Genomic DNA, 115,343 nt, shown 5'->3' on the forward strand with positions numbered 1-115,343 from the left:
TGAATAACAGTTTTGGATTTGGCGGAACTAATTCCAGTTTGATTTCTCGCGACTCGATTGGTGCGTGATAACACAACTTGTGAGTGAAAAAATGTCAGAAAGAAGTACCATCTCTATTGATAGCTTGCGACCACGCAGGCTATCGACTTAAAACTCACCTGATAAAGGCGTTTCCTCATATTGAGTGGATTGATCTGGGTGCCTTTGACGAAAACCGAGTGGACTACCCCGACTATGCATCAATTCTTTGTGAAAGGCTTTTAAATAGGCCTCAGTCAAAGGGGTTTTGATTTGTGGCTCAGGACAGGGGATGTCCATGAGGGGCTAATAAATACCCTCACATCCGGGCGGCTGTCGTTTGGTCTGAGGTCACGGTTAAATTGGCTCGTGAACACAATGATGCGAACGTCATCTGTTTGGGCGCCCGACTGATCGAGCCAGCTCTCGCAGAGACTTACTGCAATTCTTTTGACAACAGCATTTGAGGGCGGACGACACACAGATCGAGTGGAAGAAAATTGGTCAGCCCGTAAAAGTTAAATAAATAAGTAGAAGCAAGGAGAGCCTATGTCTGAATTGAATGAATCAGATCCTCAGATTGCAGCAATTATCGCAGCAGAAATGCATCGTCAGCAAAATGGCCTGGAGATGATTGCAAGTGAGAACTACACATCTCGTGCCGTCATGGAAGCTCAGGCTCTTGCCTGACCAACAAGTACGCCGAAGGCTATCCCGGAAAGCGCTACTATGGAGGCTGTGAAGAGGTCGATAAATCTGAGCAACTGCAATAGATCGAGCCAAACAGCTTTTTGGCTGCGAGCATGCAAATGTTCAGCCTCATTCAGGGTCTCAAGCCAATATGGCTGTTTTTTTTGGCAGCCGCTCAGGCGGGAGATACCATCTTGGGTATGGACCTATCCCACGGGGACACCTCACACACGGCTGTCCTGTCAATTTTAGTGGCTTCCTCTTCAAGGCCACCCATTATGGAGCTCGATTCAAAACAGAGCTTCTTGATTACAACGAAATTCGCGACATCGCAAAAAAATGCCGACCCACTTTGCTTATTGCCGGTTACAGCGCTTACCCAAGAATCTTGATTTTGCTAAGTTCCAGGAAATCGCCAGAGAAGTCGAGCAAAACTCTTAGTTGATATGGCTCATTTCGCTGGATTGGTGGCTGGTGGAGTTCACCCCTCCTATTCCTTATGCTGATTACACGACGACAACAACGCACAAAACACTTCGTGGACCACGTGGCGGAATGATACTTTGTAGTGAGGACAATTCAAAAAGTATCAATAGTAAAATCTTTCCGGGCATTCAAGGAGGTCCTCTTGAGCACGTCATCGCTGCGAGGGCTGTGGCTTTTGGTGAAGCGCTGAAACCTGAATTCCAAGTCTTACTGTGAAAGCGTTATTGAAAACGCAAAGGTTCTCGCGAGACGCTCATGACTAGCGGTTTTAAGCTGGTCACAAATGGAACAGAAAATCATCTGATGCTCATCGACTTGTTCAGCAAAAATGTGACTGGAAAAGATGCGGAAAAGCTACTTGGTCAAGCTGGAATCACTGTCAACAAGAACACGGTCCTAACGAGAAACGTTCACCTTTTTGTTACCAGTGGAATTCAAATTGGAACTCCTGCCTCACGACTCGGGGAATGAAAAAGAAGAGATGAAAGCAATAGGAGGATGGATTGCAGACGTCCTGGACCATCCAACCGACGAATCCTTCACTACAAAAGTCCGAAACCAAATTCTTGAACTGTGTCAGCGATATCCGATATACTGAGCCGGTGTGTAATCCTTTGTTGTTGTCATTTTTAATCCTCCGCTGCTGCTCGTTTCTTGTTCTTCATTTGTGGGTCCAGGGAGTTGACATCAACAGGGTCGACATCAGCTGCCGACGTTGCAGCCCTATGACCTCCTCTTGCCTGAGTTCCAAGCTCCTTATCTCAGGCCCGGACCTCGCAATGGGGCGGCCCCTTTTTAGTGAGACTTTCGTTGGACTGGCCGGTTAATTCCGCCAAACTCACTAAAAATTTCGGCCTCCTTCAAATCTCAGCCACCAAGGAATTGATCTGTCTGGAAGAATGAACACTCCAATACTGGCGGCCCACAGTGGAATTGTGGTGTATGCCGGAGGTGGATTTAAAGGCTATGGCAAATTGATCATTATCGAATTTAATGATGAATGGGCAACGCTTTACGGTCACCTCAACCGCTTTCAAGTTAAAACTGGAGATTGGGTTGCAAAAGGACAAACGATCGGAAAGATGGGACGAACAGGACGAGTTTCGGGCGTTCATTTGCACTTTGAGTTGATCCATCGCAAACAGCCCATAGACCCGCTTTCCCTCCTCCGTTGGCAAGGTGAAGTTGCAGCTCATTTCTCAGATCGAGGCCTTCTCGCAAACAGTTACTAGTATAAACTGGCCCACTTGATTGTTGTGTCCAAACTCCAAGGAAGCCTGACTGAAGCAATCTCAGAAATTCAGGATCTTCAAACATACGTCCGGCAGCAGCGCTCACGTTGTGAGCACTGCACCAAGCCGAACTCGATCCTGAAATCCTGAGACTTGCTTCAGTCAGCTCCCTGTGTCTTTTGGACACAACAGAATCACCGAAGGCTTGCGAGCCAGCTTTTTTTGACCCCCCCCTTGGCCGGCATTCGACTCATGCAAAAATTAATTAATCTGTCGTCGGCGTCCGTCCGACTTTCTGAAAAAGGATTCCAACTTCGGATGGCGATCATGACAAATGACAGTGAAAGCTGCGAGAAGAGGGATCTCGATTTTAATACAGCGGCTGGCTCGCAAGCCTTCGGTGATTCTGTTGTGTCCAAAAGACACAGGGAGCTGACTGGAGCAAGTCTCAGGATTTCAGGATCGAGTTCGGCTTGGTGCAGTGCTCACAATGTGAGCGCTGCTGCCGGACGTATGTTTGAAGATCCTGAATTCCTGAGATTTGCTTCAGTCAAACTTCCTTGGAGTTTGGAACAACAATCAAGTGGGCCAGTTTATACTAGTCAAATGATTGAATGCTTGTGTAGAGTCTACTCACATCAAAGACTAAAGTTATTATAAAATCCTGCATTATTTTTCCTACCAAATATATTTGGAGTACCTTACCTTTCCACCTCCCTCGTTAATTCATCATTTCTTTAGAAGGAGCATCTTCGTGTTTACCCAACTTAGGATTTTTGTTCTTTTGAGCGTATCCTGCCTAACTCTTCTTGGCCATGCCATGGAGAAAATATCTCCGAAATGCAGGACTGAGTTAACAAGATTGAAAGTAGCGAGAGAGCAAAACGACTCTCTCCGGCGGAGGGTTTTTAGATTACCTAACGGGCTTGTGACAATTCTATTTTCTGATCCCAAAGCAAGCAAGTCAGCTGTGGCTCTTGCGGTAGGCACTGGGAGTATGCAGGACCCACAAGGGCGGCCTGGTAGCTTCCATTTTCTGGAGCACATGGTCTTCATCAATTCAAATGAGTATCCCGAAGTAGACGGATACTCGAGATACGTTCAAGGCAATGGGTGGCACCTACAATGGCATGACTGGAATCAATTACACTGTCTATCCTGCTGATATTAAACCAGACAAGTTTCCTGAGGCATTGTCTCGCCTCAGTGCCTTCTTTCGCGATCCCAAATTGTCCGAAGAATACATAGAGAAAGAGCTCAATGCCGTTAATCAAGAATATCAAAACAACAGAAGCAAAGACTCAAGAAGACTCTGGCATATCACGCAAAAGCTAATTGGCAGAGATCATCCCCTCGGACGCGTCTTTCAAGGAAACTCCCAGACCTTGGCTGATGTTCGCATGACTGATCTTCGTGAACTCTTTGATACTCATTATGTGTCTGGTAATTTGAAACTTGTTCTGGCAGGTCCGCAAACATTGGACGAACTGGAGGCTTTGGCGTCTCAGCATTTTGGTCCCTTGCCAAAAAAAAAATTCCAGCAACCTCTCTTTCCTCCTCTCAAACTCAATTCGCCCGGTGTTATTCCGGTCGCACGAGTCAAAAGCCTGACAGACAGAATACTCAGTCTTTCTTTTCGACTCCCTCATGATAGCACTGAAGTTACCTCTTTGAACTCCCAGATCCTAGGAGATGCTATTAAAAAGCTCACGCCCGGAGGCTTGCCCATCATTTGATCCAAGAGGGATTGATAGAGTCGGTATACGCCGTGAATGAGCCCCTCGCGGAGTCCGAAAATCTTTTTGAAATTGAGTTTAAACTTTCTCCAACTGGAGTCAACCAATGGAAAGAGATTGTCGCTAAAACCCAAGGTTTTTTGCTACAGCTCAGCCGCCAAGCCCTACCAGAAGAATTTATCGCAAGTTCGAAAGAGATTGATACTTTTGATTATTTGCACGATCGGAGTGTGCTAAACTTTGGCTTTGCCTATCGGCAAGCAACTCTCGCTCTATCTGTTCCGCCTGAATTCACCTTAGAAACAGGACATATTCCCGTTAATCCTTCGGCTCGAAAGATCCAAGCAAGAGTCAGGCAAATGCTCGACCCGAGCCGCTGGGCCATTGTGATATCAGACCCTGGTTTCACAGGTGATCTCAAATCTGATCACTACGACATCGAATATTCCCTCTCGGATTTACCGATCGACTCTCTGTTGCTGGCTGACGCCAAGCCAACAAATTTTGTCCTTCCGGGAAAAAAAAAACCCTTTTTTTCAAATGATCGAACTCCTCAAGGTGACGACGGCCCCCAGCAATGAATTCAGAGCAGGATCAAACCTCATCTATCGTCCTGAAGATTCGTTCGAGCAGGCTAAGGTGGGCATAAGGATTGAAGTTATCACTCCAGCGCCACAGAATGCGAGAGAAGTTGGGCTGTTGTTTCTGTCGAAAATTCTCGTGTCCGAATCTCTGTCAGCGAATACCCAAATGGCATCGGCAGCAGGTATCAGTGCAGGCTTCACCACTCCTAACCTTGTTCCCATGGCCTCAAATCGAATGGACTTTTCCGCATTTGGGCCTCGGGCATCTCTCCCGCTTGTTCTCAACGAAATGAGTAATGCCGTCAGACAACTGGACGTAACCCCGATTCGATTTTCTGTACGGAAAGAAAGCTATTTACATAAGCTTGAGACTTTTGATCTTCTAGAGGCGAGCGACCAGGCTCGGTTTGAATGGTACTTGCGAGTCTTCTATGGTTTGACCATTGAGCAATTGGCCTCGGCTTTGCGTGAGATTACTTTTGAGGAGGTTGTCGCTAAGACAAGGGAATGGATATGAAAATTCTCACGCAAATGTTTTGGCTCACCGGAGAACTCTTGTTAGAAGAAGCCAGGAACTGGAGTCAGGAGTTTTTGGAATTCCTTGATTGCGGGGAGTTCTTCGGCTGCGCCCGAACTCGTGAAAACTCCTGCTCTTAGAAGAGGTCAAGAAGTGCAGCGCATGACCTCAACTCGACGTGGAGGAGGAGGTGTCGTACGGCTGGAAGCTGAACTCCGGAGGGACTCAAGAAATTGAGAAATGGGCTGCAGCAAAAATATTTATGAGATCTATTGGTCCCGCTTTTTTCAAGGAACTACGGACTGAGCAAGAGTGGGGTTACTCAGTCGGCGCAGCGGACAAGGCCACTTCCCAGGGACTTTCTCTTCTTTTTACGATACAAAGCACAAAAGATCTAAATGCTGTCAAAAACAGCTATGACAAACTGGATAAATGACCACGCCATACAGGATTTTAGTCAAATCTCTACTGGTGAATTCGAGGACTTTCGCAACGCCATGATTTACGACCTAGAACGCCCAAGCTCTTCCTTAGAAGAAAGCATAGGAAGACTGAGCTATTGGTCGGACCTCGATCTGCCCGATACTGTGAGAGGCAGTTTGTTAGCAAGCTTGAAATCGCTGACAAAGGACAGAGTGACCGAACTCATGAGCCAAGTATTGAAAGAAAAAGTCAACGGATGGAGAATTTTCCGAGTTGACCACAAGCTGGATGTGGGATTGGAACAGAGAGGGAGTGCTAAAGCTCCCTAATTGAAATCGGTAAATATTGTGAACTGGCCCACTTGATTGTTGTTCCAAACTCCAAGGGTGCCAGTTCATTTTTTTCAACTTTCTCATTTTGAGACCGTCCAAATATCAATCAAACGACTCGTTTCTAAGCAGAATTCAGGCGCCTCCAATATCAAACTCCATGTTATTTCAATTGGTTACAAGGATAAGTTCCACTCGAAATGGGGAACGATTATTGCGCTATAGAGATATGAGTGGGGTGTGGGCAATGAAGTTCGGTATGGATCAAAGTAAAATTCCCTTTATTGGACCAAGATTTTTGAGCGGTGTTCTCTTAGCGGCTGGCTTTATTTATTTTTCCTACTTTTCTTCATTTGAGGCCATTGGCGCAGAGATTTATTTCTACTCCGAAGGAGTCTGCTACAAGTCCAGTGGTCGGGCCGCTTCAAACCATGAAGCCTGCGGATTTATGTTGAGCAAGGCTGACCGATATGAGTGGGACATTATACAAGATCAATGCAAGAAAATAGACGTCTATGTTTCTAAATTGAATCCCGAATGGGAGCTTCGCAAACCTCGAAAGAAGGAAAAATATTCTTTAACAGATTGTGGATATAGTGTGAGCAAGGATCAAGAAGGATCTTCATATAATTCAGCCAGTGGCTCATGCAATAAAAATATCGTGATCGTCTCTCATTATGGATTAGAAGATCGAATTCTACCCAATCGATCGCCTGCGAACAATCGAGAGTGTGAGCAAAACAAGGACCTTGTAAAACACAAACAAGCTCCAGTTCAGAATTCCTCTGCCCGAAGGCCTTCCTCTTTCAGCCTCATCTAAATTGACAGGACAAACATCTGCTGGATTGAAAAAGTCGTCGCAAATAGACCGCACAGAGTCCTGCTGAGGCGCCGTAGACTCCCCAATTGATCCCAGCACCAAATACACCAACACAAAGTGGGGCAAGCCAAGCAGAAGGGTCAATCGGTGGCTTGTCGATAAGGCATTGTTAATATCAAAGTAGTGGGCCGCAATGACCCAGGCTGCAAAACCCCCACAAAAAGATCCAAGTAGTGTCTTGCGAGGAGAATTGGCAAACCAACCAAAGGCAAAGCAGATAAACCCGCAGAACCACCAAGGAAGAAATATCCCAGTAATCATGACTAAAATAACTAGAAAATAAATCATGTCGCTCCCCTCTTCGGTAAAAAGATAAGAATTTGACGAGAATCCCCTGCGAAATCTTCTGATTTGCGATAAAATTTGAACGACCTCAAATGACCTTCAGACCAAGATTTTACAAAGCGCTGATAATCAGGATCAAATGGATTTCCAGTTACTCCACCAGGAAATGCTCCCAAACCCTTGGGCTGGGGTTCAAAGCTGACAACCATTTTCCAGGTCGGACCATGGTAACCTTTGTTCGAATTGACCGCATATTGGCTGCCACCCATAATAATATTTTCTGTGGCTCCCAAACCAGGAATGCGACTCAAATGATCGATCTTAGTTGGTCTCACTTTGCTCCACTCCCAATTTTGAAAATCACCTCGAACTGATTTCTTAATTCTTCAACTGCATTTTTCAAAGCGAACTGAAGAAGACGAGAAATGTCCTCCTGCTCCAAAGTCAGCAAATTATCAACCCAACGACGATCTGGATGTTGATCGTTAGAGAGAATATTCTCCAGCAGCTTCAATGTTCGATCTCGAGAAGGATAGAGTTTTGCTTTTGAAAAACCAAAATCATCCTCCCAAAGTAGGGTTTCAAAATGTTTCCACCAAAACGAGAAGAGAGAAGATTGGACCGATTCAACACTGTCAAGAAAATCCCACTTCTTGAGTTTTTCATACAATTCTGATCCCAGTTCCGTTTGGACTTTACCCTCTCCGGAAAGAGTTAGCATGAAAGGGAGAGCCATTTTCGCATGAGAATTCATGACGTCATTTTGTAGCTGAATCATATCGAACACATCGAGATGTGTCTTCGACGATAAAAAATCGACAATTCGTTTGCCACGAAATGCTTCTGGGTAACTCCATCCCAGGTAACTGGATCCAGCTCGAGAGACAGGACGCTGATTCGCTGAATGAACAAAGCCTGATGTTGGATTAATTTCTTGAGGGCTTCTTCGGAGGACAGCCAGCCCTGCCAGTTTTCCTTCGAAAACCGTCCGTCGAGAACAAACGTACCCTGGCCATTTTGTCGCTTTGGCAGGCGCCCATTGTGTCTAATACTGATATTATTAGCGTCCGCACAAATAAAATTTTGAGCTGGAGATCTAAAATCGACAAGTGAGCTCAGACATTGCTGAAAGCTCTGAGACCGATTGAGATTCAGGAGTGCCTTCAGTTCGTTGCTCGACTCTTGTGCCACCCATCTCAGTGCCAGTCCAATCCTCCCTCTCTGTGCACCACAGGGCCTAAATGCGTCCAGAGAATATCGATCTTACTTCTTTCTCCCTTCCTCCCTTCGTTGTGATGTATTCAGAACTAATGATTGGATGAACCCATTGGCCGTCGGCCAGATAGTCTTCACTTGTTTCGTCACGAAACTCAATCTCATACCAGTCCATTACATCAGTAGAGGCGTTTGTTGTCGCCCAAGCAATTTTTTTCGTTGTATCCGATAATTATGCCCGGAGCACCAGGTATCGTCACTCCATACACGGAAATACCAGGCGAACTTAGCTGCATTTCATACCAAATTGACGGCAGGCTATAAGATAAATGCGTATCATTGGCAAGCAAGGTATATCCAGATTTGGTCTTGGATCCATTGACTGCCCAGTTGTTGCTGCCGTTACCTGGAATCGGTTGAAACGAATCTGGAAAAGTTTTGAGAGAAGTCACAAATACTTTTTCCTTTGGCCCAGAAGGATGAAGAATGTTTTTCGTTCTCACCTTTGCAAAAGGAATCTCTAAAGAGAGATGCTCTGGAAATAGATTTTCGACACTTTCATGTCCATATTTTTGCAAATATCTCGTCAAAACCAAATCGTCACTGTACCCCGAAAGACGAAAAGCCATGAGCTTCAACAAGGCCGATATTTGCCGTGATGTCCACAGTCGAGGCCTTGTCCTCGTCAGAAAATATTCGATGGGATAATCATCCTCCGCAAGAGAGTTAATGTAAGCATTCACTCCTTCCACGTAGGATTTGGATGGTTGGCGAGTGATTGTATCACTGTTCAATTCCTTTTCAGCAGCGGCGATTGCCTGTCTCATCCCCAGCTTAACAAAATACTCGTCTATGGCTTTGGCTTTCTCACCTATCAACTCGGATAAGGATCCGTCAGCGACCCGTGACTGAAAATCCATCTGCCAGAGGCGATCTTTTGCTGTTATGTACCCTTGAACCCAATAGAGGTCTTCATCGCTTTGAGCCAATATATGAGGAATCCCAGCCGTATCATAGACCACTTGCACTTCGTTTCGAAGAGCGGCATCTCGAATAGATAACGTTTTAAACCTCTGACTTTCTCCTCGCCAGATCCCTTGAAAAGGGGAGAATCTTCGCATCAAAGGTGGAATTGGCCCCATGCCGAAGTGGCCAATAACAGTCAATCCAAGCACCAAAATAAAATAAAACTTGCCCAAGCCCCTGCTTTGAGTCGCACCGAACTACCCCCAATAAAAATCGAAATGCCTTCATTTATCTATTTAGAAGGAATCCCCTTACCCTGAGCTAGGATGTCTTCCAGCTTTTTAAGCTCGGATTTAACGTCCTCAGGCATGGATGCTGAGCTTGGAAATCTCCATTCAAGATAGGTCCGGTATTCTCCCAAACAGCGAGGTGCCCAGGTAGATCGCGGTGCTAACCGAACGCACTCCTTGAGATACAAATCTCCAAGGAGTGCAAAAGAAGACTGACTAAGAATTCTTTCGGTTTTCCCGAGATAAAATAAAGTTTCAGCTTTTTCATCAGAATTTTTGCCTTGAGGAAGTCCTCGTAAAGGAGTCCCGAAGATCTCAATAGATTCACAAGAAAGGGCTGGGAATCCGAAGGGCCGCGGTAACCCTCCATCTCGGAGAGCACTTTTAGAGCAAAGGAAGTTCGTTTTTTTCGATTCCAGTCGGCGCTTCTGTCTGACTTTTCCTGCTTCTCCCATTCTGCAAAAGACTTCTGCCACATCTCGACTTCGCGTCGCATACCGACTGGCAATTTTTTATTCTTCAGATCTTCACCGAAATTGACAACTGCGAGAGAAGGATTTCTCCAAACCCTTGCGAAAACCAAAAGTTTTCGAAGGTAAACACCACGGATATCTTGAGAGACGAGGACGGTACGGGGAAATGAGCGAAGAAGATGATCATAAATATTCATGCTATATTCATAGCGTCGCGTAATAAAATAAAAGTCTGCAGTGATGAGGGCATTGGTTGCATCTTGAGCCTTAATATCCTGCTTCCAATCCAATTGAGGATCTCCAGCTTGAGGCATCCGAGTGTGGCAGCTAAAACAAAATTCTGTCGACTGACGCACTCCATGGTAAGCTCTCTCGATTTCTCCTATGTCGAACAAGTTTCGCGTATCCGTCAAGTGTTGCAGGAACAGTCCAACCGTGGCAGCTTGATCTTCTCCATTAAAACCGGGACTATCTTTAATCTTTGTCAATCGAGACAGAAATATGTCTAAGGCAGACCTAACCTGCTCCTGATTTTCTTTGGATTTAAACGTGTCCAAGGATTTTATGATCGGTCGTATCTCAATGATCTTTTTATAGAAGTCATGCATGACGGACCGGAGATCCTGATCAGCAGTGATGTTTTTCTCCTCGTCCTTTGATGAAGTGAATTTATCACTTTTGCCTGGAGGAGGACTCTGACCTGCATCCTTGGCCAGCGTATTCGTGAAACAAAGCACAATGCTCAGAAGGATAAAAAGCAATTTTGACCTCATACAGCTAGTTTCTGATGATGTGTGAGATAGTCCTCTATATTCATAATCCGAAAATCATCTTCTGGGTCTGACAACAATTGACATAGAACATAAAGAGCATCAGTTCTTGTAAAAATACCGCGAACTCCTCCCTTTAATCCTTTCACGAGCACACAACCATATTTATTTTTTGCCATCTCATTGACCACTTCCTTCAGAGTAGATCCGGAAGAGACAACATAGGGACTATCGCTCATGGCCTCTCGAACGCTGAATTTGTTGGTTCCCTTAATGGAAATTGATCGGTAAATATCCCTTTCGCTGAGAACGCCCACGATTTCATCTCCAACGACCACCGGCAGGTGTCTCATGCCCCAGCCACGCATGATTTCATGAGCATCAACAATTCCGACGTCTGGCGAAACAGTTACAGGGTGTGCCACCATTGAATCACCTATTTGATGAGTGCGTTTCATTGTTTGCCTCCATTGTTTTTGAAGAATTCAAGCGGTGAAAAAAACCTGGCCTCGCTATCTCAATAGCAAATATAATCTGACGAATGGAGTGAATCCGTCAACTATTTTGATCCAGCCATAGATACGGCAAATGCGACGGCCAGTTGAGAAAATTTTGTGGCATAGTCCTCTTTCATCGGACTGTCTGCCAAGTCATTTGCCGTGTGGATTCGATCAATACTCGCTTCGACATCGTCTTCAGCCGGCATGAACGAAGGATATCCATATTTGGTCCAACTGGCATGATCACTGCATGCGTAGCCGCAGGTCATGCTGTTCACAGTGAGGCCAAGATAATTTTTGGCTAAATCAGAGGCCAGCTTTGTCAATGCGGAACTTGTGAAATCATTTATAAAAAGAATATTTGGTTTTCCTCGTGAAGAATACATGGCCATATCAATCTGCATGACACCCAATACACTTTTACTTGCATTCGCATAGGAGCGAGCGATTTCTTGACTTCCAACTAAACCCACTTCTTCGGCCGCGTAAGTATAAAATGCTATGGTCGCATCTGGATAGTAATTTCCATCCATCATTATTCTAAAGGCCTCAAGCAGTGAGGCAACTCCCGAAGCGTTGTCATCAGCGCCTGGCGCTATTGCCTCAGGATTATTTCTACTTCCCTGTCCATTTATTGAGTCTTGGTGTCCTCCTAACACAACGAATTTGCTTTTGTTGGCACCGGTCCCTCCGATCAATACTTCTACTGATTTCTGAGGGGTATTCTGATGACTCACTAATGTGACTTTCACGTCGGCCCGTCCGGCCGCCAGTTTTTGAAACTCTTGCTGGATCCATGCTGAGACGGCATTGTTGTTCGCAGAGAGGTGGTATCTCGTTGGCCACAATGAATTATCACTCATCTTAACCACCCAATTGCGGATGTTTTGCGGATTGGCTCTCGGCAAAAGCTCCTTAATAATTCGATCCTTTATTTCATCTGGTGACGGAGGAATTGGATCAACTGGAGGACCTCCTTGATTGCAATCGTTCGTCGCAAGCTTGGCTCTGACTTGAGCAACAGGACTGGAATCGTCGTCTTTTAATACGGCAAAAAATCCAGGACACCTGATGCGTTGGGTAGATTCGGACAACATGTGGGCTTCGTGAATCAGCTTGTCTAACTCATCTGGTGATACGAGTTTCGTCTGATTGCATGAAGCGCTAACCAATTTTGGTTCATAGACTTTTCCGCAATTATTGAACCACATCAAGGAGACTGTCAGTAACCCCAGAACTCCGTGTCGCCATCTTTTTCCGAGGATATTTCTCATATTCTTAATAACTACTTTCAAAAATTGCCTCTTTTATTTACTGCAGCTCATGCTCCTTATCGACAGAAAATGGACTCAAGTTGAGACTCTTGTTGAAATGGTAATTTAAATTTTAGATTCAATTTGCCTCAGTATTGATTCAGAATGAGACGTTTGATCGAAGAATTAATTTACAGTGTTAGCTATCTGACATGCCATTCAGTCTATACGAGCTTAGGGAATTTGTTTGCTGGCAGGAATATTGCTGCCAGCGTAAGGTGTAAGATTCCCCTCCAATTTGGAGTAATAGCCTATGACTGTACGTGCATTTAATAATATTGTGCTTTGGTCCATCGTTGGACTCACTTTAACTTTTGGTTTCAACAACTGCGCGGAGCAGCGATTCAGCACAGACAGATCTTCTGTCGTAGCCTTGCTCAATCAGAGTGGCGGCATTCTCATTAATCGTGGTGATGAATTTACTCAGTCTAAGGCCGTTTGGCTTGATATCGCAGCGGATGGGGCATCAGAGATGTACATTACAAATGACCCAACCTGCTCATCGGGCGGAGATTGGGAGAATTTGAAACCACTCATGCCTTGGGATTTAGAGAAGGAGAATAGTTTAACTTCAGTCTACGTGAAGTTCAAGACACGTGCAGGAGTTGAATCAGAGTGCCTCAGTGACGGTATTGTGCACGACAATGTAGGTCCTTCTGTTGCCTTTTCTCGGGCTCCGGAATCCATTACGTCCAGTCGACAAGCACAATTCAGTATTTTGGCCAAAGATTCTCTCTCAGGACTATCTGAAATTGAGTGTGCCGGAATCGACAGTCTCGATTTTCAGCCTTGCTCTTCTCTCGTTTCAAAGGCTATCCCGCAGGAAAATTCATATGTATTTAGTGTCAGAGCGAAAGACAGAGCCGGAAATATATCTGAAACGGCAAATCACTCTTGGCTCGTCGATTGGACTCCACCCATCGTCACTTTAAATGAGACGCCTCCTGTGGTTACCGGAAGCGACAGGGCAAAGTTCACTCTTTCTGCGACAGACAATCTCGCTGGCGTGAAGGATATTGTGTGCTTCCAGCCCGTTACGAATCAAGAAGTTAGCTGTAAAAATGGCGCTTTTGAGTTATCCGCTTTAACTGATGGAAATTACACAACAAGAATGAAGGCGATAGATAAGGCTGGAAATGCATCTGACTGGAAAGAATACAAATGGCGCGTGGACCTAACGGCCCCCTCAATAACTCTGGTTTCAACTCCAAATCCTTTTGACAATCGTCTGTCGGCTAAATTTGAATTTGAGGGGAAAGACGGTAACGATCCGGTCACGGCATTTAAGTGTCGAATCGATAGTGGCTCCTTTCAAGCTTGCAGTTCGGGGTCTAATTATCCAGTTTCGGCGGGCTCTCGTAAATTCGAAGTTGTTGCCGTAGATGGAGTGGGAAACACCTCTGTGCCGGCCGCTTATTCTTGGCTCGTTGACAATCAAGTTCCAACTGTCACCTGGATTAGCACTCCTGGGCAATATTCAACGGATCAGAACCCAAAACTTGTTCTCAGCGCCTCTGACACAGGTGGTTCGGGCATTGATAAAGTCATTTGCAAACTGAATGGTGCCCCGATCGAATGCTCTAACAACACAATCGCACCAGCAAATCTGGCTGAAAATAGATACCAGGTTTCGGTGACTGCTACAGACAAGGCCGGAAATTCATCAAGCCCATTGGCACATCTTTGGAATGTTGACCGAACAGCACCCACCATCCGATTTACAAAAACTCCTGCTTCTCTGACTCAATTGACCAATGATAGTTTCGAATTTTTAGGACAGGATTCGGTTAGCCCCATTGCCTCCTATCAGTGTCGATTGGACGGAAGCATTTTTGCGACCTGCAGCAGTCCAAGTCAATTTTCCGACTTGGCACAAGGTTCTCACGGTTTTGAGGTGCGGGCCATCGATGCGGCTGGGAATACGTCAACTTCACTCCCCTATTCCTGGACGGTAGACTCCGTTGGTCCAAACATCGTCATTCTTGAACGTCCTGTTGATCACGTCTATGGCATTGAAGATAAAATTAAGTATCAGATAGCAGACCCATACTCTCAGGTGGTTAGCGTTCAATGTGGATTGGCTGGGGCTCTCACCGCTTGTAACACTCAAAACGCGATCAATCTCGGGGTATTGAATGGCGGAAACTACACCTATGTTGTGACGGCTAATGATCAACTTGGCAATTCAACCACTGTTGAAATTAAGTGGAAGGTGCAGGTAAATTTGGATCCCCGAACTCAACAATTTTCAATCGGTAGTACCAATACTGCTCTAGATGTTCTTTTTGTCGTCGACAACTCCGGATCAATGATTGAGGAACAGGCAGAAATTAAGAATCGAATCAGTGGGTTTATATCAAAACTTCAAGGAATTGATTGGCAAATAGCTGTGACAAGCACGGACCCAAATCAATATATTCCGATAACCACCGGATACGGTTACAGCTATGAGCCCTGGGGTGACGGACAATTCAGGCCATTCTCAAATGGAAATGAAATCCTCACTCCTCAAGCTGCAAACCCTGATCTTTTACTGGGAAACAGCATCTATATGGGTACAGACGGAAGTGGGAACGAGAGAGGCATAAATGCCACTTACAGGGTTGTCCAGAGGGCAAAGTCTTTCTCCCTTTCCTCTCAAGCCAAATTACTTAGGAGCGGAGCCGCCTTCGCAGCGGTGCTGATTTCAGACGAAGACGAGTGCAGCGACGGATGCAGTGCAAATGTCGTTTCTTCATCTCCGCAAGGACTCATAAATCTTGTCAAAACCGAATTGGCACCCGATAAGAGATTTGCTTTCCATTCGATTGTTTGGCGTCCTGGCACGGCCTGTCCGACCGGTTACAATCAAGGACACACTTATAAGCAATTGACCACTCTCACTGGTGGGATCTTGGGTGACGTTTGTGCTTCAAGCTACGCCAATCAATTGAGCGATATCGGCACTTCTGTGCGCAATTTGGTAAAGAGTGTTCAGTTAAATTGCGCCCCCTTTGACGGCGATTTCAACGGTCAAGTGGACCTTGCCATGTACTATATCATGCCCAATCAGACAAAAGTTCTGATGACAATGGCAACCCACCCCCACGCTCTCAACGACAAGTTGGTCACTTTCACCAACCCGCTGCCTGAAGGTTCCTATGAGTTCAACTACAACTGCTTGAAGTAACCTAAGTGCACACAAGTAAGTGGTTGAGGTGGATATTTGAAAATGGTGGTCTCTACTGGACTCGAACCAGTGACCTCTCCCATGTCAAGGGAACGCGCTACCAACTGCGCTAAGAGACCCCAGTAGGTTTGTAAGATAGGACAATGTCTAGGTCAAGTTCAACCAACAAGAGTCTGGGAGAAAGATAAACCCCGCAGCACGCCCTAAATTTAAATGGTGTTCTTTAGAGCCATCAAAGCCCTATGAAAGCTTCGGCTCCAATCCTCAAAAACTCCTGATATCTCTGCGCTGACACCCTGATACAAAAGAGAATCCATTGGCTGATGAGAAACACCGCAGGAACGAATGTGTCTGAAATCATCAAGGTTATTTGCTACATTGATGGCAAGACCGTGGGAGCTCACCCCCTTCTCAATCGAGAGACCAAAAAAACCGATTTTGCCGCGCTCGGTGTACACTCCTGGCTCCTTCGCCCCTGAAATGGTCGATACTCCTCTTTGATTAAGAACCTGGTGAGTCGCAGATTCTATGGCCCCCACCAACTCGCGAGTGCCGATTCCCCACTCGCGGACAGGAAGAATAGGATAAATCACCAGCTGACCCGGAGCATGAAGAGTGGCCTGCCCGCCGCGCCGAATTCTCTCAAGTTCAATCCCGCACTGTGCCAGATACTCCTCAGAGGTACAGAGGTCCTTTCTCGCATTGCCACGAATTCCAAGAGTGACGATTGAATTGTGTTCGAGTCCAAGAACCATCGCCTGACGCGGATCCTTGCGCACGCTTTGGCCTGTATTTTTCTGAATTTCAAGTCCCTCTCGGTAGGGAACTTTCCCTAACCATTTGGACGTAAACGAGTATTGCTCTGAATCCATTGCTGGCTTTTAATTAAATTGGGCCAACTAGTAAAGCTCTACTCTATCATTTTCGCGAAAACCCGAGCCAGAATGGACAATCGCAATCGTTCCATCGTTTCCAAAGTAGCTGGTTACCTCAATAGTTCCCTTCATTCTGCCGGGAGCCGTCCCAATAAACTTACCCGTTTCGGGATCAAAAACCTCTTCGACCTCTTCTGTTACCTTTAGAATGTCGCCTATCTGTAATCCCGACAGTCTTCCCGCGTTCAAATAGATTCTCTCACCAGAAACCATGGCCACTTTTCCTTCCCAATTTAGCTTCTCCACGGCCTTGATAATCGGTCCAAGCGAGCCGTAAAAGGCCTTGGTGACCCCATCCCTTACGAGATTAGGGTCTTCTTCAAGATATCGATCTGCATCGGAATACTGCGCGATTTGGGTTGTCTCGGATTCTACCATGGCCTGCCTCACTTCATTGAGGATTTCCTTCCCATTCTTCGTGCTATTAACCCGAATTCTTACGGCCGTCTCAACGCGCGCCCGAATTCGGCGAAAAAGGCCCATTTTGTCCCCAAGTTTTCGAATGCGAATATCCATGATTTTACCTTCAAGAACAGCCATGACTCCCAGATTTGCAGCGATCCTCGATATTTTTTCCAGATCGTATTCTTTCTCGGCCGTCATCATTTTACTGACCTCTTGAGGAAAATCGCTATTCTTGACGATGACGAATTGACGGGTTCGGAGGAGCTCCTGAACGACCGCTGCTCTGGCCGACTCATGGACTTTGCTTGATCGGTCCGGTTTTTCATCTATAAAAGGAAGGACCATGATGCGTTTTCGAGGTTCCTCATCCATCCCTCTCGCATTAAATGGGACATCACGAACTTGCTGACCCGCAACTTGTGGCACAGGATCAGGAAGGGCACATCCTGAATAAAAAAGGAAACTGAAGATGATCAAAAATCCAAGACGCTTGTATTTCATTCTTGATATCTTAGCATTGACCGATTGATTCAAAGAACGGTCCTGAAGTCCAGTTCATTGCTAAAAAAATATTCATCACACTTCATCGATCCGCACAGACAGCTTCAAAAAACCTTGTAAGTCTTGCCCGCTCCACTGCCAATCTCACCCTGTTTCAATTTCAATCTCCTGGTACTGACCGATTTTTCTTGCGGTTAGATTCTGTGTAAAAGATAAGGGGCTTATTAACTTTGTGGGGGAGTTCAATGGTTAATTCTTTATATCAAAATCTTATGTTGCCTTTGTTCTTAGCTTTACCAGTTTTGATCTCGTCTTGTGCCAGCGCACCGAGAATTGAGGGGGGAAAGCGAAGCTGCTTCGATCTTCCTCTCGTTGTCAAGTGGAGCGCTCCTGAACTCAAAGTAGATGAAGACGAAATACTAAGACCTCTTAAGGGCTACAGGCTTTATCTTAAGCCTTCAGAAAGCAAATCATATTCAGAATATATAAGCCTGGGAAATGTCACTCAGTATAAAATAGATCACCTAAAGAAAGGTATGTCTTATGATCTCAAAGTTGCTGCCTACAACGAAAACGGAGAGGGCAAGCCCTCTCGATCAGTGAATCGAAAAATTTGCCAGTGAGAATTAAAGAAAATAATAGAAAAGAACTTCACGTAGGAGATCCCATGAGGCTAAATGGTTCAGTTTTTGTATTCGTATCTTCGATGTTAATCCCACTTGCTCTCTGTTTCAAAACTGCTCAAGCGCGATCTGTCATTCTCGCGTGGACCCCTGTTCCCCAGACGCATCAGGACAATACCCCGATTGCAGAGACAATTCATTACAGAGTCTATATGGGACCCACATCAAGAAATTACACTGTGAAGGAAAATGCCAACTTGATCCAAATGATAAATGGAGAGGTTGTCCACGAACGAATTGTACCATTTGCAGATGACGCCAACGTATTTATGGCCGTTACGGCCTACTACACAAAGACTCAGCCTCCACCAGCTGAGGTCGAGAGTGGATATTCAAATGAAGTCACCCAAATGGGAAAAATCAAATTACGTCCTCCAGGTGTCCCCGAAATTATTGGTGCCACCGATGGGGATCAGAGTGGAACGATGGAAGTCGCTCAAAGCGAAGCGGACTATGGGTATTTCAGTTCAGTTGAACAGAAACTCGAATTGGATTTTGACGAAACGGGCCGTCCCATCGTTCCTGAAACAATTCGCAAGTATCTCGAAGAGAGATTCCCAAAATTGCTGACTGGAGAATTAATTTTGGAGTTTGACCTGGTTGAGAGTGGGCAACTTTATTGACCTTATCATCAATAGATTCGGTCGCCTTCGCCTTGCAATGATCTTACTTTTTTTGATCACTTCAGGGGTTTTCTTGTGGGAAGCTGGGCGTGATGAAAGAGATATTGTTCCCTCTCCCAAGGATCCACCCCTCGCTGGCATTCATCTTGCTGGTGCGATTGACAGGGAATTCAAGAACGAAGACCCTGCTTTTGGATCGCCGCTAAATCACTTGTCCGTAGGGAAACAGAAACTTGTCAAGGCGATCCCCAAATCATTGAGAGAATCCGTTGGGCTCAGCTCCCTTGACGATGTCAGCGGGAATACAGATGACAAGGTAGCAGCCAGTGAGAGTCAAAATCAGCCTCCCACAGCGATCGCAGGCTCCGATTATGTGATCACAAAGCCCACGCACAAATTAATTCTGGACGGACGCAACAGCTTTGACGTAGATGGAGACGAACTCGACTTCGCTTGGTTCCTCGTCAACAGCCCTCAAGGAGCAACCGCTGCTATCACCGAACCAAATTCACCGATCAGCTCGTTCACTGCCAGTCTAGATGGAACTTATTGGTTTTCTCTCATTGTTAGTGATGGTCAACTGAAAAGCTCTCCCTCTGTGATAAAAGTAACTCTTCAGAAAAAAAATATCACACCAATCGCTGTCATCAGCGGGCCAGCACGAGGAATTCCAAATAAGGAGCTCATTTTTAGCGGTGAAAAAAGCTTTGATCCTGAGCACAGTCCGCTCAATTATTCTTGGAAGATAGACGAGTCACCATCGAAAAACTCAGTAAATGAAATTCAAAATTCAGCGCCACAGGCTAAATTTACTCCCGATGTTCCTGGGACGTACGTAATAAGTCTTGTTGTGGACAATGGAAGTGCCTCAAGCCCCCCTCATCAGCATCGATTTGAAGTCGGGCCTCATTTAAATGGTTCTGTTGACTTGATCTTAGATCCCGACCAGCTCGTCAAAGTGGGAGAGGAGAAAACCTTGACTGCAAAAATTGCAGGTAAGGCCGGAGACACGACATATCAAATTTCTTGGCAGCTGATCTCTTCCCCAACATCAAGTTCTGTTGAAAAACGCCATACCGGAAATTCCATGATCTTTAAAGCGGATCTTCCTGGCCATTACCTCTACCGGGCATTTCTCAAGTGGAACGACGAAATAATTGCTCATAAAACCATTCATATCTCCGCAATTCCGAATATGAAAAACCTATCAAAAGAAACGACTTCTGAGTCTGAAAATCGACCTGTTCTGAACGATCACGTTTATGCCTATGCCGGTCCAGATATTTCTAAGTGTCTGTCCTCAAATGAGGTCAAAATTCAATCAAAGAATAGCTACAGCACCTTTAAAGGAGAACTCGAATACAGCTGGGAAATAGAGAAAAATCCCAAAAAAAGCGATCGCGCCTATATTCTTCACGGTGATACTCCCAATGCCGTCTTGGTCCCAGATAGAGCTGGCGAATACACAGTCCAGCTGCAGGTGAGAGATCGAGCCAGCTCCTCCGTCGCTACCGACAATGTGAACCTTAGCATTCTTCTAGATACAATGAACTTTGAATTAAATCCATTTGAGTGGCCTCCTCACATCGAAAAGGCGAGTTTGCGGGAGTGGTTTGGTGTTCGCGTTATTTACGGGTCCCAACTCCCACTGACAAAAAGAGTTCAGATGAAAGGCGAAGACGATAAGCTACTTTTGTCATTTTCAAAGCGAATAGGAGATCCGGGGGTTCGATTGGCCTTTCAAGATATTCCAATTGAGGGCAATCAGCTGATATTGTCGTCGAATTACAAGGTCTCTCTATCCGGCCCCTTTGAGATTGATAGACCCTATTATTTGACTTACGCCTACTGGCACAAACTTTTAGGAACTCCAACAGAGGAAACCGACAATCCCCTTTTTCAGTTCAAAAAACGCAGAATTGATGGTCTTGAGTGTTTTGAAATCACAAAAAAATAATTCACGAGGGAAACCTCACTCCGGCCGGCGTCCCTTCAATCATGTTCTCATCATTACGCAGCCCGATGTATCGCCCTGCAAACAGTGGCGCTCTTTGGCCTTCGGTCAACAGCCGCGCCCACGAAGTCACTTGGTAGACTGGCACCTGTTAAGTCCACGCAACGACTTCTGAGAGTGCCACGCGCTACATTGTCCTCAATTTCAATGCAGTCTTCTGAATCAATATATTGATATCTCGGATGAGGATTGTTGTTGACATACACTTCTATCTTTCCTGTGCTGCACTCCCCTGCAGGAAAATATACAAGTTGAATAGGATTGAGATTTTCTGGCATTCCGGTCGCATTAAAAACAACAGAGATAGCTCCTATTGCCGCAGTGAGGGTATTGGCGCCCTGCTGTGCAGACAAAGTCCATCGACTAAGGGCAGCTTCTCCATTGTTATCTGTCAAAGCAGGAGAAGTCGCGACGCTCCCCCCTGCGCTCGGAATAAACGATATTGAAAGGCCACTGATGGGATTGTCAAAGGCATCCAGCACATTCACTCTCGGAGGAATTAAAACACTGCGTCCTACAGTTGTTGATTGGCTATTTCCAGCCACAATATTCATTTTAGCGGGAGGTCCCGGAACAAATGTCACATTGACTTGAAATTCGCTGGGATAAATGGAATGCAAGGCCCGTGTGCCTGCTCTCGTGCTGGCTATTCGACAAACGGATTCCCCAATGGCATTGGACTGAGCGCAGGGGTTGATGATGACGAAAGTACCATCCTCAAGCAGTCTTGGAGTTACCCCACGAACGGGAAGAGCTCTGGAATTGATAATCTTAATCGTAACGAGGACTTGATCAACTCCGTCCGCAACGGCTTGACTTGCTGATATACTTCCAACGACCGAAGTCCCATCGTCGGTGGACGAAACATCGATCACACGTTTTGATTTAAAATCACTTCCGCATCCATAGGCCAGCAGAACCACAAAAATCGTCCCGATTTGAAACTTCATCGCAAATCTCCCCGCCCACAGCTTCTGAAAATGTCTTGTGTCCCCACAGTCTTTATTTTGCAAAATCGACACCCAGACAAGCCCTGGAATGATCAAACAATCGCTTTCATTTCAAATAGTTAGAGATGGTCCTAACTGGGTCACGACAAAAGTCTGGCTAGGCTTTTGTCAATTGGGCTTTTGTCAATATAGAAAAGATAGTCAATTTAACGAAGTAAATTCTAAAAAGGACGCGTTTTGCTTCGAGTCAATTCAATTCGTCTGAACGTCGATTTCCAAACTATCAGAGGTTATCTTTGAAACACTGATTCGAAAAGGCTTGAGTCCCTGCTTTTCAAGAATGGAACCGATTTGCCTAATTCCGCTTGAGGCATCCACTTCAAAGATCACTCGATTAGTTTCAAAAAATCTTTCTTTGAGAGATCTAATGTCCCGCACTTGTTCGAGCATCGCCTTCTTGAGTTCGCTCATCTGAAGGTAATTGAGTCGGCCATTCACCGTTAAGCGAAGTAGATTTGCTCCAAAGGTCCCCCTCTTCCAAGCATCAAAAATTTGTATTGAAAGATCCTGGGTCACAGTATCAAGGACTTCATTTGCCTTTCGCTGGACAGATGTCTGAAAGGGGCCTGGATCCGTTTCGTAGGTTCGAACCACCTCTCCCACGATCCGTCCATTTCCGGAATGAATGGCAACTATTTTAACGTCAATCTGGTAGGCATCGGGTTTCGCTCGCGCCTTTCCGTAGCGAATATAGCCCTTGGTGACTATCTGAGCCTCAAAAAATTCTCCCACAAACAAATAATCTTCTGTTCGTGGATTTTCAGAAAAAAATGTGGAGGGCATCATATTGCGATATCCCCTGCCCAAAGGAAACAAGCAAAAAAAACCGCGTTCCCTAAAAGATGATCTCATTTTGTTTAAAAATTCCAGGTTTTGATTTAAAATAAAACTCGCATCAGCTCCAGCTCCAGCCTCAGAAACCCACCAGGAATAGGTTTGTCCATTGACCCGATCCTGAAAACTGACCATTGGCAAGATTTGGGGAAACCCCTCCATCTTGTAAAGCAAGCCCTCCTCCAAAAGCAGAGCCTGAAGATTTCGAAGTGAGACTTTGAGCGTGACGTTCATGGTATAGCCATTGCCAACTTTTACAGGCGGCGTGGATTTCATCGATAGAATGTATTTTCCAGAATTCTTTAGAATCTTACCCCTGATGAGGGCCCTATTGTGATCATACTTTTGTTGTCCAATGATATCCAAAATATATTTTACGGACGAATCGTGTATCACTGAATCAAAAATGGCCTGCCTTGCCACAGCTGGATTCGTCGCTGCCGAAGAGCCCTCAACAGTTAATTCCAGGATCTCTTCGGCCTGAATAGGGACTGCGACCCATAGACTGCCAATGCTGGTAAAAAGAAGGAATAGGAAGATTCTTATGTGCATCATTCGGTTATTACCCGGATTTAACCTTGTTGTGATTTCTATTCTTGGTGCTACTTTACTGAAAATAAACTATTGTTGCATGAAAGTTTTAACTATCATGCATTATGTTACAAAAAACAATGCGGTATTGCAGTGAAATGGTCAGTGAATGACAGTGGATGTTTCAAAGCGAACAGTTCCAGATCTGGCCCCAATGCCAATTTCAATTGCATCAAAACTGGGCTCATAAATCATCACATTGAAAACCCAAATAGGCTCATGGGGGTCTGCTTCAGCATAGAATAAGGGGCCTCGATTTGACTTAATTTCAAATTTTTTCTTGCTAGCAAAGTGCCTCTCGACCTCATTCCGTGCCTGCTCGACAGAAAACTGACATTCACCGAGTCATCGGTTCGCACGGGTCGTAAATTCAAGTTGATCATAAAGATTGCTCCATCTCGCTGACTCACTCCTGCTTTAAAATATCCCAAATACACTGGCATGCCTAGAAACTGCTGTTCAAGATAGACTGATTTTGTTGGATCTGTTAGGCCACGTTCCCAATCTTTCTCGACGAAAGAAGTCGCCTGAACGGGTAGCCCGACGATCCCCGCCACTTCGACAGCCACGTCGAGAGGCTTTCTATTCATTCTGTCTCCTGAAACACGAAACACATTGCCGAACTGATCCTTGGTAAAATTCCAATCACCTGGAAATTTCTCCTTAAACAAGGATTCAAAGTCATCGTTCGCGGCCGCAACATTGCGACCGGGAGCCTGAAGAGGATCGTCTTTTTCACGAGAATTCATCTTTGTCTTTCCGGAAGTAGAGCTGGAACTCAAATCGCTGTCGCTTTTCTTGTCGGATGGATTGTTTGAACCATCCAGTTTATTGGCAGAATTTGATCCTTCCTGAGAATCAGCTTTGTCTCCCATTTCTTCAGAACTTTTTCCTTGGTTTCGCTGAATGAAAAGGATACTGAGACCAAGCAAAAGGGCTGCTATCACAAGGATGCCAATCTTCTTTGATGTCATTATATTTTTCCTCTTCTCATCTTCTCTTGCTGAAAATTCTCTCATTCAAGGATTGATTAAAGACCTATCGCGGTATATTCTGCGTTGATTTTAGTTGCAAATTTACCATTAAACATCTCTCCATCTAGGTCTTTCATGGCAGTTTTCAAAGTCGCAAAGGTGTCGCTGGCTGAAACGTATTTTTGGTGCTCGTAAAAAACTTGATAGCGTCTTTATAGGCTGTAGAACTTTCCTTCCGAGCTGCCTCAATTAGCCCATACCAAATAGTTGAATAAATGCTGCCCATGGCGTGGACCTCACCTGGCATCTGAAAACTCGCGCAATCATCATAAAATGATTGGGCTTTCAGATTCTGAATCTTTATGTCTTTCATTGAACGGGGATTATCACAGTGGCCCAGCCCCTCCATTGAGTTTATGATATCTTCACCAAGTACCGTTGTGTCGAACATCAAATAGGAGTATACATCTGCAATGCCTTCATGGACGGCAAATAGACTACCTTGCACTGTCTTTGAGCAAATATTTCTGTCACCATTTCCGCATTTTTTATCATTAGAAGAAAGGGCTATCGGCAGATTGGCTCCGTATTCCAAATTTGCATGCCCATATTCGTGGGCCGCAATGTCAGCAGATAAAGCGAGCGGAGCATGGACATCAAAATTGTTAACCTTGCCTCTGGGCAAAGAGACCCCAAAGACCATGGCATTCACATCTCGACCCGTCCAGGCTGCGTTGATGAAAAGACTGTATGGACCATTTGTTTCATATTGAGCGTAATAGAAATGAGGAGCTGCAATTACCTTTTTGTTTTTCGCGAACGCAGCTGCGCCATATTGAGATTCAATTCGATAAACAAAGTGATTGAGCCAATAATAGATGTTGTAATCAACAAGGTTTAGCATGGGAAGTCCCTTTGTACTGAACTTGAACCTACCATTGGTCGGTACCGTCTTAGCAAATTCAAACACACTGTCGCTGTTGCCATAAACCACTTCATCGAACTCAAAGTTGCCATTGTCGAGGCCCGAAGTCGGCGTCTTAACGGCATAAGTCAAATAGGTGCTTTGGTCATTTACCCCGACAGGATTAGGCTTTGGCGTGGCCGTACCACCGATTTCACCAGAATTCACAACGATGGGGGGATTCAAAACTTTTCCGGCTTGAAAGAGCGGATTCTTAAAGAAAACACATCCATTGTAGTCGGAAGTTGTATCCGACATACAATTTGGATCTTGCCTGCCAATACCAAAATCAACAGGTTTTCCGCCACCAATAGGTGGACCATCAGGTCCAAGCGAATTCTGAAACGCCTTATTTGGTTTAAATCCACTTTTCCCACAGTTCAGGTAAAGAAACGGAAATCCAAATCCAAATAGAATCAGGGCCGAAAACTTAAAAATGGATTTTAGACTGAATGCCGATTTTAATCGTGGAATCAATTTCATTTTCTTCGCTTCCAAAACGTCTCTCCTTCTTTCAATTATATCTTTCCAAAAGCACCTGAGCTCTAACCGGCTTAACAGGAACATCGAGAAAACGTCTGGGTGATGCCGCCCTCAAATAAATTCTAACCTCTTTTATTGCTTGTGCGCCAACAAAAAGCGAGTTCTCAGCTTAGCCAGGACCTTGCTCCAGGACACTGTCTCAATATGAGATTTCCGATGGATACAAAGAAATAGGTTTATTTTTGTATTAGAAACTGATCAGTCGTCCGCTTAAAAAATAGACAATGTCAATCAGTGAAGGTCGATCGCATTCTCAACACCCAATAGAGAGACCATACTCTCTATGAGCTCCTGTGAGGGTTTTACTGAACGAGGGTCCATCGGCTCCAAAAGTACAGATTTTGAGATATCCGACAACAAAAGTTCGAAGGAGAGATTCGCATCTCCTGGATGCCTGAGAAAAAGATCACGTAAATCTCCTAGCTTATCCTCACTCCTTTGATTGAGGCTCAGTACCAATGATTTTGCTCGTGCGAAGATATCGTGAATGGGCCTTACCTCATCAACTAAAATCTTCAACTGATCTTTGTCTTTCTCTAGGGTTCCAGATACCAAAAGTGCAACATCCGATTTAAGTGAAGTCTCGTATTTTCCGAATGAATCCGGAAAAATAACTAACTCAAGACTGCCGGTAAGATCTTCGAGAACCCCAAAAGCCATGCGAGTTCCCTTCTTTGTAATGATCTCCCTTAAGGTATTTACAATTCCCAAAATACTCACTCGACTCTTGTTCGGTGAAGCCGCAATTCCTTGGATCGTGCCGGAAGCCCACTTTTTGGTTAGTCTCTCAAGGCCAGCTAAGGGGTGATCCGACAAATAAAAGCCCAAGACTTCTTTTTCATAAATTAACCGTTGGCTTCTATTCCATGGAGGACGAGACTCAATCCTGACCTTCTCTTGTTCTTGAACTTCAGCTGCGAAGGCGAATAAACTGACTTGCCCTCTTTCCAAATCCCTTTTTGCTTGATCGGCCCGCTCTATGAAACGGGGATAATTTTCCGTTAACTCCGCTCGATTGGACCCAAAACCATCAAAGGCTCCCGCCTTGATCATACACTCAACGGTCTTTTTATTGACCCTTCTTAAATCTACTGAGGAAAAAAACTCCTCTAAAGACTCAAATCCTTTTCCATCTCGAGAATGAAGAGAATCAAGAATCGCCTCTACAGCACTTTTACCAACCCCTTTAATTGCACCTAATGAAAAGTATATAACATCGCCACGAGCTGAAAATTTATACTCAGAATGATTGATATGAGGAGGCAAAACCTTAATTTTGTGGCGCTGAGCATCCTTCACGTACTTCACGACTTTATCAGTGTCGTTCATCTCTGTACTTAAGAGAGAGGCAAAAAACTCGACTGGATAATAGTGTTTGATCCAGGCTGTATAGGCCGAAACCACACAATAGGCGGCAGCGTGAGATTTATTAAAGCCATACTTAGCAAACTCCGCCATGGTGTCGAAAAGTTCCGCCGCCTTGATCAAATCATGATTGTTCTCTTTGGCTCCTGCCAAAAACCGATCTTTCTGAGTTGCCATTTCCTCAGCAATCTTTTTTCCCATTGCTCGACGAAGCAAATCCGCTTCTCCCAAACTATAATTTGCTATCCGTGAGGCAACGAGCTGCACTTGTTCCTGATAAACGATGATCCCATAAGTCTCCTTCAAAATCGGCTCAAGCTCAGGAAATAAATATTTGACTGGAGTCTCCCCCTTTTTTCGAGACAAATAATCAGGAATCATGTCCATCGGTCCAGGTCTGTACAAAGCATTGATAGCGACAATATCTTCAAAACAGTTAGGTTGAGCCTTGCGAATCAGGTCTGTAATTCCCTCTCCCTCAAATTGAAAAACCCCTGCGGTATCTCCTTTACACATCAATTCGTAGATGCCAGGATCTGAAAGAGAAATATCCTGCACAAGATATTTCTTTCCACGATTGCGCTCTATTAAACGAAGAGCATCATTGATATGCGTGAGAGTTTTGAGACCCAGAAAATCGAACTTCATAAGTCCAATTTTCTCTGAGTGCTTCATGTCATACTGGACGACATTTTCTCCCTCTACTCCACGATAAAGAGGCGCATGATTTACGATATTTCCATCAGCAATGATAACTCCCGCAGCGTGTATGCCTGCGTGACGGACGAGACCTTCAATTTTTTGAGCAAGATCCATCAGATTACTGATTTTAGGATCGGTTTCCATTAACTCACGAATTCGAGATTCTTCTTTGATGGCATCTCCAAGATTGATTCCAAGACGTTCAGGAATCAACTTGGCAATCACGTCGACTTCGCTAAATGTCATTCCCATCACTCGACCCACATCACGAATGGCTGCTCTTGCCTGCAATTTACCGTAGGTGATAATTTGGGAGACACTGTCTTCGCCGTATTTCTTGGTCACATATTCAATAACTCTTTGACGGTTTTCCTGACAAAAATCGACGTCAAAGTCAGGCATACTGACCCGTTCTGGATTCAGAAATCGCTCGAAGATCAAATTGTAAGTCATCGGATCAAGATCAGTAATCCCAAGACTGTAAGCAACAAGAGAGCCCGCTCCAGAACCACGACCTGGACCAACTGGAATATCATTGTTCTTCGCCCATCCAATAAAGTCCTGAACAATCAAAAAATAGCCATTAAATCCCATTCGATCGATAACACCGAGTTCATATTCGAGCCGCTCTCGATAAGTGTTCACCCTTTCTGGAGAGAACTCTTCACCGCGCCTCTGCGCTTGCTCAAATCTCTGTTCTAAACCCTTATGACTGAGCTCCTCCATCTCATTTTTTGTCGTTCGCCCATCTGCAGTCGGATAGGTGGGCAAATGATAAATGGGTTTCCCCTCTTGATTCTTTAGTGAAAACTCAAGGCAACAACGATCCGCTATTTCAAGAGTCATATCACATGCTTCAGGGTTCTTTCTAAACAGATCTCGCATCTGCTTGGGTCCCTTGAGATAAAACTGATCGGAGCCCAGTCGGAAGCGACTTTCGTCCATCAGAGTTTTGTTGGACCCAATACAAATCAATGTTTCCTGTGCCAACTGATCGGATTGATGGAGATAATGAACATCGTTGGCTGCCACCAATGGAACATTTTTTATTCGAGAAGCTTCGACAAGAAATCCATTGATCCGGTCCCAGGCAGCAACTCCCGTTTGATTCATCTCAAGATAGAGTCGCTCAGGAAATAACTCCTTGAGCTTATCAATCGCATCTAAGGCCTTATCTTCTCCTAGGTTTTGAAGACTCCAAGGAATTTCACCCATGAGTCCACCGGTTAAACAAAGAAGATTCGAATTGTGCTGTTTGAGAATCTCGTAGTCGATTCGTGGCTTGTAATAAAATCCCTCACGATAACCAATGGTACTGATCTTACAAAGCTGCCTGTATCCTTCAATGTTCTGTGCCAGGAGAACAAGTCGACGATTTGGCATTTGAGTGGTTTCTCTATCCTCTCCTTTGAGATGCCTCGACTTAGGGGCGACATAAACCTCTAATCCCAAGATCGGTTTGATACCCATTTTCTTTGCAGCGAAATAGAATTCAATAATACCGAACATATTTCCGCAGTCGGTAAGAGCCACGGCCGGCATTTGCAATTCATGCACTCGTTCCGCAAGAGCATCCAGTCGAACGGTTGCCTCAAGAAGCGAATACTGTGAATGAACATGCAAATGAACAAAGGACATAATTCCTTATTCCCACTCAATCGTTCCTGGCGGCTTTGAAGTCACATCATACACAACACGATTGACTCCTCTGACCTCGTTGGTGATTCTGTTAGACAATTGACGCAAAAACTCGGTCGGAAAAGAATACCAGTCGGCTGTCATCCCATCAGTTGAAGTGACCGCCCGAATCGCCACCACCCGCTCATAGGTTCGAGAATCCCCCTGAACTCCCACCGTTTTTACGGGCAAAAGAACACAAAATGCTTGCCAGATTTTATCATAGAGACCTTTGGTCTTTAACTCCTCAACATAAATTGCGTCCACATCTTTTAAAATATTCAAATTACTTTCGGTCACTTCATCGAGCACCCGAATCGCAAGCCCAGGCCCTGGAAATGGATGTCTCCATAGAACATCACGAGGAATCCCTAACTCTAAGCCAATAGATCGAACCTCATCTTTAAAAAGCTCGCGAAGAGGTTCGACTAATTTTAGATTTAAGTCCTTTGGTAAACCACCGACATTATGGTGAGATTTAATCGTCACACTCGTGCCTCGGAGCGAAATACTCTCGATAACGTCGGGATAAAGGGTCCCTTGAGCCAACCAATCGATAGGACCAATTTCTGATATAGACTTCTTAAAAACCTCAATGAACGTGTGGCCAATAATTTTTCGCTTCTTTTCTGGATCGAAGACTCCCTTTAGCTTATCCAAAAACAAAGCCGAACTGTCCACTCCGACAACATTTAGTCCAATTGTCTTGTATGTCTGCAAGACCTGATTGTATTAGCCCTGTCGTAACAATCCATTGTCTACAAAAACACAATGCACACGGTCAGCGCCGAGAGCCTTCGTCAAGAGCGTTCCAACGACGGTGGAATCAACTCCTCCACTCATAGCACAAAGCACATGTTCGCCGTCTGGAATTCTTGTCTTCAGGTTCTCTATCAGACGTTGAGCAATAGAGGGAGCCGTCCAATCGCGCTGAGCCCCGCAATGATCAAATACAAACGCTTTAAGTAGCTCCATCCCATGTTCAGTGTGACTCACCTCAGGATGAAACTGAAAACCCCAGATACGTGGGCTGACAACCGCAGCTGGATAATCAAATGCACTGGTGGCCACCGCTTCAAAACCCAGGGGAACTTTGTTTACAATATCCCCGTGACTCATCCAGACGTTTTGTTCTTTAGGAACTTTCGCGATCAACTTATTCCATTTGACCACGTTAAGTCCATATTCTCGTCTTTCGGCACTTTCAACCTGACCCCCGTATTGCTGGGCAATCAGCTGCATGCCGTAGCAAATACCCAGAACTGGAGCTATCTCAGCCAGGTCCTTGATTGGACGCACAGGCGCGCCCTCATCATTCACCGAGGAAGGTCCCCCACTCAAAATAATCCCTTTCGGCTTTCGCTGTCTGATCTCTTCTATTGCCATATCATAAGGAAGAAGTTCTGAAAACACACTCAGTTCGCGCAAACGACGTGCAATCAACTGAGTGTACTGTGAACCAAAATCAAGAATAAGAAATCCACCTTCCATCCGCAAACACCCTGCCTTTCTAGTTGAACCGCAAATAAAGATCCAAAGAGTTCATTACCTTAACCAATTGAGCTCTCTGGGTCCAGACTAATTCCAAATCGAATCCACTAAGAATTTTGGAACTGTAAAATGATACCCAAAAGAAATTCCACCATAAGTATAACCCACACCATCTAGCTTCAAAGGCGCCACATTTGAAGCTCGAGCCATTGATTTCTGCCAGAGTTCAATGTCCTCCGCGACCCGACGGACGAAGAACTTCCCAACAAATCGATCCGAAAAAAAATAAGAATAACCAATTTCGATATTAGCGGCGAGACTTCCTCGACCATCCTGAGAGACCTGTCCCGATTTCTCCCATGAAATGCCAGTGTACCCAAGAGCAGGAACCAGCTGAAAATAGGCATAGCCGTAAGATGATTTCCATCCGACCTGAGGTCCAAATCCGCCGGAAAAATGCAACCTTTTAAACTCAATCCCTTGAAGCATTGGGGTTTCTGGATAACTAATTCTACTCCAACTTGCACTGGCTGAAGGCACGAATTTAAACTGAGCCTGCCCGAACTTTCTTTGACTCTGTTTTTCCAAGTGGGAAAGATTCAATGCCCCCAAATAACGAAGGATATCTCCCCAGACGCCTGAATCATACTGGCTAACGCCAATAAACTCAGAACCGTTCGCTTCAAATGAAGGAGTCACTGAAGCAAATTCAACTGAAATTGTGTTTGGAATGAGTCTCACAAATGAGCCCAACTTTTCTGACAAACTCCTGTCTGCATAAGAGGGTATTTGCTCAGAATCAATACTCAAAGCAAAGGTCTCTTGATGTGTCTCTTTTGTAAATGGCGTCAGCTGAGACCTGATCTCAACTTGGCTTGATCGGCCCGAAAGAACCTCTGACTCCACAAGATGGCTCACGCCTAGCTCCTTGAAAAGCTGAGTTCTATACGACCAACTGGGTTTAGAATCAAAGTCATATTCCCAGTCTAAAAATGTTTCGAGAGTTCCTCCATATTGCAAGACTTCGGCGTTTGGATAGCGTTTTCTCACATGCGACCCTATCGTCAGTCCCACTTGGTCACTCAACAATTCATCTGAGCTTTGCGGGGGAGCAATCGCAATCCGATCAATTGAGAGACGCTCCTCGCTCTCAAGTTTTTTGTCCCAATTAATTTCGATAGGGTCCACCAAATCCCAAGCTGATCCTGTCAGCAAATCGACACCCCAACCAATTGGAGCCAATGTGAGCAAAGCAAAATTTCCGGCAAAACTTCGACCCCACCGGTACTGAGTTGGCAATATCAAAGTTTTTTTGTCGTGTCCCGACTGCAGAACTTCAAGTTCAAGATCCCGGCCCCTTGGCAAAGTGAGAAGAAGCGGAGTCATTCCCACCTTTTTTCCTTGATAACGAACCTCAGCCCCTTGAGGCTGAGACTTTACCACAACCACCTGACGGCGACTCTTTTGAGTTAAGCTCGCACAACCAAAAAAACAAAAACTCAAGGATAAAACCAATAAAAGGGAGCTTTGTCTCCTGGGCACGATCAATCTAACCGATAGTTAGGTGCTTCTTTCGTGATACTCACATCGTGTACATGAGACTCACGAAGCCCTTGAGGAGATACCCGCACAAATTTTGCTCTCTTTTGAAGCTCCTCAATTGTTTGAGCGCCAAGATAACCCATTCCCGATCTTAAACCACCTATGAGTTGATGAATAATCCCACTCAGGCTGCCCCGATAGGGCACCTTTCCTTCGATTCCCTCTGGAACGAGTTTTGACATATCATTGACATCTTCTTGAAAGTACCGATCTTTAGATCCATCTTTCATGGCACCGAGACTGCCCATGCCTCGATAAACTTTGTAAGTACGCCCTTGATACAATATTGTTTCACCGGGGCTTTCGTCTGCACCAGCCAACATATTCCCCACCATGACGGTCGATGCGCCCATTGCCAATGCCTTGGTGACATCTCCCGAAAATTTAATCCCACCGTCAGCGATGATTGTCCGACCCAGCTTTTTTGCAGCCTTAGCGCACTCAAATATTGCCGAAATTTGGGGCATCCCAACGCCGCTCACAACACGAGTCGTGCAAATGCTGCCAGGCCCCACTCCCACTTTTACAACATCAACGCCTCGCTTAATTAAATCAGTTGTCCCTTCTGCTGTTACTACATTACCTGCTACTAAAATAACATGAGGAAATTCCTGCGAAACAAAATCGACCATTTTCATTACGTTTAATGAATGTCCATGAGCCGTATCCACCGTAATCACATCACATCCTGCATGCACTAAAGCAGCAACTCGCTCACGACTCGTTGAATCGACTCCGACAGCAGCCCCAACAAGCAAGCGACCATGATCATCTTTTGTGGCTTGCGGAAAGGTCTGTGCCTTCTCAATATCTTTAATGGTAATCAAACCTCGCAACTTTCCTTGATTGTCCACGACCGGTAGTTTCTCAATGCGGTGGCGGTGAAGGATGACTTTTGCTTGCTCTAAGGTTGTTCCGACTTCAGCCGTTACCAGACTTTCCTTCGTCATAATATTCGAAATTGGTTGATCAAGATTTGTCTCAAATCGCAGATCACGATTTGTCAAGATCCCAACCAGTTTTCCATCCACCGTGATTGGAACACCAGAAATCGAATATCTTTGCATCAGTTTCATGGCATCTGAAACTCGATTCTCTGGGTGCATCGTGATAGGATCCAAGATCATTCCACTTTCATATTTTTTAACTCGTTCAACTTCAAGAGCCTGATTTGCAATTGACATATTTTTATGGAGAATGCCAAGCCCCCCGATTTGGGCCATCACTCGAGCTGTTTTGTGTTCCGTCACAGTGTCCATTGCCGCTGCAATAACCGGAACTTTAAGAAAGACATTCCGAGCAAAAAAACTGCTCGTATTGATTTCTGAAGGGGTCACTTCCGAATATTGAGGCAATAACAAAACATCATCGTAAGTGAATGCCTGGGGAATCAAATCAGACATGAAACTCTCCTTTTTCGCTTTTCTCGAACCATTTCATATACTCAAGATAGTTATTGGCGGACTTTTTTAAAAAAGCGAGTTCTTCAATACTCAGGGGCCTCACCACTTTTGCTGGGCGCCCCAAAATGAGGGAACCCTCATCAAATGAAGCTCCTTCTGTCACTAAGGATCCAGCCGCAACAATACACCGAGAAGGAATTCTTGCCTTATCCATAATGACAGAACCCATTCCAATCAAAACTTCATCTCCTATTTCACAGCCATGAAGGATCACCGCATGACCAACAGTCACTCTGTGACCGATTGTTGTTCCGCACTTGTTATAGGTTCCGTGAACGATAGACCCGTCCTGAATATTGGATTGATCTCCTATACGAATAGGCATGACATCACCACGAATCACGGCATTAAACCAAACGGAACACTGCTTACCTAAAACCACATCACCGACTAAAGTAGAGTTCGGAGCCAAATAGGTACCTTCGCCAACTTGAGGCGTGAACCCACGAACAGAAAGCATGACCATATCAAAATCTCCTACATCATATAGGGGTGCTGATTACGGCCAATTCCTGGCTCCAAATTTAACCCCTGCTGAAGATTATCAATATTCGTCTTTAACTCCCGACTTTGCTGAACAAACCAACGTGGCACAAAAAATTTTGCCTTTGAAAAAAGACAAAATGAAATGCATTCGTCAGCCCTATGACGGAGACCCTGAAGTCTTTCGTCTCCTTTAAATTTTAATTCAACAATTTGAACGTGGCCCTTGATTTCGACAAAAAGACATTGCTCCAGATTCACTCCCAACTCGTTCAGCAACTTGTGTGTCAGCCGATGAGGAGTTGCAGGCACAGTCTTTTGAAACTCTTGAGACAGACTAATTCCGGCATCGAGAGGACTTAACCATACTGGCAGAGTTAACTTTTCGTCCGCATCTCTAAACAGCATAATCGGCCGCACCTCGTCTGCGGCCAGAGTGACACCAAAGGGAAAAACTTCAACTAGATCCTGATCCGAATGCAAATCAACTTCGAATTTCTCACTCATGATTTTAGCTCCCCGCGCAGAGTCTGAGGAAAGGCTTCTTTTATATAAACAGATACAGTTTGTCTTGTCAGGTCTTCGCGGCCATTGAAATGCACTAATTTATTTTGTGTTGAACGTCCAGCGCAACGCCCAGAATTCTGGTCATAGTTCTCAACCAAAACTCGCAAAGTCTCGCCCTCATATTTCTTTACCAAATCAAACGCGATCTCTTTGTGTTTTGCAAATAATCGATCAAGCCTCTCGCTTTGGATTTCATTCGGGACTTGATCTGTAAAACGAGCCGCTTTTGTAAACGGTCGAGGACTGTATTTGAAAGCAAAAATACTCTCAAAGGGAACCTCCTCGAGCAAAGAAAGAGTTTCCTGAAACTGTTCTTCTGTTTCTCCTGGAAAACCAACAATGATATCAGTGGAGAGAACAGAACCTGGCATTGCCTTTAAAATCATCTGCGCCTTTTCGATGTATTCCTCACGAGTGTATCCTCGATTCATGCGTTCGAGGATTCTTGAATTTCCAGCCTGAACTGGAAGATGAATATATTCGCATATTTTATCTCGATGCCTGTCCATCAGTTCAACGAGGTTGAGATCAAAATCCTTGGGATGACTTGTCACAAAACGAATTCTCTCTATATTCGTATCACTTGCAAGAACTCTCAGTAGTTCTGCAAAATTCGCTCCGCACTCGCTCTTATAAGAATTCACATTCTGCCCCAAGAGCGTGACTTCCTTCACTCCTCGCAGAACCAACTTCTCGATATCTCCTCGAATATCGGCCATCGGACGGCTACGCTCCCGCCCTCTCGTGAAGGGAACAACACAAAAGGTGCAAAAATTATCGCAGCCCTTCATGATATTAACAAAAGTCGACACCCCAGGAGCTCGCACCAAGGTCTCGATATAATAGGGGTTTTCGTAGTCAAAGCGAGCCACCACAAGCTTGTTCTGCTGGTGAAGGTCGGAAACGATCTTTGGCAAGTGATCAATCGAATCAGTTCCAATGACAAAGTCCACCATGGGGATATCCACCATGATGCGCTCCTTCTCTTGCTGAGCGACGCATCCGGCGATTCCAATCTTTACCTGAGGATTTTTCTGTTTGAATTTCTTGTATCGTCCCACTTCAGAATGAACTTTGTGAACTGGCTTCTCTCTCACACTGCAAGAATTAATAATGATCAAGGAAGCCTGGTCAGGGGTTCCAACTGGCGTGTAATTCGCCATTTCCAGCAATGAATACATCCTCTCCGTGTCATTGGCGTTCATCTGACATCCATAGGTTGAGATGTAAACCCCGAGGCCCTGCTGCCCTCCATCTAAATTTTGACCCAAGTCCAGATTTTTCAATCGGTGCCTCAACGGGTAAGAGATTCCTGCAAAAACTCGTGATATCCTAAGGCCTAAACGCCTAAATTCTGAGAAGTATAGACAAGTTTATAAACGTCGACTTATAAAAGGTCAAATCTATCGCTAAGGGGAACACCAGTGCAGCCACGTTTAAAATATTCTTCAAAATGGACTCCTATCCCGGCCGAACTTGCTCAGCAAATAACTGAACTTTTCTCTGAGAATTTCAATAGTTACATAGCCGGAGGTGTTGTTGTAGTTGAGGGTCGGATTTACCTGAAAGAAGTCCTTCTCAGGTTAGGCTATCGAGCCAAGAACGAATTACGTCAGGCCAACTTCGAAATATCTGTCGAATATGATCGAAATAAAGACAATATGGTAAAAATGATCCATGCGGCTGTCGACTGCGCCGCCTCTATGATGGAATCCTATTTCACAGAAGAAGCTGCGGAATTCCCACTGTCCTGGGAGAAATTTGATTTCTCTGGGCGCCCCATATACCTGCAATTCTCGTCCACCAATACGGAACTGGAGTCGGAGGCCGATCGACTATTAGGGGTCAAAGAGGAAGATAATCTCATGCGCGGAGACGACATTGATGAGGACTTGACTGAAGAAGAGTTGGATCTAAAAATCTCGATGCTCGGCCTTGAGGACGAAGACTTCCCTGAAGAAAAACCGCCCACAAAAACAACTAAGAAAACAGCAAAAAAAAGCCGAAGTTAGATACTCCCTAGAAATTCCATCTAGAAATCGTCATCTTCTCGTGAATGAGTGTCAGAGGCCCCACGGACTTCGTCGAGAATACTGCTATCCTCTTCAAAATCACTGTCTTCCCCACCTGATTCGTCAATTTCAAGCTCCTGAATCGCGGCCATGAAATCCTTTTCTGTCCTCAGGTCACGACGAATCATCTCGAGATATTTATCTGGATAACGCGATGTCAGTTCTTCAATGTAATGAATGAGCTTCCCATCACACAGAATCTTCTTGCGTTGCTGAATCTTCTTCCAAAAAAGCAAATAGTGGTATCGGCAATAACTCTCAACAATTGCAAGCTGGTCACAGTCCCTGCGTCGGCAATATCTTCGTCCCTCAGCATCAGTGAGAACAATCTCTTCAGGCGGCCTTGATTCAATTTCATGATCACCGCCATCATCAGAGTCTCCTAGGTCCTCCGCAGACGCCTGCGCCGCAGGAGCCTCCTTCTTGGCTGTCGAAGAGACTTCTTTGTCTCTTCCCGTCTCAAGTTTGGGCTTCTTAGGCTTTTTATCGGTTTTCTTTTCTTTGGAGGAAACGTCCTCGTGAGCCGCTATCTTATCGTCGGTCTTTGCTTTCGGAACTCGATCTTTTTGATCTTTTAATTTGACCGTGACTCTTTGTGTCGATACTGCTTTCGGCCTCAGTTTTACTTTAGGTTTAGCGACTTTTTTTGCCGGAACCTTTTTGGCCGATGCCTTTTTTACGACAGTCTTTTTTGGGGATACCGCTGCTTTTTTGGGGGTCTTTACAACCTTTTTCTTTTTTTTAGCCATGGGGATAATAGTTGAGTTATTTTTATACGGGCGTCAAGTGGTAAAAGGCTTCAGCCGAAAGGAGGAACCGCATTTTAGCTCTCCGTGGAAAAAGCAATACTTTGGTGCCGCTCATCCAATGTCGATAACCAGAGTTCATTAGGACGATGCATTGTTCTTTAGGATTCAAATCCTAAGTGAGTTACCATGTCCGCTCCCACCAATCAAAACTGGGCACGGCATCCACAACTTTAAAGGTTTGATCGGGTTTAGGCTACAAAACCGAGTGTGTTTATTAATTGATCTTCGCCTGAGAGTTCAACTGCGGAAGATCCCCTTATCGATTGCTTTAGTCGTCTTTCTATGAGGTATCTATCGGTTGAACACGCATTGACTCTTTTAGAAGAGACGCTGCCATTATCGGGATCCACTGTGATTGAGACCAGCTCTTCCTCCTGGTTCAAAACACAGAAACGATTCCCCAAGCCACCAAACTCATACCTTGGATTATGTCCATATTGGTAAATGCCCTTTTTCACATCCTTATCCGTCAAAATCTGATAGTGAAAATGCTGATCAATAAGATTTACAAATTTTAACAGTTGCGGCATATTGCCCGATTTGATTGCTATTTCGTCATCGTGGTCTCCTAAGCGTGCTCCCTGAAAGTTCAAATCAATAACTACCGGATAACTATCCGGCAACTGCCTGAAAAGGCGGTACAAGTTTTCATTGGTTGAAAAATCGCTAGAAATCATGGAGTCAATGAATGGGTTCTTTACATCAGTCACATCGTATGGCAACCGAAACTCTCTAAAACCAAAAACGCTATCCATTTTCTCGGCCACTACTGGGTCTGGCACTACATGGGATGTTGCATCGGTGATCTTTTGCTTCGCCCTTGCAGCACAGTCAGCCAAATTCGCCATGAGCTTTGGCCCCCTATCGTAATAACGTTTGCGCAGAGCATGTTTGACATCCCCTGGCAATGAAAATTGGTCAAGCTTCTTCATAAAAGCTACGGAGACGTCCCATGTTTCACTCTTCTTAAGGTAGTCTAATGCGCCCAAAACATTATCGAGTGACTGAAGGAACTCATCTTTTTTTGGAGCTCTGGGGCTTGGACTAACCAAGTTCCAGCCAAACCTCCAAACCACAACATCAGTAAAAGGGCCACACGCATTCTTAATGAATGACTCTGTTGAAATACTTCGAACAATCAAAGCATACAAGGGGGTATAAACTCCTTTTTCGCATATAGACTCCGTGCTGCCTGGGTTCGCCTCACAGTAACCATATTTAATCTCCCTGTCCGTGTATGTACCATTGAAAGCATCTTCTAACAGCCAGCCTCCAATTCCTTTAATCTGATAAAAAAGAGCCTCAACTCCGTCGTTTTTGTAACTACTTTCAAGACTCCCCGGTTCAAATTTGTTTGCTAAGTGCGATATATAGCCATTGGTAAAGAATCGGATATAATCAGATTTAAAATCGCTGTAAGAGCTAAATGTCTCTTTAGTTGAACTGTCCCTATTAGCTTCTAGTTCATCTAAAGAAGCACTCATTACCTCAGATTTGATTTTGAAAACCTTAGGTGACCAGGAGAAAAATTGATCCGAAATCTCAAGGCCCCCCTGAGATCGCCCGGAAGCGCTAAGCCCCACCGTCAACACTAAAACTAATATTTTTGGAAACTTACCCATCTGACCCCCTCAACATCGATAACTTCCCAGACTCACAATCAATTTGAATGAAACCCGTAAGAAATCAAGCCACAAATGGCAACATGGTGTGTGGTGTCCATTTTCCTGACTTCGACACAACACGCAATGATAAGTATTGATTTTTACATGCTAATTTTGGTCACCCACCATTCTAATGCAACCTTCGGCCCAATTCATAGGGCACTAGGAGACAAAGCTCAACTCTTCTGTAGCGATGGGCTCATCGTCTCATCTTGAGACACCTTTAAAACGATTGCATAGAGATATCATATTTGATATCATTATTTTCATGTGCGCTGGGCGCTAAGCCGCAGCAAACCAGTGTGAACAGTTTAATGGACTATGCTGAGCCACACCAGAGTAATCCTAGAGAATGGAGCTCTGTATCGAGTCTTGCAAGCTGGAAGGAAGCGGGGACCTCCGCCGAACGACCAGAGTGAAGCGTAGACAGAGAGACCATAGGCCGTAACGCAAGTGAAGATATTGAGCCTCGTCAGCTTAAGAATGAGGGTGCCGAGACTTTATGGAATGTGCCGCAAGGCAAGCGCGAAGGCAACATCTGAGGGGACATCAAACCCGAAGAACCCTCCGGGGTCCGAGTTCACGGCATGTGGTCAAGGTTTGCTGGAGGAACCCAGGAGATCCATAGAGGATCTGAAAGGAAACAAAGTGAGTGTACAAGATAATATAATCAAGACCTCACGATATCCTCTAGAGGAAGTCAGATCGTTTCATTTTAGCAAGGACGTGTGGTAATGCACACTGAGCGAAGGGAACGACAGAATTTGAATCGTGGACACTCTTCCCCATCGAGTCGCAGAACTGGATACATGGGGTCAACAGCTCGCACGCTGGAGCTGAACAGTTGGGCACGAATAGGTTTATCGGCGAAGACCCCTGATATTGTTTTCAACAATCTCTTCAGCCACATTCACGTGGAAAATCTTCGTCAGGCATTTCGAGCTTTGGATGGATCCAAAGCACTAGGAATCGACGGCATAAGTAAAGCAGAATATGCAAAGGATCTCGATAGGAACCTGGAAGACTTGGTCTCAAGACTTCACATCGGCACCTATCGGCCGCAGGCTAAGAAGGAGATTCTGATCCCCAAACTCAACGGTAAAACAAGACCTATTGCTATTAGCTGCTTCGAGGATAAGCTCGTGGAATGGACACTAGGAAAAATCCTAGACTCCGCCTACGATCCCCTGTTTATCAGGAACTCCTTTGGTTTTCGACCAGGAAAATCCCCTGACGATGCGATCAAGGCCAACTTCAACATCCTCAAAGATGACAAAAGGCCTTTCGTTGTCGAAATTGACCTTGCGAACTTCTTCAACACAGTTTCTCACGAGAAATTGATGAAGATCCTCCGCAAGCGAATTAATGACCGAAAACTCTTGGGACTCATTGCAAGATTTCTCAAAGTTGACATCCTCAACCAAGAGGGATTGACCAACGCCACTGAAGTTGGCACCCCACAGGGATCAGTCATGTCTCCCATCCTATCAAATATCTTTCTACACTACGCCCTGGATACATGGTTTGTTGAAAACTATGCAAGCCAACAGGCCGTGATCGTGAGATATGCCGATGATGCGGTCTTCATGTTTAGCAAAGAGCAACAAGCAAAAGATTTCCTTGCTGCCCTTAGACTCAGACTTGCAGAATACAACCTGAGTGTGAATGAAGACAAAACAGCCATCATCAACTTTGCCAAGGGCGAGGAAACTATTTTTAGTTTCCTTGGTTTCACTTTCTTCTGGAATAAAAGAAAAGGTTGGAACAAAATCAAGTTGGTTATAAAAACTCAACGCGACAAGCTGACAAAGAAAATCCAGGAATTCACCGAGTGGATCAAGCTAAACCGCGCTCGGATATCACGAAAAGAAATCTGGTCGATCGTGGCAGCGAAACTTCGCGGCCATTACAACTACTACGGATACTTTTGTAATCGGGGTAAGTTACAGCTCTTCTATAGCGGAGTGATCGGAGCCTTGTTTAAGTGGTTAAACAGGCGCTCTCAGAAGAAATCATTTACTTGGCCCGAGTTTCAACGGCTCCTCTCGAGAGAGCCATTGCCCGAGCCACCTGAAATGACGAAACTGAAAAACTTAGGATGGAGCCCTTATGCTAAATAAACACGAAACAAATTTTGAAGAGCCCGTTGCGGGAAATCCGCACGGCGGGTTCTGTGAGGAGCTTGCTCCTTCCAGATGGAAGGAGTAGGTTTACTCGATGGGTAAGACCGAGAAGCTGTTAGCAAAACTGAAAAATGGGACAATCTCGGCACAGGAAATTAGAACGCTTTTAGGTCAACTTGGATGGATTTTAGCTAGGAAAAAAGGTTCACATGAGCAATGGCTGAAGAACGGTAAAGTGTTAACTCTTGCGACTCACTCGAAAGATCTAAAGCCCTATCAGATAAAGCAGGTCTCAAAAGCATTGGAGGAATAATGGCATTGCCTAAAAAAGTAAAAGAACTGATTCCATACTATTCTTATAATATTCATTACTCAGATGAAGACGAAGCGTATGTTGTATCAGTGGCGGAACTTTCAGGTTGTATGACCCACGGCGAATCGCCGTCAGAGGCCTTGGAAATGGCACACGAGGCCGTTGAGGGACATCTCGAAGCTTTAATTTCTCAAAAACAGGGGATTCCCGAACCCATTGCTAAAATTAAGGCGAGCGGAGATTTCCTCGTTAGGAGTAATCCTCAGCTCCATCAACGATTGATTCGCAAGTCGCACGAAGAAGGCTACAAAAGCCTAAATAAATTTGTAGTCGATAAACTTGAAGAGCTTGTTGAGAAATAGCTTCCTGATCTTTATCGCAATCTTTTCGAGTTTCGATCTTTTCAGATGAGGTTATGTGGATAAGCGGGTCGTGCATCAGCTTCCGTGACTAATGCTCCGAGCATTATGTCAGCTGAAGCTGTTGATCGTTTAATTTTCTCAGTGCTCTGCAAAGATTGAAGCCTATAGAGCGAGCGATGGCCAGACATCTCCATTGCCGGTGTTGATTTCACATTCGGTTTGTTGAATCCAATTTAGGTCCCTTCTACCTGGGCCCGCTCTCGCCTGATCTTTTTTGACAGATGCTACAAATCCTGTCTCCAAAAAATATCGGATCTGCGGCAATAGTCTTTCCATCACGCCCGATAATTTTTTCAGCTCTCGTTCCGTCTTGCTGGTGCATAGCACGCGATTAGGTCTTCAGGGCCTGACGGTAAGTGATTTGTCTCACCGACATCAGGGCCACGTCCCCTAGCAGTTCCCGATAGTGGGGCTCTGGTCTAACAAGGGCCTTGACCTTGGAGGCTCTGATGTTCATCGCCATTTCGATCATCTTTGGCCACTGGATCAATTTTGTCAGTTGCAATAACTCGTGATTTTCTTTGATGCGAATGTCTGCTTGTATAGGGTGACTCTGATCGAAGAATCCGACCTGTCGGGGATTTCTCATGGTGATTGTTCCTCTGAAAGCTTGATTGAGTTTGCACGATCACAGAATGAAAGATTCTGGAAAATAATCAAGTTCTCAGAGCGAATATGTCGCTGAACTCCGAACTCGCTCTACTTGATCCTAATATTGCCCTCAGTGGTCCGAACATACACTGAGCCAGCAACCTCCCCGCGAAGTTTACCTTTTGAAGATTTCAGGTTGGGTGAGCGAGTGACGGCCAAGAATGCTGGCAATACCAATTGACCCTCGGCAGTCGCTACATTAACAGATGCTCCAGAATTTGGAAGAGTGAGGTTGACATTGCCCTCCTTGGACTGAATCCTCACGTCAGCATCTCCGAAAACATTTGCTGTTACAGACCCTCCTCCGCTTTGACCTCGAAGCTCACCGCTGAGCTTGTCGATCATCAGATTGGCCCGAATATTTTGAAAATCAAGACGACCTTTGATCCCCTCTATTTTGACCTGACCAGCAGTCGTCACCAAATGAAGCCCGCCCTCTAAATCTGCGACACGAGTTTCGCCAGTAAAATTTTCTAAATCGATTTTTCCTTTAATATTAGCAAGTTGAACTTTTGAATTGAAGCAATCAACAACGACATTCCCCTCTCTTCCGACAACCGAAAGCTCCCCACTGCTATTTCTCAGGGTCGCCTCTCCCTTTCCTCCATGCAGTCGCAAACTACCTTTCAAGAGGTGGGCTGATACGGGAGCGCTCCAGTTTTCTATGGCGACCTGGCCCTTCCGCCACGAGATTTCGAGCGGAACCGAAGGAGCCGTGATCTCAAGATAAAACTGAGGAACCCCACCCATCAGCAGTTTTGCCCAGCTCGACTTGCTTTGGGGTGAGTGAATGGCCGCCTCGATGATATCCCCCTTGCGTTGCAAACTGAAATTCCATTCGTCCAAAACAGACTTCGCCTCTGCACTCATCTTTGCTGGATTTTCTTGTTTTACGCGTATACTCAACTCCCGAGAACCGGAAGGTTTTCCTTCGACCTTGATGGTCCCTTCAAATCCCTGCACCACCAATCTATCGTTTGGTTTCACCTCAATGACCAATGGTTTGTAATCGATAACGGCCGAGTGAGCCTGTGGAGCTGTCACTCCACCAACCACCACTACCAGGAGAATCCCCATAGATAAGTTCAGCGACCCGCGTGTCCACTTCACAAAGTTGCTCCTTTTCACTTGCCCGTGATGATAGCCAAGGACTCACCAATTAGCACCTGTTCCCTTTGATGACACAGTGAGTTTTAAGTTGAAGCGCGGACTCATACGATTGACAAGATATCTTGTGATTTCCCACAATCAGATCGATCCGAATCCGACCGAAATCGTTTGATTTTCTTTTACAAACTGGAGGTCCCCGTGTCTCAAGCAGTTTATGTCGTCAGCGCTCAGAGAACTCCAATTGGTGCCTTCCAAGGCGCTCTCAGCTCCCTTCCTGCACCACAACTTGGAGCCGCGGCCATCAAATCAGCTTTAGAAAAAGCCGATCTAAAATCAGAATTTATCGATGAGTGCATCATGGGCCATGTTCTCACCGCAGGAACAGGCCAAGCTCCTGCACGACAGGCCGCGCTCGCTGCAGGGCTCTCCCCGTCCACACCTTGCTTAACGATAAATAAAGTGTGCGGATCAGGTCTCAAAGCCATCATGCTGGGAATGGACTCCATTCGTCTTGGACAGAGCGAAATCGTCGTCGCCGGCGGACAGGAAAACATGAGTTTAGCTCCCCACCTGTTAATGAATTCGCGCAGCGGATACCGGCTGGGCCACGTTCAAACATTAGATTCGCTTCTTCAAGATGGCCTTTGGGATCCTTACCATCATTGGCATATGGGACAGGCAGCGGAATTGTGCGCGAGCGAACATAAAATCTCTCGAGAGGAGCAAGATAAGTTTGCAATTGAGTCCTATGAATGGGCACAACGAGCCCAAAAGTCTGGAACTTTTGATGATGAAATTGTTCCCGTGAAGATTTCAGAAAAAAAGGAAACTGTGACTGTCGATAAAGATGAGGAGCCCGCCAACGCAAGATTTGATAAAATGCCGGGATTGCGCCCCGCCTTTGAAAAAGATGGAACTATCACGGCGGCCAATGCGAGTAAAATCAATGATGGCGGAGCAGCCGTTGTCTTGGCTTCCGAAAAAGCTGTTAAAAAATATCAGCTCAAGCCAATAGCAAAAATCGTCAATCATGCAAGTTTTGCTCAAGAGCCCAAATGGTTTACGACAGCTCCAGTCGGAGCAATGAAAAAATCTCTCCTATTGGCCGGATTGAAAGCCCAGGATATCGGCCTTTGGGAAATAAACGAGGCCTTCAGCGTTGTCACCTTAGTAGCGATGAAAGAGCTGGGGTTGAATCGCCAACAAGTCAATGTCAACGGCGGAGCGGTCGCGCTGGGCCACCCGATAGGAGCCAGTGGAGCAAGGATTTTCACGACTCTGGTGCACGCTCTAAAAAAACAGAATCAAAGTTTTGGAATTGCCAGTCTCTGCATTGGTGGAGGTGAGGCCGTTTCTGTATTGGTGGAAAGAGTATGAGAAGAACCGATAAGGTTTATGCCAGTGCTGCGGAAGCCATCCACGGGGTGAAGGACGGTATGTTATTCCTTTTTGGAGGATTCGGTCTTTGCGGAATTCCCGAAAATTGCATCCTTGCTCTCAGAGATTCAGGAGTAAAGAATCTGACCTGCGTATCGAACAACGCAGGAGTTGATGATTTTGGTTTGGGTCTTCTTCTCAAAACCAGGCAAATTAAGAAAATGATTTCCAGCTATGTCGGTGAAAATGAGATGTTTGAACGTCAGTTCCTCAGTCAGGAATTGGAGGTAGAACTGATTCCTCAGGGCACTTTGGCCGAACGCCTGCGTTCGGGAGGAGCCGGCATCCCCGCTTTTTACACTCCGGCAGGAGTTGGAACCCTTGTTGCAGCTGGAAAAGAGGAGAGAGAGTTTGAAGGTCGACGTTACATTCTAGAGAAATGGATCCGAGGTGATTTTGCCTTTGTGAAGGCCTGGAAAGGCGACAAGTTTGGCAATCTTATTTTTCGAAAAACGGCCCGCAATTTCAATCCCATGGTTGCAACAGCTGGAAAGATCACCATTGCCGAGGTCGAGGAACTGGTAGAAACTGGAAGTCTAAATCCCGATAACATCCATACTCCTGGAGTTTATGTTCAACGAATCTTTCAAGGTACCAATTATCAGAAACGTATCGAAAATCTCACGGTACGCAACTAGGTCCTAAGGAGAAAAATCGGTGGCAAAGATATTAGATCGTAATCAAATTGCTCAAAGAATTGCTCAAGAGGTCGAAGAAGGCTTTACTGTTAACCTTGGTATTGGGATCCCCACTCTCGTTGCCAATTTTATTTCTCAATCAAAAAACATTATGTTGCAGAGTGAAAATGGCTTGCTCGGCATTGGACCTTTTCCTCTTAACGATGAAGTGGACCCAGATCTTATCAATGCCGGCAAGCAAACGATCACGACGGTACCTGGAGCCAGTTTTTTTTCCTCTGCAGACAGCTTCGCCATGATTCGCGGGGGCCATATCGATTTGACTGTTTTGGGCGCTATGCAAGTTGATCAAAATGGAAATATCGCCAACTGGATGGTTCCAGGAAAAATGGTGAAGGGCATGGGTGGGGCCATGGATCTTGTTGCCAGTGCCAAGCGAGTCATTGTAGCCATGCAACATGTCGACAAATCGGGAGAGTCCAAACTGCTTAAAGAGTGCACGCTTCCTCTGACAGGCATTCATTGCATCCATCGAATCGTAACCGATATGGCCGTCGTGGATGTCACCCCGACCGGCTTTCTCTTGCGCGAGATCGCTCCCGGCTTTGAAGTCGAGGACATCATCAAAGCCACTGAGGCCCCAATTCAAATCGCTTCAGACCTAAAAATCATGACTTTTGTTTGAGAACCTTCGCTACTCTTTAGAGACCAAAGTTGCTATAACGAGGTCGCCAGAGACATTCACTGCCGTCCGACACATGTCGAGCACTCGATCTATCCCTAAGATAATGCCAATGCCCTCTGCGGGTATGCCAACAGTTTGCAGGAGAATGACAATCAAAGGCAAACTGCCACCTGGCACACCAGCAGTGCCTATTCCGGCAAGAATTGACATCAATACAACCTGAAGTTGTTGCAATCCTGTCAGGTCGACCCCGTAGACCTGAGCCAAAAAAAGCACCGTGACGCCTTCAAATAGGGCCGTGCCATTTTGATTTGCAGTGGCACCGACAGTCAGCACAAAACGCGAAATCCTGGGAGGAAGGCCTAACTTAAATTCGGCCGTATCGAGAGAATAGGGAAGAGTGGCATTGCTGGAGGCCGTCGAAAATGATGTGAGTAAGACTTCGCTAATATTGCGGAAAAATTTCGTTGGAGAGCGACCTGCAAAAAGCTTGAGGGCAAGACCATAAACAACCACCATGTGAAACAGCAAGCCAAGTAGCACGACAGCTACGTAGGAGAAGAGGGCCTTAAAAATATCAGGCCCCATCTTTGCCGCTGAGGAAAAAACAAGCACAAATACTGCGAGTGGCGCCATTTTCATCACGCTTTGTACAATTCGTATCGATACGTCGAACATATCTCTCAAAAATGGAACCATCACCGGCTCCAAATTCCCCCTCGTTTTGGTAACTGCGCCCAGAGCCAGGCCAAAAATTACACTGAATATCATAAGAGAAAGCATTTCACCTTCCATTGCGCGAACAGCAGCCTCCAACGGATTTTTTGGAATCAGCTCGACAACGACTTGGGCGATGGGCTTCGCCTGACTGGCATTAGAATGAATCTCTTTGATTTTGGAAAAATCGGAGCCAGACAGAGCGGCCGAAAAATCGAAGCCCTTGCCTGGTTCGATCCAATTGATCAATCCTATTCCGATGAGAACACTGATTGAGCTCAGCACAATCGTCCATCCCACCGTCCGTCCTAGAATTTTTTTCACTCCCTCTGTCGCACTCAATTCATAGACACCCAAGATGAGGGCAGAGAGAACCATCGGCACAACGACCATAAACATCAAACGCAAAAACAACTGGCCTATCGGAGTTAAAAATTGAGTGACAACAAAATTAAGAGTCTCTGCCGATTGAGTATCCACACTCAAAAGATTTGCGCCCCAGCCGGCAAGCCCCCCAACAACGAGAGACAAAAACATCCAATGATAACTCTTCATCGTCAGGTGCTCCTTATTACGTCATGTTACATTCAAGATGGACGAACTCGCGATTTTCAAGGCAGAACTATCATTTCCCTTTGATCAGGGTCAACCAAGCATTGGATTGAACAGATGAAAAGAGTTGCCTAGTACTTTTGGATGTCAACGGGAGACCAAACTGCTCAGTCTTCCTTTTTCAGTGTAAACAGGCACTTGTCGCCTGGTCTTGCATCTGATACTCCGTTGCCACACCCTGAAGATCACTCATAAAAGGAGCTCAATTGATCAAGCGAAGAGTTTATGGTGCCACTACCAGCCCTCTTTTTAAAATTTCCATGTTTTTGATGAGCTCGATGCTGTTTGCGTTAAAACCTGCCTTAGCGCAGTCTGGGCCTGATATTGAATTGGGCGGAAAAATTCTGGCCGTTATCCAAGAAAACAAACCGTGGATTTCAGAATCAGATTACTCAAGGATTGAGGCAAAATGGAAGATTGCCTTGAAGAAACTAGTAGCTCATCCCAATTCTGAGACTTCCGAAGGCTCCGCTGGGTTTTTTAGAATTTTTGTAGACAACATCGACACTTGGGAAATTTCTTTTGAAAAAAATGATTTCCTTTTCAAGAGGATGTTTGCGGCTATTATCGGAACTAGAGGACTTTCTTATCCACTCAATGAAATCATGAAATTGGCGATTCCAATTGTAGACTTAATGCAGAAATCGATGATAGATCGCAAACAGGTCTATTTAAGTTGGATCAACAGTTATTTCTCATTGATTTTGGAGAATGCAATCGAAAGGTCAACTCCTGCTGAAATCAGTGAGACACTGGATCAGCCTCTGAGCAAAAGGATTTTGCTCAGTTCCCATCTTTTTCTAAAATCATATTTGATCGGCCTGAGTAGATCAAAAATTTTTGATTATGAATACAAACATCTGTTGGCCAAAACATACTTATCCAAGGAATTTCCAGGTGAAATCCAATCGACGGCCCTGGATGTGGCGGCAAATGCTGCTTGGGATCTAGCCCAAGATAATAAAAAGATAAAAGAGAGCGCGCCCCCGATCAAGGAGATCGCTGAAACAGTTCAACTGCTAAAAAATTACTTCTTTGAACTGAGTCATTCTCAGGATGAGCTATGGCTTCAGAAAAGGACGATAAAGGGCATTGCCAAAATCCCATTTCCTACACAGGACACTAAAGACTTTCTAAGAAAAATCGCAATAGACAAGAAAAATTACCCACCTGAACTTCGTCAGGTGGCCTTTGATTCATTGCTTAGAATTCGTGGCTATCTGGATCCTGGAGGCGCCTATGCGGGTGGCCCACCAGACCATCTGTGGCTCCGAAATCTTCGTGTTTTTATATCACTCAAGTATGAACTGGTCGCAGCCAGACTAGGTCGTAGCTGTAGAGCTCTGCTGCGCTAGAGCTTCGGGATATCCGTGACATAATGGTAAACTTAAAAAGATTGCTTTTCAAACTGGAGGTGCTGCAGCTTATGACCTTTTAAAAAAGTGGGACCGTGAAATAAGGCACTCGCGCAACTCCACGAAAAAAGACGACTTTCGTACCACCATTTTACATTTTCTTCAGCAACAGATATCGACATAAACCCGCTAAGGATTCGCCGGCAAAACGTTCTTGGCGGTTGTAGCGACGGTCGTAAATTATATCGGCAAGAATCAACGCCTCAGGAGAAGTCGTATTATAAAATTCGACATCGACAAGCAATTGGCTCTCCGCGCCGAAGACTCGGGTTAAAGCTTCCAAGCGGCCATTTCCGTCGATCACCAAATACTGACCGGAACTTTTTTGAATGACCTTAATTGGCTGTTGCGAAGGCAAAAACTCGGTATGCCATTTTTTTGAAACAATCCCCGCAGATAAAAGTTCATTTTTATGCTCGCGCAAAACTTTTTCACGGCGTTCAGCCTTAGCAATCGAAGTTACACGATTGATAGGATGAAAAGGAACGAGATTCTGAATCGGAATTGAAATTGTGGTTGGCGCTCGCGAGGTGCGCGTGACTTCACTTTCAAAAAGCAGAATGTAGACAGCCGTCACCCAATCCGGCGTGCGATAATCGAGCTTTTCATTGAACTTATCCCTCCAGTATTGAAGCCCCAGCTGTTCGACCGGCGCCGGATTCACTACCGCCGCTTCCGCATGCGCCGTAAGCGTGCAAATTAACAAAATTTGTATCCAGACGCTTAATAATAAGCGCTTAAATGCGATATATCGAATCTGAGGCTCGTGTATCGACATAAAATTTAGTTGTTTCAATTACAGTGCCAGCAAAATCGATTTATCTGGATAGTAAAAGAGCGAGTAAAAAGTCTCTTGTTTAAAGAGCCCAGGCAATTCCTTTCAGGCCCACGCCGTCGCCCGTTTGATATTCATTTTTTGCAACAGGTAGTCATTATTTCCTGATATTTAGTTCAGCCAGGCATCCTTGGATTTTGGAACAACAATCAAGTTGGCCAGTTTATACTAAATTGAGCCCCTAGCGCCCCGCTGAGAGGGAACTCCATCCTTCACAGGATATGCTTTCTCGGAATTTTGCCTGAACTGTTTTGCCCATAATTTTATGGACGATGGCACTGCCTCCCAGGAATTATTGATATCCACTGCCGCCGCGAGAACATTGGCACACTCAGATCGCTGGAAATCTGGATCAACCAGCTCACCAGTAAATGCCCCTCCTTTTGGTCTTCCACTAAAGGAGGCGTAGCCTTTTGCCCCTGGAATAGTGGCTGTTGATGTATTGGTCTTTGCATCATATTCCCACTGCACCCCATTTCCAAAAGTTCCTCGTCGTATCTTATTCAAAGCCTGACACCTCTCAACCTTGTCTTGGGCGCAATAAACAGTCTTCTCAAAATGAGCCAAAAGCCTGGAATAGTTTTCATGGAAGTCGGCCTTTTGACTTACAGTTATCAATCCGGTTGAAGATTCAACTCGGTAGTCTGCCGTAGAGAGTTTTTTAAATTGATTCTTTCTCCAAGCCGTAAATGCTTGCCCACAACGAGCGGTCAGCTGGTTGGAAGGCTCGGCAGGAACACAAATCGACTTTGACTTGTTTCCCTTGTTGTATTTATCGACAACCTGAAAAAGATCTGACAAACCAAAACTACTGCAACTGAATTGCCTCTCTCCACACTGAGTGCCTTCGACCGGCACTCGACATTTTTGGCTCTTCATTCCATTTTTTGTCTCTTCATAAAAAGTAGAAATATGTCCCCCTATCAAACAGGGACTTCCGATCGTATTTGAATCAGCCTGGCAGGCAGACTCTCTTGAGCTGACAGGTTCACTTCCAAAAACAGATTCACCAAATAAAAGAGCGAACCACCATCTCTCGCTCTGTGAGCCTTCTGAACGGTAATACGCAGACTCCCGTTTTGTCTGGCTCGGAGCTTTCACAAGCTGGTCCTGAGGGGCACCTTGAATGGTTTCTAAACTATATCCAAATTGAGCCACAAACACGGAATATCTAACCTGGTCCTCTAAACTCATTTGGTTAAATCCACTGGCAGACATCAAATAATCCGAAAGCTTTGAAGTGCTCTCCGCTTTTTCGGCCAGCGCTCTGCCGCCGTTCATCGAGATCAAAGCTATAGCTAACACCGCAAGGCTGATTAAGATGTGAATTGAAGACGACATCATAATCATAAAATGAATATTAATTTTGCACACTTTGGGATTCATTTTGCTGTAATCCTTTCTATTTTTTTCTTTGCATTTTCATGTCGGAATGTGATGGTCTTTTTTAAAGAAAAATGACTCATAAATATTATGTAACATCGATAATAGAAATGAGCTGGGTGCAGGGATATTTTTTACCTCGTAAACAGGACCTTCGCCCTGCTGATTGGCTTTTTCAAAGTCCAATAAATGCCGATAGAGAGCAAGGCTGGTGAGACTCAGAATAGGCTTTTATTGATGGGAAAGAATTCAGTTGTCGGGCATTAGAAAGTTTGGAAAAGGCGAAACTCTCTTTCGGGAAGGCGATCCATCTGACGCCTTGTACGTCATTAAATCAGGACGCATTGCTGTCAAAAAAGCTAAGGGAAATAATGATATCGTGTTGGCCGAGTTGACGGCCGGAGAGATGCTAGGCGAAATGGCTTTCTTTGACAGCAAGCCAAGATCGGCTTCCGCCGTCGCCTTGCAGGATTCAGACGTGATCATTCTGCCATTTACAGCCTTATATGCACAGTTTAAGACTTTTCCTGAGTGGCTCAAAGCCATGGTTAAGACGGTCAATTCAAACCTCAGAAATGCCAATCAACGCATTAAGAACCTTGAATCCTCTAACTCCCAAAACACAGAAATGTTTGATGATCATTCCATTTCAAGACTCTGTGCAATCATTAGCCTGGTGGGCTTCAAATGTGGAGAAAAAGTTCCAGAAGGATTAACGATCCCATCAGGTACTTTGCGCAATTACACAATTCAAATATTTCAGCAGCCAACTCATAAAATGCAAAAGATGATGCAGACATTGCAGGGTCTGGGAATCATGAAGGTTGAGGACTTGGGTGAAGGAAAGCAAAGACTCACCATCTTGGACCATGCGAAGTTGACGGGTTTTGTCGATTGGTACAATAAATACCTTTTTACAGAAGAGTCCAAACGAGTCACGATCACAGAGAAGGAGCTTCCCGCGCTGAGAGCTCTACGATTTTATGGACAAAAGGAAAAGCCCAACGAAAAAGGGGAAGTCACTGTGTCCCTAACAGAAATACAAAATAACAGCATGAAAGATCTTAACTATCTTTTTCAAACTAATGATGCTGATTCGCTTGCAGAAAAGGGCCTGACTCAAGAAAAACAAAGTGCAGATGGCGGGAAACTCACGATGAAATTTGTTTTATCTGAAATTCAGACGATCCTACCCTACTGGGAAATTATTTTTACTCTCAAAAAGGTTCCCAGTCATTAAGTACGTCATGACATATTATGAACTAAGTTGTGCGCCGAAATCTCAATGGAAGCAAGGAAGGATCTCCAATCAACTCACCCTCTTGTCCAATTGCAAACACCCTCAGGGAATTGGTTCGGGCTCTCAGCAGAACTGGAACGCCAAGGGTCAACACAACTTTATCCCCGTGCTTAACCAAACCATATTTGATCAGTAAATCCTCGATTTGCGACATGGCCTCGTCTGTCGATTTGTAAGGGCGAATGATCAGCGTTTGCACGCCCCAGACAAGCTCCAGCCTATTGAGGGTTTCCAAAATGTGAGTCACTGCTATCACACGAGCTTTTGGGCGAAACTTGGAAATCATAGAGGCCGTCTTCCCGGAAGTCGTCAAACAAACAATAGCCGAAGCATTGAGTTTCTGAGCCGTCAGACAGGCGCTCGCCGCGATAGCCTGGGCCACATCTGTAAATTCGTCCTCTAAAGAAATGTTGTAAAAATAGTCACCCGTTTTTTCAACCTCAGTCGAAATCTCATGCATCGTTTGGATGCACTTGATCGGATGCTTACCGCTGGCTGTCTCTGCAGACAGCATAAGGGCATCAGAGCCATCGAGCACCGCATTGGCTATGTCCGTAATTTCAGCCCGAGTGGGCCTTGGATTTTCGACCATACTATCCAGCATCTGAGTGGCAGTAATCACTGGTTTTCCGGCGAGATTGCACATGTGGATCAATTTCTTCTGCACACCAGGCAGCTGGCTTTGCCCTACTTCAACAGCCAAATCACCTCGTGCGACCATCACTCCGTCACTGAGTGCCACGATCTCATCCAAATTATCTAGAGCTTCAAGCATCTCGACCTTCGCGATAATTCTTGTTCCAGGCTGACGGGACTCAACCAATTCTCGCAATTTGCGAAGATCATTCCCTTTTCGAACAAAGCTGAGCGCCACATAATCAACTTTTTGAGATAATCCAAATTCCAAATCCTCCAGATCCTTTTCTGTCAGACATTCGACGGGAAGATTTGCTCCGGGAAGATTCATGCCTTTGCGATTTTTCAGGATGCCACCATATATAACTTTCGCTTCCACTTTTCGATCGATTTTTCTTGTGACTGACAATTCCAACAATCCATCATCCAGAAGGATTTTTGTTCCTGGCTCCACAACATCTGGTAATTCCGAAAAGTCCGTAGGTAGCAATCCCTGTTCTCCAATCTCTAAATCAGGATCAATAATGACAATTTCATTTTTCTTAAGTTCGATGGAGCCATTCTTGAATTTTCCGACTCGAATTTTCGGACCCTGCAAATCTTGTAATATCGCAACCGGCGCAACCAGCCCGCGAGAAATTTCCCTGACCAAACGAATAACTTCTAAGTGTTCTTCATGGGTACCATGTGAAAAATTAAGACGAATCACATTCACGCCAGCTTCAATGGCCGCCTTGAGATTCTCTTTTTGACATATAGATGGGCCAACAGTAGCTACAATTTTGACGCGACGATCTGCCAACATAGAATCACCAAACTCTCAGTAAAGATAATAATGGGACTACAAATTCTATACCTGGATAGTATCGAACTGTCTATGTTCTCAGTGCAAGTTCTATGTTTTCTTGACCACGACTGACATTCGATCAATTTGATCACTGTACCTTTGGTGGAGAGTTTGCATCTCCCTCTGATGCTTGTCATTTAGCTCAGCCAGTTTCTCTTCATATTGGATTTTCTGAGTGGCCAACTGACTTTCATGAATGCGCTTCACGTCCCCTAATTGCCGCTTTTGAATAACTTCCGTTCCTTCGCGCTCAATCACTCTCTTGTCGCTGAGTCCAGCCAAGCGCTTTTCGTACTGCGCCACGACTTCATTGATCTTCCGATCGTGGCGAATTTCCGCTTCTCTCACCTGTGCTCGAAGTCGTTCGATGGATTCTCTCTTATCCCCCTCAAATTTTTCCCGAACCTCAGCTTTCTCTTCATCTAGATTTATTTTCTGATCCTGAATTTTGCTTTTGTAAAAATCATTCATTCTTTCCAAAACCAAATTGGCATCTTCTCTCACTTTCTCGACCCTGAGATCCGCCTGCTCTTTTGTTTGCTTTTGACGAGCATCAAAGTCAGTTTTGAGCTGATCATAAGAACCCTTGGTTTTTGCATTGTTGGACGCCATCTCCCCTCGATAAAACCTTTGAGAAGCAATCAGTTGGTCGTCAAAGTCTTTACGCACAGCCTTGATGTCTTTGGCATTCTGTTCTTTGTAGGATTCACCGACGTCTCTGGCTTGATTCCGAAAACTTTCGACATTTTCCTGAGAGGCAGATCGGAAGCTCTCAATTTCCTGACTGGCGCGTCGCTTGACCTCACGTTCCTTGCGAACATTCGCATCTTTGAGATCTCCCACCTGTTGCTCCAAACGACGAATTTGGCTATTGACCCGACCGCTCACATCGGCCTGTAAGTTCTCTCTGGTTTTTTCCAAGGCCTCGCGCTCTTTAGCAGCCACTTTGTCAATTCGCTCGGTCTGACGCCGGAGGGATTCTTGAGTTCCCTCCCTTTCGGCCATGAGCGCTTCACCAAAGCCCTCTCGCTCTCGACGGACAGTATCTATGAGGTTGTCAGACATTCTCTGTTTGTCCTGAATATGCTGAACTTCTTGGGACTTCAACCGTGTGGCCGACGTCGTCTGAAGAGCATTGAGACTCTTTTGTAGCTCGAGAATTTCTTTTCGGCGAGACTCTTCAATGGCATCTAATTCAGTCCTTTGCCGAGCAAGTAGTTTCTCACGATTATTCTGAATCGCGCTTTGCTGGGCCTCACGCATATTCTCTAGTTCCTTTTCGTGTTGCTGGTCTTTTGACAACACAACAGTACGGTAGTGATCGTTCAAGGCACTTGTTTGATCCGCTCCTGTTGACTTCAGGTTAGCCTGATCCCGCGCGACAGATTCCTTCAGGGCTTGATACTTCTCATTTGCTGTTTGGGTCTGAGCCTGCGTTTGTTTGCGATAAAGATCGCGTAGATCCTCAGCCTCCTTCTGATGACGCATTTCTCGTACCGAAATGGATTGACGAGACATGTCTTTTACATCTTGAATTTGCTTTCCATAGGTTTCTTGGAGCCGATCCATCTCCGCTTGATGGGATTCATTCAAACGACGAATTTCTTTATTGTGCTTTTGATTATTTGACTCTCTCGCTCTGCGTGGTCCTCACGATTTCGTCGAACCGTATCGTCCTGGCGATTGCCCCCACCTGCCCCACTGACTGATGACATGCATTCTCCTCCCGACAGTGCCAAATGAAATTCGGCGTCTGCCCGCTGTCCCCATAATTTTATCCCAATTATTCGATTTATTTGAAAAAACCACTTGCAGATTTTCGATTCCAAGCCTTGGTCTTAAATCTTTAGTCGAGAAAGTTTTTGCGACGAAACAACTCTCGAAGCATTCGCTTCTCTTTTTCGGCTTGAGCCCTTTTGACCGCTGCCAAACGACGCTCCTCTTCAACAAAAGCCAGGCGGCGCTCGACCAAAGCCTGATGAAATGGCCCGATGCTTTTGACCGCCTCCATCCAAGCAGAGTGAAATTCCCGAACTTTTTCGAAATATTCCGAAGGTTCGCCACTAAAAACGAGAGGCCACATTTCCAAAACGGCTTTCTTGTTTACAGTCTGAGGGATTTCAGACGCCGACGAACCGACACTTTGTGCCTCCCCTAACCAGTTGCGATATCCTTGTGGAAGAGAAAGAGCCTCTTTTGCACCACGTGGATAAATCAAAACTTCTCCGATCAAAGCATTCACTTCGAATTCACCATTGCTTTGAACTCTACGAACCATCACCACTCCTTCGCTCAAGGCGAGGTCGCCAAATACGGTTCTCAACCAAGCAGATCCACTCTCAGAATACATAATGAGACTGCCTTCAAGCAACCTCACTTCTCCTGGAGATTCCAGAATGGCCATTGTGCTCTTGGAGAATTCAACACGACCATCCTCCCATTTCCATGCCCAGGCCCTTTCGGAATCCGTTTTGATGGCACAGGGATATTCCTTCTTTTGTACGCAATCGAAGGGTTCTGTTACGGGTCCTTTTTCAATTTGATAGTGGCGAGCCTCGTTGTCCCGTCCGACGAAATGCACATCTTTTCCCTTTGAATCAATGGTTTTGCTGGAAGCTTTCATGCGGATCTCAACAAAAAAAGAGAAAATAAAGATAAGGGTCAAAATAATTTTCTTCATAGATCCACAGAGCGAAGAGAACGAGCCGCTTGAGCTGCGACCTCGGGTTGAGGGAAACTTCGTAAAACTGTTTTATAAATTTCAAGGGCTTCTTCTGGACGATGTTGAATTTCAAAAATCTTTCCCATTCGAAGCAAAGCAAATCCCGTTAATTCATTTCCTGGAAAGAGATCCACCATTCTCTCTGCCGTCTTCACGCACTCCTCCAAAACTCCGATCTGAAACTGTCCCTCGGCAAGAAGAAAAAAGCTTCTGCAATATGCACTGAATACGAAAATTCATGAATTATTTTAAGAAAAAGCTCATTCGCCTTTTCGAACTCTCCCTCTCGAAACTTGCTTTTTGCTCTTTCAAACAGAACCGCCGAAACATGCTCTGTGATCCCATCGCCTTTTTTCCCAGCGGTTACTGAGGCCAATTGACGCAAAGGGTATCCCTTCTCTCCCTTTCCTTCTTTTTTCAGAAACTCTGGGATAACAGATGCGACTTGTTGGCGAAAGACCGCCATATCCTCCTGTGCCACCCGAGTGCGGAGGCGTTCTCTTTCGACAGCTTCACGCAAAATATGGATTTTTTCCTGGAAGAGGTCAGCGTCATTAAAGTGATGGCGAAAGGCCCCGTAGGCCCATACCAACGCAGAAAATAAGAGAGAGATATATATGAGGAATGGCTGGTTACCCATCAACCTGCTTATCGGACAACTATCCGACAATTATGACAATTTTTCATGAATGAACCTTCAAAGCCATCCGTCCGACCGTCTCAATCTAAAACTGAAAATCTCGAGAGCACCGAGCTTGTATAAAGTGAAAACAGCGAGAGCCTCACTTCGAATTGTCGTAACTTCATCCTCTTAGTATCAAGATTGACACGTTTAGCGCGATGCGATAACTCCACGAGACATGAAAGCAATTGTCCATGAAATCACCCTTATTTGTTTATTTGTAATTTGCTTATTTATAGTCTGGATGTACCCAACAACTGCCGAGGCGATTGCGAGTTATCCCGCTTCAGCAGTTGAACCCACTGAAACAGAACCCAAGCCTTGTCTAAAGGTCCTTGCTGGGCCAAAAGACCAAGCCCTTGCCCTAACTGCACCTGCCCATCCTGGCCAAGCGACCGCATTGCCTTTGGAAATCCAGGCACCACCGCCCCCATCATCCGCCAAGTCATCGGGTCACTTTGATTCACTGCCATCGCTCAATCGCTTTATCGACGAAAACGGCATAGCATTTTGGGTCGCGGAAGCGAAGGCGAAGGTTCAAGATGCCGCAAGTCCCAACCCAAAGTATCGGTTTGCCCTTCTCATCCATGATTATCAGACGTCAGTCCATCATATACTCTCTAATAATAATTTAGCTGAAGACGAAATTTTTAAAATTCTGTACTACAATATCTCTTCTGTTTCCAGCGGAGTGATTCCAGTTGAGTGGGCCCGTGAAGAATTGGCAATAAATCACTTTTTGACTGAGCAACTTGAACTTTTAAGAGATTTGCTCAGCAATGTTGTTATCAATCATTTCGAACATTACGAAAAATCCGTCCATTTCGAAAACGTTAGTTATCGAGACAATCCGCGAGCGACAGCCCTACTGGTAGATTTTATTGAGACCTTCCTAGAAGTCATTTCCCCCTTACTTCAACCTCGCTTCGGGATTCGAATTGTGTTCCAGACTTGTCATTTACTTTACGATCTCATGCTGGAGCAGAAATATTTCCAGGTGGTGAAAGAAAAGGTCGAACCTTCCCTCCATAGCCTGCTCCAAGACACTCTATTACGAACAGGAACCCACCCCTATGTTCTGCTTTATTTCTGGGAAAAAGAACCCCGCTTGCTCATGGATCAGGACTTTCCTGCTGATGACTTCTTTTTTCGCAGATCAAGCGTCTTCGAAAATCCTGAGCAGTCAACGGGCAGATTAAAAAGTCTTATTGCTGGCACCCGGTCTTTTAAACCCGGTTTATTTGAATGGCGGAAATATGATAGACTTGTTGATCCAAACTTTGTTCTCAGATTTGGATCAGGGGCAAAATACGCAGAAATTCAGCCACATACTGATGGAGGGCGAATAACGAGTTTGCTTGGACATATAAAATTGAATATGGAAGTTAATTATACATGGGGATTTGGCAAGGCCTTAGATGTCCCGAAAGAGTATTTTGACTATCAACTCAAGAGCACCGGACTCTGGTCAGAAACTCTCTCTGGCCGCGCCTCAGCTCTGAGCCTTTTTTTGTTAAGAGCGGCACATTACGGGCGATTATTGAAATTTAGTTTTCGAATTTCTGAGGACAGTTCTGCTGAACACCAAAAGTTTATCCAATATGTGACTTCAAGGAACAGTCCTCTTGATCGCAGGAACGGCAAAAAGCCGTCAATCGCCCGCAGACTTATGGTTGGTTTCTCAGAATACTTCTCTCGTGCTTCCGCCCGTCTAATATTGGGACCCAATGAAAAACAAAGACCTGAGTCTCTTCAGCTTAGACAAGATCGTGGTGATTTGGAGGCCGCGAGCACTCTTTATAAAACACCCCCAATGCCCGATCTTGGGGCCGCGTTAAAGCAGAATATTTTCACTGCTGATGTTATTCCATCGCAAACCGAAGTTCGAAAACTAGGAGATATTTCCAAACAATTGAAGCAAGAAATTGAAAGTATCTACGAGTGGGTGATGAATGTAGATTTCGGTGTAGGCAACGTCATTAATTACAACAGAGGTTGGCCTGAAATTGCTTCCATGATCAATCCAAATCACCTCGATGAAATGATCAGAAGATTGACCGATGATTTAACCCTACTGGAAGGCATTCAAGACCGTATGGCCTTTTTCAATTCAGATTCACAAGAGCCAAAAGCATTGGCAGTTGAAAAGATCAACGAAATTTTTGCTCAGTCAAATATTAATCTCATTCAATTTACGAAATCATTGATTGAGGACCTCGAAGTCATTCAGCATGTGATAAGCATGCACCACCCAAGCAAACTGGTCCCAGCCAACGCAGACAATCTGACAGTATCCACGGAGATGGGTAGGGTATCTCAGAACTTGCGCGGACTCCCTGCTCTTCTTCAACGGTCTTCGACTTCTCCTTCCAACCGTTGACCGATAATTGGGGTTCAAATCTACTGTTCTCTTCTATATTTGCTTTTATGAGCTACTGCGCGGACGCGACCAAAAGGGCTCCACATTTTATTTCAGGTCGGTAGTTAGATAGATCCTGTTCGAGGCCGCTAACACCCCATTTATTAGTTTGGTCGGCGATTTTTCCTTTGATAGTGTTTCGAAGTATAGCTTGTGACCGTTCGGCATCGTCAGGATGCGCGACTCCCATCGTATAAATATGACGGCTCCAAGCATCTAGAATAGATCGAGCCTCTGCTTCTTGTTTCTGCTTTTTGTATCCGACATAAAGCGACGCCTCCACCTCTATTTCGAGAGGATTGTATCTACTGAGCCCCTTAAACTTTTCGTACTTCTCAGGCTCAATCTCTCTCCAGAGAAGAGTTTTCGACTTCCAACATTCACGAGCAACTTGCCAAGAGATCAAGGCTTCGGGGAACCTTCCAGTTTCAGCTTGGGCTGTTCCCAAAGTGTAGAAAAGGGACGCAAGCCGATGGGTTCTTTCTTCGCGCCATTCAGGTTTTTCAAGGAGCACTTCGTTGATAAAGGAAATGGCCTCCTCCGCCTTCTGATTGGACAATAGGACTTCGGCCAATCGAGTGACCGCGCCTTTCTGGCCAAAGGACATGATGCCTTCTTCGTGAGTAAGATCTGGAAGCGTTTTTACCATTTCCAAAATGAGAACACGGGCTTCTTCTGTGCGAGATAGGCGAATCAAATGTATTGCTGCAAAATGACCAAAAATCACTTTGTGTGGAACAGCTGAGGGTTCGGTATTTAGATAGCTCGCCTGCGCTATCTCAAGTGCTTCAGAAAACTTGCGCGCAAAGCCAAGCTTCAGAATCTGTTGAAAAGGCCTTTCGGACATGAGTCCAGCACCCTGCGCCGAATTGATAAAGAGAGTGAAAAGCGCAAATGCAGCAATTGATAATTGCTTTGGTAAACACACCACCTCGTGCCCCCTCGGCGATTAGAAAGGAATGACAAATCGCTGTGTGTTTAAAGAGAACTAAAATAACTGTCAAGGAGAGCCTGGCAAAGGTCCAACAACTATCCGACAATTTTGACAAAATTTGGCGAGCGAGCCCTTCAAAGCCCCGTCCAAGCTTCTCAATCCAGGACTTGAGATTATGTGAACCTCTCACCACTTTTCCCTTGTCGGGAATAAGTGGGAGCATCAAGCGGATGGCGTCTCACGATGCCACCTCAAATCTTGATGATTCCTGCTTCGCCGAGGCCATGGTTGTTGGGCGCCCTTTCGGCCGTACAACAGAGCCTTTCCTCTCCACAGGCTGATGAACGGGGTAGGACCCACCCTCGTTTTGAATATTTATTGCAGCATTGATGTCCCTATCGTGATGAGCATGACATGACTCACATGTCCATTCCCGATCGGAAAGTGTGAGTTCGCTGTTCACGAACCCGCACTGATGGCACATCTTAGAACTTGGAAACCAAGTCGATATAAAATGCAAATGTTTGTCGTATTGGACAGCATACACCTTCATTATCTCAACAAGTCTTCCCCATGACTGAAACGCAATTGACTTTGCCAGTCTTCGGTTTTTCATCATGCCCTTCACATTGAGTGTCTCCATCGCTACCACTTGGTTCTTGCGGTAGATATTGAGAGCCAATTTGTGAAGATAGTCCTCCCTTTGGAACCTTATTCTTTCGTGCAACTTTGCAAGTCGAAATCTTGTTTTTTCGTAGTTATTGGATCGATCTTCGCGCTTTTCTGATTTCTGCATATCTCGTTGGCGCTGCATCTTCTTTTGAAGCCTGCGCTTTCTGCTCTCGAGCGTTTCCAATGTCTTTGGAACCTGGATCTTCTCGCCATCACTCAGAACAATCTGCTTGATGTTCAGATCCACACCAACGATCCCATCATGGGTTGAAAGAATTTTCTCCTTCGTATTGAATTTTGTGACGATGCTGACGAAGTATCGTCCACTTGCAGTTTTAGAGATGGTGGCGGCACCGAACTTTGCACCGTCTGGAAATTCTCTATGCATTTTCATCGGTATCCAAGTCTTGTATTTTGGAATAAATACGCAAGTTTGTCCCGACACTGATTTGATTTTTGGTTGTGGGAGTGAAAAACTTTGCGCAGCCAACTTCTTTTTGAGTCTTGGCTTTTTACCGCGTCCTGCAAACAGATTCTGATAGGCGACATCGAGATCGTGAGTTGCAACTTGCAAGGATTGACTTGGCACGTCACTCAGCCAGTCAATGGCTTCTTTCCAGATGAGGAGATGTTCTTGCATCTCTGTGCGAGAGAGTTTCTGTATCCCATCCGCGTACAGCTCCTCGTTTATCTTTAGAAATTGGTTGTACACAAAGCGAACCGAGCCAAATATCTTCCCTAGATGCCGTTTCTGCACCGGTGAGGGAAAAATTTCGAATTTGTAGCGTCTTGTGAGTGGATTCATTTCCTTGTTTGCTTTATTATTTAGTGTTATGAAAAGTCAAATCAAAGAAAAAACGAAATTACGTGGACATTTTCACGCCGTTTACAGTCTCAACTATCACTTAGTGTTAGTAACCAAATATCGAAAAAGATGTCTCAAGCCGGAGCAATTAGAGTTTCTAAAGCAAGAGTTCAGCAGACTTTTTGTGAATGGGACTGCAGACTCCTCGAGTTTGGCGGCAAAGGAGACCACGTTCATCTTCTCTTTGAAGCACACCCGGCGATGAATCTTTCAAAGCTCATCAACAACCTAAAAACCGTAACGAGCAGACTTATTAGGAAGAAGTTTCCAGCACACCTGAAGAAATATTATTCGAAACCTGTTTTCTGGACTCGAGCCTATTGTCTCATTTCGACGGGCGGAGCGACACTTGAGGTCATAAAAAAATATGTAGAAAATCAGGAAAATGAAAAATCATCCTGATTTCAAGACCTCCTCCATCCATGGAGGAATGTCGAGTTTCATTCATCTCCACCTAAATCAAAGATTTTAGATGGAGAATTCTGAAACGGGTTTGTTAAAATCCTACCCGGCAATAAATTCGCCCGACCGCGCGCCAGTTTTCGCGCCGATGAACCGCTGAGTAGAAATCGCAACGATTTATTGCCATCGATCAGTGCTTGAATCGTGTTCAGCATGCTGGGTATGCGCTGGATCTCATCGATGAAAACGAGTCGCTTCTTTTGAGACAAAGCCTCTACCTGGCGAGTGATGAGCTCGGAGTCTTTGAGATGCTGGCGGTAGAGGCTTTCGTTCGCCAGATCGATCGTGAGATCCGGCTGAAGGGATCTAAAGAGCGTTGACTTCCCGACTTTGCGTGGACCGAGCAGCAATACGCTTTTGTGCTTTAAATGTGATGCGATCTTGTCTTCTAGAAAACGGCGTACCATATACGCGTTTTTCCAGGAATTCCGCGGTCGCACAAGCATATTTTCTAATGGCATTCATAATAGACCCCATTTTGGATCAAAAGAGCTGACGCCGTTACATCATCTCGGGGGCTTCAATATTTAAAATTTTAAGCCCAGAAGTTAAAACTCTGTGAACGGCAAAGACGAGAGCCACTCGTGACTGTTCAATTTGAGGCGCTTCACCCAAAACACGACAGTGATGATAGAATTGACTAAAGGCTTGGCAAAGATCCAAAAGGTAAACGGCTAGAATGTGAGGCTTGAACTGGCGAAAGGCCCCGTGAAGGACATCTTGAAAATTCATCAACTGACGAATGAGTTCTCTTTCCCATTGAGAATCTAAAACAATTCGCATCTCACGGGGGACTTCATGTCCGTATTTGCGAAGCACACTCAAACAACGCACGTTCATGTATTGCACATAAGGACCGCTGTCTCCCTCAAAACTCAAAACTCGAGCCAAATCAAATTCTACGTTTTTCACTCGATCATTGGCCAGATCATTAAAGATCACGGCTCCCACCCCAACTTGACGGGCCACTAGTTCTTTCTCGGCACCGCTTAAATCTGGATTCTTTTGCTCAACCAAGTCTCTCATCATTTCGACGGCTTTGCTGAGGACTTCCTCTAGGAGAACAACATTTCCCTTTCGAGTCGACATTCGGCCCTCTTTAAAATGATAAAGACCAAAAGCGATATGATGACAATCCTTGGCCCACTCAAACCCCATTTTTTTCAGGACATGAAATACCTGCTTAAAATGAAGAGTTTGTTCTTCACCGACCACATAAAGATTGAGGTCGGCCTTCAATTCCTCTCGTCTGTATATCGCACTCGCAATGTCCCGAGTTGCGTAAAGAGAAGCTCCATCAGATTTTCGAATCAAACACGGCGGAAGGTTTTCATTTTCAAGGCGAACCACCATGGCTCCCTGGCTCTCCTCCAAAAGACCTGCTTTTTCTATGAGAGCTTCCGTAGGTTTCAGCTTATCGTTATAAAACGACTCTCCTCGCACCAAATCATGCTGAACTCCCAAAAGGGCCCAGAGCCTTTTGTATTCCACCATAGAGACATCAACAAATTTTTTCCAAATTGCCGCTACCTGAGGATCCCCTTCCTCAAGTCTCTTAAATACGAGCGAACCCTGCACGTTCAAATTCTCATCCTGTTCAGCTTGCTCATGAAAACGAACGTAGATTTGAAAAAGAGATTCAAAAGGTTTTGCGTCAAAATCGTATTCATGTCCCCAATTCATGTAGGCCCAAGCCAATTTTCCAAACTGAACACCCCAATCTCCAAGATGGTTCAAGCCAATGACATTGTACCCCTGAGATTTGGCCAAATTCGCGATGGCCTGACCAATCACTGTCGCCCGCAAATGTCCAACGCTCATTGGCTTTGCAACATTTGGCGAGGAAAAATCAATCACGACATTTTTCCCTCTTCCCTCCTCGCTATATCCTAGAGCATCACCTTGCTCATGAACTGACTTCAGCAAGGCCTCCTGAAAAGATCGAGGGTTGAGGTGAATATTTACAAAACCACTCAATGGCACAACATTTTCGATGAGAGGATTTTGACGCGCCTTAATCTGAAGCGCTATCTCCTGGGCAATCAGGAATGGTGCCTTTTTGAGTTCTTTGGCCATAAAAAAAACAGGAAGGGCCAGATGTCCATGATCCAATCCCTTTGGAACCTCTAGAAGGGACATTACTTCCCGTTCCGGAAGATGAATGATGGCTGAGAGGTCGGTAACAATTTTTTGCTTTAAATCTGTCAACATATTTTTGAAACTACCAGTTAATTCATCTCTTTTAAATGATTTTCACCAGCCATAGCTTAGATTTTCTTGACCGATCGATTACACCGCCTTAGTTTGGCCATCCTCAAAAAAATCGCACCTAATTCCCAATGACGGGAGGACACTTAGTGAACAAAGCCGAATTGATTGACCAGTTAGCTCAAAAGAACCAAATCAGCAAGACTCAATCTGAGGAATTTTTAAATTCTATCTTAGAAATTGTTCAAAAATCAGTATGCAGTGGGCAGGAAGTCAAGTTGGTCGGCTTTGGCACCTTCGATCGAGCCTTAAGAAAATCTCGGAATGGCCGCAACCCCAAAACTGGCTCTCTCATGACGATTCCAGCAAGTTGCGTGCCTCGCTTCCGACCAGGCAAGGATTTTAAGGAAAGCACAATCAACGGTTGGCGTAAGAAATCCGGTCAGCTCTAAAATATGAGAAGAGAACAAGTCCTAAATTTCTAGCTTATTGTCTCCACAAAGTAAGGTCCTTGACCCGGCGGGAAAATTTAGACAGTTCGACCACAAGCTCCTGCAAAGCCGCAAGTTCAGGTGCCCCTTGAGAATTTATCTCTTTATGAACCTTGGTCGTAATCGTTCGAAGCTCGTCAAAGTCACGTCTCAGATCAAGCCATTCCTGGGCATGGACATATTTGTGAGCGGAAGTCCCATTGATGTCCATTTCAGAAATAAAGGCAGCCCTCACTTTTGCTGACCAAGTCTTGTAGTAAACATTCCACTCCCGTTTGCGATGAAAAACCAAACTCCGAGCTTGGAGTTCCACGTCCCTGCTCAAAGCTAAAATTTTCTCAGTAACTTGAAAGAGACGCTTTTTTTCACGCTGATGACGCCAAGAAAATTTCTTTCGTTGAGCTTGCAATGCGATCTGAAACTGACTGTCCTTGCTTCCGATAAACACAGTTGTTGTTGCTGTGACATTCTCAATCTTCGCTGAGATCCGATAACTTCCATCCCCCAACCCCAAGCTACCGAAAGACAAGGATCTCTCTTCACCCGGCTTGGCCTTGAGTTCCCATTTTCTCAAATAACTTGCGCGCGACAAAATCTCTCCGGGTCTTCCGTAAACTGTCACCGAAAGCGGGAAATGATGACTTCCATCCGTCACATAGACCAATCGAGCCTGCGCCTTATCCTTCCAGTCTGCGGTTTGAATTTTTAAATAAGAAGGATTTTGTTTTGGATATTCTTTGGGTTTTGGTGGGCTGGGAGGAGTCGCCACGATTGAGGTTTTTGAGATATCCTCTTTCTTCATCTTCTCGGCAGTACCCAAACTTTCATCGGTTCCACTCTTATTATTGTTACTTTCTTCAGTCCCAGATTTTTCCTGTTCGCTCCTCTGTCCTATCTGCTCCTTTTCTCTGCGCTGAGATTCACGTTGATCCGTTTCTTTCTGTTTCTTTAGAGCCTCCAATTCGGCGCGCCTAGGTATCGATGAATAAACCAGCCAGAATCCTGTGCCAAGAAAAGTGAGCGCCATAAATGTCAGAAATACTCTTACAGACAAACTGGGAATCAATCCAAGAACTGCCGTCTTTACCTCATCCGAACGACCTTCCTTTTTAACAAACACAGGTACTTCATTCTTTATCACAGGAGCTGGAATTCGCACCGCGGCCTTGGCTTGGCGCTCTTTGAGAAATTCCTCACGCTCCTGAGAGGTCGACGCCCCAGGTAAGCTAGATGTCTGACTCAATTCACGAAATTCTGTCAAAGTTGCTGAATCATCAAGAACTTCAGATTTTTGCGCATCAGTTTGCGCTTCAAGTGGAATATCCAGTTGGGTGGCTTCGGGATCAAAGCTCTCTTTCTTGCCACTTTTTGGTTTTTTTGCCTTGAGAACATTTTTGAGAAGGTCCTCAGCTTGAACGTCTGCTGATTCTGGCCGAACTTGGACCCCAGAAAAAGCCTTTTTTGCTTTGGTCCGAACCTCTTCGTATTCTGGATTAAACTCTCTCGTATGAGAAATTTTGGACCACTTTTCTCTTCCCTCTTTCCAAACATAGTCTACAAAATCAAGATCTCCCACTTTGATCTTGTCACGAATTTCATCGGTAGAATAGGGTCCAGACTGCAAATATCCAGCTCCAGCGTCTCGAGGCTTTTTTCTCAATACTATCCACTGCGGCACAACATCAGGACCTTCAATGGTTTCGCGAAAAATATCCTGCAAAAATTCCAATTCGCGCGCTGGAATCCATCGCTCCGATCCATCTCTGAAGATGAGATCCAGAGGACCCAGATGCCCCTCCTTTGCGGCAAGCACAATTTCATTTTCACCCAAAGGTCCTCGAGGTTTCCCCTCATCCACAAAATACCATTTGGCCATCACCCGCTCCCCCCGATCAAATATTTCTGGGATTCTGAACCATGTGACTCAAGCCTTCTGATTGTCTGAAAGTAGATCTCCGAAAAATCGTCCGAAAAAACATCCTGGGAGATCAAATTGATCAGACTCTTTCGCGGTAAGCGACCTAGCTTAAATGCGGTGAACATTCTCTCACCCATCATATTCCCCAAAATCCTTGAAGCATCCAAGTATTGGCTCTTTCTCGAAGGTTTATAGCGGCGAGATCTCTTGCGACCACTGTGAATTTGAATAATTTCGCTCATGCGCTGATCAAGAACAACGAGGAGGACATCCCGGCCACGACCCTTCGGATCACCCGCTTCCAGTTCCTGGCGAAGAGATCGCAGGGATTCACTCATTCGGTGAGAGTTTATCAGTTTACTCACAAAAAAACTGACTGATTCAACCCAAATCGAGGCAATAAAATCTTTGGGCATATCCCAAACAGTACGTGATCTTCCGCTCAATTTGGCTTGAATGTATTGTCCGGCCAATCCCGCAGCGTGGTTGATCGTGGGACGCGATAGATAAAACATTCCACCTTGAGGAACAAAGAAACTCCGATCACGATCAATTAAATGCGCAAGGATTCTCATCTCGTAATCGCTCAGTAATTTCTGGAAGATCTGATGAAGAGACCTATCTTCACTGCCGTAGACTGCAATATCCTGGGCTTTGAGCCTGACTCCTAAATCATCTCCTGCCAATCGAATCAGAGAGGCCACATGATCAGTGTAGTCGATTCCGCCCTCTTCCTCTAAATCACGATCATAGGTCTGCTCAAGATACATAAGGTAACTTTGCCACTTGACCCATGGAGGAGCCGTCAAGAGACAATATCGATCTTTCGCTCCACGCAAAACAATATGACGGCTGACCGCCCCCTCTTTTGCTTGCCTAAAATATAATTTTTCTGAATTAAGGAAGACTCGAAGAATCTTTTCTTTGACCAAAGCTCTTTCTTTCTTTAGAGCTTTTGGCAAATGTTTTTCCGCCAAATGCAAATCCCCAAAAATGACATAGACAATGTGATTCGGGTGAGCTCTCCGAGTCGCAGCCAAAACTTTGGCAGCATGAATATCTCTCTTTTGTAGATTAGATTCTGACCGAGTTCTAAAATAGCGATTCAGCGCTACAACTCGATATTTTCTTTCCCGTGCAAGTTCAAAAAGCGGCCGATAGTGCTCCCATGGAAACCCCCAACGAGCTGACCATTGGATTGCTTCCAAAAACTGTTCTTCCTTCATTTTCTCAGATGAGATATAGGCATCCACTGCCGCTTGATGTCGGGACTCGAAGCACTCGACCGCCAATATGACAGAATCATTGTTTGGAAAATCTCTCAACAGTCGCAGGTGACTCTTCTGCGACTGGCCGAAGGCATGAAAATCTCCTCCAAGAATAAGATTCGCCTCTACTAATTTGCCCTGAAATTGCTGTTGAGAAACCTCTCGCCATCTGCCATTGAACTCATTTTTATATTCCTGTGCATAATGAAGAATATCCTCCGATTCGCCTCCCAAGCGCAACTTTACCTGCTTCTTCAGCTGCTGAAGGAGCCTCTTTCGCGTTCGGAGCCAATGAAGACTATCAATTCCCATTCTCCCTCATTCCTGTCTCAAATCAGCAAAAATCCCTCAGTAAATCCAAAGATAAACCCTGTTTCCAGTCACCTACACCCACTCCACACCCTACTTTGGCAAATACAGTTTTTGAATGCAAGAAGACAGAATAGTTTGCGAGGGAAAAGATTTTCGGGTTAAATAAGCCCTCAACAACCCGCCATGGTACCACCCGGAGGCCCAAGATGAATTGGAAAGTCCGCCTAGCACTGCTGAGTCTCATCGTCGCAATTTTTTCTCATGGATATCTCGCTCTTCACTACTATCCTCTTCACCTTGGTGTGGCAGAAGGCGATGCCATTTGCACTCTCAGCGCGAAGTTCAACTGCGATGCTGTGAGCGCTTCCCGTTTTGCCTCTTTGTTTGGGATACCCATGGCCATCTGGGGGCTCGCCGCTAACTTTATCTTCCTCCTGATGCTCCTAGTCTATGGTCTAAGTTTGACAGAATCGAAAGGGCGTTTGCTGCGTTTGACAACTTTACTGACTGGTTTTTCAGCAGCGACATCGATCGCAATGGGTTCAATCTCTCTCTTTTTCCTTGGCACTTATTGTCTATTTTGTATTTTTGCCTACCTGGCCTCCTTTGTAACTTTCGAGTGCATGAGAAGAGAGCTACAGGATCCATTTTTTGCGAAGATCGGCGAGGACATCCTCTCTTTGTTCACATCCGCCCGAATCAATTTGATCTACTTTCTTGCCATCCCTGGCGGTGCTTTTTTTCTTCATAATTTCTTTATTCAGCATTATGGAGCTGGAGATTTAGACCAGGTTGTCAATTCAAGCTTTCTTGAATGGCAGGCAGGAACTACCTATGACTTTTCCTCTCCCCCTTTGCTCAGCAAAGGATCTCCCCCTGAAGGGGCTCGTATGACCATCGTTGAATTTGCTGATTTTCGCTGTGGACATTGCAAAATGGCAGCAACTCCCATTTCGGCCTTTGCAAAAGCCAAGGCCGATGTGCTCGTCAAGTTTTTCGCCTTCCCACTGGATGCCTCCTGCAATTCTTCGATCTCACAAGGAGACGGTCTCTCATGCCGTTTGGCAAAATCAGTGCTTTGCGCCAATAGGCAAGATAAGGGCTGGGAGTTGCATGATCTCATCTTTGCCCAACAAGATAAAATGAGCCGTAAAAAATCTGGAGACGAGCTTGATTGGGAGTTGAAGAATGTCTCCGAATCAATCGGGGTTCGCTTTGACGACCTGAAGGCCTGCATTGATTCTGCTGAAACCCATGATCTGATTAAGGCCCAAGCCAGTTTGGGGGTTTCTGCTCGAGTTGAAGGGACGCCCACAATATATGTGAATGGTAAAAAACTTCCGAGAGGCCAGCTTATACCAGTCTTAGAGAGGGTTTATCAAAGTTTGATAAACCAATAATTTGAATAGAGAAGTGATCTCAAATTAAATTGATAAGCCAGTTGGCGCCGTCGTCTATTAACTTGTCCATGACAAGAATAAATGAGGTTGCCAAGCCATGGTTGATATCGAGAAGAAATGCCAAGGCGACGATGCCCAGTACGCATTGGGAAAATACTTGAATCACCCAAACCGTCGATCGAATATCCTCGAGGCGAACTTCTCTCTCCACCATTTCTATCTGCTTCAAATAGTCTTTAAGCTCATCAAAATGCTCAAGAACCTTATCGTGAAATTCCTGCTGTTTAGCCATAGAGAGGGTTTGCATACCCCTAAAATTTCGCTTGGCAGAGATCGCCTGAATAAGATCTTTGCAGTGCTCCACATACTTTTGGCTTCGATAAATAAAGTTCGGAAAATCATTCCGAAATTGCATGTAAACTTTGAGTTCTTCCTCTGCCAAAGGGTAGTTTCCATCCGTAACGAGACGGAGGACCACCTGCCGAAGGGTGGTATGCCCCCCTCCAGTGGTCTTGCTTCGCATCTCAAGCTCTTTCTGTAGCTCGAGATCTACGTTCGCCAGCCTTTCGGCTTCTAACTGACTGTAATCGACCTGAGTAACTGCTCCCATGAATTCTTTTCGGTCGACAAAGGTCCAAGTTTGAGCTTTTACTTTGTGTGTCAACTAGAGTATTGTCCGATTTTTGACAAGGCACGTTCTCTAATGAAACAATGGTCCGAAGAACCTGCCGGCGATAAGGGGTAAAGCTGATGGTAGAAGAAGGAGCCTTTCGTCCACATATAAAGATCGATTTTATAGAGGACACTTTGGAAGATGTGCCAGAGAGAGGCTGGGAAGAATCGCGAATTGTGGAGAAAATCCCTTTACCCACACATCTTCCTCGTAAACTGGACCTCAGTATTTTGCCTGACAATATTCAAAAATCAGGCGCTATTGATTCGCTCATTCGCCAAAACGAGGATTTGATGGCAAGGCTAAACGTAGCCCTCCGCCGTCATTCCATCCTTGAAGAACAGGCTGGCAAATTTGAGAACACCCTAAAGCAACTACAAGACAGAAATGAAGCGCTGGCTGACCAGGTACTTGTGTATCGAGAAAAGGACCGCCTGCAAGGCAACACTCGCAAAACAAGCGAAAGACAAATTCAAGAACTCAAAGAACAGGTTTCACTTTTAGAAATTCGCTACGCTGAGTACTATGCTGTTTCTAGAGAAAAAATGGACTACCTCTCCACAAAAGTTGAACGTACAACAAGACGACTTGCGAGATATACAACCTACAGAACTCGAATCAATCGATTGTCCAAAGACCGCAAAAGAGAAGCAGTACAACGCGTTCAAAACCTGGCCCATGAGAATCAAAAATTGACGTCTCGACTGCAACAAGAAACTCTCAGCTTATCTGAACTCCGAGTTAAACTCGGCGAAGCCGTTGATCATATTCAGCGCCAATCCGTCGAAACAGAAAGCAACCAAAGACAACTCGTGGATAACTATGAGAACCAGTTTTCGGACCTCCGAGAACAAGTGAAGCTCAGTTCCTCAAGAATCCTTGAACTTGAAGAATTACTCACGGACCAGGAACGACTATTTCAAGATAAGATTTCTGTTGAGAATCAACTCGTTGCCACCCAGAGGAGCTTCAGCGACGCTAAGACTCAATACGAAGAAAATTTGAACCAACTTCAGGAGGGTCTTGCTGAATTTAGGCGAGAAGCCAAGGAAAGAGGCCTCGAAGTTGATCGATTAAATAAAGAAATGGGATTGATAAAGTCCCAAAGAGATGAACTGAGCACCTCTAAAAGAGAGCTTGAAGATCGGATCGAAAGCCTCGAGTGTCTCTGGCGCGATACTCACCAACAGCATGAACAGCTCAAAGAGAGACACCAGGCTTTGCAGAATCTGAATCAACAATTAAGCACCTCGCTCATTGAGCAGCGACGCGAAGTAAATCTCTTAAAAGAGCAAAGGGACGCCAATCATCTGCAAACTTCAACAAAAATTAGAGAACTAGAGGGACAGGTCAGATATTTAGGCGCCACTGCAGTTAGAACAAATGAGCAACAACAGAAGAGCAGCGAAGCTGAGCCCTCACAACGACGGGAGCTTGTCCAACGCATTGAAAAATTAATCAGTGAAATCCAGTCTGGATTCTCGCCCGCTTCTGTCGACAAAACGGGCGATCAAGTCCAAGATAGCTACCAAGATCCTCCTCCAATCTGAGGTTCATTTAAACTGGCCCACTTGATTGTTATTCCAAACTCCAAGGGCGCCTGGCTAAAGCAAATCTCAGGAGTCCAGGATCTTCAAACATGCGTCCGGCAGCAGCGCTCACGTTGTGAGCACTGCACCAAGCCGAACTCGATCCTGAACCCCTGAGATTGCTTCAGCCAGGCGCCCTTGGAGTTTGGAACAACAATCAAGTGGGCCAGTTCAAGGTTCATTGACCAAATTCATCCACACGCCCCCCTGGCACAAGTGAATGAACTCAGATTAGGGAGTGTCGCACAACGAAACATAGAGAGGTCATCTTCCCTTGGTAAATACAACCAGATGGAATCGCTTGGTATTTGCAGAACGGGATGTTAGGGCATTAATGGAAAGAGAATGATCAATCGATCAAATCTCGGTCAGATCAAGAGCCAAATACGGCATTTCAAAACCTCATTTCATGGCCCTTCCTTTGCTCTTTTACAGCGATGTGGTGTTTGGATATCTGTCCACTTTTCTGGGTTTGAGGGGTCAATTCATGGTCAAAATAAATGCTTGGCGCATCGCTTTGGGTTTAGCGCTAATTCTCACTGGTTGCGGCAAGGGACAGAGGAAAATCCATATTCCCAGTCTGGGAAGCACAGACGGCATCAAACTATATAGCAACCATTGCGCCTCCTGCCACAATTCGATCGCCACTTCCACAAAGAAAAATAAAACAGCTGCTCAGATTACTGCGGCCATCAGTTCCGTTGAACAAATGAACTCATTGGGATCTCTCACCTCCGCCGAAATTCAAGCCATCGAAACAGCACTCGTCAGCACAACGCCGCCACCACCTAATCCAACAGCGCTCACCGCAACGCCAAACTCAGCTGCTGCAATCACTTTGTCTTGGACCTCGGGCGGTGGATCTACTGTTGATTATCGGATTTCTTATCAGTTGGGTGCTACAGCACCAGCCACCTGCGCAACTGGTACTCTGATCTCAGAGTCCGCGATCTCTGGGACTTCTCATCAAGTGACTGGATTGACCACCAACACGCAGTACTCCTTTCGAGTTTGTGCCATCAATGACAAAATGACTCCCGAGGTCTCCAGCGGTGTCACAGTTTCGGGAACAACTCTTCAAACCCCTCCACCAGCCAACGGGGTCGCTCTCTACGGTTCAAAGTGTGCCTCTTGTCACAATCCACTCTCTACTTCCACAAAGAAAAATAAAACAGCTGCTCAAATCACTTCAGCGATCAGTTCTGTTGCACAAATGAGTTCCCAACCCGCCCTCACAGCACTCACACCTGCCGAGATACAAGCTATCGCAACAGCTCTCGTCGATACCGCTCCACTTCCACCCCCAAATCCTATAGCGTTGGCTGCCGTACCAAACTCAATGTCTGCAATCACTTTGTCTTGGACCTCGGGCGGTGGATCTACTGTTGATTATCGGATTTCTTATCAACTGGGTGCGACAGCACCAGCCAACTGCTCAACAGGTACTCTGATCGCAGAGTCCTTGATCTCTGGAACTTCTCATCAAGTGACCGGATTGAGCGCCAACACGCAGTACTCTTTTCGGGTTTGCGCCATCAACGGAAAAACCACTCCCGATGTCTCCAGCGGTGTGACTGTATCTGCAAAAACTCTCATTAACACGGCTCCACCACCCAATCCTACGGCACTGACTGCAACGCCAAACTCAATTTCTGCAATCACTCTGTCTTGGACCTCGGGCGGTGGATCTACTGTTGATTATCGGATTTCTTATCAACTGGGTGCGACAGCGCCAGCCAACTGCGCAACCGGAACTAAGATCTCTGAGTCATTGATCTCTGGAACTTCTCATCAAGTGACCGGATTAACCACCAACACGCAGTACTCTTTTCGGGTTTGCGCCATCAACGGGAAAACCACTCCCGACGTCTCCAGTGGTGTGACTGTATCTGCTAGAACTCTTCAAGCTCCTCCACCACCCAATGGGGTCGCTCTCTACGGTTCAAAGTGTGCTTCTTGTCACAATCCACTCGCTACTTCCACAAAGAAAAATAAAACAGCTGCTCAAATCACTTCAGCGATCAGTTCTGTTGCACAAATGAGTTCCCAACCCGCCATCACAGCACTCACACCTGCCGAGATACAAGCTATCGCAACAGCTCTCGTCGATACGACTCCACCGCCTCCAGGTCTGCCTTTGCGCTACGTCGCGCCTATCGGCACGCGAATTTACGTAGTTTCAACATTTACTGACTTATTTTTACCCGAAGTGGCACAAAGAACCGCAGCAGATACGCCGATTTCAAATCTCATCAATACTCTACTACTCGATAAAACGGGCGCTCTCGGCGGACCTTGTCGAAAATATGAAACCCGCTGCGTTGGAGACCTTAATGAAAATATTGCGGCATCCATGCTGCCTACTCCGAGTACCTTACGAAAAGGCTATATGACAAGAGCCTGCGAAGAAATCCTAGCAAAAGATAGATCCGTGCAGAATGCTCTCAGTCGCGCAGGAATTACTTTGACCGCGGCTGCGAACACTACGAACCTTCGACGCCTATTTGATCATTTTTACCCAGGGCACAATCCCAATACCGCAATCATCAGTTCTCTGATCTCTGTGGTCAGTGACTCCCGCACCAAAGGTCTCGGCGATTTAAATGCCTGGCGTTACACCATGGTGCCACTCTGTGTGGGATCAGCATTGGAGTTATTATGAAATACAAATCAACAGCCAAGCCCAACTTATTTGGATTACTTGCCTTTCTTACTTTGACCTTTACTTGCGGTGGAGCATTTCACAATTCCCAAGCGGAATCCCTCTCCCAATTAGCCATCTTCATGCGGTGCTACGCTCAGTTCACTCAACTCCGGTCGAGTAGCACGGATCCACTCTATGCAGCAGTGGCTTCTGGTTCTAAGACGGCCGTTGATGCTTGCATGGAGGTTTTCGATCGAGCCCGACTCACTGTCGGAGCACGCACCATTGCCAATCCCGCCGATCCTGTGGCTAAGGCGGTCATTAATAATTTCCACAACCTTCATGCTTCTTGGTTTCAAATCAAAGCCTTTCCAAATACCCTTGGAGCGGGACATGAAATCAGCAATAGAGATCTCTTTGATAGCAGTAATCCAGCAGCTTACTACACAAAAGCCCTCTTCGGCCCATCAATCCAAGCCAAATTCGTTGTCACAACACCGCAATATCTGAGAGTGGTTCGAACCGACAATGATCCTATAGCCGGCGTCAGTACCTATACAAAACCCGATTATTCATTTGGATCAGCCGTGAAATTTGCCGCTCGCGGTGACTTGATTGGTGTTGAAGATTTAAGCCGACAAATCTGGAATTTCAGTTATACGGTCATTTCAACGAGCAAGGTCATATCAGGAGATGTTGCCGTAAATGATACGCGTGGAGGAGGATTTCTTGGATCCCAGGATTACATCTTGGCTACCGTTGATGAAGTTTCCACATTTAAAGCAAGTGGTGGATTAGGAATGCCCCGGAAATGGGCCCGAAGCCTTTTTCACGATGCTCTCTGTCGAGATTTGCCTGCGGTCAGACAGGCAGATGGAGATAGCTTTGTTGCCCCAACAAGTGCTGTGGAATTCCGGCAAACTGCAAACTGTGTCAAATGCCATGCCTCGATTGATCGAGCCTCGTCTGTCATTCGAAATTTCAAATATGAAATTGTGGCAGGAAATACATTGTTTACCCCACGCTGGGGTGGCTTTTTTACAGATCTCCATCCAACGGATATGCCCGCCGAAACAGGCTGGCCCAGCACAGTGGATGCCAACTATTACCGGCGTCCCACGCGAGGAACCTTCTACTATCGAAGTTACAACGGAAGCCTAGTCAATGTCCCAATCAATTCCGTCCAGGAACTTGGAAACCAAATAGCAAACACGAACGATTTCTACGTTTGTATCGCAAAGAGGTATTACCAATATTTTACTGGAATCGACGCCGACATTGGCGATCTCGGAGATCCTGATCACGGGACTCTCTCCGCTGAACACCTCATTCATCGAAATATTATCATTGGTCTTGGGGTGTCTTTGAAAACTCACCAAAATTTGCGAACATTGGTGAGAGATATTATCAATCATCCACGGTATCGACTTTCTGATTTTGGACTACTTGATTAAAGGAGAGAGGCACATGTCAGGCAAGAACAATAAATTTATCCAAGGTCGGAGGGATATGCTATCCCAGATTGGCCTAACTCTTGGTTCTACAATCGCCTCTCACCCAATTCAGTTACTTTTCGATACAATCTTGAATGGAATGATCAGCAAAGCCCACGCACAGGCAGCCAACCCTCGCCGTTACCTGTTTATCCAGCATATAGGCGCTCCTCCCCGCTGGACATTTGATCTGTTCCTGACACCCTACAACACCAGCAATTTTGTGGCAAATGCCCAAGTGGGAACAAAATATGTTCTCTCAGGAGGCAGAGCCACTTCTGTCACATACGCAACTGTTCTGGCCAAAGGCATCAACGTTCCTTACATGTGGCAATTCCCCGTTCCCAGAGCGAGTGGAGGGGATCGACCCATGACAGATCTTCTAAACAACCTCCTTCACATACGAGGCGTTACGACCGCAAACGCCGGCCACGGAGGCAGCGCAGCTTTACGATACCGTCCGTTGGGTGCCGTCAAGTCGGTACCAGCTCTCTCTGGCGATGCTTCTGTAAACCCATTCCCTGCTGTAAATCTTTCGGCGACAGAGTTCAGATATCTCTCCACCAAAGGTAAAGCTGCGATCAATCTCGGTAACTCCGGCAACATGATCCAAAGCCTTCTCACTCCATTTATGGGAACATTGCCCGCTGGCTACAAGGCAAACAAACAGAAAGTTCAGACTGCAATCAATGCCGCTCTGGATGAAATTGAACAGTATGCCATTGATCGACATCCAGGAGCCGATATTATTTCTCAGAGCAGAGAAGGCGCTGAAACCCTCCTGAATGAAGGCTTTGGCGACCTCACGGGCATCTGGAATAGTCTTCTGGCAAAATATCGAGATCTGATTTCGCGGGCCATTGATCCAACGAGGATCTTTACTGGCATCAACAATGCCCCGATCGGACTCACCGGAACCCGCACCGAAACCCATCGCCTGAGCAGCATTACCAACATTTTGACAACCTCCGATATCAGAAATCTTATCACGGCCAATACCACGATTACGAGAATGGCTGAGCATTTTGCCGTTGCCGAATATGTCCTGGTCAACAACCTCTCCTCTTCAATGGCAATTCTTCCGGGTGGTTTAACAAATCTGTCGTTATCCGGAAACACCTCGGCCACTCCCACCTTCGACGAGCACTACACAGGAGCGATTCCCAGTCTCTATCTCAACACCATGTACTATCGAGCCTATGCGTCCTGCCTCCTTGAACTGATTGATCGACTCAAAGCTGAAAACATCTGGAATGATACGGTCATTGACACTGCTGGCGAATTTAATCGTTCAGCTAGGGGAGCTGGAACTGGTTCCGACCACGGATTTCAGGGTGCCAGTGCCGCTATTTATTCAGGCGCCATCGCGGGACCCATTGTTCTTGGCAACATCAAAAAGGAAACAGGAGCAACCTCTGCTGCACCAGGAACTTGGGGCTATGGGGCACCTGTTGCAGGACAGTCTTCGGGGCAATTGACCCTGGGCCATGTTGCCGCCACTCTCGCCTATTTACTCAGAACCCAATCCCCGATCACCGCATATAGCAAAATCATCGGCACAGACGGGACCGGAAAAATTGTGCCTACAATTGAGCTAGCCAAACAAATTTAGTCGGCTACCAAGGGGCATTCGATGTGCGTCGTATGCCCCTTAGTTTTTTGTACCCTCATAGGCCTGAGGACTGGCTTCGACGGATGAAACCGAAGGGATGGCAGAATTTTCTATGCTTGGGGTTAGAGTTTGAGGGAGACTGAACGCGCGATGAGCCTTCTGAAAATCATCATGAACCGCGATCTCCGGAACCAAAGTCGCTGCAAAAATTCTCTTAAACTCTGAACTCGCATGACAAAAAGTGATTCCCATACGGCTTGTTTGATTGAGTTGCTGGATAGCAGAGACAAAGATTGAGATTCCGTTGGACCCCACAAAACAAAGATCCTTCAAATCAAAAATGACCTTATAGGACTTAAGATGATCAAGGCAACCGAGAAAGCGTTCAATTGTCTCAAGGTCAATGCGACCCCTCAAATAGACTGCCATGATATCTGCACTGATTTGCTCAAACTTAATTTCCATTATCAACCCCAGATTGTAATTTTCTCTTCCTCCCAATTATAGTCCTTTTATCCTTTCCAAAGAGATGGCCCTATCTTATTTGAAAAAATCTGGCCCATTGTCGTAGGGACAAAGATCCAATTCTCCGTAAAAATGGAACAGCATCTCAAAAGACAACTAACACGAGTGAACTTATGAAAAAATTTTGGTCCTGGATGAACTACATCTTCTCTCACTACACTTTAGGATTTGTCATCACAGGGGCATACGCCCTCCTCAGTCTGAATTACTATAACGCCACTCATTTGGAGGAAGGACAACAAGTCGATAGTTTTCTGATTAAGTCTCTTCAAATAGCCCATCAAAAGACAATTGATTTTAGACTCCAACAACGCGGACCTCGAGCTCCCTCTGAAAATGTCGCACTCCTGGCCGTCGATGAACAGTCGGTCTTAACTCTTGGACGCTGGCCCTGGCCAAGAGAGATCATCGCCAAAACCATCGACAAGGCAGTGAGCCTTGGAGCCAAAGTCATTGCCTTCGATGCCGTGTTTTCAGAGGAGTCGGCAAATCCCGCAAAGGAGATATTTGAAAAACTCAAAAAAGAAGGAGCCCTAAATTCGATAGGAGAGGGAAAGTTTTCTGAAGAACTCGTCTCTAGGGACTCAGATCGAATTCTCTCAGCATCAATAAAAGAAAATTCTGGCCACATCGTCCTGGGTTCCTTCTTTGAAGGCAACAACAATGAACTACTAAAAGCAACCTATCCAAATCGTTGCTTCAACTATATTTACGAAAGCACCCCAGCGTATAAGATTTGGGACAATGAAGAAGTATTTTTAGCTATTGTCGACCAGAACGACGTGTATATTCCAGATGCCATGGCAGAGATCTACAAAGAACATCTCAAGGTTATTGCAACTGAAATCACTCAAAACACTCCTCCACCTAAGAATCTCAGAGAACAGCTGGATCTCAACTGGAAAATTCGCGAGGCCCAAGCAGACTATTGCGGAAACTGGCTCGATCCAAAAGAAGATGTTCTTTATTCTGCGCTTGCTGATTCCTGGCCCCACGTCAAAGCCGAAGAAGACGCATCGTCTTTTCCCTTCAACACGTTCGAAGAGTTTGTGAATTCCTTTAAGGATCGCTACAAGAGAAATTTGATACCCGTGGCCGACAATTGGGTGATGAATACTCCATTGATATCATCTGAAGCGAAAAACACAGGATATTTCAACGCTCATCTTGACGACGATGGAACAATCCGGCGCAAACAGTTGGTCGTAAGAAATGGTGAACATTACGTGCCTTCGATTTCGCTAAAAGCCTTCCTTCTCTCAATGGGGTACAATGCTCAAGTAGAGATCAGCGAAGACGCTAAATATGAATCAAAAGTAATCAAAAAGTTCTCGATCACCAACAGTGAAGATGGAAAAGTTGTATTTGACGTCCCTGTGGATCGCCAAGGAAGCCTGATGATCAATTACGCCGGCCCACAAAACATGTTTCCCTATTTGGGAGTTTCTGAACTGTTGAGTGATAGTCCCACAGCAAAAATCACCCAAAATGTTTGGGACAAAGACAAACGTCGCTGGGACAAAAATCGCACAGTAGAAGTCAACAAGGCCGACTGGGTAAAAGATAAAGTCTTTGTTTTCGGAGCGACGGCCGTAGGCATCTATGATTTGCGAGTAACTCCCTTTGACGAGAATTTCCCAGGAGCTGAGACTCATCTCAATGTCATAGATAATCTTTTCAGAAGAGATTTTCTCAGACCTCACCCAGATGAAGATCTGAGAATGCCACTCGCGCTTCTAGCAATTGGCATTCTCTTAACTATCTCCATCTCTCGACTCGGAGCGCTGCTCGGATTGGTACTCACGTTTGCTGCCATGGCCGCAACCATGATATTTGATAAATATTACTCCTTCGCAAATGGCTATGTCATCACCATCATACACCCATTCATACTGATCCTAACGCTTTACATATCTTTAACTTTCTATAAATATTTTTCTGAAGAAAAAAACAAACGCGAACTTCGTTCTACATTTCAAAAATACGTTTCTCCTGCGATAGTCGAAGAAATCTTATCTGACCCCAAAAAAATCGAGCTGGGCGGTCGCAAGACAAGGATGACCGTGTTTTTTTCTGATGTCCGTGGTTTCACGACGATTTCAGAAAAGCTTGACCCTCATGAACTGAGTAATCTCCTGAATTCTTATCTCACCCCTATGACCGAAATCGTTTTTAAGAATCGAGGAACTCTCGACAAATACATGGGCGATGCCATTATGGCTTTTTTTGGTGCCCCTATTTTCTTTCCAGATCACGCAAAATATGCCTGCCGTACAGCTCTCGAACACATAGAAAAACTCAAAGAACTTCGAGATGAATACATCAAAAAAGGCCTCCCACCCATCGACATTGGCATAGGCCTCAATACCGGAGAGATGAGCGTGGGAAACATGGGATCTGAAACTGTTCGGAGCTACACTGTCATGGGTGACGCAGTCAATCTAGGGTCTCGCCTCGAAGGAATCAACAAACAGTACGGCACCCGTATTATCATTTCAGAGTTTACCTACGGTGAGGTAAAGAATGACTTCTTCTGCCGCGAAATTGACTGGGTTCAAGTCAAGGGAAAGGTTCTGCCGGTAAAAATTTATGAGCTCATTTCAGAAAAGAAACCGGATGACAAAGTCATCGAAATGCTGAAATGGTTCCAAGAGGGGTATCAAAAATATCATGAAATGTCCTGGGCACCTGCGATGGATCATTTTAGGAAGGCTCTGCTCGCTCTTCCCGAAGACCCCGTGTCGCAGCTATACGTCCAACGCTGTGAGGAATTTATTGCAGAGCCACCTTCAGCTGATTGGGACGGCGTCTTCGTCATGCATTCAAAGTAGCAAATTGACAAGCCTTTAGGGTCAGTATGTAATAGGGTGCGCTTTTTAGTGACGACAACCCTTGAGGCCATTGCAACAGCTCCTAATTTCCTATATGACCCATTTTTCATTTTATTTTTTACTATTTTCTTGTTTCTATCTCTTGGTGAAAGCCAGGGACAGACAAATCTAAGCGGGATTTCCATCCACCATGCACAAAAAATGAGTCACGATACGGTCAAAAAGATCATTTCACTCAGCGGCAATGTTCAAGTTATCTTTCAAGGGCAGTATCTATCCTGCGACAAAGCGTCCATAAATTTGAAAGACAAGACAGTTGAGGCCGAGGGACAAGTTGTTCTGCAGAATCAAAAGGTTTACGCTGAAGGCGAGAAACTTGTGCTCAACTACCAAAACAATACAGGCACGATTTATCGTGGCTTTTTGAAGGCTGGACAGGTCATTTTTGAAGGAGAAGTCATTGAGAAAACGGGAGAAGATGAGTATGTGGCGAATCAAAGCTACTATTCAGCTTGCGCCACTTGCCCTCCCGCTTGGAGCTTCAAAGGATCAAAGATCACGGCCGAAATAGGTGGCTATGCCTCCATTGATTATCCCGTTTTGCGACTTGGCAAAGTTCCGATTTTTGCTTTGCCATGGATTCGGGTTCCTCTTAAGAGCGACAGACAGTCTGGCTTTCTGGTACCCCGGTTTCCATTTAATAAGACGAGCAAGCTTGGCCTGACCATTCCATATTTTTGGGCCATTTCCCGCAGTCAGGATATGACACTTAACCTGACGATGTTCAAAAAGCAGGGGCTCAAGCCAAACATCGAATACCGCTATCTTTTGAGCGAAAATAGCAAAGGGAATTTTTACAGCTCATTTCTCGAAGACAGATTTTTTGAACAGCGCACCAAGAACCCATCCAACCCAGATGAAACGACTTTGGTTCAAAGCGAGAGAGAAAGATGGTTCTTTGCCTACAATCACTATTTTGAAATGCCGGAACAAATAACCCATCGGACCAATCTCAGTATGGTGAGTGACCTAAAATACGCCAGAGATTTTCCGCGAGATCTTGATACCGATGGTGAGCCAGCAATTGAAAATAAGGTTTCCATTACTAAAAATACCGAGGGATCCCATCTCAGCGGAGAAGTTGTCTACAACATCAACCAACTTGTAGAGAACTCTGTCGAAAACAACAATGCCTCCGTTCATCGATTTCCTCAAATTGATTACAGCCTCATGGATCGTCCGATTGCAGCAACCCCACTTTATTTTGGTTTTGACACGAATTACGTCCAATTCGCACGACGTGGACTTTCTTACGATGATGTCGTTACAGCCGGTGAATCTGTTGGTGATGGAATGACTTGCCCTGCGACAAACCCAAAATGCATTTCCCACGAAACTGATGGAGCTTTTGAACCAAGCAAAGGGGATATACTGAGAACGGGGCACCGATTTGAATTTATACCCAGAATCAGCCTTCCTTTCCGCATTTCCAACTTTCTTGAAATTCTGCCTGCCGTGACTTATCGAGAAACCCAATATCGCTTCACGGCCCATACCACAGAACTTGACACCAACTACACACCCACAGCAGCGCGTCGTTATCTTGAGATGGAAGTGGGAGCCAAAACTCGCCTCGCTGGAGTTTTTGGCAATAGGGATGATGACCAAGCGGTAAGATATAAGCATATCATCGAGCCTGAACTTCGATTTTCTTCAATCCCCTGGATTCGACGACCAAATCATTATTTCTTTGGCAAATTTGAGGGACAACCCTATTCGCAAACCAATGAACCATTGAAAGATGATGATTTTTTTGGTCTCAACAAGGTGCAATTTGACTATCATGATCGAATTTTTGATCGCAGAATTGTTGATTTCGGAGTCAGCAATCGTATTCTCCGAAGACAATGGCACGTGGACCATCCGGAGTATAAAACCATGGGAGTTTTTCGTCTTTCTCAGTCCTACGATCTCAACGAGGCAGAATCCGAGGATCCACAAGCTTGGTCATCGATCAATGCTCTGGTGGACTTGCGCCTTGACCAAATTGAACTCCACTCCATTGCCCTCTACTATCCCTATGCTCGAATCACCAACTCCTCTTCAAGACTTCGAATAAAAAATAAATACGACAATTATGTGCAATTGGGATTTACTCGATCCGTGCTAGTGAACAAGGACAACGAGGTAAATCTCACGAGTCAAATCAACAATATAGGGTTTGCACTCGGGTGGACAACGACCTATCTCAACCTCGTTGGAGGCTTTGATTACTCCAGTATCACGAGTAAGATTTTTTCCTGGAAATTTGAGGCTCAGATAAAACCTCCTGGAAATTGCTGGGACATCACTATTTCCCAATTTCAACTCCCAGAAGGGCAACCTGATTGGGATTTTGGAGTGCACTTTCAATTTGGTGGAAAATAGGAAAATGACCGACGCATTGACTACCCTAAAGCGAATTGGCTATTGAAAAATCCGAATTCGCCTCAGAAACTAAAGCCTCTATATTGTGCAAAAACCCCTTCTATACCTCTTTCTGAAATGAGAGGAAGCACCTGGAGCCGACTTGACTCTGGCGGCGGCAAGCCTTGATCTTCATACATCCGCATCTTTTCTTTTTCCATCTGATCAGGCACGATATAAACAACATAGAGCCCAAGTAAGATCCCCGAATAAAGACCAATCGAGGCCCCACGAGCCACATTTTGAAGATTGTCACCGGGTTTATCTTCAAATGCCAAGGTTGCCGTCCCCACTAAGGTCCCCGCAAGAACTCCGTAGGTGCAGGCCGTAACAAACTCTTTCATCGGTCCAGAACCACGATTCTGAGGCTCGTTTGGATTGGCTCCGTTTTGTCCGAAAGCCCTGGTAGATATCGCTATGGTCATGGCGACAACAAGACCAATAGCGAGAACAGCGTGTGGCGCATTTCTCATTTCCATATCTAGCCAGTCTTTCACAGATATACAAGGAGTCAAGAGTCTGAGAAAGATCACTGAATGGCCCATTTTTACCTGAGAACGCTTGACTCCCCCTCCATCGCGATTGAATTTCGAATCTGGGTCGAGCTTAGATTTTATCCAAGAATATAAAATTCAGTTTTGTGCACCGCCCAAGGCCTTGGATGTGTCGGGTTTCTTGAATGAGTTTGAAAATTCAAAATTTTAAACAACGCAATATCAAATTTCCGAAAAAAACATCTCTGCATCTCTGCACAACAAGGCCTACAGTTTTAGGTGGCCGCCGCCGATGTGATCACAACGGGTTATATGCAAATGAGACGGTTTACGCCAAAATTCATTATCCTTTACCCGGTTTTTCTTATTGTATCCTCTACCGCGATACTTGCTCTGGCAGAGATTCTGAGCCGATTTTACTTACAAGGGAATAAAGATTTCTCAATAGAGTTTGATCGATCTGCGATTTACGATGACAGGCACATATATTTTCGATTGAAACCAAATTCAGCCGCAGATCACATCTATCGTTTCAAAGGAAATATCATTCGCAAAATCCGTTACTCAATTAACCCCAGTGGGTGGCGGACGACGACCCCTGAATCAGAAGGAAAGTCCCAACATCTCATGCTCTGGGGGTGTTCAAATGTCTTTGGAGAAGGGTTGAATGACAATGAAACTCTAGCTTCTGTTCTCAGTTCCAAATTAGATAAATATCACGTCTACAATTTTGGTATGCCAGGTACGGCGATCAACTATTCTCTATTTGCATTTAAAAACATGAATACCCCTGTTGTCTCTCAAACAGAAGGAAAGCTTATCTATTTTTTCTACAGCTTCCATTACCCCAGAATTCTACCAACTCTAAAATGGCATAAAACTAGTCGTAGTCCAAAATATTTCATCAACGAATCTAAAAGTCTTGTAAATGAAAACAACAATAGTCCCTGGAATCAAATGTTTGAACTTTCATCTCTCGTCCGAAGAAAAAGCTCTCTCTTGGACATAATTGGCTTTGACTGGCCACCTGTCAACTTAGATACCGTCAAGTTGACCGCACAACTCTTTGAATCCCTTCGAAATGAATATCTATCTCGATTTCCCGAGGGCGACTTCTTCGTCATCATTCATCATCTGATTTACCCTCAATATCGAAAACCACTATTGTCTGAGCTTCGAAAAAGAAAAATCGAATACTTAGATCTAACTGATGTGATGAAATTTGATGGGGTGATGCCGCCCATCGAAAAACATCCGAGCTACAAAGATAATCTGCGCCTTGCCGACCTTCTTTCTAAAAGTTTACTATAGGTTCCCAATCTGTTTTGCGCATGATTGATATCATTCACTTTATTGGATCTATGCAGCCGAAAGGGATTCCAAAACCAAAAAAAGCGATGCCGAGTCCCTACTCTCCAAAATAATCCCGATATATTTTCACTTCATTTCGATCAGATACGAGAGCCAACCACATCCAAATTTTGTATTGAGGAAATCTCTCAATGACCTCTTCCAAAACGAACCTCAATCGGCGTCGTTGTCCTCGTGAAACTGGATCGGCGAGCCAAGTCCCTTTGATTGCCTTTACCTCAGTTAGGAGAATCGTTTCTTTTCCAAAAAGGACGATATCCACCTCTGCCCATGGACTTCGCCAGTTCTTCGCGACCAGCCTCCATCCATAATTAACCAAATAATGTGCAACAAGATCCTCAGAATGTTGGCCTTTACGCATGCGAGAGGAAGGAACTCTCGAATTATGGCGCCGGATCTGTCCAATACTCTCGAACCCCGGCAAATGTTCTGCGATGAATTGAACATGGTCCAAGTCGCGCAATGGATTCTCTGTGGGCGGCCGTTGCATAACCTTTATGATCCTCAAACCCATACCCCGGGTATTGTGAGGCAAATTCAACGAGGAGGCGATCCCTTGCTACTTTGGCAAATATCGAAGCGGCCCCCACAGGCTCTGCCCTCGAATCTCCTTTAACCAAAGTTGTTTGCCTAAACTTGTATCTCTTGTCTGACTCAAGTCCTGGTATCAGCTGATTCCCATCGATCAAAAGATGAGCCTCTGATATACCCATCTTTTCAGCGAGATCTATTACTGCCCTCTTCATAGCCAGCAAAGATGCCTGTAAGATATTGATCTGACTTATTTCATCGACACTAGCAAAACCAAGACCTACAAAATGATCCTGATAAATCTGCTTCGCATACTGCTCACGCCGAGAAGCGGACAGCTTCTTGGAATCTGTATAATGTCGCCAGGGATTGGCCTGATTGATAACGACAGCTCCCGCACAGACGGGACCTGCCAGACAACCTCTCCCCACTTCATCGACCCCAACTAACGGAAGACTGGGATCAAGCTTACACCAGTCAAATTTCATTTATCGATAGATTTAGCCTTCGAGGTTTTACCGGCAGCCTTGGCTGAATCTTGTTCAGAAATCGCCTCGGATGTCAGACGAGCGGCACGGCCTTTCAGTGTTCGAAGATAAAAGAGACGTGAACGCCGCACCTTGCCACGACTCACCAATTCTACCTTTTCGATCGCCGGACTGAGAAATGGGAATGTTCTTTCAACTCCTACTCCTGCCGAGATCTTGCGAACTGTAAATGCCCGCCCAGCACCACTGCCCTGGATTTTGAGTACGACTCCAGTGTAAATCTGGACTCTCTCTTTTTCTCCCTCTTTCACTCGAACGTGCACATTCAAGGTATCACCAGGCGTAAAGCGAGGTAAGTCCTTCGTTTTTGCCCGACCTACAGTTACTTGTTGTACGATATCCATACGCTCACTCCACGATTTTTAAGAAGGGCCAGGACTACCATGTCGCCAGAAGCCGGTCAAGACAGATACTTACCGCCGAACGGACTGATAAATGGCGAAATTGGTCCAATGAAGGCCCTCGAATAGGCTCTAAAAGTCGATCGCACCTCTCGAGGAGGTCTTCTGTCAGCCCGTAGCCCGTGCCAAACAGAAGTAAGTAAGGGACTCCGGGACGAGACATCATTTCCTCCCGTAACTCGCGAAAACTAACTCGAGCCACCCCTGGATAATCGCGGGCCGCTGTTGCGACGACAATTGGCGGCTCAGAAAACCCTGCTATCAAGTCTTCTAAAGTCTCGCACAACTCGACTCGCTCTAGAGCGCGCCCCCGACTGGCATTGAATCTCGATCCGTATCCGACCCTCCAGTGATTCAAAATCCGGCTCACAAACATGAGCTGTTCCCGCTGCCGGTGAACAATAAAATACTTGTTAACACCATAGGTGCAAGACACGCGGGCGATGTCATGAATATCGAAATTGGTTACACTGGTCGCAATGACCTTTCCCGTTTTGTCTCTCACAGGCCAGTGAATTAAAGCCACCGACACATCGATCTGCTGCTCATGCGGAACCCCGCTCTCCATTCTTACTTTCTCCCACTCATGAGGCATAAATACCTCTCATAAATTATTTGATCTGTGCCGTCTAACTCATTAAAGAATCTGTCTTATTTTCAGCAATTTGCCTCACCGTGTTCGCCGCAAGGCCAAGTGATTTGAGCTCTCTTTCCGGTAGAGCACACAAACGTCGTGCGGCCTCCACCACGCTCATCTCCAACACACCCAGTTGCTTTAATAAATCAGGCCGCAATATTTTTGTCCGCACCAAAGAAACATCCTGGCGAAAGGCCTCCATGCGCACATGGTGCCCTGAAAGCAGAATTTCCGGAACTGGAAGATCCATGAATACCCGTGGTCGAGTCAAGAGCGGACATTCAAGAAGCCCTTCAGCAAAAGTCTCCAAATGAGTACTGAGCGGATTGCCCAAAACCTCCGGCAATAAACGAACAACAGAATCCATGATGACCAAAGAGCCAAGTTCTCCGCCACTCAAGATGTAGTCCCCAATAGATATTTCTTCATCAACAAAGGATTCAATAAATCTCTGATCGATTCCCCCGTATCGCCCACAGACGAGAGTCACCGGCCCCTGATCGTCAGCCCATTCCCTCGCCAACCGATCGCTCCAAGGCCTCCCTTGAGGAGAAAGGAAGACCACCTTTCCCTTTCCTTCGCCCAGACTCGCTAGCGCTTGCGAAAATGGCTCCGCAAGAAAGACCATGCCATCACCCCCGCCATAGGGTCGATCATCAACCGTTTTGTGGAGATCAAAGGTGAAGTCGCGAGGGTTCACCAAATTTAACTGGGCCTTGCCATTTTTAAAGGCCTGACCGACCAGACCTTCCTGAAGAGATTGGCTGATCATGTTGGGAAAAATAGTCAATATATTGAATATCTTAGACATGATTTCTCATCTCAATCCTCGGTCAATCCAGGAGGAAGAATCATGACGATTTCCGATTTTTCAAAGTGGATTTTGCTAACAAATTCAGGAATCAATGGAATTAAAATTTCCCGTTCGTCATCGCCCTTCTTAGCCCTAACAACCAGAAGATCCTGAACTCCATTGCTTGAAAATCCGACAATCTGACCAAGCTCTGTCCCATCGGCAAAAAGCACTTTAAAGCCTTCGATTTCTGACAGAAAAATTGAGTCGCCAGGCTTAGAAATCAAAAACTCCTCTGGGACATACAATTCACAGCCCTTCAGCGCCTCAGCCTCGTTGCGATTTTGAATTTGCGGGGAACTCGCAATAAATCCATTCTTATGAAGACGCGCCGATCTAAGATCAAGAGTCATCCAACCGTCTCCCTCTGATCGAATCCCATGAATAGTCAGCTCTTTCAATTGATCAAGCCAAGGAGCCTCACCAGAAAATACAATAAAAAAAATCTCACCACGAATACCGTGTGCGTCCTTCACCTTTCCTATTTTTCTCAACCCCTTTTGTCTGGCCTGAGAATCAATTTCTTGCTGGCTCGAAGAAGGCATAGTCTCCCTTAATATGAGTATCTCCTAATACAGATCTCCACTTTTTTTTTCGCCAGAGCGAAAAAAAAAGGGCTGTGGTTGACCACAGCCCTATCAAAAACCACTATTTCGAAATTCCTATTCAACAATCTCCAAAACACTTCGCTTCTGAAGCTTGGTGCTCGCGGCATTAAGAATTGTCCGCATGGACCGAGCTGTCCGTCCCTGCTTACCAATCACCTTGCCAAGGTCTTCCTTCGCAACTTTGAGCTCAACGACTGTCGTTTGCTCCCCAACAATTTCATTCACTTCAACATCATCTGGCTTGTCAACTAGGCTCTTCGCCATAAACTCGACAAGATCTCTTAGACTCGAATGGTCCATCCAATCACCTCACTGCTTCAAGATCAGAGTCATTACCCACTTTCGACAGTTTAGCCGAGGGTGTGATAAAACGTAATATTAATTTTTAATTTGGCTAGCTTGAGCCTTTTTAATCAGACTCTTGACCCTCAACGTAGGTTGAGCGCCCTTGGCAACCCATGCCTGTACCTTACTCAGGTCCAGTTCCAAGCCCTTTTCGGCACCCGATGGGTTTGGATTATAGCTACCTAAAACCTCAACAAAGCGCCCTCCCTTTGATCGTCGCTGATCAGCAACGGTAATACGGTATTTAGGGGCTCTTTTTGCTCCAACTCGATTCAATCGAATCACTACCATTTAAACTCACTCCTTCTCACAGTTTTCAAATCCATCTGCAATCTAAGTCCTAGACGTCTACTATTTTTGCATCTCTTGCGCAAGGGCAAAGACTGAAAAGAGCGGGGAAGACCAATAGCCCGCGATTCCTCGGTTAAATTCAAAATGGAAAGCCCATTCCCTTGCCTCCGAGGCCTCCACGACCAAGCCCCATTTTCATCATTTGAGACATCATTTTCTGGGCCCCTTCGAACTGCTTCACGAACTTGTTGACGTCAGAGACCTCAGTTCCCGACCCCCTCGCAATTCTCAATCTCCTTGATCCGTTCAGTATACGATGATTGTCGCGCTCCGCCGGAGTCATAGAACGAATGATAGCTTCAATTTTTTTCATTTCCTTGTCGGGAGGAGTCATATCCTTCATTTTTTTCATCATTTGTCCCATCCCAGGGATCATTTTCATGAGACCCTCCATGGACCCCATTTTTTTCAACATTTGAATCTGCTGCAAAAAATCATTCATCGTAAATTTATTCGAAGCCATTTTCTTTGCAGATTCCATGGCCGTTTTTTCATCGATCACATCTTGAGCTTTTTCAACCAAAGACAGGACATCACCCATGTCAAGTATTCGGCTAGCCAGACGATCGGGATGGAAAATCTCCAGTCCCGACACTTTTTCTCCAACGCCTAGAAACTTGATAGGAACGCCCGTTGCCTGTCGGATGCTGAGCGCAGCCCCGCCTCTGGCATCTCCATCCACTTTCGTTAGAACGAGACCCGAGATTCCCAATCGCTGCTGAAAACCCTCGGCCACGTTGACGGATTGTTGGCCCAACATCGCATCGGCCACAAGCAATATCTCCTTGGGCTCCCATATGCCTTTTAGCCTCTCCAACTCACTCATCAGTGCATCATCAATCTGGAGACGACCCGCTGTATCGACAATGACCACATCAATCATCTCGTCCCGCGCCCAGGATTTGGACTCCGAAAGAATGACCTCAGGCTTCATGTTCTCTTGAGAAGGAAAAACAGGAATATTATTCTGCTTTCCCAGAGTCTTTAACTGCTCAATGGCCGCAGGCCGATATATGTCTGCTGGAACCATACCTGGTTTTTTACCAAACTTCTGACGCACGTGGAGGGCTAGTTTTGCGGCCGTGGTGGTCTTCCCTGCTCCTTGAAGTCCCACGAGAAAGATCACAGCGGGAGTGCCACGAATATCCAGATCAACGACTTCTTCTCCCAGTACATGAATTAGCTCATCATGCACAATCTTAACGAATTGCTGGCCCGCCGAAAGACTGGTCAAGACGTTCTGTCCCAATGCCTTTTCTTTTACCCGATCAATAAAACTCTTCACCACTTTGAAATTCACGTCTGCCTCCAGCAGACTCATTCGGATTTCCTTTACCGTGTCCTCAATGTTTCGCTCCGTAATTCGACCCTGACCACGAATTTTTTTCAGGCTGCCTAAGAGCTTATCCGACAAGTTATCAAACATGGCTTTCCCATCTGCCTCTAAAAAAGGCGATACTCAGTTCCCCAGTCATCTTTTCTTTACAAGCTTTTCGCTCTTTTATCTTTAGTTTTTTATTCTACCAACGAATAAATGAACCCCGATGCAAACTTATGACGGCAATAACATAAGTGATCGCAAAGAACCCAAACGCAACCACCGCTGCCTCGGCGACAGGAACATCCGAAACTCCTAAAATTCCGTGTCTGACTCCGTTAATCAGATACAAAAGTGGGTTGACCCGAGCCACGGCCTGCCACATGGAATCAAGATTGTTGATTGAGAAAAAAACTCCGCCCAAATACAGAAGTGGAGTGAGAACAAAACTACTGATAGCGCTCAATTGATCTACGCTTTTCGCCCAAAAGGCCACAGAAATACCGATATTAGCAAAGATCAAACCTCCCATTGTCAAAAAATAGGTGAGCCAAATAGGATGAACCAAAGGCAGCCACTCTCCTTTGCTGCTCAAAAAAAATAACTGTCCCACTGCAAAGGTAATAGCTCCCACCATAAACCCGCGGACCAATCCGCCAAGTCCCATAGCCCAGATAATCTGTTGATAACTCAAGGGAGAAACCCGAAAGTCCTCTAACTCTCCTCCGAATTTAGCAATCACAATAGAACTTGAGGTATTCTGAAAAGCATTGTTCAGACAGCTCATCATGACCAAGCCTGGAATCAAGAAAGCCAGATAACTCACCCCTCCCGAAACGGATAGTCTCCCTCCTAAACTCACTCCAAAAATGAGCAAATAAAGAGCCGAATTAATCATTGGATTAATCACCGTCTGCACAAGGACTTTGAGAAAGCGCCGAATTTCACGATAAAGGAGCACAAAGAATGGAGTCCACAATAACTCCTGAGAAGATTTTATCATTGTCGACCTCCAACTATGCTCCGGAAGGCATCTTCAAGAGAACCCTCCTCTATTTTGATATCCTCAACTAAATTCAAATCAAGACCTGATTCACGCAAAAGCTGTCCAATTCCCATTGGAGCCGGTACCTTGAATTCAATGCGATTTCCTTCTTGCTTCACCAGATAGTGACTTTGAACCTTAAATACCGACTTAGCATCGCCTTGCTCTTTAATATCGATTGTTACTTGACGGTGAGTTAAATCAGCGATGAGTGTTTTTGTCTCTCCCAATTTTTGCAATACGCCATGATGAATCACCCCGATGCGATCGCAAAGCTGCTCCGCCTCTTCTAAATAATGAGTAGTTAAAAGAACTGTCACACCTTCCGATTTTAGATCACGAACAAATTCCCATAGCTTTTCCCGCAGTTCGATGTCGACTCCAGCAGTTGGTTCATCCAGTAAAAGTAGCTGTGGGCAATGAACCAAAGCCTTAGCGATCAAGAGACGCCTCTTCATTCCGCCAGACAACTGCTTCACCTTCTTATGCCGGTGCTCCCAAAGCCCCAGACGGTCAAGCAGGTAATTTTCTCGTTCCCTGTTCTTTAACATTCCGTAAAATCCGGAATGAAAAACCATGACCTCCTCAACACTAAAAAAACCATAATTGATGATTTCCTGAGGAACCAAACCCATCCTCACCTTTGCTTGACGAGGTTGTTTTGCGACATCATAGCCAAAAACTTCCACCGAGCCCGATGTTGCGGCCTCTAAAGTTACGATAATCGAGATAATCGAAGTCTTCCCAGCTCCATTGGGCCCAAGCAACCCAAAGACTTCCCCCGATTGAAGTTTAAAATCAACTTCATTGACAGCACACAACTGGCCGTAATTCTTGACTAAACGATCTATTTTAAGAGGAACCAACATACTTAACTATCCCCGCAAATGGTCGAGTGTAATCGACGAAAGCTCAAGGCACCAGGAATGCTGCAGATGCTCCGTTCATTAACTCATTTCTCAGCTCTTTTATTCAAGAAAAACCCAAATATTTCCGAAGCCTTAAACGAATGAGACCAAGTGAAATGATCCCTATTCCAATTCGTGAGTTTATCAGTGGATCAACGGTCCCTGTGGACCTTTATGTCAAGATTTCGGACGACAAGTTTATTCTCATCGCAAAACAGGGAACAAAAACCCAGAAGGACCAACTGAGTTCCTATGAAACCAAAGATGTCGAATACCTTTGGATCGAAAAATCAAGCTACCATAAGCTCACTTCTCAAACAATTCAGCTCGCTGGCATTATACTGAGCCGAAAGGATTTGGACAGCGGAAAAAAGACACAAATTGTGACGAATGCGGCCACAACAACGTTTCGGCACCTCGAGCACATGGGACTTGATCCGGTGGCATTTCAGCAGGCCAAACAGGTCTCTGAGGTCACTGTTCAACTGGTTGAGACCCACAACAGTCTTTCCCTCCTCATGGAAAGCCTCAATCAGTGCAGTGACTATTTAGTGAGACACTCCATGGCTGTCGCCGCAATTGCAACTCTGATTGGTCAGGCACACCAATGGCAGAACCGAGCGACCATTGAAAAACTGGCTCTCGGAGGATTGCTCCACGACATTGGAAAGAAATCCCTCCCCCCAGAAATTCTTTCCAAACCAAAAGCCCACATGTCCTTTGAAGAGCTCCAACTTTACGAAACACACCCCTTCAAGGGAATGGAGATGGCCACAGGTCTTGGATCTGTCCCCGATGATGTTGTCGCAATGATCTACCAACATCATGAAAACTCGATTGGGCAAAGCTTTCCTCAACACCTACGTGATCTCAAAACTCACCCCCTTGCGCGCATTATCGCACTGGCCGACGAGTTTGTTAATCTGACTGTCGACAATCCCAACTGCCCTGAACCAAAAACGGCTCTCGAAGCATTAAATTATATCGAGCTGGTAAAGGGACAGCCCTACAACAAAGAGGCCTTTCGTTGCCTAAAGAGAATCGTCACAAGTGACCGCGGAACCTCGGCAGCTAGCTAGCTAGCGGGCCGGGCCTGTAATTCTATGCTGAAATTATCGGTTATTGATTGACCAGAAGCTAGAAAACGCCAAAGAATGGGGAACACCTCAGGTAAGCGGTCAATTTTGTTTGATTTTTTTTGGGAGCTCAAAGTAACAAATGAATGATTCTTTTACGTCCCACTATTCTCAACACACCCGACACCTCGCCCGCCGTTTGATCCGCATAGAATCTCTTTTGTCTCGGGCCAATCAGCAACTCTCTCGATTATTTAACTGGCGACTCGTGGTGGCGCTCATTGCTTTTTCAGCGGGTCTTATTATCGCCTCTGGCCCTCAGTTCAAAAATTGGGGCTTCATTTTTATCACTTCATCTTTGCTTTTCATTTACTTAGTTTTTCGGTCGCGCAATATCCGGCGATGGCAGTCTTCTCTGATGGCCTGGAAAAATCATTGTGTCAGAAACCTTGCGCGAATTTCCGGCAAAATGCCCACAGGGTCTTCCTCTCCCCATCTCGACACTCTGAATAGCGAAAATCAAATCCTCGCCAGAGATTTACACATCCTTGGGGATAATTCTCTTTTTGGCCTGATCGACGAAACCTTCAGCTCAGGCGGGAAAGCCAAATTATTGCGCTTGCTTCTAGATCCGCTCTCCAACATTCAGGATATCAAGGAGCGCCAGAATAAACTGAGACTTCTTTCTAAAAATTATTGGTCACTGGCTCGCTTCTTTTTTCGTGGGCAAAGCGGTCAGCTCCCACCAGACTCATCGAGACTCAAGAATGAACTCGACCGTTCGTTAGTAGGACCCGGATTTTATAGAAACCTGATTTTGCATTGTCTTCTTTATCCTCTTTCCGTTTTTCTCTTTGCACTGTGGACGACCGGTCAGATATCCTTTTCTGGACCTCTCACCATTGGTATCTATTTTCTTTTTTCTTTGGCGACTCTCGGTCAGGCAGCCAAAGGATTTACCCAAGGCGAGGTCCTCAGTCTTGATCTAGAATCCCTTTTGCCCGTCTTTGATTGGCTTGAGTCAAAACAGACTCTCTCTCGTGAACTTGCCCCAATGACTTTTCGTCTGAAACCAACAGCACGACTCAAGAGAGTCCGTTTGATTCTCAGCTGCTTAAGTATTCAGGCCCATCCCCTCGTTTTTCTGGTGGTCAATGCGCTATTTCCGTGGACCTACCTGTGGACCTGGCGCCTTGAAAAATGGAGACTGAGATACTTTGAAGATTTTAAAGCAAGTCTGCATGAAATCGAAAATCTGGAAGCTCTCGGTTCTCTAGCTCTCTTTCATCATTATCAAACTCCCTTTTTCCCCACATTTCACAGCGCTATCCGACTCGACGCCAAACATCTGTTTCATCCTCTCATCCCCCGCAACAAGGTCGTGGCCAACGACTTTCAGATGTCTGATTCCACTCGACTCTGTCTTATTACAGGCTCAAATATGAGTGGCAAGTCAACATTTCTGAGAACATTGGGACTCAATCAGCATCTCGCCATGATTGGATGTCCTGTGTTTGCAGAAAACTTTGAAACCTTTTGCGGGCCAGTTTTGACCTGTCTTCAGATTAAGGATTCCCTGGAAGATGGCTATTCGTCGTTTTATTATGAGGTTAAAAGAGTTAAAATGGTCATCGATCAGGCCTCTGCCGGAACTTCCTTTTTCTACCTTGTCGATGAAATCTTTCGAGGAACAAACAATCGCGAGAGACTTTTAGGAAGCCAGGCCGTTATTCGTGAACTCCTTTCCTCACCCCAAGCGCTGGGGTTGATTACCACCCACGATTTAGAACTCACCCATCTGGCAGCAGAGTTCAAAACTCTTCAGAATGGACACTTTCGGGATGAAATTCGAGCGGAAGAATCCGGACTCCATTTTTCTTACCAGTATCATTTAGGGCCCTGCCCAACGACGAATGCTCTCAAAATCATGGCGGCTGAAGGCTTGCCTGTACCGATTTAAACAAGCCCGAAAAGCTAGGGCGCAATAAACTATGAGTTCGACGAACTTCAGTTTTTTCTCAGCTAACTATCCGCTATCATTAGATTCTGATTCTTGATTCTTTGGTCAATTTTCAATCGACTCAGGAACAAACAACGGGCATGTATATCGCAAAGAAAAGTGTCTCAATTGAGGGGGATTCATGAAGTCGCAAGCAAAGAAGAATGTTCTTTCTGTTTCAAAGTCGATTGCCATTGGTTTTCTATCACTGCTGTCCTTAGCATTTCCCTTTTGCGCTGCTCTCGGCCACATTGAGCAGCCGAACTATTGCGTGGGAATCAGGGGGAACGGCGAGCTTATTGCCGCTCATTGGCCTGCGATGGCAAGAATGGTCGAAGAACTCGGTATGCCACAGGCAATTGCTGGCGGCAGCTCGGGGTCCATCACCACTTTTTTAGTTGAGTCGGTGGCTCTTAACCCGGATCTGGCTTTGATAGCTGATCCGATTGAGCGAAGACAAAGACAAAGTCTTTTGATCAAATCAATGCCATTTTATTTGCAAGCTTTGGCCCGTCACTCTCAGGCCGTGAGTGGATTTGAATTCCTGAATAGCCTCATGTCCCAGGGTTCGGAGGTCACTGAGATACTGATGAAATCCCTCGCTGCCACAAATGGAGCGAGAAACCCAGGCCAGAAGCTCACTCAGGAACTTTATGAGGCCCTAAAGAAGTACGGCCCCCTGCTCAATCCTGAGATTCTGAGGGGGCTGGCGAGTCATCCGGCGCATTTTCGGAAGGCGGCACTAGAGGCTCTTGAATTTTTTGGAAAATTCAACGCCACAACCGATAGAGACATTTTCTTCAGACCTGGTCTGATAGACTTTAAGTATTTCGCCCTTCTCATTGGACAGATTGGCGATTTCTACGCAGGAAATACACCAAACGAACATCAAACAAAATTGATGAGTTTTCTCAACAACTGTTCAAAACAAGGATACGGCAGACACTTTGCTGATCTCTCTGCCAACTGCCAAAACGAATTTACACAATTGGTTGATCAGTATCTTTCTACCCCTTGGTCCCAATATCGCAATCAGAGAATTTTTGAGTCCCTCGGACTGGGATTTTCATCTTTTGCGACCACTTCAATCATCAAAGGAGAAGCTAAGGAAAAATTCACTCAAATGATGAGCGCGTACAACACTGCCAATCAAAATATTGATTACTCCTCTTATTCGATCAACTTTGATACGGACATTGCATATGGATATTGGGGTCAACAAAGCAGCCTTGAGAAAATTCAAACTGGCCTTGAGCCATTTATTCAAAAAGGAGACTTAAAAAGTAAAAAGTTTCTGCCTTTGGAATCCGCCAATTGGTTTGAAGTATTGTCCATCAGCCCTGCTGAGCCAGGTTTAACCAACATCCAAAATTTAATTAGAAACTCGAGTCGAGAAAGTGTTCTGACTGAAGCCACGAAGGACTACACTCAACGCTGGACCAATCTTCAATCTCATGAAAAGTACGTCTCTGCCGGAGGTTGGTCAGACCTCCACCCCACGCTCATTTTAAAGGCTTACGGCTGTGAAAATATCATCTATTTGACTCGCCAAAATGGCGAATCAATTTTTGGACAGACGGTATTCATCCGCTTAACTGGAACTCAAAATCAAATTCCATTCTGGAAGGATCTGTCCCTCAACAATGACCGAGGATGGGATGTCAAAGGCACAGAGGCAGACAATACTCCTTGGAACCAACTTTATAACCTAGGTAACAAAGAATCCTCGTTCAATCGCTCTCTGGGTGAGACTGATGCAGTCTATTGCACCGACTGGAACTCCTTCGAGGTTTTTCACGGAGAACTGAACTCGATGCTTCGCGACTCTTACGGCGCTCCAGTTCTATTGCGACCTGGGTCTTTGTCAAAACTACAAGTGAATAAAATTCAGGAAGGGATTCAAGCACAAAGGTTTCAAGGGTGCAACCCACTTTGAAAGCGAATTTTCTTGACCCGAAAGAGACTCCTGCCTTTATAAGTGTGAGGAGATTCAGATCAATGATTTTTATTAACAAAAACATTTTCAATGCGGAAGGTCCCTTTATGAAGAATCGCTTATTGACGACAATTCTATTTTTTTCAACCCAATTGGCCTTTTCCGGAAATGGCTTTGCCCAAAACTTGACCGAGGATATCGATTCGGCGAGCGGCAACAAGTCATGGATTGAGGGCGAAGTCTACTTTCCTGAAATCGGAGAGGACATTAAGGCCGATCTAGTTTGTATTGATTCACACACGAACGAGTATCGTTACCATCGAAAATCCTCTGTAAAAAAAGTGTGTCAGGAAGGGCATTTCGACAGGACCGATTATCGGAATCCTCAATACATCTGTACTAGTGAGAAATATGTAAGAATACCTGAGAAGGTGTTCGTGACAGGTCCAAGCTACCGGCAGGAAGTTTGCACAATGGATTACACTGACAGCCGAAACCCAAAGTGTGTCGCTATAACATATCAGACCGTGAAGCAGATAAAAAATTACAGACGCGTGTCTTGCGAACCATCTGATTACCGATGCGAAGGGGCAAAAAGAACAGAAGTCGTTGCCATCAAAGAATGTGGTTCAAGTGGGCTCTAGTAATCAGAGATCAAATCGTACCTCTCCTTTTGGAGGTATGATCAACTTAAATGCGAGCCACACCATATGGTGTGGCTCATTTAGAGAAGGAGTCTATCACCCGAAGCACGCCTCAAATACCACCAAGAAGAAGTGCTCAACCCATGGGGCAACTCAAGATTTGGATTAATAAGGTTTTTTCCAAAATGCTTGCCGAGCCCAATTCGACCCTAGAAGGTGGAGTCAAATACATGCGGGTTTAAGTTACCAAACCCTTTTTAATTTTTTGAACAAACCTTTACTTTATCGACCTTAATACAGTCTCTAGACAGATTGTCATTTTTTTGATTTAATATTTCCCTAACAATTCGGGCAGCCTCGATTCCTATTTTATCGGCTTGGCCTCGGTCTCATAGCCCCACGAGACTATCTCTAACCCGCTCTGAAACAAAATACCGCGAGTAAAGTAGTTCCAAAAATGATAAGTAGTACCCGTCATGTCATTGGTATTTTTAATGATCGGCTGTACCTTACTTGCTAACATAGAAGCTCCTGGACGATCAATTAGAGACTCCCATGCTGACATCATCGAAATGACTCCTATTGCTGTCCAAGCATTTCCGTACAACTTGTATGCAAGGTTAAATAAGTCCTTTTGGCTCAAGGATGCAGAAGGCAATTTTATTATCTCCAAAAAGAGAGGTGTTGCGACATGTAGATATTGATATCCGTACTCCAGTATTTCCCTCTTTGAAAGATTTCCTCCGGCCGAGGAGCCTGTTATTGAACTTCCATCGCTATTAATACGAGGATTTTTACAATCGAAACGAGGAGTATCTAAATTTTCTACTTTTTCTAAATACGGTGTTATCAATTCAATCAATTGCTCTTCACTTAAATCCACAAGATTTAACGGATACTCTTCCATGCAGTAACCGCTTCTAATATCAAATCTTTTTAAGTCTATTTCCATCCCTATCCAAAAATAGGCTGCATAATAGTTTTGAACAGAGCTTGAAGGTTGTAGGTTTTCAGGTATGAAGGGAATTGCTGTCCAATAATCTGTTTTCCTAATCAATGGATTGTTCTGAGTTTTCAAAATGATAGAGGGTTAAGCCTTTCGTTCATTACCTTTGATCTTTCATTGTAGGAATGCTTTCCTAGGTCTTTTTTTAAAAAGGTTCCCACGTAATTTGCAAAAGATGCAACATCAAAATCTTGAGAATAAGAAATTGACGAATAACAGACTACAACAGAAAGAGTAAACAACTTCACAAGGGTCATTGCTGATATCCTCTAGACAAAAATTGAAAGACCTGTCAAATTTTGACAAACCACCATTTAATTGTCTAAATGAAGCATCCATCCGAACGATACCAAAGAATGTAGTTCAAGTGAGCTCTATTAATCAGAGATCATGAAAAATCGTACATCTCTTTTTGTTCGATTTCAAAAACTCTTATCTCGCCCACCGCTGAGTTCTGCTCGGCGGACTCATCCCGTTCCCGTTCAGCTCAGTTCTGTCTGGGTTAGTACTGTCCGGGTTAGTTCTGTTCGGCTGAAAGACCGCCACTTCAAGAAACGTATAACCAAGCTCGTTGTCTCTGAGGACAAGCAAAAAGGGATGATCAAAAACGATTCGACGCTCTACTGTGCCTGGCCCACCCCTCAAACTCATTTCAATGGCCGCTGCACCTCCCCCTGCAATTCCTTTCTCGTTGAACTCAACAAACCCAGACGTCTTCACCTGCGAGATGACAAGACCATCTGGAGTGGTTTCAAGCATGTTAGAAAAATTTGAGGTTATATCAAAGGGGGAAACAAGCCCCATCTCAATGAGAGGATGGATAAGATCGCCATCCCAGGTAGAATCAAATTTCGGGACAATCAGTTCAATGTTTTCGGTTCGATCCATCTTTGAAACCATTGCATCAAGGGCCCCGGGTTCTTGCAAGGAAGGCAAAATATCCTGGAGTGTACTGGAGGCTTTAGGAAGAAGTAAAAGAGCTGAGTACCGAGGTCGCAGCACCTCGCCTGGCTGCCCCGACACGTAAGGCCCCTTTATCGCAATTTCCACAGCCTCAAATGTTTGCCTGTCTAGGTATCCATGTGGCGCCACGCTTCTCATCATGCCAACTTGATAGCTCGAAGCCTTCCCTCCAGAATTTTCTGAACCAAAAGGAAAAAAATCACCAGGCCGAGTCTGTCCTTCTTTCATCGGATGCACCCAACCACCTTTGAAATAGCTGGCACTCACTAGAATCATTTTCATAAGGGGATTGATTTCATTTAACAGCTTTTTAATCTTGCCGTCGGTCGCCGTTTCAACAAAACTATTCACCCGGTCAATTTCGTCTGGGTTCAATAAAGACACAGGGGCATCAAAACTCGCTTTCATCGCATTCTGATAGTGAGAGGTTACCACTTCCCCTTGTCTAAGAAATAGTATGTTTACAAGACGACTGATTGGACTTTTTAATCCATCACCATCCAACTGAACCCGCCCAATCAAGGCAGCGGTAGTCTCTGAAAGATTCTCAAAAGTCGTTGTTGAAGGAATCCCAAGAACTGTAAGGAACTGGTCTCTCGTTTGAGTGTCTTCACCTGCTCCAAGAGCTGCCATTACCATCGCATTTACAACTGGCGCTGATGGAAGAACGATGTTGGGAACTTGATTCACGTCACTTCCTTTCTGGAAATTGCTAAAAATCAATCGTTCCATCAGCGCCTGCGAAAAAACCGTTTCTGCGCGAGTAAAGCCAAGTAAGTTGAGCTGACAAGGACTTCTGGATCCCGCCCCTCTCTCCTGAGCGCCAGCAGAGTGTCCCGCTAGCAAGAGAGCACAGAATAAAACGGACACGATCATCTGTACTGATGGCACGGTTGACGCCTTCGCCATCGTCTTCGCCTTCACTTTCGCTGCCGTTGAAATATTTCTAAAATCCACTCCCAATTTCGGACTTCCATCAGAAACCCTAAACATTTTATTCATAAATTTCATTAGATGCTCCTTAAACAATAAAAAGAGGTGGAAAATCAATTGCAAGAATAACCATCAGGTGCTCAATATCACACTTTCTCAGGCAAGGGGCTCCGTTTGTTAAAAGCATCGAGATGCACGCGAGTCGTCTGATGTCCCAAACGAAAATGGTGAGCACAATTTTTAGAACATGTGTGAAACTGCTGCTCTCGAGAAAGGCAACTCTGACAGACAATTTCGGGAACGCCACATTGAATACAGTCAATTCGCACAGAAGCCGGCTGGCCACAATGAGGACAAAGTCGATATTTTTCACTCGGGTTTAGATTCTGGTCAAGCGCCACACGATAATCAAAAACAAAGCATTCACCTTCAAAATGACCATGAGGATACTCTTTGAGATAATTGAGAATCCCACCTTCAAGCTGATAAACATTTGTGAATCCCTGCTCCTCCATTTCGAGAATACCCTTTTCACAACGGATTCCACCGGTGCAATAGATCATGACCTTCTTGTCTTTTTCAATTCCACTTTGATCTAAGAATTTAGGAAACTCACTGAACTCCCTCGTCTTTGGATCGATGGCTCCTCGAAAATGGCCCGTTTCATATTCATAGCTGTTTCGGGTATCGATTAATATGACGTCTTCCTGACTCATCATCTCGTGCCACTCCTTTGGCGAGAGATGCCGGCGAGCGCCCTTCGGCAAAAGATCTGGACGTCCAAGTGTCACTATTTCCCTGCGAATTTTAATTTTAAGATCGCGAAAAGCAGGGCGATTGGCAAAACTATCCTTGAACACAAGACCATCATCGACGGGCAGGAGCACAGATAGGTCTAATTTGAAGGTTTCAACCGAGTCAGATGTGCCTGAAAAGCTTGAATTGACACCTTCTGGTCCCAGAATAAATAAACCAAGTATTCCCAGTTTTTCAGCAGCCGCCCTGAGGCTATCTTTTAAATCTTCCACTTCCACCTCAGAGAGAGGGAAGAATTTATAAAATGAACAAATCTTAAATTCCTGCAAACTTGTTTCAGCCATCATCATAGTGGCGAGAAATATCGCCTATTCTGTTCGTCGTCAAAAACAAAAACAAAGGGGACTCTCGGCCCTTGCTGATTTCCCATTTGATCTCACCGTTATTTAGATTTCCCATTTATTTTCACGGTTAGAACTCCTGGTCGACCTGGTGTCACAAGGTCTCTCATCGCCTGCACAATGTCTGCACCCCTCAGACTGTCTAATTCCTTGGCCACCTTACTGGAGCGGTCGAGATCTCCATCGTTCGCAAAAACTGATTCCTTCAGCCATTCAAAGAATTCTGCCGATGTCGCCCCCCTGTATTGGAGATCAAGCTGCAGGGCGTATCGAGTGCTTTCTAAGCTTGAGTCCTCCAAGAGGGGTGGAAAACCTTGAGCTGCAAAGTCTGTTAGAAACTGATAACTCGCCTTCTCAAGATCGTCCGCCGACTTTTGACTCGATTGAATGAAAGTTTGAAGTGTCACAAATTCCTTGAAGAATTGACCTCCTGCCTGAGCAATGTAACCTAGCTGTTGTCGAGTACGTAGCTCCCCAAAATAGGACGGCCCAATGAGCTTATCCAAAACTAACATGATCGCTGAGTTACGAGGAGACCTGGGTCCTAATTCATAGAAACTTAAAAATGAATTGTTCGAATTTTCACTAGAAGCTACGACAGTCCGATTGGCAAAGCTCTCCCGAATCGAAACAGCCTCGTTTTTCAAATTTTGCAAACCCTCACGATCAATGGTTTTTTCGGGTTTAAGGCTGAGAAATATTTGATCATAAAGGGCCTGAGCCTCTCCCCGATCAATATTGCCATACACGAGAGATTCAACTCCGAAGGATGACGTGAGTCGATTCCACTGCGCCACGAGATCCGCAACTGTGGTTGCCCTCACTTCATCGACGATCTCCAGGGCATCGACTGCCTGCGGGATCAGTTGTAAATTTGCGACATCAAAAGAACGAACATAGGGATCTTCAACTTTCTTTGAATGAATTGAATCCACCACAGAGCCCTTAATTGTCTCGAGCACGGAGGGATCTAATTGACTCAAATCCTCCCCAAATTGCTTAATCCCTTTCAGATAATCCTTCAGAATAAGCTGAGACGTATCGGGATAGGAAATCATCGAAAAATTAAGAGAATTGTGCCCGAGCACGATCCCGACGGACTGCCCAGAACTCTGTACTTTTGTTATCCGATCACTCAGATATTGCTTCAATACCTCAGCCAGCAAAATCTTGCCAGCCTCAGAACTCTCTGTACGCTTGATAAGATCACTTCTCAAGTCAAAGTAACTATAGACCTTAGGAATAGCGTACTCAGCAGACCTCAGTAAAAAGAGAGTTCCTCGATTCTCCGTTGGGAGCTCCAGTAACTTATTATCGGTTGTTGTCACCAACAGGCCAAAGTTCTGAGGTTCATATGGATTTTTTGTCGGAAGCTTCATCTCCTCGGCAGCAGAGGCTTCCTCTAGAGACTGTGCCTCGGCGACCGACATTTTTGTGACCGAATAGGGAATGTTCCAAACTGGACACTTTTCTGGAAGATCTGTTCGATCTGACATATAGAGTGCCGTCACTTTTTTCGGAGACAACTCGCCCAGAAGTTGCTTAAACGCATTTTGATCGAAGGGCTCCCCAAGATAAGCTTTCTTCAAAAGCTCATCTCCCTTGCCAAATTCAAGTAGCAGAGACGCCAATTGCCCTGCTTCGCCAGCGCTTGAAGACAATTCGAGCTCTTTATAAGCTCTCGCAGCAGAACGCTCAAAATCAGCTAGAAGGTCAACTAACGTGGTTACTGTTCCTTTGGATTTCAAAAACTGAATATACCCAAAAACCACTCTCTTGAGCAAATCAAGCTCTTTAACGCCTTTATCCGTTAGATTGAGTCGAATACTGATGAAACTAAATCCCGGATATTTTGCATTCCAGGCCGAAACATCGGATATCAACTCTTTTTCGGCCAGAATCGAATACAAAGATCCAGTGTGCTTCTTGCTCAAAAGACTAACGAGAAAGGCGATCTCTTTACGCATCCAATTCACTGTGGGCTGCTTCACGGCGAAGTAAAGATCAAGAGTCTTTTCTTTCGTCGCCGCCATGACTTCAATTTGCCGTGGCAGATCTTGAGGCTCAGGAGCAGCATATACGGCGGGCTTAATGCCGTTCACTTTTACTTGAGCGAAATAATTTCTTGAAATTTTTCGAGTGAAGTTGGAGAATAAAAAAAGAGCAGGTTGATGCTGCTCTTTCACATGCGAACTTTTTTAATTTCCACCGAAAGGAAATCAGATGACGAGTTCGCGTCAGACACCCTGCGCTAAGACTACCAACTTTTGATGCTCAATTCAACGAAAAACATCTCATCGGTTCAAGAATTTCTTGGGCAAGAAAATTCAATCCGCAAAATCTATTTCTTTCAATAGTTCACCTTGTAGGTGGAAAAAATGATGAGGGGTACTTCCACGCTCTTTCTCGAACTTGGGATATTGAATCCGACCTGAAGAATATGCCGGCCAAGAGTGCTCTCAGTAAAAAGCGAGGCCGCGTCAGTTTTGAATTTTTCAAAGAACAAGTCGATGATGTGATCATGAAGTATGAACCTCATTGTCGAACTTGGCGAGGCCTTCGGGTTTATGCCACAGATGGCGACCAGTACGAACTTCCCAGAACTGAGGACATTTTGAATCAAGGATACCGTGGGTACCCCTGTGCCGACGACAAAGAAACCCATTACCCGCGCATGTATGTGGTTCACTGCTACGATGTGCTTGGCGGTGTGACCAAAGCATTTCGCTATTCCAACGCCAATGAGGAAATGCACAATGCCATGGAAATTGCGGTGGGACTGGAGGAGAAGAGTCTCACACTTTACGATCGCCTTTTCTTTTGCAAGGATCTGGTTCGTTCCCACCAAGGCTCTGGAAGCTACTTTGTAGCTCGTTTAAAAGAAGATGGCTGGATCTTACCTGAGATCATCACGTTTGCCAAAAGCTCGAAGAGAAACTTCAGTTTTGAGTTTGAAGGGACCCTCATTCATTTGATCAAAGTTGTGAATCCTCGAACTGGAGAGACGGCCCTGTTTGCAACGAATTTGGAGAGAAGCCGGTTTAGGAACAAGGAAATCAATGATCTGTATGCGCTCCGCTGGGAAGCTGAGACCGCCAATCGGGATATGACCCACACGCTGAAGATGGAACAGTGGCACTCGCATTTTTTAAATGGAATTTTACAGGAAATTTACACGATTCTTTGGCTAATGAATCAGGCCAGAGTCCAGATGGCCCAAGTGCTTCGAAAGAGATGCAGTCTTGATCAACTTTTTGATTACACCAAATCCAATTTCAAACTGATAGTCGACTTCATCCTGGACAGCCTTGAAGACCTAACAATGAAAAGACATCGTCGTATCAGTCGTCGTCTCAGGTATCTTTTGAAAGTCTCGACTGAACATAGAAAACGCAGATCCAGATCTTATCCGCGTCAGGTTAAAAAAACTCGGAAAATATATCCGTCAGCATCGACCGTGCCGAGGCAAAAGTGAACGGCATTAACGGCGGGCTCAATGTTTCTTCGCGGAATCTCAGAGAAGTGAGCAGTGGCTAGCTTTACCAACTCAGAGGTTGGCTGCGGTCCTGTGATCGCAATCTTCATATGATCGGCACCGTAGTGTTTTTTATAAAACTCTTGAACATCGGTCTTCTTTGCGTTCTTAAGTGATTCTAAATTCCCCACCCAAAATTTGCTGATGGGGTGGCTCGCTCCAGAATTTAAATGGATGATTCGACGAAAGCGCCACCCATCATTTTGCAGATAGTTTTGAAACTCGTTGTGAACCGCTATCTTTTCTCTCTCTAAAAAGGTTTCATCAAACAGAGGCGCCTTGAAAAAATCACTGAATCGTTCCAAACCTTCAGACATATACTTTGGTGGAAGAGAAAGCTGGTAGTTTGTTTCATGTTTGGAGGTGAAGGCATTTGAATTTCCCCCTCGATTCTCAACAAAATTTCGATAATCCGACACGGATTGAAATTTGTTGGATCCCATAAAAAGCATATGTTCTAAATAGTGGGCTAATCCAGGATGCTGAGCAGGGTCATCAAAATAGCCAACAGGCAGGGACACGCCTATGCTTGCCAACTTTGCCCTGGGAATCGAAACGGCAATTCCTTGAATTCCGTTCGGAAGGCTAAATGACTCCGTCCTCATCCTCGCATCCTGTGTCGTCTGAGCGAGGCTTACTGTAAAAATGCCAAAAATAGAAGAAATAATCACAGCCGAATTTAAAAGAATTCTGACTCTATTCACGCGTGCTCCTTGCAAAAAAACTACTTCGATTATTTTGGGTCCTATGAGCAAAATTCAAGCCAAGGCCCTTCTCTAATGAGTACGGAACCTCATCCCTGGATGAGAAAACTCGACAGCCCTTGCAAGACGAATATGTGCTCCATAAGAAGTGGATTTTTCAGCGACGAAACTATGTTCATACAACTGTTGGTGAATTACCTGGCTCTGAATTGTATATTCTCAATGCAGAGATACCAGGAAGAGAAATGCCGATTGAGTTATTGGTTGTTTTTCACTCCAGACCAGATGATTCACGTGATATCATGGACCATGTTTTCAAAATTACGACTCGAGTTGCGGAGACAAAAAGTCATGTTGATTTTATGCGCCTCATTTTTGCGATGCTGAATGCAACCCCGATGAATCGCGGAAGTGCCCTTGTTGCGAAAATCTACAGCATGGCAGTTTACGCGTACGTATTTGGCACTCCAATGCCATCTATGCCCGATGGATTTGACGTATTTGCTATGTTAGAGCCAAACTTCGAGACTTTCGATCAACGATATCGATCAGTATTTTTTCCTTCTTCGAATGAAATGTAAAAACTTGATTACTTCGACAATTTCGAGGTAGACTTCGTTACGGAAGATTTAACAAAGACAGTTCATTACTCTAAAAAGATGAGAACGCTTTTTGTCAGGCAACAGTGCGAAAAGAGGAGATACACCATGAAAGCCTTGTGGGCAGTTGAACCCTTTCATCAGGATAAAATCAGAATAAAAGGAATACACAATACTCTCAAACAGCTCGTTGGCTCTTCCGAAAATATTGAAGTGGGATTCGTCGTCACGCGGACTGAGTCCTTTCTGAATCTTGCATTTGATGTGCCGGCTGAAGAGAGGTTTAGCCTTTATCCTCAAAAATTGATAAAAATGGCATTGAGAAAAGCTGGTTTAAAGTTCGAAGACAAGAGAATTCATGTTGTCGAACACAGAACCCTATCCACCACCGAAACGGTTGACCGCCTCCTCAAACTTGCAAAAGAGCGTGGAGCAGATCTTCTTGGACTTTTCACTCACGCACGCAGGGGATATTTGCGGTTCGCAATAGGTAGTTTCGCAGAAACAGCCATTCACAGAAGCAAAATAAGTCTTCTTCTACTGAATCCAAAAGCCCACACTCAGCCCAAGATCAAAAGAGTCCTTTTCGCCAGCGATTTTGGCACAGACTCAAAGGCCCAGCTTAAAAAGGTCATTGGCCATTGCAAAAAAATGAAGGCCAGTCTCATTTTGCTTCATCATGCGGAAGCTACGTACAATTGGTCTCTGGATGAATCCAATCCAAAAATTCATGCTTACCGGAGAAAGGTCAATCGATTGAAACTTGCCATGGAGCAAGAGTGTAAACGTGCCAAGATCCCTACTCGTATCATCATTTCATCCGAACTGCGAGGGACGGCCGACCTCATTTTCAGATCTTCTAAAAAGGAAAAAGCAGATCTCATTGTTGTCGCGGCAAAGACAGGTCCCACAGCAGCTTTAATGGGAGGCAGTGTCACAAGGAGAGTTGTGCGTGAAAGCAATATGCCTGTGTTGATATTAAAATAAAGTTGGTTGTTTGATTCAACAGGAAGAAGGTTGAGTTCGAGTGGCAAGACTTTACTTGCATAGCGGTAGCTAAAACTGGACTTCTTTCCCGTGTGAATTTCAATTTTTGATCTTCCCTCAACGATTGAATCACCCATTGCGCGACACTCCTCCGCATTCATCGCCAAGATGGCCATGGCCGGAGTCAAATTCCATGTTCGATCGGTCAATGTGAGCTTGAGATATTCTTTATCGAGACGGGAAACAAGAGAATCGTCGCACTCCAAGACTCCGATAATATCTGAATCTGCGGCGGCTAAAATAAAGGGTTTGTCACTACGATATTTGCTTGAAACATCTCCTGAAAAAATAGCCGAATCAAAAGTGATTGAATAATCCCTAAAATCGAAGCTCTTCAGCTCGATATCCTTCGCTCGAGCACATGGCATTAACAATTCAGACGGAATTAACAATAAGACAAACAAAAATATGGTTATTTTTTTCATTATCGCTCCTTTTGCAAAATAAGACTTAAAACTATATCTGAATCAAAAATATCAAAGCCAAGCTCTCTGTTGGCTATTCTCACGAGCGACTCGGTTTCAGCTCGACAAGAGGCAAACAAGACTTTTCTGCATCTAAGACCACGCGGATCGTTTTCAAGACAGCATCGGGGGTCACCGAAATCGAATTGATCCCCGACTGAACCAACAGTTTCGATATTTCAGGAAAATCACTCGGGGCCTGACCGCAAATTCCAATAGGTCGACCAGATTTCTTTGCGACCTCAATCGCCATCTGAAGCATCTTTAGAACCGCAGGATCACGTTCATCAAAAAGGTGACTTATCACGGAGGAGTCCCGATCGACGCCTAAAACCATCTGGGTCAAATCGTTCGACCCGATTGAAAAGCCATCAAAGATCACTCCAAATTCCTCACCACGAAGAATATTTGAGGGAAGTTCAGCCATCACGTAGACTTCGAGACCATCTTTTCCTTGAGAAAGACCGTGGCCTTTCATTTCTGCCAAAACTCTCTGCCCCTCTTCGGGAGAACGACAAAATGGAATCATCACTTTAATATTAGTTAAACCCACTTTTTGCCGAAGATGATTTATCGCATAACACTCAAGAGCAAATCCGTCGCGGTAGCGCGGATTGTAGTAGCGGGAAGCCCCTCGAAACCCAATCATTGGATTCTCCTCGATCGGCTCAAACTTCTGCCCCCCTAGAAGACCCGCGTACTCATTGGATTTAAAATCTGAAAAACGAACAATGACGGGTCTTGGATAAAATGCGCCAGCGATGAGACCCACACCCTCAGACAGTCGATCGATAAAATATTGCCTCGGATCGTTCTTGTGCCCTCCCAACAAATTCTCGATTTTCTCTCTGGTTTCTGGATCAGTTATCTCTTCAGGATGGGCCAGCGCCATTGGGTGGATCTTGACGTATTCACTGATGATAAACTCGATCCGCGCAAGGCCAACTCCATCTACAGGCAAAAGAGATGTTTTGAGAGCCTGGGCCGGGTTTCCCAAGTTGACCATAATCTTCGTACGTGGCCTCTCAAGGGACGTCCAATTCACTTTCTCCTCTTCAAACAACAAGCGCCCATCATACACAAAACCTTCGTCGCCCTCCGCGCAAGAAACGGTAACTACCTGACCCAGCCTAAGCGCTTCTGTGCCAGTTCCCGTTCCCACAATGCAGGGCACGCCATGCTCACGACTCACGATGGCCGCGTGACAGGTTCTCCCACCTCGGTTAGTTATGATGGCAGAGGCCTTTTTCATGATTGGCTCCCAATCAGGATCGGTCATATCAGCCACTAAGACCTCGCCGTCCTGAAATTCACCCAACTCAGATACATTGTTAACAATTCGAACAGGCCCTGATCCAATTTTCGAACCAATGGCTCGCCCTGTGATCAGGACAGCTGATCTTTCCTTTAAAAAATGCGAACTCTGCTGAAGGCCAGATTCTTGAGAGTGGACCGTTTCTGGCCTCGCCTGTAAAATAAAAAGAGCACCCGTTTTTCCGTCCTTTCCCCATTCAATGTCCATCGGGGTTTCACGACCATTCAAACTGGAGTAATATCGCTCAATGGCGGTGGCCCATTGGGCCAGCTTGATGACGTCCTCGTCATTGATGGACAGCCTTTCACGATCACGTTGAGAAACTTCAATGTTTCGAGTCGTCCGACTGCCATGTCCTGAATAGACCATCCTCACCTGTTTTAAACCCAGCTTCCGACGTAAAATCGGAACTATCTCGCTGTTCCTACCCGACTCCCTCAGAAGTGGTTTCAAAACAAGGAATTCATCTGGGTCAACACGACCTCCGACGACATTCTCACCCAAACCATAGGCGCTGTTGATAAGGACGACATTTCTGGCTCCAGATTCTGTGTCTAATGTAAAAATGACTCCCGAGGCCGCTAGATCCGATCGAACCATTTGCTGAACGCAGATAGAAAGCCTTACTTTTTCATGCTCAAATCCCTTGGTCGATCGATAGCTGATTGCTCGATCCGTAAAGAGTGAGGCAAAACAATTAAGGCAGGCAGTGATGAGATCATTCGCTCCTCGCACATTGAGAAAGGATTCTTGCTGTCCGGCAAATGAAGCGTCAGGGAGATCTTCTGCCGTAGCCGATGATCTGACAGCCACATCGAGCTCCGCAACACCCGTCCGATGGCAAAGTTCAGCATAGGCATTTCGAATTTCGTGGGCGACCTCTTCGGGTATTCCGGCGTTTCGAATTATTGCTCTGATCTTGTGACCCACTTTTGCCAACTCGCTCGTATCCTGTGTATCGAGACTCGAAAGCATTGAATAAATTTTCTCTGAAATATCACTTTGGGCGACTAAGCTCGAAAACGCGTCGGCCGTCACAGCAAAACCCGGGGGAATATTTATCCCTTGAGGAGTGAGACGCTGAAACATTTCTCCCAGGGATGCATTTTTTCCTCCAACCAGGGGAATATCTTGAATCGAAATTTCTTCAAACCATTTAATAAATTGAGTGCGCACATCAACCCCCACCTGCCCTCTTTCTATACCAAGAAAATTTAAAAGGGAAGAATTCTTCGTTCGTCGAGAATCTGAACTCTGGATTCCTTTTGCTTTCCACAAGTTGAGATGCGAGAATCATAAGTAATGAGAAAAAAATTCCATCGCTCTGCTACCGATGTGATAGTCAATGAGTCTGAAGAACCCATCCGAGCCGAAATATTTAATACCTCTCGGCTCGAAAGTCATGCCGAGAGCTTGGCACGAGCACAGAATCTTACTGATCATCCACACAATGGGGTCGATTTGTATCGGCGAATCAAGGAAAATCGCCAAATCTTGGAGATGGCTTATCGCCACATCTTACGTGCGATCGATGAAAGGAGAGCCATCACGCCTGCTGCTGAATGGCTGGTTGATAATTTCCATTTGCTTCGCGCTCAACTTAAAGACATTCATGAGCACTTTCCACCCCGATATTATCGTGAGTTACCAAAAATTGCGGCGGGCGCACTCGCAGGCCATCCCCGCGTCTATGGAGTTGCTTGGGCTTTTGTGGCCCACACAGACAGTCATTTTGACCCCGAAGTCTTGCGAGTCTTTATTTCAGCCTATCAGCGAGTACAGCCTCTTACAATTGGTGAATTGTGGGCTGTTCCGATCTCTCTGCGGCTGGTATTGATTGAGAACTTTAGGCGCTTAGCCGTTCGAATTATCGAATCGCAAAATGGAAGACAAGAGGCTGACCTTATTGCAGACTCTCTCTTGGGAGTTGGAGAAACCCAGAAAATCAGTTCTGAACAAGCCATCGATCTTCTCACTTCGCGGCCTATTGCGCGTAGCTTTGCCGTCCAGCTTCTGCATAGACTGCGTCTTCAAGAAGCCCATGTGGGACATTTCTTGCGGTTTATCGAACAGAGATTGGCCGCTCAAAACCAAAGCCTTGAGGATTGGGTGACCATTGAACACAATAGCCAATCCGCAGCAAATGCCACTGCGCGAAACATTGTCACGAGCACCCGGCAAATTTCGTCCATGGATTGGCCTGAATTCTTTGAGCAAGTCAGTCTGGTCGATAACATATTGTGTGAAGGTTCTGAATTTCCTTCTTTAGATTTCGTCACGCGTGACCGCTATCGCCATCGAATTGAAGTGCTCGCTCAGGGCTCAACTTCTTCTGAGATTGAGATTGCACGAGCCATTGTTTCAGACCCAGGCTCCCATTTGATTGGACCAGGAAGACATGAATTTGAAAAATCAATCGGATTTCGGCCCAGCATTTCAGAAAGATTTTCGAGTGTCTACAGCAAGTACGGGACTCTGCTTTATCTAGGATCCATTTTCATTTTAACGATGCTCCTTTCTTACCTCACTGCAGATTACGCCTTCGCTGAATTCCGCAATGAATTCCAAACTCTTGTGATTGCGTTTCTTTCGATGGTTCTGTCTTCTGAAATCGCAATCGCTTTGGTCAATCGAGGAACAGTGGCCCTGGTTGGACCGAAATATTTGCCACGAATGAATTTTGAAAATGGCCTTCCAGAAAACTGCAGAACTATGATTGTTGTACCCACTGTGTTTACGGATAAAGAGGAAATCAGGGGACAACTGGAACAGATTGAGGTTCATTATCTTTCGAACCGAGACAAGAATATTTATCTCGCTTTATTGACAGACGGAAGAGATGCCCAATCTGAGGTGACGGAAGATGATGAGCAGATTCTTGCCACAGCTCATCGAGAGATCAGGGCATTGAATGAACGTTACCCCGTTAAAACCGGACAGCATCCTCGATTTTCCATTTACCATCGAAGAAGAATGTGGAATCCGCAGGAAGGCTGCTGGATGGGATGGGAGCGGAAACGCGGAAAAATTTATGAGTTCAATCGGCTTCTCCGAGGCGCAAAGGATACGACCTATGGGGCTTTTTTTGGAGCCGAACTTCTGGTCCCGGACGAGGTTCGCTACGTGATCACGCTCGATGCGGATACGAAGATCCCTCGAGGTTGCGCGCGCAAGCTCGTAGGGGTGATGGCTCACCCTCTCAATCATCCTCATTTCGACAAAGCAAAAGGGCGCGTCGTCGCTGGATATGGAATTCTCCAGCCCCGCATCACTCCTTTGCTGGCAGACTCTCACGAGAGTTCAATTTTTAGGGAACTCTCTTCCTCGGCCTCAGGAATCGACCCCTACACTTCTGCTGTTTCAGATGTCTACCAGGATCTTTTTCAAGAGGGATCTT

The 115,343-nt window shown here is 45.3% G+C and carries 100 protein-coding genes, 1 tRNA gene and 3 pseudogenes (1 of these 104 running past the window's edge); 44 read left to right on the forward strand and 60 right to left on the reverse strand.

Annotated features, from left to right (window positions below):
* Nucleotides 1-116: 116 nt before the first annotated feature.
* From IPL83_00005 to IPL83_00060, 12 genes and pseudogenes are all read left to right on the forward strand, one after another.
* The gene (locus IPL83_00005) at nucleotides 117-290 is read left to right on the forward strand and encodes an RpiB/LacA/LacB family sugar-phosphate isomerase (protein ID MBK9037547.1); all 174 of its coding nucleotides are present in this window, start codon (nucleotides 117-119) and stop codon (nucleotides 288-290) included.
* Nucleotides 291-341: 51 nt separating this feature from the next.
* Complete coding sequence (locus IPL83_00010) at nucleotides 342-485, forward strand: RpiB/LacA/LacB family sugar-phosphate isomerase (protein ID MBK9037548.1); 144 nt, start codon at nucleotides 342-344, stop codon at nucleotides 483-485.
* An 82-nt stretch (nucleotides 486-567) separates the two neighbouring features.
* Nucleotides 568-1,665: pseudogene (locus IPL83_00015) on the forward strand (serine hydroxymethyltransferase).
* A gap of 428 nt (nucleotides 1,666-2,093) precedes the next feature.
* Nucleotides 2,094-2,426 carry a M23 family metallopeptidase gene (locus IPL83_00020; protein MBK9037549.1) on the forward strand — a complete coding sequence of 111 codons (333 nt, stop codon included), beginning with the start codon at nucleotides 2,094-2,096 and terminating at the stop codon, nucleotides 2,424-2,426.
* 327 nt (nucleotides 2,427-2,753) lie between these two features.
* Complete coding sequence (locus tag IPL83_00025; GenBank protein ID MBK9037550.1) at nucleotides 2,754-3,086, forward strand: hypothetical protein; 333 nt, start codon at nucleotides 2,754-2,756, stop codon at nucleotides 3,084-3,086.
* Between the two features lie 94 nt (nucleotides 3,087-3,180).
* Nucleotides 3,181-3,591 (forward strand): insulinase family protein, encoded by a 411-nt coding sequence (locus IPL83_00030; GenBank protein ID MBK9037551.1) that lies wholly within the window; start codon nucleotides 3,181-3,183, stop codon nucleotides 3,589-3,591.
* Nucleotides 3,557-4,162 (forward strand): insulinase family protein, encoded by a 606-nt coding sequence (locus IPL83_00035; protein ID MBK9037552.1) that lies wholly within the window; start codon nucleotides 3,557-3,559, stop codon nucleotides 4,160-4,162. The genes IPL83_00030 and IPL83_00035 overlap by 35 nt, the downstream gene beginning before the upstream one ends.
* An 11-nt stretch (nucleotides 4,163-4,173) precedes the next feature.
* Nucleotides 4,174-4,743: a hypothetical protein gene (locus IPL83_00040; protein ID MBK9037553.1), complete on the forward strand. Its 570-nt coding sequence runs from the start codon at nucleotides 4,174-4,176 to the stop codon at nucleotides 4,741-4,743.
* Nucleotides 4,721-5,263, forward strand: coding sequence for a hypothetical protein (locus tag IPL83_00045; GenBank protein MBK9037554.1), 543 nt, complete (start codon nucleotides 4,721-4,723; stop codon nucleotides 5,261-5,263). The genes IPL83_00040 and IPL83_00045 overlap by 23 nt, the downstream gene beginning before the upstream one ends.
* Before the next feature lie 190 nt (nucleotides 5,264-5,453).
* The gene (locus IPL83_00050) at nucleotides 5,454-5,699 is read left to right on the forward strand and encodes a hypothetical protein (GenBank protein MBK9037555.1); all 246 of its coding nucleotides are present in this window, start codon (nucleotides 5,454-5,456) and stop codon (nucleotides 5,697-5,699) included.
* The gene (locus tag IPL83_00055; protein MBK9037556.1) at nucleotides 5,662-6,015 is read left to right on the forward strand and encodes a hypothetical protein; all 354 of its coding nucleotides are present in this window, start codon (nucleotides 5,662-5,664) and stop codon (nucleotides 6,013-6,015) included. Before IPL83_00050 ends, IPL83_00055 begins: the two co-directional genes overlap by 38 nt.
* Nucleotides 6,016-6,262: 247 nt before the next feature.
* On the forward strand, nucleotides 6,263-6,835 hold the full coding sequence (locus tag IPL83_00060) for a hypothetical protein (protein ID MBK9037557.1): 573 nt from the start codon (nucleotides 6,263-6,265) through the stop codon (nucleotides 6,833-6,835).
* 344 nt (nucleotides 6,836-7,179) lie between these two features.
* Here IPL83_00060 and IPL83_00065 read toward each other — a convergent pair whose 3' ends face one another.
* The 8 genes from IPL83_00065 to IPL83_00100 all read right to left on the reverse strand — a co-directional run bounded on the left by IPL83_00065 (nucleotide 7,180) and on the right by IPL83_00100 (nucleotide 12,689).
* Entirely contained in the window at nucleotides 7,180-7,515 is a 336-nt protein-coding gene (locus IPL83_00065) for a penicillin acylase family protein (protein MBK9037558.1), read from the reverse strand.
* A complete protein-coding gene (locus IPL83_00070) occupies nucleotides 7,512-7,958 on the reverse strand; it encodes a penicillin acylase family protein (protein ID MBK9037559.1) in 447 nt (148 codons plus the stop codon). The genes IPL83_00065 and IPL83_00070 overlap by 4 nt, the downstream gene beginning before the upstream one ends.
* Nucleotides 7,955-8,371, reverse strand: a complete 417-nt coding sequence (locus tag IPL83_00075; protein ID MBK9037560.1) for a penicillin acylase family protein — start codon at nucleotides 8,369-8,371, stop codon at nucleotides 7,955-7,957. The genes IPL83_00070 and IPL83_00075 overlap by 4 nt, the downstream gene beginning before the upstream one ends.
* A 46-nt stretch (nucleotides 8,372-8,417) precedes the next feature.
* Nucleotides 8,418-8,570: a hypothetical protein gene (locus tag IPL83_00080; protein MBK9037561.1), complete on the reverse strand. Its 153-nt coding sequence runs from the start codon at nucleotides 8,568-8,570 to the stop codon at nucleotides 8,418-8,420.
* Between the two features lie 4 nt (nucleotides 8,571-8,574).
* A complete protein-coding gene (locus IPL83_00085) occupies nucleotides 8,575-9,594 on the reverse strand; it encodes a penicillin acylase family protein (GenBank protein ID MBK9037562.1) in 1,020 nt (339 codons plus the stop codon).
* A gap of 217 nt (nucleotides 9,595-9,811) precedes the next feature.
* Entirely contained in the window at nucleotides 9,812-10,885 is a 1,074-nt protein-coding gene (locus IPL83_00090; protein MBK9037563.1) for a hypothetical protein, read from the reverse strand.
* 8 nt (nucleotides 10,886-10,893) lie between these two features.
* A complete protein-coding gene (locus IPL83_00095; protein MBK9037564.1) occupies nucleotides 10,894-11,322 on the reverse strand; it encodes a CBS domain-containing protein in 429 nt (142 codons plus the stop codon).
* A gap of 131 nt (nucleotides 11,323-11,453) precedes the next feature.
* A complete protein-coding gene (locus IPL83_00100) occupies nucleotides 11,454-12,689 on the reverse strand; it encodes a M20/M25/M40 family metallo-hydrolase (GenBank protein ID MBK9037565.1) in 1,236 nt (411 codons plus the stop codon).
* 271 nt (nucleotides 12,690-12,960) lie between these two features.
* Between IPL83_00100 and IPL83_00105 the strand changes: the two genes are divergently transcribed.
* Complete coding sequence (locus IPL83_00105; protein ID MBK9037566.1) at nucleotides 12,961-15,876, forward strand: Ig-like domain repeat protein; 2,916 nt, start codon at nucleotides 12,961-12,963, stop codon at nucleotides 15,874-15,876.
* Nucleotides 15,877-15,919: 43 nt separating this feature from the next.
* Here IPL83_00105 and IPL83_00110 read toward each other — a convergent pair.
* The 3 genes from IPL83_00110 to IPL83_00120 form a co-directional block, all read right to left on the reverse strand.
* Nucleotides 15,920-15,995: transfer RNA gene (locus tag IPL83_00110), tRNA-Val, on the reverse strand.
* Nucleotides 15,996-16,085: 90 nt separating this feature from the next.
* Nucleotides 16,086-16,748, reverse strand: coding sequence for a lipoyl(octanoyl) transferase LipB (gene lipB, locus IPL83_00115; GenBank protein ID MBK9037567.1), 663 nt, complete (start codon nucleotides 16,746-16,748; stop codon nucleotides 16,086-16,088).
* Nucleotides 16,749-16,775: 27 nt separating this feature from the next.
* Nucleotides 16,776-17,717: a hypothetical protein gene (locus tag IPL83_00120; protein ID MBK9037568.1), complete on the reverse strand. Its 942-nt coding sequence runs from the start codon at nucleotides 17,715-17,717 to the stop codon at nucleotides 16,776-16,778.
* A gap of 245 nt (nucleotides 17,718-17,962) precedes the next feature.
* On the opposite strand from IPL83_00120, the gene IPL83_00125 reads away from it, so the two are divergent.
* The 3 genes from IPL83_00125 to IPL83_00135 are packed head-to-tail and all read left to right on the forward strand — an operon-like array spanning nucleotide 17,963 to nucleotide 20,980.
* A complete protein-coding gene (locus IPL83_00125; protein ID MBK9037569.1) occupies nucleotides 17,963-18,340 on the forward strand; it encodes a fibronectin type III domain-containing protein in 378 nt (125 codons plus the stop codon).
* Nucleotides 18,341-18,384: 44 nt separating this feature from the next.
* The gene (locus IPL83_00130; GenBank protein MBK9037570.1) at nucleotides 18,385-19,023 is read left to right on the forward strand and encodes a hypothetical protein; all 639 of its coding nucleotides are present in this window, start codon (nucleotides 18,385-18,387) and stop codon (nucleotides 19,021-19,023) included.
* Nucleotides 18,992-20,980 (forward strand): hypothetical protein, encoded by a 1,989-nt coding sequence (locus IPL83_00135; GenBank protein MBK9037571.1) that lies wholly within the window; start codon nucleotides 18,992-18,994, stop codon nucleotides 20,978-20,980. The genes IPL83_00130 and IPL83_00135 overlap by 32 nt, the downstream gene beginning before the upstream one ends.
* 53 nt (nucleotides 20,981-21,033) lie before the next feature.
* Here IPL83_00135 and IPL83_00140 read toward each other — a convergent pair whose 3' ends face one another.
* The 11 genes and pseudogenes from IPL83_00140 to miaB all read right to left on the reverse strand — a co-directional run bounded on the left by IPL83_00140 (nucleotide 21,034) and on the right by miaB (nucleotide 36,634).
* The gene (locus IPL83_00140; GenBank protein MBK9037572.1) at nucleotides 21,034-21,987 is read right to left on the reverse strand and encodes a hypothetical protein; all 954 of its coding nucleotides are present in this window, start codon (nucleotides 21,985-21,987) and stop codon (nucleotides 21,034-21,036) included.
* Between the two features lie 252 nt (nucleotides 21,988-22,239).
* Entirely contained in the window at nucleotides 22,240-23,436 is a 1,197-nt protein-coding gene (locus IPL83_00145; GenBank protein MBK9037573.1) for a hypothetical protein, read from the reverse strand.
* A gap of 230 nt (nucleotides 23,437-23,666) precedes the next feature.
* Entirely contained in the window at nucleotides 23,667-24,446 is a 780-nt protein-coding gene (locus IPL83_00150; GenBank protein MBK9037574.1) for a hypothetical protein, read from the reverse strand.
* Between the two features lie 145 nt (nucleotides 24,447-24,591).
* Nucleotides 24,592-25,908 (reverse strand): hypothetical protein, encoded by a 1,317-nt coding sequence (locus IPL83_00155; GenBank protein ID MBK9037575.1) that lies wholly within the window; start codon nucleotides 25,906-25,908, stop codon nucleotides 24,592-24,594.
* A gap of 276 nt (nucleotides 25,909-26,184) precedes the next feature.
* Nucleotides 26,185-29,658 carry a DNA polymerase III subunit alpha gene (gene dnaE / locus IPL83_00160; GenBank protein ID MBK9037576.1) on the reverse strand — a complete coding sequence of 1,158 codons (3,474 nt, stop codon included), beginning with the start codon at nucleotides 29,656-29,658 and terminating at the stop codon, nucleotides 26,185-26,187.
* 6 nt (nucleotides 29,659-29,664) lie between these two features.
* A pseudogene (gene guaA, locus IPL83_00165) lies at nucleotides 29,665-31,188 on the reverse strand (glutamine-hydrolyzing GMP synthase).
* An 87-nt stretch (nucleotides 31,189-31,275) separates the two neighbouring features.
* Nucleotides 31,276-32,637 (reverse strand): PEGA domain-containing protein, encoded by a 1,362-nt coding sequence (locus IPL83_00170; protein ID MBK9037577.1) that lies wholly within the window; start codon nucleotides 32,635-32,637, stop codon nucleotides 31,276-31,278.
* Nucleotides 32,638-32,732: 95 nt separating this feature from the next.
* Entirely contained in the window at nucleotides 32,733-34,193 is a 1,461-nt protein-coding gene (guaB, locus tag IPL83_00175; protein MBK9037578.1) for an IMP dehydrogenase, read from the reverse strand.
* Nucleotides 34,186-34,719, reverse strand: a complete 534-nt coding sequence (locus IPL83_00180; protein MBK9037579.1) for a gamma carbonic anhydrase family protein — start codon at nucleotides 34,717-34,719, stop codon at nucleotides 34,186-34,188. The genes guaB and IPL83_00180 overlap by 8 nt, the downstream gene beginning before the upstream one ends.
* Nucleotides 34,720-34,730: 11 nt before the next feature.
* On the reverse strand, nucleotides 34,731-35,243 hold the full coding sequence (locus tag IPL83_00185) for a bifunctional nuclease family protein (GenBank protein ID MBK9037580.1): 513 nt from the start codon (nucleotides 35,241-35,243) through the stop codon (nucleotides 34,731-34,733).
* Nucleotides 35,240-36,634 carry a tRNA (N6-isopentenyl adenosine(37)-C2)-methylthiotransferase MiaB gene (miaB, locus tag IPL83_00190; protein ID MBK9037581.1) on the reverse strand — a complete coding sequence of 465 codons (1,395 nt, stop codon included), beginning with the start codon at nucleotides 36,632-36,634 and terminating at the stop codon, nucleotides 35,240-35,242. Before miaB ends, IPL83_00185 begins: the two co-directional genes overlap by 4 nt.
* Nucleotides 36,635-36,727: 93 nt before the next feature.
* Between miaB and IPL83_00195 the strand changes: the two genes are divergently transcribed.
* Nucleotides 36,728-37,315 carry a hypothetical protein gene (locus IPL83_00195; protein ID MBK9037582.1) on the forward strand — a complete coding sequence of 196 codons (588 nt, stop codon included), beginning with the start codon at nucleotides 36,728-36,730 and terminating at the stop codon, nucleotides 37,313-37,315.
* Nucleotides 37,316-37,335: 20 nt separating this feature from the next.
* Here IPL83_00195 and IPL83_00200 read toward each other — a convergent pair whose 3' ends face one another.
* Together IPL83_00200 and IPL83_00205 are read right to left on the reverse strand one after the other, a co-directional pair.
* Entirely contained in the window at nucleotides 37,336-38,124 is a 789-nt protein-coding gene (locus tag IPL83_00200; protein ID MBK9037583.1) for a hypothetical protein, read from the reverse strand.
* A 248-nt stretch (nucleotides 38,125-38,372) separates the two neighbouring features.
* Complete coding sequence (locus IPL83_00205; GenBank protein MBK9037584.1) at nucleotides 38,373-39,806, reverse strand: hypothetical protein; 1,434 nt, start codon at nucleotides 39,804-39,806, stop codon at nucleotides 38,373-38,375.
* Between the two features lie 806 nt (nucleotides 39,807-40,612).
* Here IPL83_00205 and ltrA point away from each other — a divergent pair.
* The 3 genes from ltrA (at nucleotide 40,613) to IPL83_00220 (ending at nucleotide 42,646) form a co-directional block, all read left to right on the forward strand.
* Entirely contained in the window at nucleotides 40,613-41,968 is a 1,356-nt protein-coding gene (ltrA, locus tag IPL83_00210) for a group II intron reverse transcriptase/maturase (protein MBK9037585.1), read from the forward strand.
* Between the two features lie 97 nt (nucleotides 41,969-42,065).
* Complete coding sequence (locus IPL83_00215) at nucleotides 42,066-42,284, forward strand: type II toxin-antitoxin system HicA family toxin (GenBank protein ID MBK9037586.1); 219 nt, start codon at nucleotides 42,066-42,068, stop codon at nucleotides 42,282-42,284.
* Entirely contained in the window at nucleotides 42,284-42,646 is a 363-nt protein-coding gene (locus tag IPL83_00220) for a type II toxin-antitoxin system HicB family antitoxin (protein MBK9037587.1), read from the forward strand. The genes IPL83_00215 and IPL83_00220 overlap by 1 nt, the downstream gene beginning before the upstream one ends.
* A 391-nt stretch (nucleotides 42,647-43,037) precedes the next feature.
* Here the strand turns inward: IPL83_00220 and IPL83_00225 are convergent, their stop codons facing one another.
* Nucleotides 43,038-43,295: a hypothetical protein gene (locus IPL83_00225; GenBank protein MBK9037588.1), complete on the reverse strand. Its 258-nt coding sequence runs from the start codon at nucleotides 43,293-43,295 to the stop codon at nucleotides 43,038-43,040.
* Nucleotides 43,296-43,405: 110 nt separating this feature from the next.
* Nucleotides 43,406-44,467, reverse strand: a complete 1,062-nt coding sequence (locus IPL83_00230) for a DUF4097 family beta strand repeat protein (GenBank protein ID MBK9037589.1) — start codon at nucleotides 44,465-44,467, stop codon at nucleotides 43,406-43,408.
* Between the two features lie 198 nt (nucleotides 44,468-44,665).
* Between IPL83_00230 and IPL83_00235 the strand changes: the two genes are divergently transcribed.
* Genes IPL83_00235 through IPL83_00245 form a run of 3 tightly spaced genes read left to right on the forward strand, consistent with a single transcriptional unit; the run spans nucleotide 44,666 to nucleotide 47,227 of the window.
* On the forward strand, nucleotides 44,666-45,844 hold the full coding sequence (locus tag IPL83_00235; protein MBK9037590.1) for a thiolase family protein: 1,179 nt from the start codon (nucleotides 44,666-44,668) through the stop codon (nucleotides 45,842-45,844).
* A complete protein-coding gene (locus IPL83_00240) occupies nucleotides 45,841-46,542 on the forward strand; it encodes a CoA transferase subunit A (GenBank protein ID MBK9037591.1) in 702 nt (233 codons plus the stop codon). Before IPL83_00235 ends, IPL83_00240 begins: the two co-directional genes overlap by 4 nt.
* Nucleotides 46,543-46,570: 28 nt before the next feature.
* Entirely contained in the window at nucleotides 46,571-47,227 is a 657-nt protein-coding gene (locus IPL83_00245; GenBank protein MBK9037592.1) for a CoA transferase subunit B, read from the forward strand.
* A 9-nt stretch (nucleotides 47,228-47,236) separates the two neighbouring features.
* Here IPL83_00245 and IPL83_00250 read toward each other — a convergent pair whose 3' ends face one another.
* Nucleotides 47,237-48,499, reverse strand: coding sequence for a dicarboxylate/amino acid:cation symporter (locus IPL83_00250; GenBank protein ID MBK9037593.1), 1,263 nt, complete (start codon nucleotides 48,497-48,499; stop codon nucleotides 47,237-47,239).
* 263 nt (nucleotides 48,500-48,762) lie between these two features.
* On the opposite strand from IPL83_00250, the gene IPL83_00255 reads away from it, so the two are divergent.
* The gene (locus IPL83_00255; GenBank protein ID MBK9037594.1) at nucleotides 48,763-49,911 is read left to right on the forward strand and encodes a hypothetical protein; all 1,149 of its coding nucleotides are present in this window, start codon (nucleotides 48,763-48,765) and stop codon (nucleotides 49,909-49,911) included.
* A gap of 151 nt (nucleotides 49,912-50,062) precedes the next feature.
* On the opposite strand, the gene IPL83_00260 is transcribed toward IPL83_00255, so the two are convergent.
* Both IPL83_00260 and IPL83_00265 read right to left on the reverse strand, forming a co-directional pair.
* Complete coding sequence (locus tag IPL83_00260) at nucleotides 50,063-50,677, reverse strand: hypothetical protein (GenBank protein MBK9037595.1); 615 nt, start codon at nucleotides 50,675-50,677, stop codon at nucleotides 50,063-50,065.
* Between the two features lie 297 nt (nucleotides 50,678-50,974).
* A complete protein-coding gene (locus IPL83_00265; protein MBK9037596.1) occupies nucleotides 50,975-52,192 on the reverse strand; it encodes a hypothetical protein in 1,218 nt (405 codons plus the stop codon).
* A gap of 250 nt (nucleotides 52,193-52,442) precedes the next feature.
* Between IPL83_00265 and IPL83_00270 the strand changes: the two genes are divergently transcribed.
* Nucleotides 52,443-53,429: a cyclic nucleotide-binding domain-containing protein gene (locus IPL83_00270; GenBank protein ID MBK9037597.1), complete on the forward strand. Its 987-nt coding sequence runs from the start codon at nucleotides 52,443-52,445 to the stop codon at nucleotides 53,427-53,429.
* A 22-nt stretch (nucleotides 53,430-53,451) separates the two neighbouring features.
* Here IPL83_00270 and pyk read toward each other — a convergent pair whose 3' ends face one another.
* From pyk to IPL83_00295, 5 genes are all read right to left on the reverse strand, one after another.
* A complete protein-coding gene (gene pyk, locus IPL83_00275) occupies nucleotides 53,452-54,930 on the reverse strand; it encodes a pyruvate kinase (protein ID MBK9037598.1) in 1,479 nt (492 codons plus the stop codon).
* Nucleotides 54,931-55,020: 90 nt separating this feature from the next.
* Nucleotides 55,021-56,565, reverse strand: a complete 1,545-nt coding sequence (locus IPL83_00280; protein ID MBK9037599.1) for a hypothetical protein — start codon at nucleotides 56,563-56,565, stop codon at nucleotides 55,021-55,023.
* A 253-nt stretch (nucleotides 56,566-56,818) separates the two neighbouring features.
* On the reverse strand, nucleotides 56,819-57,595 hold the full coding sequence (locus IPL83_00285) for a hypothetical protein (protein ID MBK9037600.1): 777 nt from the start codon (nucleotides 57,593-57,595) through the stop codon (nucleotides 56,819-56,821).
* A 53-nt stretch (nucleotides 57,596-57,648) separates the two neighbouring features.
* Entirely contained in the window at nucleotides 57,649-57,849 is a 201-nt protein-coding gene (locus IPL83_00290; protein ID MBK9037601.1) for a hypothetical protein, read from the reverse strand.
* Nucleotides 57,846-58,334 (reverse strand): hypothetical protein, encoded by a 489-nt coding sequence (locus IPL83_00295; GenBank protein MBK9037602.1) that lies wholly within the window; start codon nucleotides 58,332-58,334, stop codon nucleotides 57,846-57,848. Before IPL83_00295 ends, IPL83_00290 begins: the two co-directional genes overlap by 4 nt.
* A 220-nt stretch (nucleotides 58,335-58,554) precedes the next feature.
* Between IPL83_00295 and IPL83_00300 the strand changes: the two genes are divergently transcribed.
* On the forward strand, nucleotides 58,555-60,756 hold the full coding sequence (locus tag IPL83_00300; GenBank protein ID MBK9037603.1) for a hypothetical protein: 2,202 nt from the start codon (nucleotides 58,555-58,557) through the stop codon (nucleotides 60,754-60,756).
* Nucleotides 60,757-60,808: 52 nt separating this feature from the next.
* Here the strand turns inward: IPL83_00300 and IPL83_00305 are convergent, their stop codons facing one another.
* Nucleotides 60,809-61,723 (reverse strand): hypothetical protein, encoded by a 915-nt coding sequence (locus tag IPL83_00305; GenBank protein ID MBK9037604.1) that lies wholly within the window; start codon nucleotides 61,721-61,723, stop codon nucleotides 60,809-60,811.
* Between the two features lie 244 nt (nucleotides 61,724-61,967).
* Nucleotides 61,968-63,206 carry a transposase gene (locus tag IPL83_00310; protein MBK9037605.1) on the reverse strand — a complete coding sequence of 413 codons (1,239 nt, stop codon included), beginning with the start codon at nucleotides 63,204-63,206 and terminating at the stop codon, nucleotides 61,968-61,970.
* Nucleotides 63,207-63,309: 103 nt separating this feature from the next.
* Here IPL83_00310 and tnpA point away from each other — a divergent pair.
* A pseudogene (gene tnpA / locus IPL83_00315) lies at nucleotides 63,310-63,668 on the forward strand (IS200/IS605 family transposase).
* Nucleotides 63,669-63,706: 38 nt separating this feature from the next.
* Here the strand turns inward: tnpA and IPL83_00320 are convergent.
* Both IPL83_00320 and argS read right to left on the reverse strand, forming a co-directional pair.
* A complete protein-coding gene (locus tag IPL83_00320) occupies nucleotides 63,707-64,135 on the reverse strand; it encodes an AAA family ATPase (GenBank protein ID MBK9037606.1) in 429 nt (142 codons plus the stop codon).
* A 94-nt stretch (nucleotides 64,136-64,229) separates the two neighbouring features.
* Nucleotides 64,230-65,939 carry an arginine--tRNA ligase gene (argS, locus tag IPL83_00325; protein ID MBK9037607.1) on the reverse strand — a complete coding sequence of 570 codons (1,710 nt, stop codon included), beginning with the start codon at nucleotides 65,937-65,939 and terminating at the stop codon, nucleotides 64,230-64,232.
* Nucleotides 65,940-66,085: 146 nt separating this feature from the next.
* Here argS and IPL83_00330 point away from each other — a divergent pair, with 146 nt between their 5' ends.
* On the forward strand, nucleotides 66,086-66,388 hold the full coding sequence (locus tag IPL83_00330) for an HU family DNA-binding protein (GenBank protein ID MBK9037608.1): 303 nt from the start codon (nucleotides 66,086-66,088) through the stop codon (nucleotides 66,386-66,388).
* A gap of 34 nt (nucleotides 66,389-66,422) precedes the next feature.
* Here the strand turns inward: IPL83_00330 and IPL83_00335 are convergent, their stop codons facing one another.
* Both IPL83_00335 and IPL83_00340 read right to left on the reverse strand, forming a co-directional pair.
* Nucleotides 66,423-68,303, reverse strand: a complete 1,881-nt coding sequence (locus tag IPL83_00335; GenBank protein MBK9037609.1) for a DUF4339 domain-containing protein — start codon at nucleotides 68,301-68,303, stop codon at nucleotides 66,423-66,425.
* Nucleotides 68,303-69,925, reverse strand: a complete 1,623-nt coding sequence (locus IPL83_00340; GenBank protein MBK9037610.1) for a ChaN family lipoprotein — start codon at nucleotides 69,923-69,925, stop codon at nucleotides 68,303-68,305. Before IPL83_00340 ends, IPL83_00335 begins: the two co-directional genes overlap by 1 nt.
* Before the next feature lie 206 nt (nucleotides 69,926-70,131).
* Between IPL83_00340 and IPL83_00345 the strand changes: the two genes are divergently transcribed.
* Nucleotides 70,132-71,325 (forward strand): thioredoxin domain-containing protein, encoded by a 1,194-nt coding sequence (locus tag IPL83_00345; protein MBK9037611.1) that lies wholly within the window; start codon nucleotides 70,132-70,134, stop codon nucleotides 71,323-71,325.
* 19 nt (nucleotides 71,326-71,344) lie between these two features.
* Here the strand turns inward: IPL83_00345 and IPL83_00350 are convergent, their stop codons facing one another.
* Complete coding sequence (locus IPL83_00350) at nucleotides 71,345-71,989, reverse strand: hypothetical protein (GenBank protein MBK9037612.1); 645 nt, start codon at nucleotides 71,987-71,989, stop codon at nucleotides 71,345-71,347.
* Nucleotides 71,990-72,075: 86 nt separating this feature from the next.
* Between IPL83_00350 and IPL83_00355 the strand changes: the two genes are divergently transcribed.
* From IPL83_00355 to IPL83_00370, 4 genes are all read left to right on the forward strand, one after another.
* On the forward strand, nucleotides 72,076-73,548 hold the full coding sequence (locus IPL83_00355) for a hypothetical protein (GenBank protein ID MBK9037613.1): 1,473 nt from the start codon (nucleotides 72,076-72,078) through the stop codon (nucleotides 73,546-73,548).
* Nucleotides 73,549-74,074: 526 nt separating this feature from the next.
* Nucleotides 74,075-76,249 carry a fibronectin type III domain-containing protein gene (locus IPL83_00360; protein ID MBK9037614.1) on the forward strand — a complete coding sequence of 725 codons (2,175 nt, stop codon included), beginning with the start codon at nucleotides 74,075-74,077 and terminating at the stop codon, nucleotides 76,247-76,249.
* Nucleotides 76,246-77,685: a hypothetical protein gene (locus IPL83_00365; protein ID MBK9037615.1), complete on the forward strand. Its 1,440-nt coding sequence runs from the start codon at nucleotides 76,246-76,248 to the stop codon at nucleotides 77,683-77,685. The genes IPL83_00360 and IPL83_00365 overlap by 4 nt, the downstream gene beginning before the upstream one ends.
* A 13-nt stretch (nucleotides 77,686-77,698) precedes the next feature.
* Nucleotides 77,699-79,336 (forward strand): DUF1501 domain-containing protein, encoded by a 1,638-nt coding sequence (locus IPL83_00370; protein MBK9037616.1) that lies wholly within the window; start codon nucleotides 77,699-77,701, stop codon nucleotides 79,334-79,336.
* 39 nt (nucleotides 79,337-79,375) lie between these two features.
* Here the strand turns inward: IPL83_00370 and IPL83_00375 are convergent, their stop codons facing one another.
* Entirely contained in the window at nucleotides 79,376-79,801 is a 426-nt protein-coding gene (locus tag IPL83_00375; protein ID MBK9037617.1) for an STAS domain-containing protein, read from the reverse strand.
* 173 nt (nucleotides 79,802-79,974) lie between these two features.
* Between IPL83_00375 and IPL83_00380 the strand changes: the two genes are divergently transcribed.
* Entirely contained in the window at nucleotides 79,975-82,692 is a 2,718-nt protein-coding gene (locus IPL83_00380; GenBank protein MBK9037618.1) for an adenylate/guanylate cyclase domain-containing protein, read from the forward strand.
* Between the two features lie 48 nt (nucleotides 82,693-82,740).
* The gene (gene lptD / locus IPL83_00385; protein MBK9037619.1) at nucleotides 82,741-85,119 is read left to right on the forward strand and encodes an LPS assembly protein LptD; all 2,379 of its coding nucleotides are present in this window, start codon (nucleotides 82,741-82,743) and stop codon (nucleotides 85,117-85,119) included.
* Between the two features lie 62 nt (nucleotides 85,120-85,181).
* Here the strand turns inward: lptD and IPL83_00390 are convergent, their stop codons facing one another.
* The gene (locus IPL83_00390; GenBank protein ID MBK9037620.1) at nucleotides 85,182-85,691 is read right to left on the reverse strand and encodes a hypothetical protein; all 510 of its coding nucleotides are present in this window, start codon (nucleotides 85,689-85,691) and stop codon (nucleotides 85,182-85,184) included.
* A 279-nt stretch (nucleotides 85,692-85,970) separates the two neighbouring features.
* Between IPL83_00390 and IPL83_00395 the strand changes: the two genes are divergently transcribed.
* Nucleotides 85,971-86,963: a hypothetical protein gene (locus IPL83_00395; GenBank protein ID MBK9037621.1), complete on the forward strand. Its 993-nt coding sequence runs from the start codon at nucleotides 85,971-85,973 to the stop codon at nucleotides 86,961-86,963.
* Between the two features lie 97 nt (nucleotides 86,964-87,060).
* On the opposite strand, the gene IPL83_00400 is transcribed toward IPL83_00395, so the two are convergent.
* From IPL83_00400 to IPL83_00450, 11 genes are all read right to left on the reverse strand, one after another.
* A complete protein-coding gene (locus IPL83_00400) occupies nucleotides 87,061-87,384 on the reverse strand; it encodes a YraN family protein (protein MBK9037622.1) in 324 nt (107 codons plus the stop codon).
* A 22-nt stretch (nucleotides 87,385-87,406) separates the two neighbouring features.
* Complete coding sequence (locus tag IPL83_00405) at nucleotides 87,407-88,042, reverse strand: ribonuclease HII (protein MBK9037623.1); 636 nt, start codon at nucleotides 88,040-88,042, stop codon at nucleotides 87,407-87,409.
* On the reverse strand, nucleotides 88,039-88,446 hold the full coding sequence (gene rplS, locus IPL83_00410) for a 50S ribosomal protein L19 (protein ID MBK9037624.1): 408 nt from the start codon (nucleotides 88,444-88,446) through the stop codon (nucleotides 88,039-88,041). Before rplS ends, IPL83_00405 begins: the two co-directional genes overlap by 4 nt.
* Before the next feature lie 34 nt (nucleotides 88,447-88,480).
* Nucleotides 88,481-89,071 carry an RNA methyltransferase gene (locus IPL83_00415; GenBank protein ID MBK9037625.1) on the reverse strand — a complete coding sequence of 197 codons (591 nt, stop codon included), beginning with the start codon at nucleotides 89,069-89,071 and terminating at the stop codon, nucleotides 88,481-88,483.
* Nucleotides 89,072-89,132: 61 nt separating this feature from the next.
* On the reverse strand, nucleotides 89,133-89,951 hold the full coding sequence (trmD, locus tag IPL83_00420) for a tRNA (guanosine(37)-N1)-methyltransferase TrmD (protein ID MBK9037626.1): 819 nt from the start codon (nucleotides 89,949-89,951) through the stop codon (nucleotides 89,133-89,135).
* Between the two features lie 11 nt (nucleotides 89,952-89,962).
* Nucleotides 89,963-90,538: a 16S rRNA processing protein RimM gene (rimM, locus tag IPL83_00425; protein ID MBK9037627.1), complete on the reverse strand. Its 576-nt coding sequence runs from the start codon at nucleotides 90,536-90,538 to the stop codon at nucleotides 89,963-89,965.
* A gap of 117 nt (nucleotides 90,539-90,655) precedes the next feature.
* Nucleotides 90,656-90,901 (reverse strand): KH domain-containing protein, encoded by a 246-nt coding sequence (locus IPL83_00430; GenBank protein MBK9037628.1) that lies wholly within the window; start codon nucleotides 90,899-90,901, stop codon nucleotides 90,656-90,658.
* Between the two features lie 78 nt (nucleotides 90,902-90,979).
* Entirely contained in the window at nucleotides 90,980-91,237 is a 258-nt protein-coding gene (gene rpsP / locus IPL83_00435; protein ID MBK9037629.1) for a 30S ribosomal protein S16, read from the reverse strand.
* A gap of 139 nt (nucleotides 91,238-91,376) precedes the next feature.
* Nucleotides 91,377-92,723, reverse strand: coding sequence for a signal recognition particle protein (gene ffh, locus IPL83_00440; protein MBK9037630.1), 1,347 nt, complete (start codon nucleotides 92,721-92,723; stop codon nucleotides 91,377-91,379).
* A gap of 94 nt (nucleotides 92,724-92,817) precedes the next feature.
* Nucleotides 92,818-93,618 (reverse strand): ABC transporter permease, encoded by an 801-nt coding sequence (locus tag IPL83_00445; GenBank protein MBK9037631.1) that lies wholly within the window; start codon nucleotides 93,616-93,618, stop codon nucleotides 92,818-92,820.
* Entirely contained in the window at nucleotides 93,615-94,529 is a 915-nt protein-coding gene (locus IPL83_00450; protein MBK9037632.1) for an ABC transporter ATP-binding protein, read from the reverse strand. The genes IPL83_00445 and IPL83_00450 overlap by 4 nt, the downstream gene beginning before the upstream one ends.
* Nucleotides 94,530-94,684: 155 nt before the next feature.
* On the opposite strand from IPL83_00450, the gene IPL83_00455 reads away from it, so the two are divergent.
* The 4 genes from IPL83_00455 (at nucleotide 94,685) to IPL83_00470 (ending at nucleotide 100,223) form a co-directional block, all read left to right on the forward strand.
* Nucleotides 94,685-95,647 carry an HD domain-containing protein gene (locus IPL83_00455; protein ID MBK9037633.1) on the forward strand — a complete coding sequence of 321 codons (963 nt, stop codon included), beginning with the start codon at nucleotides 94,685-94,687 and terminating at the stop codon, nucleotides 95,645-95,647.
* Between the two features lie 139 nt (nucleotides 95,648-95,786).
* Nucleotides 95,787-97,604 carry a hypothetical protein gene (locus tag IPL83_00460; GenBank protein MBK9037634.1) on the forward strand — a complete coding sequence of 606 codons (1,818 nt, stop codon included), beginning with the start codon at nucleotides 95,787-95,789 and terminating at the stop codon, nucleotides 97,602-97,604.
* Nucleotides 97,605-97,785: 181 nt separating this feature from the next.
* Entirely contained in the window at nucleotides 97,786-99,579 is a 1,794-nt protein-coding gene (locus tag IPL83_00465; protein MBK9037635.1) for a hypothetical protein, read from the forward strand.
* Between the two features lie 62 nt (nucleotides 99,580-99,641).
* Nucleotides 99,642-100,223 carry a hypothetical protein gene (locus IPL83_00470; GenBank protein ID MBK9037636.1) on the forward strand — a complete coding sequence of 194 codons (582 nt, stop codon included), beginning with the start codon at nucleotides 99,642-99,644 and terminating at the stop codon, nucleotides 100,221-100,223.
* Between the two features lie 364 nt (nucleotides 100,224-100,587).
* Here IPL83_00470 and IPL83_00475 read toward each other — a convergent pair whose 3' ends face one another.
* The 4 genes from IPL83_00475 to IPL83_00490 form a co-directional block, all read right to left on the reverse strand.
* Nucleotides 100,588-101,301 carry a hypothetical protein gene (locus IPL83_00475; protein MBK9037637.1) on the reverse strand — a complete coding sequence of 238 codons (714 nt, stop codon included), beginning with the start codon at nucleotides 101,299-101,301 and terminating at the stop codon, nucleotides 100,588-100,590.
* Between the two features lie 360 nt (nucleotides 101,302-101,661).
* A complete protein-coding gene (locus IPL83_00480) occupies nucleotides 101,662-103,203 on the reverse strand; it encodes a serpin family protein (protein ID MBK9037638.1) in 1,542 nt (513 codons plus the stop codon).
* 68 nt (nucleotides 103,204-103,271) lie between these two features.
* Nucleotides 103,272-104,231 (reverse strand): hypothetical protein, encoded by a 960-nt coding sequence (locus IPL83_00485; protein ID MBK9037639.1) that lies wholly within the window; start codon nucleotides 104,229-104,231, stop codon nucleotides 103,272-103,274.
* 92 nt (nucleotides 104,232-104,323) lie between these two features.
* Nucleotides 104,324-106,468 (reverse strand): insulinase family protein, encoded by a 2,145-nt coding sequence (locus IPL83_00490; GenBank protein ID MBK9037640.1) that lies wholly within the window; start codon nucleotides 106,466-106,468, stop codon nucleotides 104,324-104,326.
* 254 nt (nucleotides 106,469-106,722) lie between these two features.
* Here IPL83_00490 and IPL83_00495 point away from each other — a divergent pair, with 254 nt between their 5' ends.
* On the forward strand, nucleotides 106,723-107,757 hold the full coding sequence (locus tag IPL83_00495) for a transposase (GenBank protein MBK9037641.1): 1,035 nt from the start codon (nucleotides 106,723-106,725) through the stop codon (nucleotides 107,755-107,757).
* Here the strand turns inward: IPL83_00495 and IPL83_00500 are convergent.
* Entirely contained in the window at nucleotides 107,697-108,521 is an 825-nt protein-coding gene (locus tag IPL83_00500) for an insulinase family protein (GenBank protein ID MBK9037642.1), read from the reverse strand. The two genes, IPL83_00495 and IPL83_00500, sit on opposite strands and share 61 nt — an antisense overlap.
* Before the next feature lie 119 nt (nucleotides 108,522-108,640).
* Between IPL83_00500 and IPL83_00505 the strand changes: the two genes are divergently transcribed.
* Together IPL83_00505 and IPL83_00510 are read left to right on the forward strand one after the other, a co-directional pair.
* Entirely contained in the window at nucleotides 108,641-109,102 is a 462-nt protein-coding gene (locus IPL83_00505; GenBank protein MBK9037643.1) for a hypothetical protein, read from the forward strand.
* 126 nt (nucleotides 109,103-109,228) lie between these two features.
* Complete coding sequence (locus IPL83_00510; GenBank protein ID MBK9037644.1) at nucleotides 109,229-110,107, forward strand: universal stress protein; 879 nt, start codon at nucleotides 109,229-109,231, stop codon at nucleotides 110,105-110,107.
* 564 nt (nucleotides 110,108-110,671) lie between these two features.
* Here the strand turns inward: IPL83_00510 and ppsA are convergent.
* A complete protein-coding gene (ppsA, locus tag IPL83_00515; GenBank protein ID MBK9037645.1) occupies nucleotides 110,672-113,149 on the reverse strand; it encodes a phosphoenolpyruvate synthase in 2,478 nt (825 codons plus the stop codon).
* A gap of 99 nt (nucleotides 113,150-113,248) precedes the next feature.
* On the opposite strand from ppsA, the gene IPL83_00520 reads away from it, so the two are divergent.
* Nucleotides 113,249-115,343 carry the 5' portion of a phosphorylase gene (locus tag IPL83_00520; protein ID MBK9037646.1) on the forward strand. It continues 6,569 nt past the right edge of the window, so 2,095 of the gene's 8,664 nt are visible here — the first part of the coding sequence; it begins with the start codon at nucleotides 113,249-113,251; its stop codon lies off the right edge, out of view.

It is taken from the genome of Bdellovibrionales bacterium, assembly GCA_016716765.1.
In the GTDB taxonomy this organism is placed as follows: Bacteria; Bdellovibrionota; Bdellovibrionia; order Bdellovibrionales; family UBA1609; genus JADJVA01.

What these genes read in the sequence shown, in the direction of transcription:
- IPL83_00020 (MBK9037549.1), top strand. Translation starts at nt 2,094, where the DNA reads ATGAACACTCCAATACTGGCGGCCCACAGTGGAATTGTGGTGTATGCC.
- IPL83_00025 (MBK9037550.1), top strand. Translation starts at nt 2,754, where the DNA reads ATGACAAATGACAGTGAAAGCTGCGAGAAGAGGGATCTCGATTTTAAT.
- IPL83_00035 (MBK9037552.1), top strand. Translation starts at nt 3,557, where the DNA reads ATGACTGGAATCAATTACACTGTCTATCCTGCTGATATTAAACCAGAC.
- IPL83_00055 (MBK9037556.1), top strand. Translation starts at nt 5,662, where the DNA reads ATGCTGTCAAAAACAGCTATGACAAACTGGATAAATGACCACGCCATA.
- IPL83_00060 (MBK9037557.1), top strand. Translation starts at nt 6,263, where the DNA reads ATGAAGTTCGGTATGGATCAAAGTAAAATTCCCTTTATTGGACCAAGA.
- IPL83_00070 (MBK9037559.1), bottom strand. Translation starts at nt 7,958, where the DNA reads ATGATTCAGCTACAAAATGACGTCATGAATTCTCATGCGAAAATGGCT.
- IPL83_00080 (MBK9037561.1), bottom strand. Translation starts at nt 8,570, where the DNA reads ATGGACTGGTATGAGATTGAGTTTCGTGACGAAACAAGTGAAGACTAT.
- IPL83_00095 (MBK9037564.1), bottom strand. Translation starts at nt 11,322, where the DNA reads ATGGTGGCACACCCTGTAACTGTTTCGCCAGACGTCGGAATTGTTGAT.
- IPL83_00105 (MBK9037566.1), top strand. Translation starts at nt 12,961, where the DNA reads ATGACTGTACGTGCATTTAATAATATTGTGCTTTGGTCCATCGTTGGA.
- lipB (MBK9037567.1), bottom strand. Translation starts at nt 16,748, where the DNA reads ATGGATTCAGAGCAATACTCGTTTACGTCCAAATGGTTAGGGAAAGTT.
- IPL83_00120 (MBK9037568.1), bottom strand. Translation starts at nt 17,717, where the DNA reads ATGAAATACAAGCGTCTTGGATTTTTGATCATCTTCAGTTTCCTTTTT.
- IPL83_00125 (MBK9037569.1), top strand. Translation starts at nt 17,963, where the DNA reads ATGGTTAATTCTTTATATCAAAATCTTATGTTGCCTTTGTTCTTAGCT.
- IPL83_00130 (MBK9037570.1), top strand. Translation starts at nt 18,385, where the DNA reads ATGAGGCTAAATGGTTCAGTTTTTGTATTCGTATCTTCGATGTTAATC.
- IPL83_00140 (MBK9037572.1), bottom strand. Translation starts at nt 21,987, where the DNA reads ATGAAGTTTCAAATCGGGACGATTTTTGTGGTTCTGCTGGCCTATGGA.
- IPL83_00145 (MBK9037573.1), bottom strand. Translation starts at nt 23,436, where the DNA reads ATGATGCACATAAGAATCTTCCTATTCCTTCTTTTTACCAGCATTGGC.
- IPL83_00150 (MBK9037574.1), bottom strand. Translation starts at nt 24,446, where the DNA reads ATGACATCAAAGAAGATTGGCATCCTTGTGATAGCAGCCCTTTTGCTT.
- dnaE (MBK9037576.1), bottom strand. Translation starts at nt 29,658, where the DNA reads ATGTCCTTTGTTCATTTGCATGTTCATTCACAGTATTCGCTTCTTGAG.
- guaB (MBK9037578.1), bottom strand. Translation starts at nt 34,193, where the DNA reads ATGTCTGATTTGATTCCCCAGGCATTCACTTACGATGATGTTTTGTTA.
- IPL83_00180 (MBK9037579.1), bottom strand. Translation starts at nt 34,719, where the DNA reads ATGGTCATGCTTTCTGTTCGTGGGTTCACGCCTCAAGTTGGCGAAGGT.
- IPL83_00185 (MBK9037580.1), bottom strand. Translation starts at nt 35,243, where the DNA reads ATGAGTGAGAAATTCGAAGTTGATTTGCATTCGGATCAGGATCTAGTT.
- IPL83_00200 (MBK9037583.1), bottom strand. Translation starts at nt 38,124, where the DNA reads ATGGCTAAAAAAAAGAAAAAGGTTGTAAAGACCCCCAAAAAAGCAGCG.
- IPL83_00205 (MBK9037584.1), bottom strand. Translation starts at nt 39,806, where the DNA reads ATGGGTAAGTTTCCAAAAATATTAGTTTTAGTGTTGACGGTGGGGCTT.
- IPL83_00215 (MBK9037586.1), top strand. Translation starts at nt 42,066, where the DNA reads ATGGGTAAGACCGAGAAGCTGTTAGCAAAACTGAAAAATGGGACAATC.
- IPL83_00220 (MBK9037587.1), top strand. Translation starts at nt 42,284, where the DNA reads ATGGCATTGCCTAAAAAAGTAAAAGAACTGATTCCATACTATTCTTAT.
- IPL83_00225 (MBK9037588.1), bottom strand. Translation starts at nt 43,295, where the DNA reads ATGAGAAATCCCCGACAGGTCGGATTCTTCGATCAGAGTCACCCTATA.
- IPL83_00240 (MBK9037591.1), top strand. Translation starts at nt 45,841, where the DNA reads ATGAGAAGAACCGATAAGGTTTATGCCAGTGCTGCGGAAGCCATCCAC.
- IPL83_00250 (MBK9037593.1), bottom strand. Translation starts at nt 48,499, where the DNA reads ATGAAGAGTTATCATTGGATGTTTTTGTCTCTCGTTGTTGGGGGGCTT.
- IPL83_00265 (MBK9037596.1), bottom strand. Translation starts at nt 52,192, where the DNA reads ATGAATCCCAAAGTGTGCAAAATTAATATTCATTTTATGATTATGATG.
- pyk (MBK9037598.1), bottom strand. Translation starts at nt 54,930, where the DNA reads ATGTTGGCAGATCGTCGCGTCAAAATTGTAGCTACTGTTGGCCCATCT.
- IPL83_00285 (MBK9037600.1), bottom strand. Translation starts at nt 57,595, where the DNA reads ATGAAAGCTTCCAGCAAAACCATTGATTCAAAGGGAAAAGATGTGCAT.
- IPL83_00295 (MBK9037602.1), bottom strand. Translation starts at nt 58,334, where the DNA reads ATGGGTAACCAGCCATTCCTCATATATATCTCTCTCTTATTTTCTGCG.
- IPL83_00300 (MBK9037603.1), top strand. Translation starts at nt 58,555, where the DNA reads ATGAAAGCAATTGTCCATGAAATCACCCTTATTTGTTTATTTGTAATT.
- IPL83_00310 (MBK9037605.1), bottom strand. Translation starts at nt 63,206, where the DNA reads ATGAATCCACTCACAAGACGCTACAAATTCGAAATTTTTCCCTCACCG.
- IPL83_00320 (MBK9037606.1), bottom strand. Translation starts at nt 64,135, where the DNA reads ATGGTACGCCGTTTTCTAGAAGACAAGATCGCATCACATTTAAAGCAC.
- argS (MBK9037607.1), bottom strand. Translation starts at nt 65,939, where the DNA reads ATGTTGACAGATTTAAAGCAAAAAATTGTTACCGACCTCTCAGCCATC.
- IPL83_00335 (MBK9037609.1), bottom strand. Translation starts at nt 68,303, where the DNA reads ATGGCCAAATGGTATTTTGTGGATGAGGGGAAACCTCGAGGACCTTTG.
- IPL83_00340 (MBK9037610.1), bottom strand. Translation starts at nt 69,925, where the DNA reads ATGGGAATTGATAGTCTTCATTGGCTCCGAACGCGAAAGAGGCTCCTT.
- IPL83_00345 (MBK9037611.1), top strand. Translation starts at nt 70,132, where the DNA reads ATGAATTGGAAAGTCCGCCTAGCACTGCTGAGTCTCATCGTCGCAATT.
- IPL83_00355 (MBK9037613.1), top strand. Translation starts at nt 72,076, where the DNA reads ATGGTAGAAGAAGGAGCCTTTCGTCCACATATAAAGATCGATTTTATA.
- IPL83_00360 (MBK9037614.1), top strand. Translation starts at nt 74,075, where the DNA reads ATGGTCAAAATAAATGCTTGGCGCATCGCTTTGGGTTTAGCGCTAATT.
- IPL83_00365 (MBK9037615.1), top strand. Translation starts at nt 76,246, where the DNA reads ATGAAATACAAATCAACAGCCAAGCCCAACTTATTTGGATTACTTGCC.
- IPL83_00370 (MBK9037616.1), top strand. Translation starts at nt 77,699, where the DNA reads ATGTCAGGCAAGAACAATAAATTTATCCAAGGTCGGAGGGATATGCTA.
- IPL83_00375 (MBK9037617.1), bottom strand. Translation starts at nt 79,801, where the DNA reads ATGGAAATTAAGTTTGAGCAAATCAGTGCAGATATCATGGCAGTCTAT.
- IPL83_00380 (MBK9037618.1), top strand. Translation starts at nt 79,975, where the DNA reads ATGAAAAAATTTTGGTCCTGGATGAACTACATCTTCTCTCACTACACT.
- IPL83_00395 (MBK9037621.1), top strand. Translation starts at nt 85,971, where the DNA reads ATGAGACGGTTTACGCCAAAATTCATTATCCTTTACCCGGTTTTTCTT.
- IPL83_00400 (MBK9037622.1), bottom strand. Translation starts at nt 87,384, where the DNA reads ATGCGTAAAGGCCAACATTCTGAGGATCTTGTTGCACATTATTTGGTT.
- IPL83_00405 (MBK9037623.1), bottom strand. Translation starts at nt 88,042, where the DNA reads ATGAAATTTGACTGGTGTAAGCTTGATCCCAGTCTTCCGTTAGTTGGG.
- rplS (MBK9037624.1), bottom strand. Translation starts at nt 88,446, where the DNA reads ATGGATATCGTACAACAAGTAACTGTAGGTCGGGCAAAAACGAAGGAC.
- IPL83_00415 (MBK9037625.1), bottom strand. Translation starts at nt 89,071, where the DNA reads ATGGAGAGCGGGGTTCCGCATGAGCAGCAGATCGATGTGTCGGTGGCT.
- trmD (MBK9037626.1), bottom strand. Translation starts at nt 89,951, where the DNA reads ATGTCTAAGATATTCAATATATTGACTATTTTTCCCAACATGATCAGC.
- rimM (MBK9037627.1), bottom strand. Translation starts at nt 90,538, where the DNA reads ATGCCTTCTTCGAGCCAGCAAGAAATTGATTCTCAGGCCAGACAAAAG.
- IPL83_00430 (MBK9037628.1), bottom strand. Translation starts at nt 90,901, where the DNA reads ATGGACCATTCGAGTCTAAGAGATCTTGTCGAGTTTATGGCGAAGAGC.
- rpsP (MBK9037629.1), bottom strand. Translation starts at nt 91,237, where the DNA reads ATGGTAGTGATTCGATTGAATCGAGTTGGAGCAAAAAGAGCCCCTAAA.
- ffh (MBK9037630.1), bottom strand. Translation starts at nt 92,723, where the DNA reads ATGTTTGATAACTTGTCGGATAAGCTCTTAGGCAGCCTGAAAAAAATT.
- IPL83_00445 (MBK9037631.1), bottom strand. Translation starts at nt 93,618, where the DNA reads ATGATAAAATCTTCTCAGGAGTTATTGTGGACTCCATTCTTTGTGCTC.
- IPL83_00450 (MBK9037632.1), bottom strand. Translation starts at nt 94,529, where the DNA reads ATGTTGGTTCCTCTTAAAATAGATCGTTTAGTCAAGAATTACGGCCAG.
- IPL83_00455 (MBK9037633.1), top strand. Translation starts at nt 94,685, where the DNA reads ATGATCCCTATTCCAATTCGTGAGTTTATCAGTGGATCAACGGTCCCT.
- IPL83_00460 (MBK9037634.1), top strand. Translation starts at nt 95,787, where the DNA reads ATGAATGATTCTTTTACGTCCCACTATTCTCAACACACCCGACACCTC.
- IPL83_00465 (MBK9037635.1), top strand. Translation starts at nt 97,786, where the DNA reads ATGAAGTCGCAAGCAAAGAAGAATGTTCTTTCTGTTTCAAAGTCGATT.
- IPL83_00470 (MBK9037636.1), top strand. Translation starts at nt 99,642, where the DNA reads ATGATTTTTATTAACAAAAACATTTTCAATGCGGAAGGTCCCTTTATG.
- IPL83_00480 (MBK9037638.1), bottom strand. Translation starts at nt 103,203, where the DNA reads ATGAAATTTATGAATAAAATGTTTAGGGTTTCTGATGGAAGTCCGAAA.
- IPL83_00485 (MBK9037639.1), bottom strand. Translation starts at nt 104,231, where the DNA reads ATGATGATGGCTGAAACAAGTTTGCAGGAATTTAAGATTTGTTCATTT.
- IPL83_00495 (MBK9037641.1), top strand. Translation starts at nt 106,723, where the DNA reads ATGCCGGCCAAGAGTGCTCTCAGTAAAAAGCGAGGCCGCGTCAGTTTT.
- IPL83_00510 (MBK9037644.1), top strand. Translation starts at nt 109,229, where the DNA reads ATGAAAGCCTTGTGGGCAGTTGAACCCTTTCATCAGGATAAAATCAGA.